Annotated in this window: 107 protein-coding genes, 1 tRNA gene and 1 pseudogene (2 of these 109 cut by a window edge); 56 read left to right on the top strand and 53 right to left on the bottom strand. The window is 60.9% G+C overall.

Annotation, left to right across the window (positions count from 1 at the left end; translation table 11 throughout):
- The 4 genes from BLW71_RS14005 to BLW71_RS13990 all read left to right on the top strand — a co-directional run.
- Positions 1 to 586, top strand: partial view of an SIS domain-containing protein gene (locus BLW71_RS14005; RefSeq protein ID WP_091796844.1) — the 3' portion only. Its footprint begins 422 nt before the window's first position; the window shows 586 of its 1,008 coding nt (coding positions 423-1,008); its start codon lies off the left edge, out of view; the stop codon is at positions 584 to 586.
- A gap of 38 nt (positions 587 to 624) precedes the next feature.
- Entirely contained in the window at positions 625 to 3,189 is a 2,565-nt protein-coding gene (gene ptsP / locus BLW71_RS14000; RefSeq protein WP_177205035.1) for a phosphoenolpyruvate--protein phosphotransferase, read from the top strand.
- A gap of 124 nt (positions 3,190 to 3,313) precedes the next feature.
- Positions 3,314 to 5,257, top strand: a complete 1,944-nt coding sequence (nagE, locus tag BLW71_RS13995; protein ID WP_286161995.1) for an N-acetylglucosamine-specific PTS transporter subunit IIBC — start codon at positions 3,314 to 3,316, stop codon at positions 5,255 to 5,257.
- A gap of 104 nt (positions 5,258 to 5,361) precedes the next feature.
- Positions 5,362 to 6,684 (top strand): DUF1996 domain-containing protein, encoded by a 1,323-nt coding sequence (locus tag BLW71_RS13990; RefSeq protein WP_091796842.1) that lies wholly within the window; start codon positions 5,362 to 5,364, stop codon positions 6,682 to 6,684.
- 128 nt (positions 6,685 to 6,812) lie between these two features.
- Here the strand turns inward: BLW71_RS13990 and cydX are convergent, their stop codons facing one another.
- The 5 genes from cydX to rpoH all read right to left on the bottom strand — a co-directional run bounded on the left by cydX (position 6,813) and on the right by rpoH (position 11,267).
- Positions 6,813 to 6,929 (bottom strand): cytochrome bd-I oxidase subunit CydX, encoded by a 117-nt coding sequence (gene cydX, locus BLW71_RS13985; protein WP_091796841.1) that lies wholly within the window; start codon positions 6,927 to 6,929, stop codon positions 6,813 to 6,815.
- Between the two features lie 28 nt (positions 6,930 to 6,957).
- Positions 6,958 to 8,094: a cytochrome d ubiquinol oxidase subunit II gene (gene cydB / locus BLW71_RS13980; RefSeq protein WP_091796840.1), complete on the bottom strand. Its 1,137-nt coding sequence runs from the start codon at positions 8,092 to 8,094 to the stop codon at positions 6,958 to 6,960.
- Positions 8,095 to 8,129: 35 nt separating this feature from the next.
- A complete protein-coding gene (locus BLW71_RS13975; protein ID WP_091796839.1) occupies positions 8,130 to 9,734 on the bottom strand; it encodes a cytochrome ubiquinol oxidase subunit I in 1,605 nt (534 codons plus the stop codon).
- A complete protein-coding gene (cydP, locus tag BLW71_RS13970; RefSeq protein WP_091796838.1) occupies positions 9,724 to 9,984 on the bottom strand; it encodes a cytochrome oxidase putative small subunit CydP in 261 nt (86 codons plus the stop codon). The genes BLW71_RS13975 and cydP overlap by 11 nt, the downstream gene beginning before the upstream one ends.
- Before the next feature lie 347 nt (positions 9,985 to 10,331).
- A complete protein-coding gene (gene rpoH, locus BLW71_RS13965) occupies positions 10,332 to 11,267 on the bottom strand; it encodes an RNA polymerase sigma factor RpoH (RefSeq protein WP_091796837.1) in 936 nt (311 codons plus the stop codon).
- A gap of 363 nt (positions 11,268 to 11,630) precedes the next feature.
- On the opposite strand from rpoH, the gene BLW71_RS13960 reads away from it, so the two are divergent.
- Together BLW71_RS13960 and BLW71_RS13955 are read left to right on the top strand one after the other, a co-directional pair.
- On the top strand, positions 11,631 to 12,194 hold the full coding sequence (locus tag BLW71_RS13960; RefSeq protein WP_091796836.1) for an acyloxyacyl hydrolase: 564 nt from the start codon (positions 11,631 to 11,633) through the stop codon (positions 12,192 to 12,194).
- A gap of 43 nt (positions 12,195 to 12,237) precedes the next feature.
- Entirely contained in the window at positions 12,238 to 12,621 is a 384-nt protein-coding gene (locus tag BLW71_RS13955) for a nuclear transport factor 2 family protein (protein WP_091796835.1), read from the top strand.
- Positions 12,622 to 12,906: 285 nt separating this feature from the next.
- Here the strand turns inward: BLW71_RS13955 and BLW71_RS13950 are convergent.
- A pseudogene (locus tag BLW71_RS13950) lies at positions 12,907 to 13,923 on the bottom strand (2-isopropylmalate synthase); the annotation flags it as partial.
- Between the two features lie 490 nt (positions 13,924 to 14,413).
- Positions 14,414 to 15,385, bottom strand: coding sequence for a DNA-binding protein YbiB (ybiB, locus tag BLW71_RS13945; protein WP_091800833.1), 972 nt, complete (start codon positions 15,383 to 15,385; stop codon positions 14,414 to 14,416).
- A gap of 228 nt (positions 15,386 to 15,613) precedes the next feature.
- Here ybiB and BLW71_RS13940 point away from each other — a divergent pair, with 228 nt between their 5' ends.
- Both BLW71_RS13940 and maiA read left to right on the top strand, forming a co-directional pair.
- Entirely contained in the window at positions 15,614 to 16,312 is a 699-nt protein-coding gene (locus BLW71_RS13940) for a fumarylacetoacetate hydrolase family protein (protein WP_091796833.1), read from the top strand.
- A gap of 25 nt (positions 16,313 to 16,337) precedes the next feature.
- Positions 16,338 to 16,982 (top strand): maleylacetoacetate isomerase, encoded by a 645-nt coding sequence (gene maiA, locus BLW71_RS13935; RefSeq protein ID WP_091796832.1) that lies wholly within the window; start codon positions 16,338 to 16,340, stop codon positions 16,980 to 16,982.
- 125 nt (positions 16,983 to 17,107) lie between these two features.
- Here the strand turns inward: maiA and ftsY are convergent, their stop codons facing one another.
- Entirely contained in the window at positions 17,108 to 18,274 is a 1,167-nt protein-coding gene (ftsY, locus tag BLW71_RS13930) for a signal recognition particle-docking protein FtsY (RefSeq protein ID WP_091796831.1), read from the bottom strand.
- A 241-nt stretch (positions 18,275 to 18,515) separates the two neighbouring features.
- Here ftsY and rsmD point away from each other — a divergent pair, with 241 nt between their 5' ends.
- The 3 genes from rsmD to BLW71_RS13915 all read left to right on the top strand — a co-directional run bounded on the left by rsmD (position 18,516) and on the right by BLW71_RS13915 (position 20,948).
- Entirely contained in the window at positions 18,516 to 19,130 is a 615-nt protein-coding gene (gene rsmD / locus BLW71_RS13925; protein ID WP_091796830.1) for a 16S rRNA (guanine(966)-N(2))-methyltransferase RsmD, read from the top strand.
- Between the two features lie 111 nt (positions 19,131 to 19,241).
- Entirely contained in the window at positions 19,242 to 19,757 is a 516-nt protein-coding gene (coaD, locus tag BLW71_RS13920; protein WP_091796829.1) for a pantetheine-phosphate adenylyltransferase, read from the top strand.
- A 204-nt stretch (positions 19,758 to 19,961) separates the two neighbouring features.
- Positions 19,962 to 20,948, top strand: a complete 987-nt coding sequence (locus tag BLW71_RS13915) for a tyrosine-type recombinase/integrase (RefSeq protein WP_091800830.1) — start codon at positions 19,962 to 19,964, stop codon at positions 20,946 to 20,948.
- Between the two features lie 140 nt (positions 20,949 to 21,088).
- Here the strand turns inward: BLW71_RS13915 and BLW71_RS41655 are convergent, their stop codons facing one another.
- From BLW71_RS41655 to BLW71_RS13900, 4 genes are all read right to left on the bottom strand, one after another.
- Positions 21,089 to 21,256: a hypothetical protein gene (locus BLW71_RS41655; protein WP_177205034.1), complete on the bottom strand. Its 168-nt coding sequence runs from the start codon at positions 21,254 to 21,256 to the stop codon at positions 21,089 to 21,091.
- Between the two features lie 53 nt (positions 21,257 to 21,309).
- Positions 21,310 to 21,753, bottom strand: a complete 444-nt coding sequence (locus BLW71_RS13910; protein ID WP_091796828.1) for a DUF6641 family protein — start codon at positions 21,751 to 21,753, stop codon at positions 21,310 to 21,312.
- A 148-nt stretch (positions 21,754 to 21,901) separates the two neighbouring features.
- Positions 21,902 to 22,741, bottom strand: coding sequence for a hypothetical protein (locus tag BLW71_RS13905; protein ID WP_091796827.1), 840 nt, complete (start codon positions 22,739 to 22,741; stop codon positions 21,902 to 21,904).
- A gap of 1,164 nt (positions 22,742 to 23,905) precedes the next feature.
- Entirely contained in the window at positions 23,906 to 24,793 is an 888-nt protein-coding gene (locus tag BLW71_RS13900) for a DUF4238 domain-containing protein (protein ID WP_143048336.1), read from the bottom strand.
- A gap of 374 nt (positions 24,794 to 25,167) precedes the next feature.
- Between BLW71_RS13900 and BLW71_RS40900 the strand changes: the two genes are divergently transcribed.
- Complete coding sequence (locus BLW71_RS40900) at positions 25,168 to 25,389, top strand: hypothetical protein (protein WP_143048335.1); 222 nt, start codon at positions 25,168 to 25,170, stop codon at positions 25,387 to 25,389.
- Positions 25,390 to 25,398: 9 nt separating this feature from the next.
- Here the strand turns inward: BLW71_RS40900 and BLW71_RS13895 are convergent, their stop codons facing one another.
- The gene (locus BLW71_RS13895; protein ID WP_091796825.1) at positions 25,399 to 25,983 is read right to left on the bottom strand and encodes a potassium channel family protein; all 585 of its coding nucleotides are present in this window, start codon (positions 25,981 to 25,983) and stop codon (positions 25,399 to 25,401) included.
- Positions 25,984 to 26,137: 154 nt separating this feature from the next.
- Between BLW71_RS13895 and BLW71_RS41650 the strand changes: the two genes are divergently transcribed.
- From BLW71_RS41650 to BLW71_RS13885, 3 genes are all read left to right on the top strand, one after another.
- Positions 26,138 to 26,545, top strand: coding sequence for a hypothetical protein (locus tag BLW71_RS41650; RefSeq protein WP_177205033.1), 408 nt, complete (start codon positions 26,138 to 26,140; stop codon positions 26,543 to 26,545).
- Complete coding sequence (locus tag BLW71_RS13890; RefSeq protein WP_091796824.1) at positions 26,524 to 27,090, top strand: tyrosine-type recombinase/integrase; 567 nt, start codon at positions 26,524 to 26,526, stop codon at positions 27,088 to 27,090. The genes BLW71_RS41650 and BLW71_RS13890 overlap by 22 nt, the downstream gene beginning before the upstream one ends.
- 229 nt (positions 27,091 to 27,319) lie before the next feature.
- Positions 27,320 to 27,550, top strand: a complete 231-nt coding sequence (locus BLW71_RS13885) for a hypothetical protein (protein WP_091796823.1) — start codon at positions 27,320 to 27,322, stop codon at positions 27,548 to 27,550.
- 88 nt (positions 27,551 to 27,638) lie between these two features.
- On the opposite strand, the gene BLW71_RS13880 is transcribed toward BLW71_RS13885, so the two are convergent.
- Positions 27,639 to 27,986, bottom strand: a complete 348-nt coding sequence (locus BLW71_RS13880) for a MarR family transcriptional regulator (RefSeq protein ID WP_091796822.1) — start codon at positions 27,984 to 27,986, stop codon at positions 27,639 to 27,641.
- Between the two features lie 91 nt (positions 27,987 to 28,077).
- On the opposite strand from BLW71_RS13880, the gene BLW71_RS13875 reads away from it, so the two are divergent.
- Positions 28,078 to 28,632 carry a hypothetical protein gene (locus BLW71_RS13875; RefSeq protein ID WP_091796821.1) on the top strand — a complete coding sequence of 185 codons (555 nt, stop codon included), beginning with the start codon at positions 28,078 to 28,080 and terminating at the stop codon, positions 28,630 to 28,632.
- Between the two features lie 142 nt (positions 28,633 to 28,774).
- On the opposite strand, the gene BLW71_RS13870 is transcribed toward BLW71_RS13875, so the two are convergent.
- From BLW71_RS13870 to BLW71_RS13860, 3 genes are all read right to left on the bottom strand, one after another.
- Complete coding sequence (locus BLW71_RS13870) at positions 28,775 to 29,803, bottom strand: tetratricopeptide repeat protein (protein WP_091796820.1); 1,029 nt, start codon at positions 29,801 to 29,803, stop codon at positions 28,775 to 28,777.
- A gap of 685 nt (positions 29,804 to 30,488) precedes the next feature.
- Positions 30,489 to 30,896 (bottom strand): hypothetical protein, encoded by a 408-nt coding sequence (locus BLW71_RS40895; protein WP_143048334.1) that lies wholly within the window; start codon positions 30,894 to 30,896, stop codon positions 30,489 to 30,491.
- Positions 30,897 to 31,314: 418 nt separating this feature from the next.
- Positions 31,315 to 31,749, bottom strand: coding sequence for a hypothetical protein (locus BLW71_RS13860; protein ID WP_091796818.1), 435 nt, complete (start codon positions 31,747 to 31,749; stop codon positions 31,315 to 31,317).
- Positions 31,750 to 32,129: 380 nt separating this feature from the next.
- Here BLW71_RS13860 and BLW71_RS13855 point away from each other — a divergent pair, with 380 nt between their 5' ends.
- The 7 genes from BLW71_RS13855 to BLW71_RS13830 all read left to right on the top strand — a co-directional run bounded on the left by BLW71_RS13855 (position 32,130) and on the right by BLW71_RS13830 (position 37,988).
- Positions 32,130 to 32,891 carry a hypothetical protein gene (locus tag BLW71_RS13855; RefSeq protein ID WP_143048333.1) on the top strand — a complete coding sequence of 254 codons (762 nt, stop codon included), beginning with the start codon at positions 32,130 to 32,132 and terminating at the stop codon, positions 32,889 to 32,891.
- Between the two features lie 150 nt (positions 32,892 to 33,041).
- On the top strand, positions 33,042 to 33,809 hold the full coding sequence (locus tag BLW71_RS13850) for a hypothetical protein (protein ID WP_091796816.1): 768 nt from the start codon (positions 33,042 to 33,044) through the stop codon (positions 33,807 to 33,809).
- A gap of 55 nt (positions 33,810 to 33,864) precedes the next feature.
- On the top strand, positions 33,865 to 34,497 hold the full coding sequence (locus tag BLW71_RS40890; RefSeq protein ID WP_143048332.1) for a hypothetical protein: 633 nt from the start codon (positions 33,865 to 33,867) through the stop codon (positions 34,495 to 34,497).
- 9 nt (positions 34,498 to 34,506) lie between these two features.
- Positions 34,507 to 34,812 (top strand): hypothetical protein, encoded by a 306-nt coding sequence (locus tag BLW71_RS13845; protein ID WP_091796815.1) that lies wholly within the window; start codon positions 34,507 to 34,509, stop codon positions 34,810 to 34,812.
- Between the two features lie 578 nt (positions 34,813 to 35,390).
- On the top strand, positions 35,391 to 36,074 hold the full coding sequence (locus BLW71_RS13840; RefSeq protein ID WP_091796814.1) for a GNAT family protein: 684 nt from the start codon (positions 35,391 to 35,393) through the stop codon (positions 36,072 to 36,074).
- Positions 36,071 to 36,925: an ImmA/IrrE family metallo-endopeptidase gene (locus BLW71_RS13835; protein ID WP_091796813.1), complete on the top strand. Its 855-nt coding sequence runs from the start codon at positions 36,071 to 36,073 to the stop codon at positions 36,923 to 36,925. The genes BLW71_RS13840 and BLW71_RS13835 overlap by 4 nt, the downstream gene beginning before the upstream one ends.
- A complete protein-coding gene (locus BLW71_RS13830) occupies positions 36,918 to 37,988 on the top strand; it encodes a beta family protein (protein ID WP_177205032.1) in 1,071 nt (356 codons plus the stop codon). Before BLW71_RS13835 ends, BLW71_RS13830 begins: the two co-directional genes overlap by 8 nt.
- Here the strand turns inward: BLW71_RS13830 and BLW71_RS13825 are convergent.
- Complete coding sequence (locus BLW71_RS13825) at positions 37,961 to 38,539, bottom strand: sce7726 family protein (RefSeq protein WP_091796811.1); 579 nt, start codon at positions 38,537 to 38,539, stop codon at positions 37,961 to 37,963. The genes BLW71_RS13830 and BLW71_RS13825 overlap by 28 nt on opposite strands.
- A 589-nt stretch (positions 38,540 to 39,128) precedes the next feature.
- On the opposite strand from BLW71_RS13825, the gene BLW71_RS13820 reads away from it, so the two are divergent.
- Positions 39,129 to 39,386 carry a YfhL family 4Fe-4S dicluster ferredoxin gene (locus tag BLW71_RS13820; RefSeq protein WP_091796810.1) on the top strand — a complete coding sequence of 86 codons (258 nt, stop codon included), beginning with the start codon at positions 39,129 to 39,131 and terminating at the stop codon, positions 39,384 to 39,386.
- 92 nt (positions 39,387 to 39,478) lie between these two features.
- On the opposite strand, the gene hisC is transcribed toward BLW71_RS13820, so the two are convergent.
- The 8 genes from hisC to BLW71_RS13780 all read right to left on the bottom strand — a co-directional run bounded on the left by hisC (position 39,479) and on the right by BLW71_RS13780 (position 46,769).
- Positions 39,479 to 40,558, bottom strand: a complete 1,080-nt coding sequence (hisC, locus tag BLW71_RS13815) for a histidinol-phosphate transaminase (protein WP_091796809.1) — start codon at positions 40,556 to 40,558, stop codon at positions 39,479 to 39,481.
- 117 nt (positions 40,559 to 40,675) lie between these two features.
- Positions 40,676 to 41,278 (bottom strand): aminoacyl-tRNA hydrolase, encoded by a 603-nt coding sequence (pth, locus tag BLW71_RS13810; RefSeq protein WP_091796808.1) that lies wholly within the window; start codon positions 41,276 to 41,278, stop codon positions 40,676 to 40,678.
- A gap of 149 nt (positions 41,279 to 41,427) precedes the next feature.
- Positions 41,428 to 42,051, bottom strand: coding sequence for a 50S ribosomal protein L25/general stress protein Ctc (locus BLW71_RS13805; RefSeq protein WP_091796807.1), 624 nt, complete (start codon positions 42,049 to 42,051; stop codon positions 41,428 to 41,430).
- Positions 42,052 to 42,215: 164 nt separating this feature from the next.
- A complete protein-coding gene (locus BLW71_RS13800) occupies positions 42,216 to 43,172 on the bottom strand; it encodes a ribose-phosphate pyrophosphokinase (RefSeq protein WP_006048037.1) in 957 nt (318 codons plus the stop codon).
- 46 nt (positions 43,173 to 43,218) lie between these two features.
- Positions 43,219 to 43,295, bottom strand: a tRNA-Gln gene (locus BLW71_RS13795).
- A 52-nt stretch (positions 43,296 to 43,347) separates the two neighbouring features.
- Complete coding sequence (gene ispE / locus BLW71_RS13790; RefSeq protein WP_091796806.1) at positions 43,348 to 44,229, bottom strand: 4-(cytidine 5'-diphospho)-2-C-methyl-D-erythritol kinase; 882 nt, start codon at positions 44,227 to 44,229, stop codon at positions 43,348 to 43,350.
- 78 nt (positions 44,230 to 44,307) lie between these two features.
- Positions 44,308 to 44,940 carry a lipoprotein insertase outer membrane protein LolB gene (gene lolB / locus BLW71_RS13785; protein ID WP_091796805.1) on the bottom strand — a complete coding sequence of 211 codons (633 nt, stop codon included), beginning with the start codon at positions 44,938 to 44,940 and terminating at the stop codon, positions 44,308 to 44,310.
- Entirely contained in the window at positions 44,940 to 46,769 is a 1,830-nt protein-coding gene (locus BLW71_RS13780) for a tetratricopeptide repeat protein (RefSeq protein WP_091796804.1), read from the bottom strand. Before BLW71_RS13780 ends, lolB begins: the two co-directional genes overlap by 1 nt.
- A gap of 87 nt (positions 46,770 to 46,856) precedes the next feature.
- On the opposite strand from BLW71_RS13780, the gene mutM reads away from it, so the two are divergent.
- Together mutM and mutY are read left to right on the top strand one after the other, a co-directional pair.
- A complete protein-coding gene (gene mutM / locus BLW71_RS13775; protein ID WP_091796803.1) occupies positions 46,857 to 47,687 on the top strand; it encodes a bifunctional DNA-formamidopyrimidine glycosylase/DNA-(apurinic or apyrimidinic site) lyase in 831 nt (276 codons plus the stop codon).
- Between the two features lie 7 nt (positions 47,688 to 47,694).
- Complete coding sequence (gene mutY, locus BLW71_RS13770; RefSeq protein ID WP_177205031.1) at positions 47,695 to 48,822, top strand: A/G-specific adenine glycosylase; 1,128 nt, start codon at positions 47,695 to 47,697, stop codon at positions 48,820 to 48,822.
- A 29-nt stretch (positions 48,823 to 48,851) separates the two neighbouring features.
- On the opposite strand, the gene BLW71_RS13765 is transcribed toward mutY, so the two are convergent.
- The 11 genes from BLW71_RS13765 to kdsD all read right to left on the bottom strand — a co-directional run bounded on the left by BLW71_RS13765 (position 48,852) and on the right by kdsD (position 58,307).
- Positions 48,852 to 49,487 carry an LON peptidase substrate-binding domain-containing protein gene (locus BLW71_RS13765; RefSeq protein WP_091796801.1) on the bottom strand — a complete coding sequence of 212 codons (636 nt, stop codon included), beginning with the start codon at positions 49,485 to 49,487 and terminating at the stop codon, positions 48,852 to 48,854.
- 39 nt (positions 49,488 to 49,526) lie between these two features.
- Complete coding sequence (gene rapZ / locus BLW71_RS13760; RefSeq protein ID WP_091800827.1) at positions 49,527 to 50,420, bottom strand: RNase adapter RapZ; 894 nt, start codon at positions 50,418 to 50,420, stop codon at positions 49,527 to 49,529.
- A 94-nt stretch (positions 50,421 to 50,514) separates the two neighbouring features.
- Positions 50,515 to 51,483, bottom strand: a complete 969-nt coding sequence (gene hprK, locus BLW71_RS13755) for an HPr(Ser) kinase/phosphatase (protein ID WP_007179412.1) — start codon at positions 51,481 to 51,483, stop codon at positions 50,515 to 50,517.
- Between the two features lie 127 nt (positions 51,484 to 51,610).
- Complete coding sequence (locus BLW71_RS13750; protein WP_091796800.1) at positions 51,611 to 52,126, bottom strand: PTS sugar transporter subunit IIA; 516 nt, start codon at positions 52,124 to 52,126, stop codon at positions 51,611 to 51,613.
- A gap of 292 nt (positions 52,127 to 52,418) precedes the next feature.
- The gene (gene hpf / locus BLW71_RS13745) at positions 52,419 to 52,778 is read right to left on the bottom strand and encodes a ribosome hibernation-promoting factor, HPF/YfiA family (protein ID WP_007179410.1); all 360 of its coding nucleotides are present in this window, start codon (positions 52,776 to 52,778) and stop codon (positions 52,419 to 52,421) included.
- Between the two features lie 170 nt (positions 52,779 to 52,948).
- Entirely contained in the window at positions 52,949 to 54,466 is a 1,518-nt protein-coding gene (locus tag BLW71_RS13740) for an RNA polymerase factor sigma-54 (RefSeq protein ID WP_091796799.1), read from the bottom strand.
- Between the two features lie 218 nt (positions 54,467 to 54,684).
- Positions 54,685 to 55,470 (bottom strand): LPS export ABC transporter ATP-binding protein, encoded by a 786-nt coding sequence (gene lptB / locus BLW71_RS13735; protein WP_091796798.1) that lies wholly within the window; start codon positions 55,468 to 55,470, stop codon positions 54,685 to 54,687.
- Positions 55,467 to 56,138, bottom strand: coding sequence for a lipopolysaccharide transport periplasmic protein LptA (lptA, locus tag BLW71_RS13730; RefSeq protein WP_091796797.1), 672 nt, complete (start codon positions 56,136 to 56,138; stop codon positions 55,467 to 55,469). Before lptA ends, lptB begins: the two co-directional genes overlap by 4 nt.
- Positions 56,139 to 56,158: 20 nt before the next feature.
- Positions 56,159 to 56,767 (bottom strand): LPS export ABC transporter periplasmic protein LptC, encoded by a 609-nt coding sequence (gene lptC, locus BLW71_RS13725; RefSeq protein ID WP_091796796.1) that lies wholly within the window; start codon positions 56,765 to 56,767, stop codon positions 56,159 to 56,161.
- Positions 56,764 to 57,324: a KdsC family phosphatase gene (locus BLW71_RS13720; RefSeq protein ID WP_091796795.1), complete on the bottom strand. Its 561-nt coding sequence runs from the start codon at positions 57,322 to 57,324 to the stop codon at positions 56,764 to 56,766. Before BLW71_RS13720 ends, lptC begins: the two co-directional genes overlap by 4 nt.
- Complete coding sequence (gene kdsD / locus BLW71_RS13715; RefSeq protein WP_091796794.1) at positions 57,324 to 58,307, bottom strand: arabinose 5-phosphate isomerase KdsD; 984 nt, start codon at positions 58,305 to 58,307, stop codon at positions 57,324 to 57,326. Before kdsD ends, BLW71_RS13720 begins: the two co-directional genes overlap by 1 nt.
- Before the next feature lie 161 nt (positions 58,308 to 58,468).
- Here kdsD and BLW71_RS13710 point away from each other — a divergent pair, with 161 nt between their 5' ends.
- From BLW71_RS13710 to purU, 5 genes are all read left to right on the top strand, one after another.
- Complete coding sequence (locus BLW71_RS13710; protein ID WP_091800824.1) at positions 58,469 to 60,472, top strand: monovalent cation:proton antiporter family protein; 2,004 nt, start codon at positions 58,469 to 58,471, stop codon at positions 60,470 to 60,472.
- A 90-nt stretch (positions 60,473 to 60,562) separates the two neighbouring features.
- Positions 60,563 to 61,129 carry an adenine phosphoribosyltransferase gene (locus BLW71_RS13705; protein WP_091796793.1) on the top strand — a complete coding sequence of 189 codons (567 nt, stop codon included), beginning with the start codon at positions 60,563 to 60,565 and terminating at the stop codon, positions 61,127 to 61,129.
- 59 nt (positions 61,130 to 61,188) lie between these two features.
- The gene (locus BLW71_RS13700; protein ID WP_091796792.1) at positions 61,189 to 61,803 is read left to right on the top strand and encodes a LysE family translocator; all 615 of its coding nucleotides are present in this window, start codon (positions 61,189 to 61,191) and stop codon (positions 61,801 to 61,803) included.
- 60 nt (positions 61,804 to 61,863) lie between these two features.
- The gene (locus BLW71_RS13695) at positions 61,864 to 62,712 is read left to right on the top strand and encodes an NUDIX hydrolase (protein WP_091796791.1); all 849 of its coding nucleotides are present in this window, start codon (positions 61,864 to 61,866) and stop codon (positions 62,710 to 62,712) included.
- A 100-nt stretch (positions 62,713 to 62,812) separates the two neighbouring features.
- Positions 62,813 to 63,682 carry a formyltetrahydrofolate deformylase gene (gene purU / locus BLW71_RS13690; RefSeq protein WP_091796790.1) on the top strand — a complete coding sequence of 290 codons (870 nt, stop codon included), beginning with the start codon at positions 62,813 to 62,815 and terminating at the stop codon, positions 63,680 to 63,682.
- 75 nt (positions 63,683 to 63,757) lie between these two features.
- Here the strand turns inward: purU and BLW71_RS13685 are convergent, their stop codons facing one another.
- Positions 63,758 to 64,984, bottom strand: coding sequence for a PepSY-associated TM helix domain-containing protein (locus BLW71_RS13685; protein ID WP_091796789.1), 1,227 nt, complete (start codon positions 64,982 to 64,984; stop codon positions 63,758 to 63,760).
- Positions 64,985 to 65,127: 143 nt separating this feature from the next.
- On the opposite strand from BLW71_RS13685, the gene BLW71_RS13680 reads away from it, so the two are divergent.
- On the top strand, positions 65,128 to 65,400 hold the full coding sequence (locus tag BLW71_RS13680; protein WP_177205030.1) for a hypothetical protein: 273 nt from the start codon (positions 65,128 to 65,130) through the stop codon (positions 65,398 to 65,400).
- Between the two features lie 124 nt (positions 65,401 to 65,524).
- Here BLW71_RS13680 and BLW71_RS13675 read toward each other — a convergent pair whose 3' ends face one another.
- Positions 65,525 to 66,610 (bottom strand): AI-2E family transporter, encoded by a 1,086-nt coding sequence (locus tag BLW71_RS13675; RefSeq protein ID WP_091796788.1) that lies wholly within the window; start codon positions 66,608 to 66,610, stop codon positions 65,525 to 65,527.
- A 34-nt stretch (positions 66,611 to 66,644) separates the two neighbouring features.
- Complete coding sequence (gene uvrA, locus BLW71_RS13670; RefSeq protein ID WP_091796787.1) at positions 66,645 to 69,518, bottom strand: excinuclease ABC subunit UvrA; 2,874 nt, start codon at positions 69,516 to 69,518, stop codon at positions 66,645 to 66,647.
- Between the two features lie 368 nt (positions 69,519 to 69,886).
- On the opposite strand from uvrA, the gene BLW71_RS13665 reads away from it, so the two are divergent.
- The 10 genes from BLW71_RS13665 to BLW71_RS13620 all read left to right on the top strand — a co-directional run bounded on the left by BLW71_RS13665 (position 69,887) and on the right by BLW71_RS13620 (position 81,306).
- On the top strand, positions 69,887 to 71,074 hold the full coding sequence (locus tag BLW71_RS13665; RefSeq protein WP_177205029.1) for an MFS transporter: 1,188 nt from the start codon (positions 69,887 to 69,889) through the stop codon (positions 71,072 to 71,074).
- A gap of 135 nt (positions 71,075 to 71,209) precedes the next feature.
- The gene (locus tag BLW71_RS13660) at positions 71,210 to 71,743 is read left to right on the top strand and encodes a single-stranded DNA-binding protein (RefSeq protein WP_091796785.1); all 534 of its coding nucleotides are present in this window, start codon (positions 71,210 to 71,212) and stop codon (positions 71,741 to 71,743) included.
- A 240-nt stretch (positions 71,744 to 71,983) separates the two neighbouring features.
- Complete coding sequence (locus BLW71_RS13655) at positions 71,984 to 73,582, top strand: FAD-dependent monooxygenase (RefSeq protein WP_091796784.1); 1,599 nt, start codon at positions 71,984 to 71,986, stop codon at positions 73,580 to 73,582.
- Between the two features lie 225 nt (positions 73,583 to 73,807).
- On the top strand, positions 73,808 to 74,308 hold the full coding sequence (locus BLW71_RS13650) for a MaoC family dehydratase (RefSeq protein WP_091796783.1): 501 nt from the start codon (positions 73,808 to 73,810) through the stop codon (positions 74,306 to 74,308).
- A gap of 167 nt (positions 74,309 to 74,475) precedes the next feature.
- On the top strand, positions 74,476 to 75,882 hold the full coding sequence (locus BLW71_RS13645; protein WP_091796782.1) for an MFS transporter: 1,407 nt from the start codon (positions 74,476 to 74,478) through the stop codon (positions 75,880 to 75,882).
- A gap of 6 nt (positions 75,883 to 75,888) precedes the next feature.
- Positions 75,889 to 77,301, top strand: a complete 1,413-nt coding sequence (locus tag BLW71_RS13640) for an MmgE/PrpD family protein (protein WP_091796781.1) — start codon at positions 75,889 to 75,891, stop codon at positions 77,299 to 77,301.
- A gap of 10 nt (positions 77,302 to 77,311) precedes the next feature.
- On the top strand, positions 77,312 to 78,475 hold the full coding sequence (locus BLW71_RS13635; RefSeq protein ID WP_091796780.1) for an acyl-CoA dehydrogenase family protein: 1,164 nt from the start codon (positions 77,312 to 77,314) through the stop codon (positions 78,473 to 78,475).
- Entirely contained in the window at positions 78,472 to 79,662 is a 1,191-nt protein-coding gene (locus BLW71_RS13630) for a CaiB/BaiF CoA transferase family protein (RefSeq protein WP_091796779.1), read from the top strand. Before BLW71_RS13635 ends, BLW71_RS13630 begins: the two co-directional genes overlap by 4 nt.
- Positions 79,663 to 79,708: 46 nt before the next feature.
- Positions 79,709 to 80,461 (top strand): GntR family transcriptional regulator, encoded by a 753-nt coding sequence (locus BLW71_RS13625; protein ID WP_091796778.1) that lies wholly within the window; start codon positions 79,709 to 79,711, stop codon positions 80,459 to 80,461.
- A gap of 32 nt (positions 80,462 to 80,493) precedes the next feature.
- Positions 80,494 to 81,306 carry an HpcH/HpaI aldolase/citrate lyase family protein gene (locus BLW71_RS13620; protein ID WP_091796777.1) on the top strand — a complete coding sequence of 271 codons (813 nt, stop codon included), beginning with the start codon at positions 80,494 to 80,496 and terminating at the stop codon, positions 81,304 to 81,306.
- A 38-nt stretch (positions 81,307 to 81,344) separates the two neighbouring features.
- Here the strand turns inward: BLW71_RS13620 and BLW71_RS13615 are convergent, their stop codons facing one another.
- Positions 81,345 to 82,145 (bottom strand): bestrophin-like domain, encoded by an 801-nt coding sequence (locus BLW71_RS13615; protein WP_091796776.1) that lies wholly within the window; start codon positions 82,143 to 82,145, stop codon positions 81,345 to 81,347.
- Positions 82,146 to 82,443: 298 nt separating this feature from the next.
- On the opposite strand from BLW71_RS13615, the gene BLW71_RS13610 reads away from it, so the two are divergent.
- Positions 82,444 to 84,093, top strand: coding sequence for a methyl-accepting chemotaxis protein (locus BLW71_RS13610; protein WP_091796775.1), 1,650 nt, complete (start codon positions 82,444 to 82,446; stop codon positions 84,091 to 84,093).
- Positions 84,094 to 84,165: 72 nt separating this feature from the next.
- Here BLW71_RS13610 and BLW71_RS13605 read toward each other — a convergent pair whose 3' ends face one another.
- The 7 genes from BLW71_RS13605 to BLW71_RS13580 all read right to left on the bottom strand — a co-directional run bounded on the left by BLW71_RS13605 (position 84,166) and on the right by BLW71_RS13580 (position 90,843).
- Positions 84,166 to 84,975, bottom strand: a complete 810-nt coding sequence (locus BLW71_RS13605; RefSeq protein ID WP_091796774.1) for a c-type cytochrome — start codon at positions 84,973 to 84,975, stop codon at positions 84,166 to 84,168.
- On the bottom strand, positions 84,972 to 86,597 hold the full coding sequence (locus tag BLW71_RS13600) for a b(o/a)3-type cytochrome-c oxidase subunit 1 (RefSeq protein WP_091796773.1): 1,626 nt from the start codon (positions 86,595 to 86,597) through the stop codon (positions 84,972 to 84,974). Before BLW71_RS13600 ends, BLW71_RS13605 begins: the two co-directional genes overlap by 4 nt.
- Entirely contained in the window at positions 86,584 to 87,153 is a 570-nt protein-coding gene (locus BLW71_RS13595) for a cupredoxin domain-containing protein (protein ID WP_091796772.1), read from the bottom strand. Before BLW71_RS13595 ends, BLW71_RS13600 begins: the two co-directional genes overlap by 14 nt.
- A 2-nt stretch (positions 87,154 to 87,155) precedes the next feature.
- Positions 87,156 to 87,332, bottom strand: coding sequence for a hypothetical protein (locus BLW71_RS41645; protein ID WP_177205028.1), 177 nt, complete (start codon positions 87,330 to 87,332; stop codon positions 87,156 to 87,158).
- 24 nt (positions 87,333 to 87,356) lie between these two features.
- A complete protein-coding gene (locus BLW71_RS13590) occupies positions 87,357 to 88,757 on the bottom strand; it encodes a c-type cytochrome (RefSeq protein WP_091796771.1) in 1,401 nt (466 codons plus the stop codon).
- On the bottom strand, positions 88,754 to 89,470 hold the full coding sequence (locus BLW71_RS13585; protein ID WP_091796770.1) for a c-type cytochrome: 717 nt from the start codon (positions 89,468 to 89,470) through the stop codon (positions 88,754 to 88,756). Before BLW71_RS13585 ends, BLW71_RS13590 begins: the two co-directional genes overlap by 4 nt.
- Before the next feature lie 485 nt (positions 89,471 to 89,955).
- Positions 89,956 to 90,843, bottom strand: a complete 888-nt coding sequence (locus BLW71_RS13580; RefSeq protein WP_091796769.1) for a LysR family transcriptional regulator — start codon at positions 90,841 to 90,843, stop codon at positions 89,956 to 89,958.
- Between the two features lie 95 nt (positions 90,844 to 90,938).
- Between BLW71_RS13580 and BLW71_RS13575 the strand changes: the two genes are divergently transcribed.
- The 6 genes from BLW71_RS13575 to BLW71_RS13550 all read left to right on the top strand — a co-directional run bounded on the left by BLW71_RS13575 (position 90,939) and on the right by BLW71_RS13550 (position 100,374).
- Positions 90,939 to 92,252 (top strand): MFS transporter, encoded by a 1,314-nt coding sequence (locus tag BLW71_RS13575; RefSeq protein ID WP_091796768.1) that lies wholly within the window; start codon positions 90,939 to 90,941, stop codon positions 92,250 to 92,252.
- Between the two features lie 378 nt (positions 92,253 to 92,630).
- Entirely contained in the window at positions 92,631 to 93,296 is a 666-nt protein-coding gene (locus BLW71_RS13570; protein WP_091796767.1) for a response regulator, read from the top strand.
- A 140-nt stretch (positions 93,297 to 93,436) separates the two neighbouring features.
- On the top strand, positions 93,437 to 94,126 hold the full coding sequence (locus tag BLW71_RS13565) for a response regulator (RefSeq protein ID WP_091796766.1): 690 nt from the start codon (positions 93,437 to 93,439) through the stop codon (positions 94,124 to 94,126).
- A 108-nt stretch (positions 94,127 to 94,234) separates the two neighbouring features.
- Positions 94,235 to 94,879 (top strand): response regulator, encoded by a 645-nt coding sequence (locus tag BLW71_RS13560; protein ID WP_091796765.1) that lies wholly within the window; start codon positions 94,235 to 94,237, stop codon positions 94,877 to 94,879.
- Between the two features lie 251 nt (positions 94,880 to 95,130).
- A complete protein-coding gene (gene aqpZ / locus BLW71_RS13555; protein WP_091796764.1) occupies positions 95,131 to 95,877 on the top strand; it encodes an aquaporin Z in 747 nt (248 codons plus the stop codon).
- A gap of 54 nt (positions 95,878 to 95,931) precedes the next feature.
- Entirely contained in the window at positions 95,932 to 100,374 is a 4,443-nt protein-coding gene (locus BLW71_RS13550) for an ATP-binding protein (protein ID WP_286161994.1), read from the top strand.
- A 500-nt stretch (positions 100,375 to 100,874) separates the two neighbouring features.
- Here the strand turns inward: BLW71_RS13550 and BLW71_RS13545 are convergent, their stop codons facing one another.
- The gene (locus BLW71_RS13545) at positions 100,875 to 101,849 is read right to left on the bottom strand and encodes an IS5 family transposase (protein WP_091800817.1); all 975 of its coding nucleotides are present in this window, start codon (positions 101,847 to 101,849) and stop codon (positions 100,875 to 100,877) included.
- A gap of 305 nt (positions 101,850 to 102,154) precedes the next feature.
- Between BLW71_RS13545 and BLW71_RS13540 the strand changes: the two genes are divergently transcribed.
- Both BLW71_RS13540 and BLW71_RS13535 read left to right on the top strand, forming a co-directional pair.
- The gene (locus BLW71_RS13540) at positions 102,155 to 102,589 is read left to right on the top strand and encodes a CHRD domain-containing protein (protein ID WP_091796763.1); all 435 of its coding nucleotides are present in this window, start codon (positions 102,155 to 102,157) and stop codon (positions 102,587 to 102,589) included.
- A 116-nt stretch (positions 102,590 to 102,705) separates the two neighbouring features.
- Positions 102,706 to 103,662 carry an alpha/beta hydrolase gene (locus tag BLW71_RS13535; RefSeq protein ID WP_091796762.1) on the top strand — a complete coding sequence of 319 codons (957 nt, stop codon included), beginning with the start codon at positions 102,706 to 102,708 and terminating at the stop codon, positions 103,660 to 103,662.
- On the opposite strand, the gene BLW71_RS13530 is transcribed toward BLW71_RS13535, so the two are convergent.
- The gene (locus BLW71_RS13530) at positions 103,632 to 104,474 is read right to left on the bottom strand and encodes an EcsC family protein (protein ID WP_091796761.1); all 843 of its coding nucleotides are present in this window, start codon (positions 104,472 to 104,474) and stop codon (positions 103,632 to 103,634) included. The genes BLW71_RS13535 and BLW71_RS13530 overlap by 31 nt on opposite strands.
- 138 nt (positions 104,475 to 104,612) lie before the next feature.
- Here BLW71_RS13530 and BLW71_RS13525 point away from each other — a divergent pair, with 138 nt between their 5' ends.
- Entirely contained in the window at positions 104,613 to 106,208 is a 1,596-nt protein-coding gene (locus BLW71_RS13525; RefSeq protein ID WP_091796760.1) for an MDR family MFS transporter, read from the top strand.
- 31 nt (positions 106,209 to 106,239) lie between these two features.
- A complete protein-coding gene (locus BLW71_RS13520; RefSeq protein ID WP_091796759.1) occupies positions 106,240 to 106,755 on the top strand; it encodes a MarR family winged helix-turn-helix transcriptional regulator in 516 nt (171 codons plus the stop codon).
- Positions 106,756 to 106,887: 132 nt separating this feature from the next.
- Here BLW71_RS13520 and BLW71_RS13515 read toward each other — a convergent pair whose 3' ends face one another.
- Complete coding sequence (locus tag BLW71_RS13515) at positions 106,888 to 108,165, bottom strand: amino acid deaminase (protein WP_091796758.1); 1,278 nt, start codon at positions 108,163 to 108,165, stop codon at positions 106,888 to 106,890.
- 168 nt (positions 108,166 to 108,333) lie between these two features.
- On the opposite strand from BLW71_RS13515, the gene BLW71_RS13510 reads away from it, so the two are divergent.
- The 3 genes from BLW71_RS13510 to BLW71_RS13500 all read left to right on the top strand — a co-directional run bounded on the left by BLW71_RS13510 (position 108,334) and on the right by BLW71_RS13500 (position 111,178).
- Positions 108,334 to 109,224 carry a MurR/RpiR family transcriptional regulator gene (locus BLW71_RS13510; protein ID WP_091796757.1) on the top strand — a complete coding sequence of 297 codons (891 nt, stop codon included), beginning with the start codon at positions 108,334 to 108,336 and terminating at the stop codon, positions 109,222 to 109,224.
- A 3-nt stretch (positions 109,225 to 109,227) separates the two neighbouring features.
- Positions 109,228 to 110,709 carry an N-acyl-D-amino-acid deacylase family protein gene (locus BLW71_RS13505; protein ID WP_091796756.1) on the top strand — a complete coding sequence of 494 codons (1,482 nt, stop codon included), beginning with the start codon at positions 109,228 to 109,230 and terminating at the stop codon, positions 110,707 to 110,709.
- A gap of 82 nt (positions 110,710 to 110,791) precedes the next feature.
- The gene (locus BLW71_RS13500) at positions 110,792 to 111,178 is read left to right on the top strand and encodes a RidA family protein (protein WP_007179354.1); all 387 of its coding nucleotides are present in this window, start codon (positions 110,792 to 110,794) and stop codon (positions 111,176 to 111,178) included.
- A gap of 70 nt (positions 111,179 to 111,248) precedes the next feature.
- On the opposite strand, the gene queF is transcribed toward BLW71_RS13500, so the two are convergent.
- Both queF and BLW71_RS13490 read right to left on the bottom strand, forming a co-directional pair.
- Positions 111,249 to 112,073, bottom strand: a complete 825-nt coding sequence (gene queF, locus BLW71_RS13495; protein ID WP_091796755.1) for an NADPH-dependent 7-cyano-7-deazaguanine reductase QueF — start codon at positions 112,071 to 112,073, stop codon at positions 111,249 to 111,251.
- Positions 112,070 to 112,780: the 3' portion of a 5'-nucleotidase gene (locus tag BLW71_RS13490; RefSeq protein WP_091796754.1), read on the bottom strand. 192 nt of this gene lie beyond the right edge of the window; only the last 711 of its 903 coding nucleotides appear in the window; its start codon lies beyond the right edge, outside the window; it ends in the stop codon at positions 112,070 to 112,072. Before BLW71_RS13490 ends, queF begins: the two co-directional genes overlap by 4 nt.

Genomic DNA, 112,780 nt, shown 5'->3' with positions numbered 1-112,780 from the left:
TGCGGCCACCAAGAGCTACATCGCCATGCTGTCGATTTCCGCGCAACTCGTCGCGCATTGGCAGAAAGACGCCGAACTGCTCGCGGCGTTGAAGACACTCCCCGAAGCCCTGCGAGCCGCGGGCAAGCTCGACTGGTCGAATGCCGTGGAGGAATTGCGCGGCGTGGAGCGCATGATCGTGATCGGCCGCGGTCTGGGTCTGGCCATCGCGCAGGAAGCCGCGCTGAAACTGAAGGAAACCTCCGGCATTCAGGCCGAAGCGTTTTCGAGTGCGGAAGTGCGTCACGGTCCGATGGAACTGATCGACCGCGACTACCCGCTGCTGGTCTTCGCACCGCGCGGTCCGGAACAGGCGGGCTTGCTGCAACTCGCTCGCGACATGAACGCGCGCGGCGCCCGTGTCCTGCTCGCGGCGCCGGCCGACGTGCCGGAAGCCACGCTGCCTCTCGCTACCACTGCTCATGCGGCGCTCGATCCGATCGCCGCGATCCTGTCCTTTTACGTGATGGCCGCCGGCCTTGCCGCCGCGCGCGGGCGCAATCCCGATGCGCCGCGCCATCTCAACAAAGTCACCGAAACTCACTGACGACAAATCAGATGCGACGTGTCGAGGAGTCCCGCTTGATGAGCCATTCTGAAGGCCATATTGTTTTGCTCGCGCCGATGACCGGTCCGGTCGTGCCGCTCGCGAACGTGCCCGACCCTGTGTTTTCGGGCGGTATGTTCGGCGACGGTATCGGTATTGATCCGCTCGAGGGCCGACTCGTCGCGCCGTGCGACGGCACGGTGACGCATCTCGCGCGCACCGGTCACGCAGTGACGCTGGCCACTGCCGAAGGTGTCGAGATTTTGCTGCACATCGGTATCGACACGGTCGCGCTGAACGGCAAGGGCTTTGCGCCGATGGTCGCGCAAGGCGCTCACGTGCGCGCCGGCGACGTGCTGATCGAGTTCGATCAGGATCAGGTCGCGCTCAATGCGCCGAGCCTCGTGTCGGTGGTGGCGATTGCCAATTCCGACGCGTTCGAGATCGTCGAGCGCGTGCAAGGCGGCCTGCTGAAAGCCGGTGAAACGCCGCTGCTGGTGCTGCGCGCGCGCAGTGGCGCGGCGGCCGAGGCGTCACGCCAGGCTGGTGTGACGAACGTGGCGGAAGAAGCCCGTCAGCAAGTCACGCTGGTCCACGCAGGCGGTCTGCATGCACGTCCGGCGGCGCGGGCCCGTGAAGCGGCGCGCGGTTTCGACGCACGCGTCGAAGTGCGTTACGAAGGGCGCAAGGCGGCGATCGAAAGCGTGGTGGGTTTGCTCGGACTCGGCGCGGGTGAAGGCGCGACCGTCGAGTTGCTCGGCGTCGGCCCGCAAGCGAGAGCCGCGATCGAAGCCATTGCTCACGAACTGACGCGCGAAGCGCATGGCGAAGTCGAAGATAAACCGGCACGCCAAAGTTCGCCGGCGCCGCAAGCCGTGGTGCGTCCGGCGGGCGAAGCGCTCGCTCCGAATACGCTCGCCGGCGTGTGCGCCGCACCGGGCATCGCGGTCGGCAAACTGGTGCGCTGGGACGACGCGGACATCGATCCGCCGGAGAAGGCGACAGGTACGTCCGCTGCGGAGAGCCGCCTGCTCGACAAGGCGATTGCCACCGTCGATGCGGACCTCGGCACGACCGTGCGTGACGCATCGCAGCGCGGCGCGGTCGGCGAAGCGGGCATTTTCGCGGTACACCGCGTGCTGCTCGAAGATCCCACGCTGCTCGACGCGGCGCGCGATCTGATCAGCCTCGGCAAGAGCGCCGGCTTTGCATGGCGCGAAGCGATCCGTGCGCAGATCGCCATCCTTTCGAAAATCGAAGACGCGTTGCTCGCGGAGCGTGCTGCCGACCTGCGCGACATCGAGAAGCGCGTGCTGCGCGCGCTCGGTTATACGAACGCCGCGGCGCGCACGTTGCCGGAAGAAGCCGTGCTCGCGGCGGAAGAGTTCACGCCTTCCGATCTCTCGACGCTGGATCGCTCGCGCGTTACCGCGCTGGTGATGGCGCGCGGCGGCGCGACTTCGCACGCGGCGATTCTCGCGCGTCAGGCGGGCATTCCCGCACTGGTGGCAGTCGGCGACGCATTGCATGCGATTCCCGAAGGCACGCAAGTGGTGGTGAACGCCACGACCGGCCGCCTCGAATTCGCGCCGACCGGGCTCGACGTTGAACGCGCACGTCTGGAACGCACCCGTCTCGCCGGTGTGCGCGAAGCCAATCGCCGCACCTCGCAGCAAGCCGCCGTCACGTCCGATGGCCGCGCGATCGAAGTGGCCGCGAACATCGCCACGCTCGACGACGCGAAGACCGCCGTCGAAAACGGCGCCGATTCCGTCGGCCTGTTGCGCACCGAACTGCTGTTCATTCACCGCGCCGCTGCGCCGACCACGGACGAACATCGTCAGAGCTACCAGGCAATCGTCGACGCGTTGAGCGGTCGCACCGCGATCATCCGCACGCTGGATGTCGGCGCGGATAAGGAAGTCGACTATCTGACGCTGCCGCCCGAGCCGAATCCCGCGCTCGGCTTGCGCGGCATCCGCCTCGCGCAAGTGCGCCCGGACCTGCTCGACGACCAGTTGCGTGGTCTGCTCGCGGTGCAGCCTCTCGGCGCCGTGCGCATCCTGCTGCCGATGGTGACCGATGTCGGCGAATTGATCCGGATCCGCAAACGCATCGACGAATTCGCTCGCGAATCGGGCCGCACGGAGCCAATCGAAGTCGGCGTGATGATCGAAGTGCCGTCGGCGGCGCTGCTTGCCGATCAACTCGCGCAACACGCGGATTTCCTCTCGATCGGCACCAACGATCTGACGCAATACACGCTCGCCATGGATCGTTGCCAGGCCGACCTCGCCGCCCAGGCGGACGGCTTGCATCCGGCTGTGCTGCGGTTGATCGCAGCCACCGTGCAAGGTGCCGACAAGCACGGCAAATGGGTCGGTGTGTGCGGCGCGCTTGCGGGCGATCCGCTCGCCATGCCGCTGCTTATCGGCCTTGGCGTGACCGAGCTTTCGGTGGACCCGGTGTCGGTGCCGGGCATCAAGGCGCGCGTGCGCAACCTCGATTATCAGCTGTGCCGTCAACGCGCGCAGGATGCTCTCGCGCTCGAATCGGCGCAGGCGGTAAGGGCAGCAAGTCGCGAAACCTGGCCTTTGGACTGAACCCCACACGGTCCGCAGCCGGCTTCGCTCAGTCATTAACCCGAGCTACAAGACTCAACGACGACGTGCGATAGCGACGTTCGACAACGACGTTTAACAAAGAGACAAAGGATTGGAGGTATCAATGGATGGGAATCCGTTTCTGAAAATTCAGCGGCTGGGACGCGCGCTGATGCTGCCGATCGCGGTGCTGCCGGTTGCCGGCCTGCTGCTGCGACTCGGCCAGCCCGATGTGTTCAACATCAAGATGATCGCCGACGCCGGCGGCGCGATCTTCGACAACCTGCCGCTGCTGTTCGCGATCGGCGTGGCGGTCGGCTTCGCGAAAGACAACAACGGCGTGGCGGGTCTGGCCGGTGCGATCGGTTATCTGATCGAAGTCGCCGTGATGAAGGACATCAACGACAAGCTCAACATGGGCGTGTTGTCCGGGATCGTGGCGGGTATCGTCGCGGGGTTGCTGTACAACAGGTACAAAGACATCAAGCTGCCCGATTACCTCGCCTTCTTCGGAGGGAAGCGCTTCGTGCCGATTGTCACGGGGGTGGTGTGCCTCGTGCTCGGCATAGCGTTCGGCTACGTGTGGCAACCGGTGCAAGCCGTGATCGATACGGCCGGCCACTGGCTGACCACCGCGGGCGCGCTCGGCGCGTTCGTGTTCGGCGTGCTGAACCGTTTGCTGCTCGTCACGGGTTTGCATCACATCCTCAATTCGCTCACGTGGTTCGTGTTCGGCACCTTCACGCCGCCGGGCGGCGCGGCGGTGACGGGCGACCTGCATCGCTTCTTCGCGGGCGACCCGACTGCGGGCACCTTCATGACGGGCTTCTTCCCGATCATGATGTTCGGCCTGCCGGCTGCCTGTCTTGCGATGTTCCATGAAGCGCCGAAGGAGCGCCGCGCGGTGGTCGGCGGCCTGCTGTTCTCGATGGCGCTCACGTCGTTCCTCACGGGCGTGACCGAGCCGATCGAATTCAGCTTCATGTTCCTCGCGCCGGGGCTGTACGTGATCCACGCGCTGCTGACGGGTCTCTCGCTCGCCATCTGTTCGGCGCTCGGTATTCACCTCGGCTTCACCTTCTCCGCGGGCGCAATCGACTACGTACTGAACTACGGCCTGTCGACGAGAGGCTGGTGGGCGATTCCGATCGGCCTCGTGTATATGGTGGTGTACTACGGACTGTTCCGCTTCTTCATCCGTAAGTTCAACATGGCGACGCCGGGCCGCGAGCCGGCCGCAGCCGACGAACAGGCCGACTCGTTTGCCGCTGGCGGTTTCGTTTCGCCGGTCGCCGGTGCGGCCGTGCCGCGCGCGCAGCGTTATATCGCCGCGCTCGGCGGTGCAGCGAATCTGTCGGTGGTGGATGCGTGCACGACGCGTCTTCGTCTGTCGGTAGTCGATTCGAACAAGGTCTCCGAAAACGAACTGAAAACGATTGGCGCACGCGGCGTGCTCAAGCGCGGGTCGACCAATGTGCAGGTGATCATCGGACCGGAAGCGGACATCATCGCGGACGAAATCCGCACGGTGATCGCGCAAGGCGGCGGCGATGCGGTGAAGCAGGTGGCTGCTGCTCCGGCTCCTACTATGGCGGCTGCGCCGGTTACGCCGGCTATGGCATCGGGCGCGCAAGGCGGCCCGCTCGATCCGGATTCGTTGCGCTGGCTCGCCGTGTTTGGCGGCGCGGGCAACGTAGTGTCGCTGGATGCAGTGGCGGCAACTCGTCTGCGTATCGTCGTGCGTGACCCGTCGGCGGTCGATCGTCAACGCCTGGCGACGCTCGACACAGCATGGGTCGCGGCGGACACGTTCCATATCGTCGTCGGCGATGCCGCGCAGCGCTACGCAGAAAAGCTGGCGACGCGTCTGTCGCCGGGTACGGGCGCCGGGTACGGGCGCCGGTGCGGCGCCGCTGCCCGCGTAATTTTATCGACGCTTCGAACCGCGCTGACTTCGGTCTATCGGGCGGTTCGGTTCGCAAGCCACGATGTTCGGAAAGCCTCCGTTAACCCCGGAGGCTTTTTTTATGCACGGCAGTTACCGATATACAGCGGTGCGGCGCAGTAGCGCAGAGACGGTTTATTCTGAAAATAATTGGGTAAGCTAACTAATGACATTCGAGCGCCTTGTCATACCGGCAAGGCGTTTTCGTTCAAGCTCAGGAGTTACCCATGTCAATGCGAGCGGCAATCTGCCTCTTGTTCTTCCTGCCAGCCGGCGCTGCGTACGCCGGTGGCCAGTTCAATGTTCAATGCGCGTATTCGCACACGCTGCCGGACGATGCGATCGTCTTTCCGGGGCAGCCTGGCAGGGCCATGGTGCACGACTTTTTTGGCAACACGGGCGCCGATGCATACAGTACCTACTACTCCCTGAACGACAACAAGGTCACCACCTGTAATGTCGCGGCGGACCCTTCCTCGTACTGGGTTCCGCAATTGAAACGCGCGTCGGGGATTGTCGTGCCGGGCTATCAGAAGACCTACTACAAGAACGATCAGCCGGTGGTGCCGCTGCACACGATTCCCGATGGCCTGGAAATGCTGGCTGGCGATCACCGTTCATCCGTGCCCAAACCGCAGATCAACTATCTGTGCCGCGGCGGCTCCTACACCCAGATCGCGCCGACCAACTGCCCGGTCGTAACGGACAGCAGCGGCACTTACGCGCAGCTCGATATCTCGGTCCATTTTCCGGATTGCTGGGACGGCCGCACTCTTGTGCCGAACATGGCCAGCCACATCATGAACATGGCCTACCGGCAGGCGGACGGAAAATGTCCGGCCGCCTATCCCGTCAAGATTCCGGAACTGCAACTCAATGTTGCGTACGACTTGGGGCAGGATCCTGACCTCTCCACCGCGCAATTGTCGATGGATCCGATTTTCGTGAATGGCACGTGGGTGCCGCAATGGGGAAGCCTGTATACCGCGCATGCGGACTTCATCAACGCGTGGAAGACCGATTCGCTGCAGTACGCCGTGGACAACTGCTCGAATGCGAACATTGCGTGCAGCAACAGCATCCCGACGTACTACTCGAAAGCCAGCGCCGATGTGTGGGTGGATGGCCGCGGCGTCACGCATGCGAGCGATAGCACGATGACCTCGGACGCAGGAAGTGTCGTGCTGATCAAAGTCCCGACGCCCAACAATCTGAAGGATTATCCGTACACCAACTCGTATCTGCAGACACTTGCGCAGAACGTCACGGACACGAGTGCGGTGACGCTGGATATCTACGCTGCTTCCACGAACTGGGACGATGTCGCCAACCTGCCGACGGCGGCCGCCTGCAACACGAACCAGCGAATCGGCGGCATCTACCTGGATAGTGCATTGCAGCCGCGCATCAACGACATCACGCGATACGTTGCATCGCAAGTCGCAGCGGGGGCGTCGCAAATCGGCGTGTGCATTCGCAACGCAACTGGCCGCACGATTCAGATCTCTTCACGCGACGGGACACGAACACCTGCGCTGTTCATGAAGTAATGTGGGCAACGTGAGAGCGGGCGTGACCGCTTCTCATCTAGCCACGCAAAAAACGGCACCTTGAACCTCGAGGTGCCGTTTCTTTTTTGCGTGGCTATTCGACCGGCGCGCGGCCGGTTGAGCATGCATCAATGCGTCTTATGCTTGCCTGCTTCCACCGGCCGACGCGATTCCAGCCACATCACGTTGATCATGCCGAACGCTAACGCCACGCCGATTCCGAGAATCCAACTGAAATACCACATCACAAACTCCTGTTAAGCGTATTGGCGATCAATACATCGAATGGTGATTTTCTTCGAGCGCTGCCGCAGTCACCTTGCCGCGCATCACGCGATACACCCAGCTCGTATAGATCAGGATGATCGGCAGGAACACGATCACGGCAATCAGCATGATCTGCAACGTCATGCGGCTCGAGGTCGAATCCCACACGGTGAGGCTGCTGCGGCCGTCGAGCGAGGAGGGCATGATGAACGGAAACATCGAGAAGCCCGCCGTGAGGATCACGCCGATGATCATCAGCGAGGTCGACAGGAACGCGCTCTTTTCAAAGCGCGACCGCGCGAGCAACGCGGCCAGCACGCCGCCCACCAGGCCGGCTACGGGAGCGGCCACCATCCACGGATAGGTGGCGTAGTTGGTGAGCCACAAGCCCGGTGCGCCGATCACGCTCTTCAGCAGCGGATTGGCAACCGTATCGAGCGGCGCCGCATCGACCAGCTGGTAGCCGCCGATCATCGTGGCGATCAGCGCGCCGGCAATCAGGAACAGCACCACGGCCGCGAACGAAGCGATGCGCAGCGCGAGCGACGCGCGTTCGGCCACAATATCGTCCGCTTTCATCTTCACGAAGGCGGCGCCGTGCGCGGCCAGCATCGACACGCTGACGAGCCCGCACAGCACCGCGAACGGATTGAGCAGCGCGAAGAAGCCGCCGTGATAGGTGACGCGCAAGTCGGTGTCGAACGAGAACGGCACGCCTTGCAGCAGGTTGCCGAACGCGACGCCGAACACCAGCGCCGGCACGAAGCCGCCGACGAACAGCGCCCAGTCCCACGCACTGCGCCAGCGCGGGTCTTCACGCTTGCTGCGGTAGTCGAAGCCGACCGGCCGGAAGAACAGCGAGAACAGCACCAGCAGCATCGCGAAGTAGAACCCGGAGAACGAGGCCGCGTACACCAGCGGCCACGCGGCGAACATCGCGCCGCCGGCGGTGATGAGCCACACCTGATTGCCTTCCCAGGTCGCGCCCACCGTATTGACGACAATGCGCCGCTCGGCGTCGGTCCTGCCGATGAAGGGCAGCAGGATCGCCGCGCCCATGTCGAAGCCGTCGGTGAGCGCAAAGCCGATCAGCAACACGCCGATCAGCACCCACCAGATGAGTTTGAGGCTTGCATAATCCATGATGATCTTTTCCCTTGAAACTCGGTGGCGGCGAATCAGGCGGCCGTGTTGGTCGGCAACGGCTGGTTCAGCGGCTGATTCGGCGGCTGTTGTTCATGGTGGTAACGGCCCGTATGCAGCGACGAGGGACCGAGCCGCGCATACTTGAACATCAGCATGATCTCGATGATGAACAGCACCGTGTAGAACACCACGAAGCCCCCGATACTCAGATACAGGTCGCCTGCCGTCAGGCTCGAGGCCGACAGGCTGGTGGGCAGAATGCCCGCGATGGTCCACGGCTGGCGGCCCACTTCCGCGACAATCCAGCCGAATTCCGCCGCGAGCCACGGCAGCGGAATCGCCCACACGGCCCAGCGCAGGAACCAGCGGCGCTTCTCCAGCAGCAGCGAGCGCTGCGCGCAGAACCAGAACGCCAGCACGAAGGTCGCGAGGAACAGGATGCCGAGGCCCACCATCAGGCGGAACGAGAAGAACACGGGCGCCACCGGCGGGATCGTTTTCTTTGCGGCCTGGGTGATCTGGTCGGGCGTGGCGTCGGTGACGTTCGCGGTGAACTGCTTGAGCATCAGGCCGTAGCCGAGGTCCTGCTTGTGCGCGTCGAAGGCGGCTTTGGCTTCGTCGGTGACGTCGCCCTGTTTCAGCTTCTGCAGCGCGGCGTAGGCGAGCATGCCGTTCCTGATGCGCGCCTCGTTGCGCACCATCAGGTCCTTCAGGCCGACCACGGGTTCGTCGAGTGAGCGCGTGGCGATCAGGCCGAGCGCGTAGGGAACCCGGATCGCGTAGTCGGTACGTTCTTCCTTCTGGTTCGGTATCCCGATGATCGTAAACGGTGCCGGCGCAGGCGCGGTTTCCCATTCGGATTCGATCGCGGCCAGTTTGACCTGCTGGACTTCGCCGGTGCGGTAGCCGGATTCGTCGCCGAGCACGATCACGCACAGCGTGGAGGCGAGGCCGAACCCGGCGGCGATCGCGAACGAGCGCAGCGCGAATTCGGTGTCGCGGCGCTTGAGCAGATACCACGACGACACGCCGAGCACGAACATCGAGGCCGTCACATAGCCCGCCGAGACAGTGTGCACGAACTTGACCTGCGCGACCGGATTGAACAGCACGGAGAAGATGCTGTCGAGCTCCATGCGCATGGTCTGATAGTTGAAGGTGGCGCCGACCGGATTGTTCATCCAGCCGTTGGCCACCAGAATCCACAGCGCCGAGAGGTTCGAGCCGAGCGCGACGAGGAACGTGACACCCACGTGCTGGACCTTCGAGAGACGCTTCCAGCCAAAGAAGAACAGGCCGACGAAGGTGGACTCGAGGAAGAACGCCATCAGGCCTTCGACGGCGAGCGGCACGCCGAAAATATCGCCCACGTAATGCGAGTAGTACGACCAGTTGGTGCCGAACTGGAATTCGAGCGTGAGGCCGGTGGTGACGCCCATGGCAAAGTTGATGCCGAACAGCTTGCCCCAGAACTGGGTCATGTCCTTGTAGATCTGCTTGCCGGTCATCACGTAGACGGATTCCATGATGACGAGCAGCCAGGACAGGCCGAGCGTGAGCGGCACGAACAGGAAGTGATAGAGCGCCGTGATGGCGAACTGGAGGCGCGACAGTTCTACGACTTCGCTAACGGGCATGTTGATCACCTTGGGACGGATGCGAGGCAGGCGCGGACAGCAGCGCCTGCGCGACTTGCTCAGGCGGGAGCGACATGTGCTCTGCCTGTGGATGGTTGAAGAACGCGTATTTGAGCGCCATCAGCAGTGCGAATTTGATGGCGAGGACGATGGCGATGTCCCGCGCCAACGTCGGACCGCGCACCCAGCCGTGGAACCTCTTGCGCAGGCTCGGGCGGCGGACGGTATTGCGATTGAGGGCTATGGTCATGATCGGTAGAAGGCAACTTCACACCGGTGAATCCGGCTGGCGCCAAGCCGCTTGAACGCATCAACGGTCTGGCGAATGCATCCCGATTCTAGGAGCAGAACCTCGCGCGCAACGGTTCCGTGCTGCGGCATTGGGTCGCGAGACTTGCGTCGTTTGACCAGTATTGCTATCGGGTTTGTGTTACGTCAAGAAACGCGTTGACCTTGCATTGGGTTGCACGCATGCGGGCGCCTGGGGGGGCATGCGGCGGCGCGGGCGAAAAAAAGCCCCGCCGTCTTGCGAGGGCGGGGCTTTAGCGGTTGGCTACCGCGCGCCGGGCGAACCGGCATGCTGAAACGCTTCAGGCTTTACGCATATTCGGTGAGTGCACCGCGCATCTTCTTCATTGCGCTCGCCTCGATCTGGCGAATCCGCTCGGCCGATACGCCAAACTCGTCGGCGAGTTCGTGCAGCGTCGAGCCACCCGAGCCGTCGTCTTCCACCTTCAGCCAGCGAGCCTCGATGATGCGGCGGCTGCGGGCGTCCAGTGCGTCCAGCGCGCTTGCGATACCGTCGCTTTGCAGCTTGTCGCGCTGACGCGAAGCCAGCACGGCGGTCGGTTCGCTATGCGAGTCGGCCAGATAGGCGATCGGTGCGTACGACTCTTCGCCGTCTTCAACCTGGCCTTCCAGCGCGATGTCGCCGCCGGACAGACGCGTTTCCATTTCGGAAACTTCTTCGCGCTTCACGTTCAACTCTTTGGCCAGATCGTCGATCTGGTCCGGCGTGAACGCGCCCAGCCCTTGCTTGTGGCTGCGCAGATTGAAAAACAGCTTGCGCTGCGCCTTGGTCGTGGCGACTTTCACCATCCGCCAGTTGCGCAGAATGTATTCGTGGATCTCGGCCTTGATCCAGTGCATGGCGTACGACACGAGGCGCACGTTCTGCTCCGGATCGAAGCGCTTCACGGCCTTCATCAGGCCGATATTGCCTTCCTGGATCAGGTCGGCGTGCGGCAGTCCATAACCCAGATAGTTGCGCGCGATCGATACGACCAGCCGCAGGTGCGACAGGACGAGACGGCGCGCGGACTCGAGGTTGTCCTGCTCGCGAAATTCGGTGGCGAACTGGCGTTCTTCCGCCGGCGTCAGCATCGGAATCCGATTTACGGCCTGGATGTAGGCGTCGATATTGCCCAGTTGACCGGGCAGCAGCGAGGAATGCGAGAGCGCCAGCGCACCTGCCGAAGCGGCCTTAGCCGACGACGGGCTCAGAGTACTCGGAAGGGTCATTGCATGGCTCACGTAGGAAACTCCTTTGGAATCAGACAAAAGCTTGTTCAGGTAACGACTCCAGCGTTGGATGTTAGCACTCTGATTTACCGAGTGCTAATACTTAGAGGGCGTAGGGCCTTCTAGGTTCCGCAAATCGCTATTGAAATTCACGATCCAATAGCCATGGTACGCCTTCTTCAGCACCTCTGTTTGGAGCGTAGAAGTTACCTGTCAAAGCGCATTTGAGACGATAAGTGACCGATATTTGCTGAATTTGAAGTGACTAATTGCGAAAAATTGGATTCCTTCATACGATCCACTTAATCGAGATTGACCTTAGAATACGCAGAACTGTTACGAATTGTTCAACGTTCGGCGGAGAGCGGGTGTTAGATGAACAACAAAAAGAATGTTTTGCGTGGTCTGGCTCTAAAAATTGCGACAGGGGCGGTACTGGTGGGAATGTCGGCATTGGCTTCGGCGGACCAGTTCGGCGTACAGGTGGCCGGTGGACTCGGCGATCGTCACGTCAAGAAACTCGATCTGGGAATCGTCTGGGATCCGGATCTGACCTGGTGGCAGATCGGCGACTGGCATTTCTCGCTGATCGGCGAAGCGCATGTGGCATGGTGGCACACCAACGAAGGCAACGTGCACGACAATATCGCCGAGGTTGGCGTGACGCCGATCATCCGCTTCATCAAGGAATCGGGCCCGATCCGCCCGTATGCCGAGGTGGGCGCGGGCATCCGCTTGCTTTCGAGCCCTCGGCTATCTTCGACCTTCACGCTGGGCACGGCGTTCCAGTTCGCCGACATGGCCGGTGTGGGCATGCAGTTCGGCAACCGCCAGCAGTATCAGGCGGGATATCGCTTCCAGCATATTTCCAACGGCGGTATCAAAGAGCCGAATCCTGGTATAAATTTCCACCAGCTATATCTGCAATATAACTTCTGACGACCGTGGCCACGTTCGGCTCATCGGTGCGAGGGGCTGAGCGATGGTGGCAAAGATATTCGAAGCGATTCGCGCGGTCGAGCGAGAGCGTTTTCGTGCAATGGTCGACGGCGACGGCCAGTCGCTCGACTCGCTGCTCGCGGATAACGTGAGCTACGTTCACACGAACGGCAAGCGGGAAACGAAGCGGCAGTTCATCGACGGGATTGTCGCGGGGCGCCGCCGCTATCGGCAGATCGAGGTGCAGTCGCAAGATCTGCTGCCGGTCGGGCGGGAAACCTGCGTGGTCACCGGCCGGGCTTTGATCGAAATGGAAGCGAACAACGGCGCGCTGCTGTTTCCGATTGCCTACACGGCGATCCATACGCAGGAAGACGGGCAATGGCGCCTGATCGCCTGGCAAGCGACGCGTTGCGCAATCGAGTGAACCTTTTGAGCTCACTCTATCGGGCCGGTTGCGCCTTTTGAGCGTCCGGTTGCCACGAGCGAGCGGGTAGCTCGCTTGTGGTTTGCGTGTGTCCCGCGCATGTGCCGCTTTGGCTTCGGCGTGGGGCTGATCGCGGCCTCACTTGCGGCCTGATTCGAGGCCTTACCCAAGGCCTCTCCCGGAGCCAGATTGTCAGGCCGCGACGCTCTCCTGATCCACACCGCTCCACTCGCGACTACCCATCGTTTCGGCCTCGACCATGACAGTCTTTTCCGCCGCGACGCCTTGACGCGCCCCATGCTTCGCCTGAATCACCGTATCGCCCGCATACGGGTGCCGCGGATCCACCGGCAACTGGTTGCACCGCTCCACCACGCGCCGGATCGCCGCCATATCCGAGAAATCGAGCCCCGTGTCGATGCCTTGCGTAGCCAGATTCATCGCGAGCGCGACGAGATCGACATTGCCGGTGCGCTCGCCGTTGCCGAACAGACAGCCTTCGACGCGGTCCGCACCCGCCAGCAGCGCCAGTTCCGCGGCGGCCACGGCGGTGCCGCGATCGTTATGCGGATGCACGGACAGCACGATGCTGTCGCGATAGGCGAGATTGCGATCCATCCATTCGATCTGGTCGGCGAATACGTTCGGCGTCGCCGCCTCCACGCTCGCGGGAAGGTTGACGATCATTTTGTGATCGCGCGTGGGCCGCCATGTCTGCGCCACCGCGTCGCATACCTCGCGCGAAAACGGCAGCTCGGCGGTATTGAACGTTTCGGGCGAGTACTGGAAGGTCCAGTGCGTGCCGGGCCGCGCCTGCGCATGGGCCTTGATGATTTGCGTGCCCTCCACGGCCAGCGCCTTGATTTCAGCCTTCGACTGGTTGAAAACGATCCGGCGAAACGTCGGGCAGATTGCGTTGTACAAATGCACGATCGCGCGCGGCACGCCTTCCAGCGCTTCGAATGTGCGCGCGATCAGTTCCGCTCGCGATGGCATGAACACCTCGATCGTCACGTCGTCGGGAATGCGGTTTTCCTCGATCAGCTTGCGGACGAAATCGAAATCCGTTTGCGATGCCGACGGATAGCCCACCTCGATCTCCTTGAAACCGATTGCGACCAGCATCTCGAAGAATTCGAGTTTTTGTGCGGCGTTCATCGGCTCGATGAGCGCCTGGTTGCCGTCGCGCAAATCGGTGCTCATCCAGACCGGCGCCTGGTTGATCGTGCGGCTCGGCCATTTGCGGCCGGTCAGTCGTACAGCGGGGAAGGGGCGGTATTTTTCAGCGGGATTGCGCAACATGGTGAGCCTCGTTCGTGGTGTCGTCTGCAAAAGGGTGTGGCGTCGAGCGGTTGGCGGACTGCCACGGGTGCACCGTCCGCCAACCGGTGGTTAGCGGCAGTAACGAACGGGCGCGAACGAACAGCGTCATCGAGATGGCGAAAACGGACGTGGAGATGGCCCATGCGACGTGCATTTGATCCTCGTGCTTCGTCCGCGCGGTAAACGGACGAATGCAAACGACTACGGGTGGTGAAGAACTACGCTTTGGGATGAAACGGGAACAGCTGGGAGGACCGGACGAAGGCAACGCGGTTGCCGACGCGCCGACGCTACGCCTGACTTACGCTAGGCGTAGCGATAGGGGCCGCGCTAGGCGGCCGGAGGTAATTCGGAGGGTGTTCGGAAGGGAACGCATGGGTCTAATGTATGACGGCGCGCGACAGCGTGTCAACCCGCCGCGCTCGCGCCGGGCGACGGCGAGCGAGTCGTCGCGCTTACTGCGAGGCCGTCACACCGGCATTCTGGCGACGTCCACGATCAGTTCGACCTGCCGTTCGATCGCGCTCGGCACCGGCGCCTCGCCACGCAGGACGGCGCTGATCCAGGCGGCTGTCGTCGGCGCGTCTTTGGCCTCGGGCAAGTCGACTTCCGGCGCATCGGGCGACGAGCGTTCATGCGGCACGCGTGTTTCGCAGATCCCGTCGTGCAGCCAGTCGACCTGCACCTGACGGCGCGTATCCGCCACCGCTTCGCCTTCCGTACCGCGCGCGAGCAGGGCGCCGCCGGCTGCCGCGTCCGGGTGTGTGTTGAACAGTTGAGTGAGACTGTCGCGATAGGGCGGGTGCGTGTAGTTCACGAGGCGCAATCCCGCGGGCGCGAACGGTTGCAGAATCTTTACCAGCGTGTGCGTCGAATTACGCACGCCCATGCGCCGGCGCAGCGCGAGCAGGCGCGCGAGTTTCGGCGCGAGCATGTCGATCGGCGCGAACGCAAGGCGGCGCTCGGCGAGACCGTCTTCGATGTCGGCGAGCGAGCGCGCGTGCGGAATCTGCAGATGCGTGAAGATTTCCGCGCTCGTCACGCGGCCCGGATCTTCGGTTACGCCATGCACCAGCACCGGCACGCCTTCGCGAGCCAGCAGCAGGGCGAGCAGCGGCACCAGATTCGGCTGCTTGCGCGCGCCGTTGTAGGTGGGTATCGACACGGGCCGAAACGCGCCGTGCGGCAGATGAACCGGCTCGAACGACGCATGCGCGCCGGCCAGCATCGCGGCGAGTTCGTCGGCGGTTTCGCCCTTCACGCGATACGCGAGCAACACCGCGCCGAGTTCGAGATCGGCCACGCGGCCGTCGAGCATGGCGGTGTAGAGGGCGCGCGTATCGTCGGCAGTCAGCGCGCGGGCGCCGTTGGGGCCCCGGCCGATTTCCTTGATGAAGCGGGCGCAGGGGAAGGGATTGGCGGTGTCGGCGGAGTCGGTCATCGGGCGCAGTGGGACGTATTGGCGTGCCGCCTCGGAGCGGTCGGCCATGGTATTCAAGAGACGCTATTCAGTGTGAGTATCGCATCTATGGCGATCCGGCGAGGCAGCGCGTCCGCGGTTCGGGCCTTGCCGGTTCACGCCGAACTGCTGCGCGCGGCGCTTTGCCGCGCGTTACACTCGATGTTTTATTGCCGCGCTGGCGGCATACATCAACGAACGGAGAACGGGATGAGTTACGTGTTTGCACCCGCACCGGTGGTCGCGGTGCCGGTGGTGGGATCCAGCGAGCAATTCGCGGTGCGTCGCATCTACTGCGTGGGCCGCAATTACGAGGCACATGCGCGGGAGATGGGACACGATCCTGATCGCGAACCGCCGTTCTTCTTCACCAAGCCGGCTGACGCCGTGCTGTACGTCGCGCCTGGCGCCACCGGGGAGTTTCCTTATCCGTCGCAGTCGAAAAACGTCCATTTCGAAATGGAAATGGTGGCGGCGATCGGCAAGGGCGGCAAGAACATTCCGGCCGAAACCGCGCTCGACCACGTCTACGGCTACGCGCTCGGTCTGGACATGACGCGTCGCGATCTGCAGGCGGAAGCGAAAAAGCTCGGCCGTCCGTGGGACACCGCGAAGGGCTTCGATCACTCGGCGCCGCTCGGCCCGATCCATCCGGCGGCCACGGTCGGCCATGTCGGCAAGGGCGCGATCTGGTTGTCGGTCAACGGCGAGGAAAAGCAAAGCTCGGACGTGTCGCAACTGATCTGGTCGGTGGCCGAGACGGTCGCTTATCTGTCGACGCTGTTCGAATTGCAACCCGGTGATCTGATTTTCACCGGCACGCCGGAAGGCGTCGGCGCGGTGGTGCCGGGCGATCTGATGAAGGGCGGCGTGGACGGGCTCGGCGAGCTCAGCGTGCGCGTCGTCTGACGGCCGGTTGGGGGAGACAGACAACATGAAGCTCTACAGCTATTTCCGTAGTTCGGCGTCCTATCGCGTGCGTATTGCGCTGAACGTGAAGAATCTGCCGTATGACTACGTGCCGGTCCACCTCGTGCGCGACGGCGGCGAGCAGTTGAAGCCCGAATACCGGAAAGTGAATGTGGACGGCATCGTGCCGACCTTCGTCGACGGCAACGACGTGATGCCGCAGTCGCTCGCGATCATCGAGTATCTGGAAGAGACGCACCCTGAGCCGCCTCTGCTGCCCGTGGCGCCGGCCGATCGCGCGTATGTGCGTGCGCTGGCACTGCAGGTGGCGTGCGAGATTCATCCGCTGAACAATCTGCGCGTGCTGAAGTATCTGAAGCACACCTTGTGTGTCGACGACGATGCCAAGGACGCGTGGTACCGGCATTGGGTGGAAGCAGGTTTCGCGACGTTCGAAGCACACGTCGCGGGCGACTCGCGTACCGGCAAGCTGTGTTTTGGCGATACGCCCACGATCGCCGATACCTGCCTGATTCCGCAGGTGTTCAACGCGCAACGCTTCAAGGTCGACACCGCGAAGTTTCCGACGATCCAGCGCATCTACGACTACGCAATGCAACTTGATGCGTTTGCCCGCGCGGCGCCAGGCGTGCAGCCCGACACCGAGTAAGCCTGCACGATCCGGCTTGCTCCGGTCTGATCGGGGCGGCGGGGTAAAAAAGGGCACTCCGCGGAGTGCCCTTCTTTGCTGTTTCGGCCGTCGCTGCAGTCGCAGTCGCTCTAAGCGCTGTAGCGTTAGCCACCCAGCAACGCGTCGGAAAACTCTTCCGCGCTGAACGGCTGCAAGTCCTCGACCTTTTCGCCAACGCCGATGAAGTACACCGGAATCGGACGCTGCCGGGCGATCGCGGCCAGAATGCCGCCTTTCGCCGTGCCGTCGAGCTTGGTGACGATCAGGCCGGTGAGGCCGAGCGCATCGTCGAAAGCTTTCACTTGCGTGAGTGCGTTCTGGCCGGTGTTGGCGTCGATCACCAGCAGTACCTCGTGCGGCGCGCCGTCTTGTGCCTTGCCGATCACGCGTTTCACCTTGCGCAATTCTTCCATGAGATGCAACTGGGTCGGCAGCCGACCGGCCGTGTCCGCCATCATCACGTCGATCTTGCGCGCACGCGCGGCGCCGACCGCGTCGAAGATCACGGCGGCCGGATCGCCGCTCTCCTGCGACACCACGGTCACGTTGTTGCGCTGGCCCCAGATGGCCAGTTGCTCGCGCGCGGCGGCGCGGAACGTGTCGCCCGCAGCCAGCAGCACCGACTGATCGAAGCTTTGCAGATGTTTGGCGAGCTTGCCGATGCTGGTGGTTTTGCCCGCGCCGTTGACGCCCGCGATCATCATGACGAGCGGCTGCGCGCGGCCGAGCATAAGCGATTTTTCAAGCGGCTTGAGCAGGTCGACCAGCAGTGTGCGCAGCGCCGCCTTGACCTGCTGCGGTTCGGTGAGGCGCTCGGCGCGCACTTTTTCGCGCAGCGCTTCGAGCAGGAATTCGGTGGCGTCGACGCCCGCGTCCGACATCAGCAGCGCGGTTTCGAGCTCTTCGTACAGATCCTCGTCGATCTTCGTGCCGACAAAGATGCCGGTCAGGCTCGAACTCGTTTTCGACAAACCAGTCTTCAGGCGTGTCAGCCATGAGCGCTTCGCGCCTGCGTCCTGCAGCGGAGGCGGAACGATTTCGACGGTTTCGGGCGCGGAATCTTCCGGCTCGGGCTCGATTGCCGCCGGAGCGGCCGCAGCAGGCGCCTCGACGCGAGCCGGAGCCGCCGCCGGACGCGGGGTGGCCGGCGCGACCGGCGCAGGCGCCTGCACGGCGGCTTCGGGCGCCGGGGCTTCTGGCGCGGATTGCGACTCTTCTGGCGCGTTATCGGACTCTTTCGAACCCTTGAATCGTTTGAAAAAGCTGAACATGATCTGGCGTGGTGAGAGCGCGCGCCGATGCGCGCAGCCGGCATGAGACCGGCGGGAGCGGCAGGCAGCGTTGCGATGCGGGATGCAAGGCGCTGGAAGCCGCATATTTTATCAGGCGCGCCGCTGCCCGTCGTATCGGCCGAACGGCCAGGCTGGACGCGCAGCGTCGCTGTGGTAACGTTGGCGCTCCGGCCCTCACGTATCGACGTTGCGGGCGCTTTCAAAACGTAATCGAAACTGCATGCCCCGTTCTGCACCTTCACGCGCCCATGGCGCTTCGTCCAAAGGCGGCAAGCCGCACGCCATCCGTATCATCGGCGGTGACTGGAAGCGCACGCCTTTGCCCGTGCTCGATCTCGACGGCCTGCGCCCCACGCCCGACCGCGTGCGCGAGACGCTGTTCAACTGGCTGGGCCAGAATCTGGACGGCCAGCGCTGCCTCGATCTGTTCGCTGGCAGCGGCGCGCTGGGCTTCGAGGCCGCGTCGCGCGGCGCCGCCCGGGTGTTGATGGTGGAGCGCAATGCGCGGGCCGCCAGCCAGTTGCGCGCTAATCAGGAACGCCTGTCGGCGCGCACGATCGAAATTGCTGAAGCCGACGGTTTGCGTCTTGCCGCGAGTCTCGCGCCCGGTTCATTCGACGTGGTGTTTCTCGACCCGCCGTTCGGCGAAGATCTGCTCGGCAAGGCGCTCGCACTCGCGGTGCCGCTCGTCAGTGCAGACGGATTTCTTTACGTGGAAGCCGGCGAGGCGCTCGAAGTAGAGGGAAACGAGACGCTCGCCGGGTGGGAAATCGTGCGGCAAGGGAAAGCGGGCGCTGTCCACTTTCATTTGCTGCAGCGCGAAAATAAGGAATAATGCGCGTTCCAAAACAAGCGCCGGGCGGTCTGCCGTCACGTGCGCGGTCGCTGCCAAATGCGTCGCGTGGACGCTTTGACGTGCCCTTTGTCTGAAGAGAGGAGAAGTCTCATGGTAGTCGCCGTGTACCCGGGCACGTTCGATCCGCTGACGCGCGGTCACGAAGACCTCGTTCGGCGCGCGTCGAGCATTTTCGACACGCTGGTGGTCGGCGTCGCCGACAGCCGTAACAAAAAGCCATTTTTTACGCTCGAAGAGCGCCTCGACATTGCTCACGAAGTGCTCGGGCACTACCCGAACGTTCAGGTAATGAGTTTCAAGGGGCTATTGAAGGATTTCGTGCGCAGCAATAACGCGCGGGTGATCGTGCGTGGCTTGCGGGCCGTGTCGGACTTCGAATATGAGTTCCAGATGGCCGGCATGAATCGCTATTTGCTGCCTGATGTCGAAACCATGTTCATGACGCCGTCCGATCAATACCAGTTCATTTCGGGCACGATCGTGCGCGAAATTGCCCAACTGGGCGGCGATGTCAGCAAATTCGTGTTCCCGTCGGTCGAGCAATGGCTGAAGGAAAAGGTCGCCGCGCTGGACCCGGCCAACGGCGCTTCGGCGGGGCAACCGTAACCGGCGTAAACTGTCGGTTTGACGGATCAAAGCTGGCTGCGGCCAGCGTGAAGTGAGAGAAGTATGGCCTTGATGATTACCGACGAGTGCATCAATTGAAAATTAGGGTCATATTATCAATTGACCGTAGCTCAAGGCTTGCCAGCATTTTCGATTGCGCCGAAATCATGTTTTGCAACACCTATGCAACATCGGGAGCAAAACATGGCCACATTCAGTCAACGCAATGGCCGTTGGCAAGTGAAGGTAGTCCGTAAGGGATTTCCTACCCAGTACAAATCGTTTGCAACGAAAGCGGAAGGGCAAGTTTGGGCACGTTCTGTCGAAACTGCAATGGATGACGGAACGTGGGTCGATCCGGCCAGCACAACCGACATAACGTTCGGCAAACTGTTAGAGCGATATAGAGAGTCGGTTACGCCGTCAAAGCACAGTCGCCGCAGCGAGGAATATCGTATCGGCAAAATGATGCGGCAGAAAATCGCTGAGTACAGTATGCGCAACCTCACGACCAGCGTGCTTGCTGACTATCGAGATCAGCGTCTAAAGGGCGCATCGAATTCGAGCGTATGTCGAGAGCTTGCAACGATTAGCGCTGTTATCACGCACGCGCAACGTGAATGGGGCCTCAGTATGACCAATCCGGCAAAGCTTGTGAAAAGACCGCGATTGCCGCCCGGTAGAAGCCGCATATTGAAACCAACTGAGATCGATCGCCTGATGCATGAACTAAATGCTGAACGGCACGATTTGCGCAGCAAATGGTTGGTACCACTAATTAAACTCGCGCTCGAAACCGCGATGCGTCAGGGGGAATTGTTGTCTCTGCTGTGGAAGCACGTTGACCTTGAGGACCGAATTGCATATCTGCCTATGACAAAGAACGGAAAGGACCGGCACGTGCCGTTGAGTACTGCTGCGATCGCAATTTTGGACCGCCTTGAGCGTGTTGAGGAGCGTGTTATCCCCATCAGTCAGAACGTCGTTTTGTGTGCATGGCCGCGAGCCTGCAGACGCGCCGGTATCGAAGACTTTCATTTCCACGATCTGCGGCATATGGCAACAACGAACCTAGCGAAGAGGCTGCCGAACGTTATCGAACTCGCATCCGTAACCGGGCATTCCAATGTGCAAATGTTAAAGCGCTATTACCATGTGTCTGCAAGGGAGCTAGCTCAAAAGCTCGGCTGAGAATGGAAGGGCGTCCCCCTGCTGTTCGTTCTGCGAGGTTGTGTACAGAGTAAACAGGGAAACGAGGCGAAAAAGTTGTTGTCAGTGTACGCGTCACCCCTGTCGTTGACGAACCAAAGGATGACAGGGGCCCGATTGCATTAGATTGGCTTAGAGTTGATTTTCGCCAGTTGCTGCTGCGTCTTCTGGAGTTTCAGACGCAGGGCTGCCGACTTTGCTGCTCGGGTTGCACGCTTAGCGGCTTTCTTTTGCGCATCGACCTGCTGTGTCTGCAGATCAACTTCGCCAATGATTTCGATGTATCGCATGATTGCTACCTCCTTTGCGGATATTTATCAACGCGAGGAGGTAGCGTGTCTGGTCAGTTTGCTGCGAAACCCGATCGCATCGTTGCGCTAACGGCCTCAAGCACTGCGTCCAATTCACCTGCGGCAACGGCAGCCTTCAATGCGTCGAGCGTCGGAATCAAATTGTCGGTTGCACCGACTTCAATACCAGTTTTTCCCTTCGCCAGTTCCAGTACCTTCGCACCATAGCGGACTTGCAGGCAGAGCTTGCCGTTTTCAGCGGTGAACCACCATGCACGAACGCGCTTCTGTACCTCCATGTTACGGCGTTCGCCGGTTTCTGCATCCTTGACCGAGCGGAAACGGGTCGGTTGAAACGTTTTTCCTTCCTGCTGTGCTTTCGCGAGTTCCGTCTGCTCCCAGATTTTCGCGATCAAACGATTACGGCGCTGCACGATTTGCGGCAAAGCACCGGGACGTTTCGCTGTGACCAGCTTCAGATTGTTCAGAGTGCTCATGTACCTCTCCTGTGGTGTATGTGCAGGAGAGGATGTATTCCATTCACGCAGAGATCAAATGATTTTTTATTGGAATCCAAACTAAATCTTAGACGATCATTATCCAGCGAGCCATGTGGTTAGCGTAGTTGGGGTTCCAACTCTCTTGTTATAAGGTCCTGTCGAAGATGGGAATACAGTGCGTCTGGGACCTTCCTCGAAGCCGTTCGCCAGCTAAGCCAACATGTTGTCGCGGCGTTGTTGTGTCGCGCTTGGCTTCGATCGGTCGAGTTCTCTGGTCTTGCGTAGCCATGGGCTGTTCAGCCAATTTGGTTTCCGTGAAAACGCTCATGTCTTCGTGACTCGCGGGCTCTTTTTCCGTTCGAGCAGTCTCCACCTCGCTTGTGACGATTGCGTCCTCAGATGCAGCTTGTCTCGGCTTTTTCAATGCAGACATGCGTTCTAGAAGTTCTGCATCTGCGCTTGCAGAGGTATAGTAACCGACTCCAACCGACTGGTTTTCAGACAGGTCACCTTCATGCGGCTTCACTATCACGCTGATGGTTTCGCCTTCCCAATTAAATGCCGCGTTAAACGTCCCGTCAGGCTTAATGAAAACCCAGACCTGATTGTTCGGATCTAGTTGACGCTTGTGAAACGACTTGCCAGCTGCATACTTATGTCGTTTAACATAGTGTGCTTGCCGGATACCGAACCACGTAACGATATTTTCCTCTTTCTTCAGGCGCTTGATTTGCTGCTTGACAGCTTCGCCGTCCGCTTCACCGAGGTGCCGTTTTGCTTTGCGGTAAATTTCACGATCTGTGGACAAATCGAAGCGGACGCGATGCTGGACAGCTTTGTGCGTCTTTGCCTTGAGTCGACTGGGCTCTGTTGAGTACGTCACAAGAAGCACGTTCTTTGCAGTTCCTTGCTTGCCTTCGTTCACGAAGTACTGCACTTCAAAAAACGTAATCTTATTCTTGCCGGGTAGTGCACGAATTTCCATAATTAATTACCAGAAAGACGAAAGGCGGATTAAGTGCGCAACCACTTAATCCGCCTCGCCTTCACATGTTCGCAGAGAATCGCTGCGAATATTTAAATTTAGCTTGTCGGGGAACATTGCCGGTTGCGTCATGCATTGCTCTTAAATTCTATTTATAATCGGCAGTCTGCATGTCCGGAGCCCCCATCACGGAATCGTGTATCTTCTTGTATTCTGTCTTAATCTGGATGTATGAAATACAATAAGATACACGAATCTTATCTGACTTACGTCCGGGGAAAAACAACCACATCCGATATTTCCCCCAGAATGGAAAAGGGATTTATTGGGCGGTGGCTGGTATCGTGTATCTGCAGAGTCAGTTCCACGTCGTGAATGTCGATTAAATCGAGACTGCTGGCGTTGAGAAAGGACGGCTTACGCGAAGTTGGACGTCCCACAACGACCCGGTGCCGTCAATTATCCTTTGGGCCGCAACGTCCGCTTCCAACTGTCCAGCTGCCTTTCGTTCATGCGGGGCAATGCCGCTGGTTGAACTGTCGGTGGTTGATTGGTGGAGCGCGGAACAGCTGTTGGCTGACGAACGCAAGCAAACCGGGATGCGCAAGGGATTCTGAGCGTGTGAAAACTACTAGCCGGAAGATCCGATTGCGGCCGTTGTCTTACCCCCAGCCTCTGGGTCAGAAAGTAGGCAGACGAATTTGGTGTCGGGCTGGAACAACGCGATCAGGTGTTGTTCCAGCAATTTTCGAATGCTATATCCTGAGCCATTTCTGTCGTCCGTTGAATCTTGCAGCAGGCTCAGATCCCGTCACTTACATAGCTCACACGGTAAGTACTAGCGATGTCAGCGCAAGCGTCGTAATAATCTCGAAGATCATGAGGCAATCGGCCGGCGATAGCGCCGACAGGCGCATTGGCGGCTAGCCGACGACAAGTGGATCGAATGTCCGAAACGCGTCGAGTTTCAGCCGCACGTCTTCGTTGAACGAGCGTCGCTTCTGGCCGAACCCAGAAGTACAGGGCGGTCGATGCTCGGCGCATCAGACCCAACTCGCAAACTTCGGCATTCGACCCGAAGCGGTTTGTGAACTCTCCAGCTAGCAGCCGTTCGGGGCCTGCTATTGGCTTGCCGAACCTTTCGAAACTGCCCTGCCTGCGCGATTATATGGCTAGCAATGCGCTAAACAGCGCCTCAATTGGGTTGTTGGGGCTCGAATATTCAAGGTGAATGCCGCTTTGGAACGCCGGATCAAGTATCGGCCTGTCGTTTCTATAAAACAACGCCTCCCGTGAATATACCTGCACAGCATGGTTGCATCGATCGACATCGTCCCCTGTTAGCACGAGCGTCACGAGGCGTGGTTCGACGCTGAACATTGTTGGTCGACTTATGGCCACAGTGATTGTTGGGGTTATCGGAGCCAAGATTTTTGGTGCATAGGGAGCGTTCACGACTGCCTTCACGTTATGAAAAAAGCCATCTCCGTAGATGAACTCCTTATCAGCGGAAAATAACACCGCAAATTTTGCCCGACATCCGATGCTGTCAGCGATCAACCTCTGCGACTGCCGCATATTTAAACCGATGATCGTATTCCGCTCAGGATTTTGAAGCGGACCTCGGAAGCGTTCCGCCAGCGCGACAGATGCCTCACGGTTCATCGGACCACGGACTGCCAACGAAACGACGCATTCCGTAAGCGAGCGAAGCTGATCATCCGATGACTGTTGCGGGACAAACCTTGGCCTGAGGTCACCCCCAGCAATTGATCTTCGCTCAAGACCTTCAAGCCACGTGATCACGGCAGGGAAAACGCTGTCGGCGGCATCAAATTCATCCTCGAAGCTTTCGTCGAATCGCGTCGATTCTTGAGCCGTCCGACCAAGCTTTATGTGGTGTCCATTACCAATCATGCCGAGCTTATCCGGTGGAATGCGCTTCTCAGAGCCGTCGGGTTTAATCCAACCTGCGGTTCCATCTGATGCAGCCCAGTGTCGAGAGACACATCGTGGCCACCAATGGTGTCGTTCGGATTTGAGTTTGTTCATTGGCAGTTCGCACACCGCAATTATTTGATCTCGGACTGTCGCAAACCGTCTCCCAGGACTCACGGCCTTCTCATGAGCCAATTGCGGACCACTCGACCGCAACTCGCGGTGCAGAACCAGACCGAATGCATATCAGCCCGCACGCGCACGCCGTGTGATGATTTTCTTTCACAGAAGGATCAAGCGCCTAGACGAGTCAGGATATCAATCGACAAAGGACGCCCATTGTCGACGATATTGACGGTTGGGTCGAGCGTCTCTTCGTGGCTGGTCACTGCCTTATGCAAATCGCGGGATCTCCTCGAATCTCATCCGCGAGGTCGACTGCGCGCGCCCCCAAGGGACCTTCGAATCGCCCGATAGCAGCTTTTCAAATGAACCAGCTTCTGTGCTTCTCGCTCTCGAAATGCTGCTTCCAGATTACGTATTTGAACGCTTTGGCTCTGCCAGAAATCAACGAGGAAAAGAAAACATCGACAGTGATGGATGCTGCATCCCACGCATCCAAACTGAAGCCGTGTGCGCCGATACCATCTAATGCAGCGGTCGTGTTCGGACAGAATATTCAATCGATGTTTGAGATCGTTCTTCGATAATATGGCGTGTTACTCGGAACGACCGTCTCCCGCTGTAGATAAGGATAAGAAGAGGCCTATAACCGTCGCGAGCATGAACAATGCAACGATAGCGTGCACTGTGACGACAAACCTCGCCAGGTCTGTATTCGGTGTAATGTCGCCGAATCCGATCGTTGTCATGGTTATAAAACTGAAATACACGCTTTTTGGCAGAGAGATAGGTGCTTGAGAAGCCGGCGTTTGGGTAAACGCGTTCAGATACCAATAAACGTAACCCATCGAAAAACCTATTTCAAGGTAGTGACCAAATGCGAAGAAAAGTGATCGACTTGCATCTTTCAGCCCGCGCGCACCCACGGGAAATACTATTTTTAGCAAATAGATGATCGAACTGCATTGAATGATTAAAATGATGGCAACAAGTAATCTTGATTTAGGCAGCGTTATTACTAACGCGAGCGCGAACAAGAACCGACCAAGCAGGTAAAACTCAGCCCAGTCCGGTACGGTTATTCTTCCGCCCGTCAGTTTCTCGCCTAGCCTGGGCACGAACGAGTTTGGAGTCAGGCGTGCGAGCCAAGCTATGACGTTCTTGAATGCATTGAAGACCATTAATACGCCGTAAATAATTTACGTCTCAAAACATCGAAATTAACCCACGATAGGTGTTAAAAATTTGATAAATCAATCGCACCGTGATTCGTTGGGCTGCGTCGAACGCATCCGGATAGCCGAGGATTGTCAACGATTCATCTGCGAATGTCCAATGACTGAAGCTGGCCCGATTTCTGCCGAACCGGACGCTGCATCCCCGATCCGCGCGTTCCGTTGCGTGCTCCAAGTTTTTCCGACAAGGGCAGTTGACTTAGTTCAACGTCTGCTGGACGGCCGCTGCTCACTGCGGTGCAACCGGACCGCCAGCATGGAGAGCAAATGTCCGTTGCAACTGCATGCGTCGGTTCATTTCTCAACGCATTTCCTCTTTCAAGTAGCCGCTCCCCTGAAAATCAAAGCAAATAGCAAAAAGCTTTGCTTCTCGCGCAAGTGCTTGTTTTTTATGACTGCGCAGGCAAGTCACGTAATTGTTGATTTCCATAACCAAAGAACACATCCTCCGATGTATGAAATTCATTGGTTACGGGAGTTGGGCACATGGCGCAGGCAAAGACGTTGACCGAAAAAGAGCTCAGGCAGGTGCTGACCTACGTGTCACTGCATCGTCACGCAGCGCGCAACCGGACCATGCTGCTGACGACGCATTGGGCTGGCATGCGTGTGGGCGAGGTCGCAGCTTTGCGTATCGGCGACGTGGTGAACGCGGACGGCTCGATTAAATCGGAGATCCGCTTGCTGGCGGAACAGACCAAGGGGCGTCATGCGCGAACAGTGTTTATCGGCCAACGGCTTCGCAAAGAACTGGCTTCGTACGTCGCAACCCTCAAGCGTCCGTCAGCAGAGAAGCCGCTGTTTTATACACAGAAGCGGGCCGGGTTCACAGCGAACACGTTGTGCCAGTACTTCCACTGGCTGTACAAGCAAGTCGGCATTGATGGCGCGAGCAGCCATTCAGGCAGACGTACGTTCATTACGAATCTCGCGAACAAAGGCGTTGGTGTCCGCGTGCTGATGTCGCTTGCGGGTCATCGGAATATCGCGACGACACAGGCTTACATCGACGTCAACGACGAAATGCAGCGCGCCGCTGTGGATCTCGTATGAAAATCCTCAGATAGGCCAATAGTTCGATTTGACCATGCTGTGAGTGCACCAGAAACACGAGTTGCGCCAAAGCAATGCGTGGCCGCTGATAAACAGGGGAGATACAGCTAACGAATTGACTTGCCTGGCTGGAATGTTATAAAAATTATAATAATATGCAGCTACCTAATCCGATGCGCTGTCCTTGCGTGCGAGAGGTGTGCGCGCAGCAGCAAGCGAGAAAACTCCCATGAGCTATGAACTCCCCCGCGCTGCTAAGCTGCTTGTCGCGATTGAGAGCAAGTACATTGGCTTCAACGTCGGTCGAACGCATAAGGCGGGGAAGAAGGTCAAGGTGCAACGCAGCCTCGCAGATCCTAGGCTGTTCATCATCTGGTTCAGCAAAACCGAAATCGCCACTATTACTGCGCTTCAGCTCCCGCAAACCATCGAATATACCGACGGGCGTGCGCGGTTGTAATCACGACGCTGATAGCATCTTGGGTGCGATAGGTATGCGCAGCCCCTTCTAACATTATAGTGTCGGTTGAACCGACAGCCGGAAATTGTTAGGTTCCCTTCGCCGCCTTCGCGAAGGCTTCGGCAAGCTTGTCGAAGTGCCGGAGGGCCGCGGGCGTAAGCTCAATCTGTTTGCGTCGCGCGTCCTCTGTGTCGTTGAGCAGCAGCCAGCCCTTTTCCCGCATGGACGTGATGCGAGCATGAAGGGTGGCGGGTGAGCCTAGTTCGCTTTGGGCCATCATGTCCCGGACAGAGAGTCGCTCATTCTTCTGTGCCATGCGGGCAACAAATGCAAGAATCCGCTCCTCGAGCGGATCGAGCGCGGGCAGTGAAGGCAGGCCGCGTATTGCTTCGGTCAGTTGAAGAAACCGGAGATAGATATCGGCAGGGCGAGTCATTCCTCGTGCTCCATATGCGGGGAACCGGATCGAACATTTCGATGAGCTATCATGTTGCTCACCTCACGGCACATACAGAAATTTTACCGCGATGTCTAGCTTACGTTTGCATTTCCTGTCGGTGATCGGCACCGCAGTCGTTTTCATCGTGTCGTTGTGGATCAATCAGGAAGTATTCACGCATACCGAATTCGTGCGCGGCGTGAACTGGATTTACCTGCCTTCGGGTATCCGTCTTCTTAGTACGTTGCTGTTAGGTGGGGACGGTGCAATCGGTCTACTTGTTGCCAGTTGGCTCGTTGACTTCTTCTACTTCTTTCCCCACGATCCGATTCGCTCGTTTGCCGGTGGGATTATCGCGACCGTTGCGCCATACGCGGTGTACAGGTTGGCGCTGGAGCGCTACAAGTTACGTGCGTCTTTAACTAATCTCACCGCGAAGCGACTTCTCGTCCTAGCGCTTGCGTATTCGATTGCGAATCCTGTGTTGCATCATATCTGGTTCTTCTTGCAGGGCGATACTCAGAATATCGTGAACCGGTTTTTCGCAATGTTCGTAGGCGATTTGGCCGGCGCATTGATCATCCTGTATGCGATGAAGGGAGCTTTGGCTTTGTTGCCGACAAAGCGGCGTGCCGACGCCTGAGGAGAATTTCCGTTAGGCACTATTGGCACGTGAACAATCGCAGAGCATTGAGCTTTACAGCTTTACAGTGTGGAAAAGCGAGCGATCGCTCGCCCTCGTCGGGTGATTCAACTTTCTCTCTGATCACCCGACGTTCGCAAACCTATTTCGGCCACTGCAGTAACGCAGGTTTTTCGTTTTTCTCAAACCATGTCTTGCTTGCGGTATACAGCTTTATTGCGTCCGGATTGCTCTCGGATGCAAGTTTCGAGTCGATGAAAATCAGCGTCTTCGCCTTGTCGCCCGAAAACTGATATGCAAGCCACATAGCTTCCAGTGCCTGGTCGTAGCGATGCTCCTTGGCAAGCGTAGTCGCTAACGGTGCCCAAACGCTTGTGCGACGGGGATTCAGTGAAAGTGCCAAAACAGCAGTGTCTTCCGACTTTGCGAGTTGCCCGGATTGCGCGTAAGCATATGCCAGATTGCTGATGATCTCCTGATCGCTCGGGTCGGCTTGGGTTGCCTGCGAGAACAGTCGTATGGCCTCGTCAGGCTTGGACGCATCTAGAGCATTCAGACCTTCTTCGTTGAGCTTACGCGCAGTTGGCCGATTACCTCGCGTCGGTCTTGGGAAACCGTCAATCGTCTTCGCAGCTTCTAGCACGCTTGTCATGTCCTCTGCTTTTGCGGACACAAGCATAGTCTTGACGCATTCTACGTTCGTAGCGCACGGACCGACGGTTCCCCCAGAGATTTTCGTCGCTGTCTGTCCGGCAGGCTGCGTCGCGGAGGATACATCTGGGTAACGCTTGTTGAAATCGGCATCGCTAGAAATATATCGAGAGCAAACCGGCGCGACAACGTCATCGCTAAAGTCCTTGCCGGGTTGAGGATGCATCACAGTTTGATCCCGCAGCACAAGATCCCTTTTCGAGCTTCCAAGTCGCACGGCGTAAGACGCTGCTTGTTGACCAATGCGTTTGGCGAGACTTGCTTGCGAGGTTCCAACGAGTAGATCAGTCACTTCGTCTTTCTTGCCCGGAGAGGCGTCAAGAACACTCTTCTGACATGATAGGCGCGCGGTCACTAAGACGTCATACCGCACGGGTACTTCATTTTCAACCGCAGCGTACGTATTGACAGAGGTCGCCGAGGCCAGCATAGCTACTACAAGTGCTGCTTTTTTTATCACAGTTATCCGCCTTTATGTCGTTTAAATTTTTGATGAGACCGTTTGCCCGAGCTGTTATGCAATCGGCCTATGCGGATATCCCGTTGTTATTTCTAGATGTTTTCGCATGGCCTGGTGTTGCTTGAGTAGGATCGAGATCAATTAAAGATTCGTGTTAATAAGGTTCACGTACTTATTGTTGGATCGAATCTGTCTTGAACAAAGCTCGACAAGGAACTTGGCTCTTTCGTTCGGTGGTTTGCTGGGAGCAGTCGCCAGATTTGCCTCATTGTCGAACACCGCTCGGGTCGCGTCGTCTCCGATCATAGTAGTCACTGAAGCCACTTTTGAGGAGTAGCCATTCGCCGCAATGGTGCTCCGAACTGCTCTCAACTTCTCCTCTGCCGTCTTTCGCATGGGCTCACGTATATCGTTGTCGCTGACTCGATTAGCGATGCTATACCCACAATAGTGCTCTGCCGCATCCTCTGCGACGTCAACTATCGAGAGTTGTTGTGGTGCAGTATCGGTTTGGCTTGCTTGCGCGGCGTTGGATGTGGCTCTATTACATCCAGCCAAAGCGATACTCATGCAGATCGCCGTAGTGAAAAAAGATTTGCGTTTCATTTAGCCTCAATCTAATGAGTAGCCGTCCGTATAAAGTGACGGTTGGCGTTAGCGACATAGCAGAGTGAAAAACTCGTGATCAACAATCTGTGGTTACGAGGCGTTCGTAGAAATCGGCCCAGTCAATTGCAAGAAGCGGAATGGTCCCGTCGCCACGTGTCAAATAGCCGAAGAAGCGGCTCCAGCCATTGAGAAAAATCCCGACTCCGGGACGAAGCACGCAAGGTGGCCTTGCAATCAGGGGATAGCTCGCAGATGAAATCGATATTGCGAGGTTGCTAAGCAATATGGGGTTGCGGGCCGTATCTAATTTTGAGTTCGTCACCCGTGTAGAAAGGAAAGCCTCCGCCGCTTCTACGACGCACTGCGTACTAAGTTCGATAAAAGATCCGCGAACCCCATCCAAAATTCCTGACGCAATAATTTGCTCTGCAGCATCGGTGGTTGTTCGGCTCACTACTGCAAGCTTGGCTTGTTGGGGCAGCATCCGGAACGTTGTCTCGCCGTGTTGGAGTGCATCTTGAAAGACCGGATAGTACGCGAGCCATAGACTAGGAACCCGACCGACCGGTTGCAGAGGCATGTCTAACCGATCGGTCCGTACGACGCGTTCCGTTTTTATGTTTTCTCTCAGGTTCATCGTTATAAAAACTATATCGGTTTGGACAAAAGCACGCAAGGCTCGGCGTACATCGTGAAGCTGACACTTGGATGTCGGCGCCGGCAGAACGAACTTTAGGGGAGGCGCAAATTTTTTCGACGTTGGCGTGGCGCGCAGCCGCCGTTACGAGGAACGGCGGCTGCCGTGGAAGGGCTTGGATGGTAAGGGGAAGTTTAGTCGCGACGGATTCTCGGTACCGGTCGAGAGCAGGACAGAACATGCGTCCGAGTAAGGGGCGCATCCTTCAACGCTTGATCTGCTTTGCTTCCATTGCAGAAAGCGCTTCCATGAAAATTGCCTGCAAGGGTGGCAATGTCTTCTCAAGGATGTCGTATAGGCCCATATCCCGGCTGCGTTGCTCCAATTTTGCTCGATATAGCCGAGCGGCTTCGCATTGCGTGTCGATGGGAACGAGAAGGTACTCGCCGCGCTGGTTCTTCCTAGACTCGATGTCCTCGGCAAGACCGTGTTCCTGCAAGTCGAACGCGGCACCGATTGCCTGACCGCGACTGCAGCCGAGCAGCAGGTGTAACTTGTCGAGAGAGATTTCGCCAGTGGAAAGTCCGATGTCCAGCGCCTTCGCGGCGAACACCGAGGTATTGAGCGATTTTGCAAGAGCGGTTGCGTACCGCCCTTGATAAAGCGACATGAAATTGTGAAAGCGTGTGATCGCGAACATTTAACCCCGAGCCATGCTGTTGATATAAGGAGGGTAGCGAGGGGTTGCTGGATCATCAAGAAAAGACCGAAGTGAGTCCGTCCGGGTAGTCTTCCCAAGACAATTTGTCGACGGCGACTGGCTAACTTGTGGGCAAGCGCTTGCGCTCAAGTACGCGCAGCTTGTGGGATGGCGTTTTGGCACGTTGGCCGCCTGGGACATGCCCAACTTCATATCCGCTTTGCGATGCGCTTGGTGGCTCTGCTAGCCAGCTTGTGGGGATTTTACGTCAGGGGCAGTTGTCGTTTAACCCACGTGCTGCGTTGGCGCGGATGCTGTCCTCGGCTTGTGTTTGCGCTGGGACTTTCAGCAGTTTCTTGGCTAGTGCGAGATGATGAACCGTGGCTAAATCATTCCCGGCATGTACTGATCCTGTACAGATCGTCCATATGCGCGCCGTTATACCGTCGCTGGTCACAGAGGCGCGCACCAGCGATCAAGGACAACTCGGAAGGAATATGAAAGGAAAAAAGATCGGTGAACCTATTACCGGCTGCAACTCGATTGAATCGATGTTCGACGAGATCGTGAACGCACTCGCGAAAATCTACGTTCTGTTGCAACCCCAGAACGCAGCTGAGGACTTTATCGAAAAGATGCTCGGGCCGCTCCTGCTATCTTCGGTAGATCAACCCGCGAAGCTCGAAGTTACGACCTCCCGCGCTCATCACGACCAAACATTCAAACTGCTGTTTGATCGCATATTTCAAAGCTGTGCCCATGCCGTTGCTGCTACCAAAGCGGAAGAGGAAGGGAACAGCGCTGAAGCATGGTCCCGTATAAGTACCGCACAGTATCTGCTTGGCTTTGTTGAGGGCGTCGTAGTTCTGGAGCCAGCGGTTGCCGGGATCATTTCGGCGCGCAGCGCATCCGGTGGACAAGCACGCCTTGCTAAGTTGGAACCGCTCAAACGAAAAGCGAGAGAGTTAGCAAGTGAGCGCGGCTATCCGAGCAAGACGAACGCTGCCCAGTCCCTAGAAAAAGAGATTATTGCCGAAGCCGTGCGGCTCGGCATCACCTTTGGTAAGCAGACTGCGTGGCGTAGGATCGCCGAGTGGCTGGACGGAATGACATTCATACCGTCGAAAACCACCAAAAAATGACTGTTTGCTTGCACTCGGTTAACCGAGTGCAAGTACTTGGTTAACCGGGTGCCAGCACCCGGTCTATCTCCAAGCGCTCCTCGAATTTAAAGTTTCGTTGTCGATTCAGTGAACGACATTCAAACAAACTCTAAATCAAAGGGCATCAATATGAACGCAATCGTAATTCCCGGTACCTCCGAAACGAGCAGCAACAAGCCGGAAGTCTTTAAACCCGATTTTCAGAAAAATCAGAGTGTTGCTCGGCAGTGCGACAAAAATCGCGCTGACCACGTGTTGCAATCATTCAATAAAGCTCTTAGCGGCGTAAAGAAATCGGCGATCGGTTATCGCAATGTTTTGAATACGTCGCTATCGAATGCATACGCGCTGTTTCACGTTTATATCAGTAACCTTAATCGAGAAGTCGAATTCCGTAAAATTCTCGAGCCGTTGTGCATCGAAGCGGATTTGACGATTACCACTGGTAAAACGAAGCCTCAGCACATGATCGTGGGTTTGACCTTTGGCAAGTTGCTGACTGCGACACTGTCGCAGCGAGCACGCCTCTTGGAAAAAGCGTCGGGGGAAAAAATCAAGCCGGAAAATTTCGCAACCTGGCTCAGCGGAAAAGGAGGCGTTGTGAAGGCGCTCGAATCGTGCGAAACGGCCACAAACCGCGAAAATCGCAAAGCAGCATCTGCGAATATCAAACAGAACGCAAAGCTGGGTCGCAAAAAGCTTCAAGATGTTCTGCTCGGCTTCGTTGAGTCTCAGCCGGAATACGTTGACCCGAGCATCGAGAAAGATACACCTGCTGTCGCTATCATCACCCTTAGCCAGGATGGTAGCTTCAAGGTTCGTGCGTTTGTGAAAGACGAAAGCGTGCTGGATGCTGCGTATGCCGCTCACGTCGCCCCCGAAAAGTCCTCCAACTAACATAGGGTCGTGGAGACATACCCCTCCACGACCTCGATTTAATCGAGATCACACAATGAATATCAATCAACCACAAGCGCTGTCGAACTTCGCTTTCCCCAGCCAGAAAGCAAAGGAACAAATTTACAGCCTTATAAATGCGGATGATCGCTTTCCTGTTGATACGGTCAACGGAATTATACTTTACAGCGACGTTGGGACAGGAAAGTCAACATGTGCCGCTTTTCTGCCTCAGGAGATGGAGGAAAAGCGCTCGAAGGCCAAACCCACTATTCACGTGCATAATTGCAGTCCGTCAAGCAATCAGTGGGCGATTCCAAATCAAGTTCGTAACGCTGCTTTTTTAGCATCATTTGGAGGTCTGCATTATTTTATTTTGGATGAAGTCTCAAGCTTGACAGCCCTTGCTCAGGACAACTTGCGAGGCACAATGGACATCGTGCGCGAGCATGCGGTTTTTATTACGACAACAAACGATATTTCGAAGGTAAACACATCGGTAAAAAATCGGAGCCATTGCATTAACTTTGAAACTTCCGGGCCGTCAGTGTTTGTTCCGATTGTACGCACTTGGCTTGAAGAAAACGGTGTGAGTCATCAATCAATAAGCGATCTTGACATTGTGAAAAACTACGTTGGGAACGCTGCTTCGATTCGCCAGGTTTTCGCCCAATGTTCGCTTCGGTAGGAAATCCAGATGAGCGATCCGAAAAATCTAAATTGGCAAAGCGTGGGGTTGAAAGATGATGCGTTCCAGTTTGAGCGCAGGTCAATAGACTACATCGACATATGGCTGGCTTATAGTGATGCGAAACTATGGCTTTCAACGAACTGCGTCAGTCAGACGGATAGTCTGATGCTGCCTTGCACAAAGATAAGGCAAACTTTGGTTCCGCGCCGAAATGGTACGTATCAAGCGAACAGTATTGACGCGTATTATGAAATTTCGCTCGCGATAGTCGATGAAACCGACGCGATGCATTTCCGTCTTGTGTTCTGCTGATATTACCGCGTGCCCATACCCTTGTTAAGTGTGGGCACGTTCACCTCGGTATCCGTGCCGTCCAAACGAAAAGAAGGCCAGTGACCCTCGTTACGCCTGCAGAATTGAGGGCTTGAACGCACTATACACAACGCTGCTATGGCGCCAGAAGCTTGGTGGCTCATCTGACAACGGGTAGGGCAAATTGTTGGTCACACCGACGGTTGCGGGCAAAATAGCAGCGCACGGGCGTGGTTTTGCTGCGATGGGGTAGGTCCGTGCCTCGGTGCGGTCGCTCGAACCGCAACTTGTCGGAATGGCGTTTTGGCAAGTTCTCCAGCTTTGAACTTGCTCTGCTATGAAACTGTGCCGCTGAGCGCTTGGCGGTTCTTCTGGCGAGCCTGCGCGCATTTTACGCGACAGGCATTTGTCGGTTTTACGTAGGCCTCAACTCCAAGGCGGATCGTTCGACCATTCTCACGCACCGAAAGGTGCTCCAGAACCAATAAGGCGGTATTTTTTACAACTACCAGTCGCAAGCTGGACAAATCTTCCGCGAGTGTGTATATCTTCAGTTAAATTAAGACAGCACGCAGCCAATGACACTCGAAGACATCAAGGCATTTCTGGACTGCAAAAGCCCGCTTTTCGACAAATGCACTGTTGTGAAAGCAGGCGAGGTACAGCGTAACGATGGCACCTTTGTCCCTTTCGAGATTCAGGCCGGGTGGGATCTGGGCAAGGCACACTGGTGCGATAAGAACTGGGGTATCTTCAATCTCAATCTTTTGAAGTTCATTAAGGAAAAGGACTATTCCGACGAAGATCGGACCGAAATACTGGAGTCGATTCAAATCGATGATAGCCACTGGGAATGGCTGAAAAAAGCCATAGCTTACCGAACGGCCGAGTACGACTGGCTATTTTTAATGGCGGACGATGTCCCTCAAGGCGCGTGTCTGATCTACCACCCGAAGAAGAGTGAACTCGCGGCCGGAGACATCTTCTATATCGAATACATCGCTTCCGCACCTTGGAATCGTAAGAATCCCATGTCGTCGCGTCGTTTCAGCGGGATTGGAAGTCTTTTAATCAAGGCTGCTATGGCATACGCCACCGATGAACTGAAGCTTCGGCAGGGCTTCTCGTTGCACGCCCTGCCGCGCGCCGTACCGTTTTACGAGCAGATCGGCATGAAGCCGTTTGCCGCTTTGGACAAGGAAACCCTGAGGTATTTTGAAATGCCGCAGGCGACAGCAAATGAGTTTGAGGCCAGCCGGTGAAGCTAGATCAATTCGACGACTTCCCGGTCAGCTCGGTAGGCAACGCTGATGCAAAGGATCTCTACCAATCTTATTTGGAATTTGAGATTCTGCTAGCCCAAGTGCCGAGAAAATACTTGGGAAACAATCCAGGTGTCGCTGAGTACGACCTGTTTCGTGAGGTGCACACAGCACGGACAGCTCAAGGCGCGTTATATCGTAGAAGGCTTGACGCAAACGAGGCTCTAGGTCGTCTTTGGCTTTCGAGAATTCGCCAGCAGGCACAGCTGCTTTCGGCATCGACAGAACTCGCGCCGTTTGACGGCCTGTCCGTAGATGACCTAGCCGATTTTGCTCGGCTCAGCGCAGACCCCGAGAAACTTAGCTCGTTGCAGCAGCTTTTGTTGGATAAGGGCATCGTCGTCATCTACGAACCGTCGATTCCAAGCATGAAGCTCGATGGCGCAGTTTTTTGTTTGGATGACGGGCATCCTGTTATTGGGCTCAGTCTCCGATATCCGCGATTGGACATCTTTTGGTTTACATTGATGCATGAGTTGGCTCACATCGTGCTCCACCGGGAGTTACTGACTGAGCCTATCCTGGAAGACTTGGATGCCGCACCGGAGGGATTAGTTGAGGAGCAAGCCGACCGACTGGCTGGAGACTCACTAATTAGTCGCAGCGCTTGGCGTAGCGCAAACGTAAAGTATTCGCCAACAGAAGAGAATTTGTTTGACTTTGCGCGCCGCGTGGGTGTTCACCCCGCCATTGTCGCCGGCCGCTTGCAACGCGAGTCTGCGAAAAAGAACATGTTTGCGAAAATACTCAATGAAGTGAATGTGCGAAGGATCCTTTTCGGTCATGAATAACTACGTTCCGTTTCTCAAACTAAAAACGGGCGAGATCGGCGCCCTCTCGACCTTGGACGGAAAAATCAAGTCTTCTATCGTGCCGTTTATCGATTTACCAAAGAAAGATGGAATGACGCCGGAAGCGTTCAAGACTTTGGTCGATAAGGGTGCGAAGAGCATAGCGAATCATCTCAAGCAGTTTCCGATGTTTTTTCTCGACAACTTCGATATCGATGATTCGCTAAAGGTGGATGGCGAACACAATTATAATTACGCCATAAAATCATTCGGGAAAATTAATTTTTCGCCCGTAGTAGGCCTTGACCGCGCGCCGGGAAGAAACGAGGCCGTATTTAAAGCCAAGGAAACGGGGCAATTGGCTACAAACACAATTGCTCTTCGTTTACAATCGGAGGATTTTGAAAATTTCTCGCTGGTTGCAGACGAGATTGATCAATTATTGAAACGAGGGAAAGGATTGTTCTCGGACTGGGTTCTCGTCCTTGACAACCGCTTTTGCGCTGATGTTGCCCCATTACAGAGGGCGAGCATATTGGCGAAATTCATTCACGATTCCTCTGCTGCGGCAAAATTTTCCGCAATTATTGTGACGGGGTCGTCAATGCCACCGTCGATTGGCGATGTTACTGGAGTGCTGACTGAGCACGATCATTCTCGCATAGAGATAGCTATTTATCGTGCTTTGCGAAAGCAAGTGGATGGATCAAAACTCTTCTGCGGTGACTATACAATTGTTAGTCCGCTATATTCAGAAGTTAAGCTTGCGCCTGAGGTTATGTATAACGTCATGACCGCGAAAGTAGTTTACTCACACGGCGATATACATTACGTCGCGCGTGGTGGGGCATTAAAAACCCATCCACGGGGTAACTTGCAGTACAACGATATCTTTGCACAAATTGTCACCAAAAAATTTTATAGGAAGCCGATGTTTTCGTTCGGTGACAAATTTATCTGGGACAGGACCGTTTCGACAGGGGTGATGGTGACACCAGCTAGTGTGCTAAAGCCAATGATAAACGCGCATATGAGTTATATGTTCAGCAGCTTTTCGGCGTAGCTGCGCCGACCCACAAGTCGATCGCCGATTTTTTCACACAGCATTTCTTGACCGACATTGAGAGCAATGAAATCCGTCAATTGAGCACGGCTGAGTTTGTCTAGTTTTTTGGACGAGATAGGCAGGGCAACTTCGAGTAGCTCGGATTTCCACAAAGTCAATAATGCGACGCGCGTGTCATACAGTGGATTCCGAGTTGCGCTCCGCACATATCTAATCGCTACACTCCCTCTTGATTCAGACGCGACCATAATGCCCCAATGTGCGGGTGCCAGACTTAACGCGTTGTCGAGATGGCGATCTGTCGTCACTAGCGTGATTCGGCGGAAAGCCAGATCGTAGTATTGGCGCTGGACGAGGATTCGACGCACTGCATCCGTGTCTCCTTTTATTTCATAGCAGTGGGCGTATTTGTGAATCGCCACGACATCTGCGATTGCATTGCCGTTGTGCACACGCAATTCTTCAATAACGGCTTTTGGTTTGTTTGATAACGATGCAAGTCTGGCGATCAAAAACTTGCGGATTGTCTTGTCGTCGAGGTTCATCATTTCAACGGTGGCGGGTATCCATCTTCAGCGAAAGTCTCGGCACGGTATCGGTCAAGCTGAGGGCGGGGAAGGTCCGACAGCAATGCCTACGCAACCCAAGACGAATGATACAGGGGTTGTTTGTTTTCGGAAGCTCGCTGTCTTGAGACTCGCTTTGAGTCGATGGGCAGATGTGACGCAGTTTCAGCTATTCGAGCGAGCCGATGCTCGAGTTCGGTATTTTTAAGACAACGACATGTCGGGTCAACTGACAATTCGCTATGTTGCGGGGTCGTCTCAACATTGCCCAGCATAAATGGGGTTATATCATGCTGGCCTAGGCATCAAAGTTGAGGTCGAACACGTCGATTTCCAGGCCCATCGAAATCGCGTCGTTCGGGCACTCCGGCTCGCATACGTCGCAATTGTGTCTAAACGTCTTGCTGGTCATGGCTCGGCATGCTATCTGGACTTTGCGCGTTGCACAATTTGCAACACCTATGCAACTCAGCCGCAACACGCAAACGTGATTTTGGGCAATCATGCACGACCGTCGATAGGCTGAAAAAAGCTATAATGTATTGTTTTTTCTAGCAAAGTTGGTGGCAGTATGGCCTTGATGATTACCGACGAGTGCATCAATTGCGACGTATGCGAGCCGGAGTGCCCGAACGACGCGATTTCGATGGGCCCGGAAATCTATGTGATCGACCCGAAGAAGTGTACTGAGTGCGTCGGGCATTTCGACGAGCCGCAGTGTATTCAGGTGTGCCCGGTCGAGTGTATTCCGCGCGATCCGGAGCATCTGGAAACGCCCGATGCGCTGATGGCGAAATACCACGCGCTACAGGCTGCAAAAAGCGAGTGAGGTGCGGAGTTTAAAAAAAGCGGCGAGACCTTTTGGGCTCGCCGTTTTTTTATACCGCGCTTTTTAAGCTGTACGCCGCGCTATCCGACGCGCTATCCGACGTATGTACCGAAGATGTCGCGCAACGCGCCCAGCAGAATGTCACATTCGGCGTCGGTGCCGACTGAGATCCGCAAGTGTTGATCGATTCGCGGCGCTTTGAAATGGCGCACGAAAATCTCCTTTTCCCTCAACTGTGACGCGAGCGTCGCAGCATCGTAGCCTTCGTGGCGCGCGAACAGAAGATTCGCCGCCGACGGCACCACCTCGAAGCCCAGCGCCGCCAACCCTGCGGCCAGCCGTTCACGGCTCGCGATGACCTTGGCGCATGTGTCGCGAAACCAGGCGTCGTCTTCGTACGCGGCAGTGGCGGCGACCTGTGCGAGGCGGTCTAACGGATAGGAGTTGAAACTATCCTTCACGCGATTCAGCGCGTCGATCAATTCCGGGCTGCCGAACGCAAAGCCAACGCGCATGCCGGCCAGCGAGCGCGACTTCGACACGGTCTGAACGACCAGCAGATTCGGATAGCGATCGATCAGGCCGACGGCCGATTGGGCACCGAAATCCACATAGGCCTCGTCGATCACCACCACGGAATCCGGATTGCCCGCGACGAGCCGCTCGATATCAGCGAGCGGCAGCGGCCGGCCGGTCGGCGCGTTCGGGTTAGGGAACAGAATGCCGCCATTCGGCGAGGCGTAATCGTCGACGTTGATTGCGAAGCTATCGTCGAGCGGGATGGTCTGGTAGTCGACTTCGAAAAGCCGCGCGTAGGTCGGATAGAAGCTATAAGTGATGTCCGGAAACAGCAAAGGTTTGTCGTGCTTGAGCAGTGCCTGGAAGGTGAGGGCGAGCACTTCGTCCGAGCCGTTGCCTGCAAAGACCTGTTCGGCGCGGATGCCGTGGTATGCGGCGACCGTTTCGCGGAGTTTTCGCGCCGTTGGATCGGGATAACGGCGCAACGATTCTGCCGAGTCGCCGAGTTCCTGCCGGATGGCCTCGAGTACGCGGGGCGACGGCGGATAGGGATTTTCGTTGGTATTCAGCTTCACCGGATGCGCAACCACGGGCTGCTCGCCGGGCACGTACGGCGTCAGATGATGAACGATGTCACTCCAATAGCGGCTCAAGCGATTCTCCCTCATACAAAGCGGCCGACCGGCGTTGGCGCAAAGCACCGGCTCGGGTCCTGCGCAGGATAGTTGCGGTCGACGACGATACGGCGATCCAGGTTCCAGCAGCGGAGTCTATGGGTTGCGATGCAGCTGCATCATCGCGCGTTCAAGCTCGCCCTTGATGATTTGCGGCATCACGGCCAGCGCACGCTCGATCGATGCATCGATCACATCCTGCTCTTCCCGCCGCGGCGGCTTCAACACGTAGTTGGCGACATCCGGCTTGGCGCCGGCGCGCGCGCTTTCCGGGATAAGATCCCGCGGATGGCCAATGCCAATCCGCAGCCGCCAGTATTGCTGCGACGACAGATGCGCGGTGATGTCCTTGAGCCCGTTGTGGCCGCCGCTGCCGCCGCCGAGCTTCAGCTTGACGCTGCCGGGCGGCATGTCGAGTTCGTCGTGCGCGACCAGAATCTCGTCCGGGAGAATCTTGAAGAACTGAGCAACCGCCACGACCGATTGTCCCGAGCGGTTCATATACGTCTGCGGTTCCAGCAGATGCACTTCCTCGCCGTGAAGCCGTGCCTTGGCGTAGAAACCGTGAAAACGCCGCTCGTCGCGCAGCGTCGTGCCTGCTTCGCGCGCCAGTTGATCGACCAGCCAGAAGCCGGCGTTGTGGCGCGTCGCAGTGTATTCGGCGCCCGGATTGCCGAGGCCGACGATCAGCTTGATCATGATTGCGTAGGTCCATCTGGCTCGGAAGGCGAACGCAGCCGAGCCGAAAAAAACCGAAAAAAAACCCGCCGGGGCGAACCTCGGCGGGTCACATCGACCGTTTCATTGAAACGGATCGAGAGGATTACTTGCTCAGTGCCTCGTGGCCCTTAAGCAGCCGGCGTTTCGCCTTCACCTTCAGCAGCAGCGGCATCGCCTTCAGCGATTGCGCCAGCCGGGATCGTTGCAGCTGCGACCACCGGGTTTTCTGCTTCGACGTGAGCAACCAGCGACACACCTGCCGGCAGCTTGATGTCCTTGGCGTGAACCGAGTGACCTGCTTCGATCGTCGCCAGATCAACTTCGAGGAATTCCGGCAGTGCCGACGGCAGGCACTCGATTTCGATTTCGTTGATGACGTGCGAGATCACCGCGCTCGACAGCTTCACTGCCGGGTTCGATTCCTGGTTCATGAAGTGCAGCGGCACCTTGGTGTGCAGCTTCTTCTTCGCGTCGACACGTTGGAAGTCCACGTGCAGCACGAGCTGACGGAACGGGTGGTATTGCACGTCGCGCAGCAGAACCTGTTGCGACTTGCCTGCCACTTCCAGATCGAGGATCGACGAGTGGAAAACTTCTTTCTTCAGCGCGTGCCACAGCGCGTTGTGGTCCAGTTCGACCAATTGCGTTTCAGCACCAGCGCCATATACGATGCCCGGGGTCTTGCCCGAGATACGCAGGCGGCGGCTCGCACCCGTACCTTGCAAAGAACGCTCGAAAGCGACTACTTTCATGTTGAATCTCCAATGCACTGCCCGCGACCAGGCAGTAAAAACGGGGCCTGCAAGCCATTACGGCTGAGGCCCCAGAACTGCGGCACGAACCTTCGTTCGTTCATGCCGATTGCGCGAAAGCGCAGTGTGCCGCCATGAGCGACGCGCTGCGCCTTCGCAAATACTTAACTTTCAGCGAACAGCGACATGACCGAATCGCCGCGGCGAATCCGCGAGAACGTTTCGGCCAGCAGGCCGGCGCTGGTCAACGAACGGATCTTGGCGCACGAACGGGCTTCTTCGCCGAGCGGGATCGTATCCGTGACAACGAGTTCGTCGAGTGCGGAAGCAGCGATGCGCTCGCCTGCGCCGCCTGACAGAACCGGGTGAGTCGCGTAAGCGAACACCTGTTTTGCGCCGCGCTCCTTCAGAACCTGAGCTGCCTTGCAGAGCGTGCCGGCGGTATCGACCATGTCGTCCATGATCACGCAGGTGCGGCCTTCGACTTCACCGATAATGTTCATCACTTCGGCAACGTTCGCCTTCGGGCGGCGTTTGTCGATGATCGCGAGATCGCAATTCAGTTGCTTGGCCAATGCCCGGGCACGCACCACGCCGCCGACGTCCGGCGAAACGACCAGCAGGTTCTCGTAGTTCTGCTTGCGCAGATCGCCGAGCAGCACGGGCGTAGCGTAGATGTTGTCGACCGGAATGTCGAAGAAGCCTTGGATCTGGTCAGCGTGCAGATCCATCGTAATGATCCGCTCGACGCCGGCGATTTCCAGCATGTTCGCCACGATCTTCGCCGAGATGGCAACGCGCGCGGAACGCGGGCGGCGATCTTGACGGGCATAACCGAAGTAGGGGATGGCTGCGGTAATCCGGCCTGCGGATGCGCGCTTGAGCGCATCGACCATGATCATCAGTTCCATCAGATTGTCGTTCGCCGGTGCGCACGTGGACTGCAGGACAAAGACATCCTTGCCACGCACGTTTTCCTGAATCTCGACCTGGATTTCACCGTCCGAGAAACGGCTAACCATTGCTTTGCCGAGGGGAATACCGAGAATTTTGACGACTTCCTGTGCAAGCGCGGGATTTGCGTTGCCAGTAAAAACCATCAGGCCGTCATGGCTGCTCATCGTGCACCTACTTCAGGCTGGGGGCGAGGGGAAATGCGAGAAATTTTGGCAGGGGAGAAAGGATTCGAACCTTTGCATGCCGGAATCAAAATCCGGTGCCTTAACCAGCTTGGCGACTCCCCTACACTAACTCTGAGCTCCGCCGAACGTGGAGTTTCGTTCGACGATGCAAAACTTATGACGCGAAAGTAAAGAGTGGATGCTGATCGAGACTTGCCGCCACTGCGCTGTTCCATTCGCCTGGCAGTTTGGTTTGCACCGCTTCTGCTTCAGCTTTACTACGGAACGCTGCAAAGACACTTGCACCTGATCCAGACATCCGCGCTGGCGCGACGTTTTCAAACCATCGCAGCACTTGCGCTACTTCCGCGTACTTCCCTACGACAACCTGCTGCATGTCATTCCGGCCAAAGCTTTCTGGCCATTCAGTGTTGCAGCTAAGTTCTGCAGGAAAGTCCGTAATTGTGAGGGGTTTTGAATCTCTTGTCAACGCTTTTTCAGAAAAAATCGCTGCAGTCGGAACATGAACCCTCGGCGTCACTACTAGGAAATGGCGCGGCGGCAATTGTACAACGTCCAATGCTTCTCCGACACCCTGTGCGAACGCATTTTTTCCAAAAACAAAAAATGGCACATCGGCGCCGAGTTTCAACGCCAGCGCCTGCAATTCGAGACGCGGCAGGTTGAGCTTCCACAGACGGTTCAGCGCGAGCAACGTCGTCGCCGCGTCGGAGCTACCGCCGCCGAGGCCGGCGCCCATTGGCAGGCGCTTCTCGATTTCGATATCGACGCCTTCAGGCGAACCCGTATGCGTTTTGAGCAGCGTAGCGGCGCGCACGGTCAGGTCGTGCTCCGGCGGCACCTCGGCGATCTCGGTGCTGCGTGTGATGAGTCCGTCGTCGCGTCGCTTGAAGTGCAGGGTGTCGCCCCAGTCGAGCAACTGGAAGACCGTTTGCAGCGTGTGATAGCCATCCGGCCGGCGGCCGGTGATGTGCAGGAAGAGGTTGAGTTTCGCTGGCGCGAGGCAATCGCGCAGCGAATCGGTCGTTTCAATCATGAGTTGAGGCTACATGCGCCGGATGACGCAGAAGAAGCGGCAAGGTCGCGCGCGCAACGGTGCGTGAAGCGGCGCGGGTTACTGATCCAGAACGAGTTTGATGTCGAGAGGCGGCTGCGAGCGGCTCAGGTTGACGCGCTTCACACCGGTGGCCGGTGCTTCGGCGTACGCCAGGTAGTCGATCGTCCAGCCGTCCTGAGTAATCTCTTTGAGCCGCGAAGGTTGATCAGGGTCCTTCTCGGTCCTGGCGCGCGAAGTGGGCGCGGGCGACGGTTGCAGCCAATAGCGCAGCCCTTCGACCGGCAACACGAAGCCGAGCGCATTCTGCATCAGCGTGGAGACGTTATCCGCTGTGAGCGGCTGGCGATTGGGCAACTCCAGCGTGGCCGAAGCCGGCGACGACGTCACCACTGCCAGCGTCTGGCCGAGTGGATTGCGCAATTCGAGGGTCACTGTGTCGCCGGTTTCCTGCCAGCTGAAATTGCCATAGGCATTGCGCTGCTGGCCGTTCTGATCGTCGTACTGGACCGCGAAGCGGCCCTGGTAAGCACGGCTCGTCTGCGCGGTCACAGAGGTCGCCGCATTCGACGTGGACGGCCCTTGCGGTTTCACCGAGGCACAGCCGGACAATGCGACAACCGCTGCCGCCGCGAGTCCGAGCGCCGCGCCACGCGGCGCCCGGGGAAGGGAAATCAGACGGGAAAGACGCATCAAAGATCGTTCACCTGAAGACGTTGGAGCGTTTTGACCAGCGTGTCGTTGTCCGGTTCGAGCTTGCGCGCGTCGCGGAAAGCGGCGCGTGCCTGATCCTGATTGCCGGTTTTCCACAACACTTCGCCGAGGTGCGCGCCGATTTCGGCGTTCGGCTGCATGTCGTACGCTTTGCGCAGCAGCTTGATCGCGTCCGACGTATCGCCCATCCGGTATTTGACCCAGCCGACGCTGTCCATGATGAACGCGTCGTTCGGCGCCAGCGAGGATGCCTTCTCGACCAGTTTGTCCGCTTCGGCGAGGCGCTGATTGCGATCAGCCAGCGAGTACCCGAGCGCGTTATACGCTTGCGGATTGTCCGGCTGCGTCTGGATCAGCTTGCGCAACTGCGCTTCCATGATGTCGTAATGTCCGGTCTTTTCGGCGGACATCGCGTAGTCGTAGGTCAGATCAGGGTCGTCGGGAAACTGCGCCGTGGCTTGCTGCAGGCGTGTTTCCGCCTCCGGATAGCGCTTTGCGTCGAACAGGATCGCCGCGTCCGTGCGTAAGATCAGTGCCTGGTCGCGCGGATCGGGCGCCTGCAGGTTGGCTAGCAACTTGCGCGCGTCGTCGGTCTTGCCCTGCTTGGCGAGCAATTGCGCGCGCGTGATCTGCGCCGGCACGAATTGCTGGCTCGACGGCGAAATCTTGTTCAGCCAGTCGCCCGCTGCCGCATCGTTCTTCTGCTCGAGCGACAGTTGCGCAAGATAGATGTACGCCTGGCCCGGATCGGCGCCCGGCGTTTTCTCGGCTTGCTGTGCGTACTGGGTGAGGTACGTTTGCGCCTCGTTGAAATTCTTTTGCTGGATCTTGATCAGCGCGAGCGCCATAAGCGGCGTGAGGTCGTTCGCGTTGTTCTTGTGCATGATCTCGAACTGCTTCTGCGCGTCGTCCAGACGGTCACTTGCCAGATACATCTGGGCGAGCGCGAGACGCGCGTCATGCGATTTCGGATTTTGCTGCACGTACTTTTCGAGCGAGGCGATGCCTTCCTTGCGCTCTTCCGGGCCCATTTGCGACAGCATCAGCGCGGCCGGCAAATAGTCGGGCTTGAGCGTAAGCGCCTGTTCGAGCGACTTGCGCGCGCCCGGCGCGTCGTCCGAAACGAGCTGCTGGCGGGCGATGGCCAGTTGCGCTTCCGGCCGGTTCATGTCGTTCTTGAGCAGATCCTGCAGCACGTGCAGGCCGCCGATCCGGTTCGGGCCGCGCGAGAGCAGCAGTTGCAGCGCCAGAATTGCGCTGCCGCGATTGGCGGCGGGCACCCTGGCGAGTTCGCGTGCGAGGATCTGCTCCGCGTCGTCAGGCTTGCCGGACAGCACGAGCAGCGACGCGTCCAGTTGCGCTGCGCGTTCCGAGTTCGGCGCATACTGCTGCCACAATTGCGCGGCGGCCAAAGCATCCGACGGGCTTTGCGCGGCCAGCGCGATTTCGGTGGCGCGTTGCGCCATGCGCGGATCGTGCGTGTCGCGCGCGAGCGCGAGGTAGGTCTGATAGGCGGGCGCCGGCTGGTCGCGCTGCAGCGCGACTTCGGCGGCGAGCACCTGGAATACGATCTGGCTCGTCAATGGCACACCAGGCAGGGACTTCTGGTCTTCCGCCGATGCCGGGCCAAGCGGGTCCGGCAGGGTGACCGAGGTGTCATCCGAGTCCTGCGCGTGCGCGGGCACGGCAGCCAGCGCCCAGACGGCGAGCGCCGCCGCGCCGAGCATCCGGCGAGCGGACACGGCGTGCGGTACGCGGAGTGCGCTAGCCGGGCGCTTCAAAAACAGCTTCACGAAGGACAAGTTCATGGAAATCCGTTCAATGTTTCGGACGATTGTAACGCGCTCGCTACAATACGCGCACAACCACTCACGCAAGTTGCAGACCAGTTAGACATGCCAGAGTTGCCAGAAGTTGAGGTTACCCGACGGGGAATCGAACCGTATGTGTCCGGGCGCAAGGTTGAACGCGTCGATGTGCGTACGCCCGCGCTGCGCTGGCCGATTCCGGCCGATCTTGCGAAAACGTTGCGCGGCCACGTGGTGCGCAAGGTCGAGCGGCGCGGCAAGTACCTGTTGTTCGAGATCGACGCGGGCTGGTTCATTGTGCATCTTGGCATGACTGGGACACTGCGGGTGCTGCGCCATGTACCGCATCCGCCGGCCGCGGCGAAACACGATCACATCGACTGGATCTTCGACGAGTTCATTTTGCGCTATCGCGATCCGCGGCGCTTCGGCGCGGTGCTGTGGCATCCGCGCGAAGCCGGCGACGTGCTCGAACATCCGCTGCTCGCGAGCCTCGGCGTCGAGCCGTTCTCGCCCGCCTTCTCCGGCGCGCTGATGCACCGGCTCACGCGTGGGCGCAAGGTTTCGGTGAAACAGGCGCTGCTGGCCGGGGAAATCGTCGTGGGCGTGGGCAATATCTATGCGTCGGAGAGCCTGTTTCGCGCCGGCATCAGGCCGACCACGGCGGCGGGGCGCGTCTCGCTCGTACGATACGAACTGCTTGCGGACGCCGTGCGCGTGACGCTCGCCGCCGCGATCGAGAAGGGCGGCAGCACGCTGCGTGATTTCGTCGGCAGCAATGGCGAAAGCGGTTACTTTCAGCTCGACTATTTCGTCTATGATCGGGCGGGACTGCCATGCCGCGTGTGTAGAACGCCGATCAAACAGATCGTACAGGGGCAGCGTTCAACGTATTTCTGCCCCACCTGCCAGCGCTAACTCTTCAATGCCTTCTCGCTTAACTCCGCGTTCAACGCCATCCGATGCGCCTGCGGCGCCCGCTTTTCCGGCCATGTCCGATTTTTCCACGCGCCTGATTGCGTGGCAGCGTCAGCATGGCCGGCATGATCTGCCGTGGCAGAACACGCGAGATCCGTATCGCATCTGGCTGTCGGAAATCATGCTGCAGCAGACGCAGGTGTCGACGGTGATTCCGTATTACGCGAAGTTCCTCGCGCGTTTCCCAACTGTCGCTGCGCTCGCCGCGGCGCCGTCCGACGACGTCATGGCGTTGTGGGCCGGCCTTGGCTATTACACGCGTGCCCGCAATCTGCATCGCTGCGCGCAGGTCGTGGTCGAGCAGCATGGCGGCGCGTTCCCGGCATCGGTCGAGGCGCTGGCGGAGTTGCCGGGCATTGGCCGTTCGACGGCGGCGGCGATCGCGTCGTTCGCATTCGGCGCGCGTGCGACGATTCTCGACGGCAACGTCAAGCGCGTGCTCGCGCGCGTGTTCGGCGTCGAAGGTTTCCCGGGCGAGAAGAAAGTCGAGAACGCGATGTGGACGCTGGCGGAGTCGCTGCTGCCGTCGAATGCATCGGACGCCGAAGTCAGTGCGTACACGCAAGGCTTGATGGATCTCGGCGCGACCTTGTGTGTGCGTGGCAAGCCCGACTGCCTGCGTTGCCCGTTCGCCGCCGACTGTGTGGCGAACGTGACGGGGCGTCAGCGCCTATTGCCGACGGCGCGTCCGAAGAAGGCGGTGCCGACGCGCCGCACATGGATGCTGGTGCTGCGCGACGGCAATGCCGTGATGCTGGAGAAGCGGCCGCCTTCGGGTATCTGGGGCGGCTTGTGGAGCCTGCCCGAAGCCGCCGACGAAACCTCGCTCGTCGAGCGAGCGCGTGCCTTTGGCGGAGACGGTGCGGTTTCGCCGCTGGCGCCGCTCACGCATGTGTTCACGCATTTCAAACTGGATATCGAACCGCGGCTCGCGGAACTGGATCGTGGCGTGGGCGCCTTGGCTGCGTTGGGCGATGCGGACACCGCGTGGGTCGCGCTCAGCGATCTCGATTCGTTCGGTGTGCCCGCGCCGGTGCGCAAACTGCTGGACAGCTTGCAGGGCTCGCTGATCTGATCAAGCCGGCAGGAGCACGGCGGCCGCTTTCAGAGCAATTGATGTTGCTGCATGTAGTGATGAACCACGTCGATGCGCGCTCCGGCATCCTGCAATTCCATCAGTTTCTGGCGAGCACGCAGCGCGATCGGCAGCACTTCGGCCAGACGGTTCGACACCCATGACGGATCGTCGAGCCTGAATGGCTGCGCAAACGGCAGGCTTTCCGGATCCCGCTCGCGGATGGTCGCGATGATCCGTTCGAGCACCTCAGCGCATGCGCCGAATTTGGCCAGCTGCTCATTGCCTTCGAGCGGCGTGTCCTCGCCGAGCGGTTCCGCCATGCCGACCAGCAGGCCGCTTGTCTCCACGCGATGCGACAGCAGGCGAAAACGCCGTGTGCCGCGCGCGCGAATCAGCAGCATGCCGAAGGCTTCGACGTCGCATTCCTCGATTTCGGCGAGACAGCCGATTGCTTCGGGCACCGAAGGCTCTTCCTCGCGCGCGACTTCCGCGCCGCTCTTCAGCAGACACACGCCGAATGGCGTTTTTTCCCGCAGACAGTCGCGCGCCATGTCGAGGTAGCGCGCTTCGAAAATCTTCAGCGGCAGTAGTCCGTCGGGAAACAGCACCGTATGCAGCGGAAACAGCGGCACATCGGCAAGCACAGTAGAAGTAGAAGACATGGCGCAACGCTTCGAGTTGAGGCCGCGCGATGCGGCCGGTTAAGCCACTAACTTCGATGATTCGCCGGCTTCGACCGGCGCATCGCGGTGCCGCACAATGACATTCGCCGAAGCTGCGAGACGCGCGGCGAGCGTCTCGGCAATGAAAACAGAGCGATGCTGGCCACCCGTGCAACCGATCGCGACGGTCAGATAACTGCGGTTATCGTCGCGGAAATGCGGAAGCCATTTGGCGAGGAATTTCTCGATGTCGTCGATCATTTCATGCACGACCGGCAGCGCATCGAGAAAGTCGATTACGGGTTTGTCGAGGCCCGTGAGCGGCCGCAATTCATGATCGTAATACGGGTTCGGCAAGGTGCGCACGTCGAAGACGAAATCCGCGTCGAGCGGCACGCCGCGCTTGAAGCCGAACGACTCGAACATCAACACGAGGCCCGAATCTTTCTGCTCGATAAAGCGTTTGACCCACGCGCGCAACACGTTTGCGCGCAGATTGCTGGTGTCGATCTGATGGCCGAACTCGGCCAGGCCCGCCACGAGTTCGCGTTCGCGCTCGATCGCTTCGGCGAGTGAGGTGAGCAGGCCGACGTCCGCGTCGCGCGCGGTCGAACCGGACAGCGGATGGCGGCGGCGCGTTTCAGAGAAGCGTTGAATCAGCGATTGTGTGCTTGCGTTCAGGAACAGCACCCGCACGTCGTGGGCACGCGACAGGTCGCGGATCATGGCGGGCATTTCGTCGAGCGAGGCGCTAGAACGCGCGTCGATTGCGACGGCAAGGCGATCTTGCCCGTCCTCGGCGAGATAGGAAGCCAGTTGCGGCAGGAAACGCGGCGGCAGGTTGTCGACGCAGTAATAGCCTGCGTCTTCAAGCGCGTTCAGGGCAACTGACTTGCCGGAGCCGGATATACCGGTGATCAGGATTATGCGCATGGAGTCGTCGAAACCGTACATTTCATCATAGCATCTGGTCCCCATGCGCGTACCCGACCTGCCGCTGGCTGCGGTAAGGCATGGTCTCGTGGACTCAGATCAGTTTGCCGGGAAACTGGCTGTCGGGGTCTTGCATCGCCAGGCGCTGGCGATCCATGAAGTCGCGCAGCGTGTCGATGCCGCGCAGTTGCAGGATCGTATTGCGCACGGCTGCTTCGACCAGCACCGCCAGGTTTCGGCCGGCTGCCACCTGAATCGTGACTTTGCTGATCGGCAGGCCGAGCACGTCCACGGTCTGGCTCTCCAGCGGCAGGCGTTGGAATTCGCCATCAGGACGGCGGACCAGTTGCACGATCAACTTGAGCTTCATTTTTCGGCGAACCGCGGTTTCGCCGAAAATGGTCTTGATGTCGAGCAGGCCCAAGCCGCGCACTTCGAGCAGGTTTTGCAGCAGCGGCGGGCAACGCCCTTCAACGAAGTCGGGACCGAGACGCACGAAGTCCACCGCATCGTCGGCAACGAGTCCGTGGCCGCGGCTGATCAGTTCCAGCCCGAGTTCGCTCTTGCCGAGGCCCGAGTCGCCGGTGAGCAGCACGCCCATGCCGAGGATGTCGAGAAACACGCCATGCAGCGTGGCGCGCGGCGCCAGAATGCGCGACATGTAGAGGCGCAGGCTGTCGATTACCGCGGCGGCGGACATGGGCGTGGTGAATAGCGGCGTGGACGAGCGCGTGCAGCGCAGCACCAGTTCCGGCGGCGCCGCGACGCCGCCCGCCACCACCAGAAACGGTGGCTCCAACGCGATCAGCTCGGCCATGTGGCGCGAGCGGTCTTCATCGGTTTGGCGCTTGTAGTAGTCGATTTCGGCGTCGCCGAGCACCTGGATCCGGTTCGGGTGGATCAGGTTCAAGTGGCCGACAAGGTCGGCGCTCGACGTGGCATTGGCGACCGATTCCGAAGAAAAGCCGCGCTCCCAGCCTTCATGCCCCGTCAACCAGCTGAGCTTCAGCGTGGCGGCGTTATCGTCGAAAATGCTCTGGGCGTTGATGCTGGACGTATCCATGAGTCAGTGACTCCAGTGTGGGCCGCTTGCCGGGCAAAGCGAAGGCCACGCTAGCGCGGGCCGCTTGCCTTGCCGGGCTCTATCCGTGTGCGGGCGGATAACCGGCGTGCGGATAACCGCCGATACATCAAGGTTGCCACTGAGTGAGCAGGCGATGCAATGTTTCGCGGTCTTCTTCCGTGTGCAGGCGCTCGCGGGCTTCGCGATCGGATAGCAACTGGGCGATTTCCGACAGGATCTCGAGGTGTTGCTGAGTGGCCTGTTCCGGCACGAGCAGGAAGATGAGCAGCGAGACCGGCTGACCGTCGGGCGATTCGAAGGGGATGGGTTCGGCAAGGCGGACGAACGCGGCGAGCGGCTGCTTCAAGCCTTTGATCCGGCCATGCGGAATCGCCACGCCTTCACCGAGGCCAGTCGATCCGAGGCGCTCACGCGCGAACAGATTGTCAGTGACCGTGCTACGGGCGATGCCGTTCTGGTTCTCGAAGATCAGGCCCGCTTGCTCGAACACACGCTTCTTGCTGGTGACCGATAGACCGACGACGACGTTCTCGAGGGGAAGAAATTTGGCTAAACGATTCATGTTGACAGGCGAAAACGTGGCCTGGGTTCTCCTCGCTGGGGCGTTTGAGTGGCGTTCCATTCGTTTGATGCTCGCGGCGACGAGCGTGGAGGTGCAAAAAGCGCAGGACTCCGGCCGACCGTTTTTTCCGCCTGAGCTAACTTTGACCCCGATGGTAACCGGAACATTATAGAACAGGGTAGCCACGGATGGTGCGACGCGCCATCAATGCGCAGTGAGTTATGTTCTAGCGTCGATATGCCACGCGGCCATGCGAGAAAAGGGCGTCCAGAAACAAAAAACCGCCCGGGTCCGGGCGGTTTTGCTGGTTAAGGGAAAACGAAGAGCGAATGAAAAAATCCTCCAGGTTCCCTTACTGCGGCGGCACGTCTAGTTGCGGCGCCGGTTGATACTTGATCGCCTCATGCGCATGGCCTTGCAGGCGATCCTTATGGCGAATGACTTGCCGGTCAAGCTTGTCGATCATCAGATCGATCGCAGCGTACAGGTCGCTGTCACAGCTCTCGACAAAGAGATCCTTGCCCTTGAGATGCAGGTTGATTTCAACCTTTTGACGCTTTTCCTTTTCCTTGTGGTTGTTGTCGACCGAGAGGACCACACTGCCGTCGATGACCTGATCGAAATGTCTTAGCACCCTATCCAGTTTGGTGATCACGTATTCGCGCAACGCAGGCGTTACTTCGAGGTGGTGTCCACTGATCTGCAGATTCATAGTGCTTCTCCAAGCTAGTGGCCGCTTGATCCGCACGATGAGGAAGGTCCGGTCGATCTGTCGACTTGCCTGAGTCGTCCCCCGGTGACTGACTTCTGGCAGGTCGCATCGGCCGGCCTGTCCGCCAACAGCGGAGCGGCCGGTAAATGCCCGCCACGGAAGGCGACGGGCTACAGAGACTTGCGCAGGTTGACTGCCGGAATCTTGAGCGCTTCACGGTACTTCGCAACGGTACGCCGTGCGACCACGAAGCCCTGTTCCGCCAGCAGTTCGGCTATGCGACTGTCTGAAAGAGGAGATTTCGGGTTTTCCGCTCCTATCAGTTGCTTGATGAGCGCGCGGATCGCCGTTGAAGACGCCGCGCCGCCCGTGTCAGTCGAAACGTGTGATCCGAAGAAGTACTTAAATTCAAGCGTCCCGAATGGGGTCAGCATGTATTTACCGGTTGTCACACGCGAGACAGTTGACTCGTGTAGGCCCAGCGTATCAGCAATTTCCCGCAAAACCAAGGGGCGCATGGCAATTTCGCCGTGCACAAAAAAGCTCTTCTGACGCTCGACAATAGCTTGCGCCACCCGCAGGATCGTCTCGAAACGCTGCTGGATATTTTTGATCAGCCAGCGCGCTTCCTGCAGTTGCTGGCGCAACGAACCGCTGCCCGGATCGCCCCGGTTATTGCGCAGAATATTCGCGTAAAGGTGGTTGATTCGCAGCTTCGGCACGACTTCAGGATTCAGCTCGGCCTGCCAGCCCTGTGCCGTCTTGCGCACCATGATGTCCGGCACGACATAGTCCGCTTCGGCCTTGCCGTAAGCGGCGCCGGGGAACGGTTCGAGCGAGCGGATCAGCACGTGGGCATCGCGTAAGTCGTCGTCGTTGGCCTTCAGGTGCTTGCGCAGACGCGTGAAATCGCGCGCCGCCAGCAATTCCAGATGGTGGGCGACGATATCGAGCGCGAGCGTGCGAGTGGGTGAGGCATCGAGCCGCAGCAATTGCAGCTTGAGACATTCCGACGCGGAACGGGCGCCGACGCCGGCCGGGTCGAAGCTATGCAGCAGCGCAAGCGCGGCATTCAGTTCGTCGAGGTCGACTTCGAGTTCTTCGGGCAGATCGGCCTGCACTTCCTCGAGCGTGGCGGCCAGGTAGCCGTCGTCGTCGAGCGATTCGATCAGGAAGGTGATCAGCGCCCGGTCGCGCTGGCTCGCCTGGGTGACGCGCAATTGCGCCATCAGGTGGTCGCGCAGCGAGGTGCTCGATTCGTGGATTTGCAGCGGCGGCAGGTCGTCGTCGTCCGAGGCGTTGCCCGAGCGGCCGTAGTCGTCGAGATTCCACTGGGATGCGTCGCCGTTACTGTCGCCGCCTAGGCCGTTGTATTCGTCCACGCCCTGCGGCTCGCCGTTCTCGGCGCGCTCGCTGCTGCTGGTGGACGATGACGACGTGCTGCCGCCCATCTGGTCGGGCGGAGCGGACGAATTGGGCGCCTGGGCGATCAGCGAGCCGTCGGCCGCCACGCGCAGCGGGCTCGCGATCCAGTCGTCCTCGTTCTCGAGGAGTGGATTTTGCGAGATCGCCATTGCGACTTCCTGCTGCAATTCGAGCGTAGACAACTGAAGCAGCCGGATGGACTGCTGCAGTTGCGGCGTCAGCGCAAGATGCTGCGATAGGCGGAGTTGGAGGCTGGCTTTCATGGCAAGTTGAGATTCATTGTAGAGAGTTTGCCACGACCGCGATACCTTGCGACATTCGCAATTACGCGTGCGCCTCTCGCGTGCACTCTCGTGCGCTCTTTCGGGCGGTGTTGGGCGGTGCTGGGCGCGAATCGGCCCTGGTCGAAAATACGCGAGTGCGGTTACGGCACGGGGAGCCGGCGGGTGCGCGCTCGCACCGCCGGGAATCCCTGATGCGCTTACATGCGGAAGTGCTCGCCCAGATAGACGCGCCGCACGCTTTCGTTTTCGATGATGTCGCTCGGGGCGCCGGCTGCCAGCACACTACCGTCGCTGATGATGTAGGCGTGATCGCAGATGCCGAGCGTTTCGCGCACGTTGTGGTCGGTAATCAGCACGCCGATGTTGCGCTGCTTCAGAAATTTGACGATCTTCTGGATTTCGAGCACGGCGATCGGGTCGACGCCGGCGAACGGTTCGTCGAGCAGAATAAAGCTGGGATTGGTGGCCAGCGCGCGAGCAATTTCGACCCGGCGGCGTTCGCCGCCCGAGAGCGACAGCGCCGGATTTTCGCGCAAGTGCGAAATCTGCAATTCGTCGAGCAAGGCTTCCGTGCGGCTCGTAATGGTGTCTTTGCTAAGCCGCTTGCCGTTGTCTTCGTGTTGCAATTCGAGCACGGCACGAATGTTTTGTTCGACGCTGAGCTTGCGGAACACCGAAGCTTCCTGCGGCAGGTACGACAGCCCAAGCGAAGCTCGCTTGTGGATCGGCAGCAGGCTGATCGACTTGCCGTCCAGATCGATTTCACCCGCGTCGAGCGGCACGAGGCCGACGATCATATAGAACGAGGTGGTCTTGCCCGCGCCGTTGGGGCCGAGCAGACCGACCACTTCGCCGCTTTTGACGTCGAGCGACACGTCTTTGACGACGGTGCGCGACCCATAACGCTTTTTCAGGTTGCGCACCGCCAGCGAACTACTGGTGCCGGCCGGCTTGCGATTGGGGAGGGACGCGGAGGTGCTCACTGGTTCGGCGCTCCCTGGATCGTCGTGGACGGCGCAAGCGTGGCCGACGCGCCGTTCAGCGGCGCGGCGCCGCCGTTGCGCGGCGCCAGCATGGCACGCACGCGGCCGGTCGGGTTACCCGGGCCGGCTACGTCCTTACCTGCCTTCGCGGTATAGAAGTCGCTCTGCCCGTCGTACGTAATGACGCTGCCGTGCACCTGGTCCATGACCGTGGAGAGGCCTTGCAGGCGTTTCACGGTCGCGTTGGTGGTGAGCGTGGTCAGATCCTGCTTGCCGTCGTAGTCGATACGAATGGCCGTGCCTTCGATGTATTCGTCGAGACCTTCGCGCTTCTGGCGGAAATACGACAGATTGCCGCCGCTCGAGGTGCCGGTGGCGTACTGATAGCCTTGCGGGTCTTGTGTCACTTCGACGCGGTCGGCCTTGATCACGATCGTGCCTTTGGTCGCGACCACATGGCCGGTAAAGATATTGACCTGTTTGAGGTCGTCGTAAGTCATGTTGTCGGCTTCGACGTTCAGCGGCTTGTCCTTGTCGGCACGGTCCGCGTGCGCGAGCGGCGCGAAGCCGGCGAGCGGCAACGCGACGATCAGCGCAGCGAGTCCGGCGCGGCACGCGGACAGGGAGCGCGAGCGGCCGGTATCAAAACGGGGGAACGATTCGTTCATGCAGTCACGCCTGGAATGGATTACCCGGGTTGCTTGGGCGAGCTGCCGCCTGCTTCGGACGGGGCGATCGAGCCTTTCACGTTGCCGAACAGCTGCATCACCCGGGTGACGTTGTTGTAGTTCATGCCGCTGGCAGTCATCACCGACATGCCGCGCTGAAGTTTAACCGGCTTTTCAGTCTCGATCACATCGTCGTTGACCAGCACCCTAAAATGCTGCGAATCCGCTTGCATCTGCGGATCTCCGTAGCCGGGTGCCCGCAGAATGCGCGCGTTGTCGTACAGATCGACGATGGACGCGTCGCCGTTCACCTTACCGGTATCGCCGGTTGCGGTGACGATCGGCTTGCCCGGCTGGAACGCGCGCATGGCCGGTTTGACCATGTCGCTCAGCTCGTCGTCTTCGTAGTGGATCAGCGATTGCGCGGTCAGCCGGTATTGTGTCGAGCCCGACTGGTCGAGTTCGGAAATCGAGAAGTTGTCGGCGAAGTAGTCCGGCGTGTGTTCCTTGGGACGCACCACGCCTTCGTTCTGCCGAGGCAGGGTGGCCTGCAACAGCCACCACGTGATACCGGCGAGCGCAGCCATTGCGACCAGCGGAATCAGCGAAGTCAGGCGAAACTGGTTCATCCGACGAGGCCTCGCTGTTCGCCGCTACAGGCGGCCGCGAGCAACGCGTCGTATTTGTGCTGCGCGCGCAGCAACGTATCGCAGACTTCGCGCGCCGCGCCATGGCCGCCGCGCGCTTCGCTGACCCAATGGGCCCGCGCGATCACTTCAGGGTGCGAGTTGGCCGGCGCGGCCGCGAAGCCGACTTTCAGCATCACGCCGAGATCGACCCAGTCGTCGCCCATGTAGCCGCATTGTTCCGCCGTCATGCCGGTTTGCTGCAGCAGGTCCGCGAACGCCTGGGGTTTGTCCTGCACGCCCTGGTAGACGTGCGTGATGTTCATTTCCTTCGCACGCGCCGCCACGATGCCCGACTTGCGCCCGGTGATGATCGCCGTTTCGATGCCGGCCTGGCGCAGCAGCTTCATGCCGTGGCCGTCCATCGAATTGAAGCCCTTCATCGTGTCGCCTTCCGCCGTGAACAGCAGGCCGCCGTCGGTCAGCACGCCGTCGACGTCGAAAATCATCAGCTTCACGCGGCTTGCGCGTTCGGTTGCGGTGGCGGGAGCGAGGGCCATCAGATCACCTTCTTCGAGAACAGGTCGTGCATGTTGAGTGCGCCGATCAGCGTGCCTGCTTCGTCGACGACCAGCATCTGATTGATGCGGTGGCGCTCCATGAGTTCCACGGCTTCCACCGCGAGTTGATCCGGACCGATGGTGCGCGGGCCGGCGGTCATCACGGAGGCGATCGGCAAATTACGGAAATCGCCGTCGCGTTCGAGCACGCGGCGCAAGTCGCCGTCGGTGAAGATGCCGGCCACGTGGTCCGCGTGATCGACGATCGCGGTCATGCCCATGCGCTTGGCGGTCAACTGGAACAGCGCGTCGCGCACGGTAGCCTCGGGTGTGACCTTCGGCACTTCGTCGCCGGTGCGCATGACGTCGCGTACATAAGTCAGCAGGCGCCGGCCGAGCGCGCCGCCCGGATGCGAGCGGGCGAAGTCGTCGCGGCCGAAGCCACGCGCGTCGAGCACCGCGACCGCGAGCGCGTCGCCGAGCGCGAGCGCGGCGGTGGTGCTGGCGGTGGGCGCGAGGTTCATCGGACAGGCCTCTTTCGCTACCCCGGAATTCAGGTGCACGTCGGCCAGTTGTGCGAGACTCGATGACGGGCGGCCCGTCATCGCAATCAGCTTCGCGCCGAGCCGCTTGATGAGCGGCAGGATCGCGACGAGTTCTTCGGTTTCACCGGAATTGGACAGCGCCACGAACACGTCGTCGGCAGTGACCATGCCGAGGTCGCCATGACTGGCTTCCGCTGGGTGCACGAAGAATGCCGGCGTGCCGGTGCTGGCAAGCGTGGCCGCGAGCTTGCGGGCCACGTGGCCGGATTTGCCGATGCCGGAAACGACTACGCGCCCGCGGCAACCGAGGATGAAATCGACCGCCCCGACGAAACCATCGTCGAGTTGATCGCGAAGCGCGCGCACGGCGTCCGCTTCGATGTCGAGCACGTCGCGAGCGAGCGCGAGTGCCCGGTCGCCATTGATTTTCGCTATCATTCGCGAAGTATAGCAAAGGCGCCTGTTCGCCGCGCCGGGCCTGCTGTGCCGAGCCGCTGTCTCCATTGCTGCCTTTAACGGCCCCTCAACCTTGTCGCACGGCGTTTCTCGTGCGCGGTTCCGCTGACGAACGAGGACGCTTTACCGATGCGTTTCTGCCGATGATTTCCCCCCTCGAAATGACGCTGTTCCTGCTGCTTGCATCGGTGGCGGGCGTGGTGACCTTTCGCTTTCTGAATCTTCCGCCGATGCTCGGCTATCTGACGGTGGGCATCGTCGTCGGGCCGCATGCATTCGGTCTGATTCCGGACTCGGTCGGGGCGCAGAACCTCGCTGAATTCGGCGTTGTGTTCCTGATGTTCTCGATCGGGCTGGAGTTTTCGCTTGCCAAGCTGCGCTCCATGCGCCGTCTCGTGTTCGGCCTCGGCCTGTTGCAGGTGATCGGCACGATCGCGGTGGCGGTCACGCTCGGTTTCGTGCTGGAGCGCTGGGTGCATATCAGGTGGCAGGCAAGCGTGGCGCTGGGCGGCGCGCTCGCCATGTCGTCGACGGCGATCGTCAGCAAGATGCTGGCGGAGCGGCTGGAGATCGAGACGGAGCATGGGCGCAATATCTTCGGCGTGCTGCTGTTTCAGGATCTGGCGGTGGTGCCGCTGCTGATCGTCATCGCGGCGCTGGGCGGCAATTCCGAAGACCTGGTCAGCGCGCTCGGCGTGGCGGCGATCAAGATCGTGGTGGCGTTGGCGCTGCTTTTGATCGTGGGCCAGCGGTTCATGACGCGCTGGTTCAACGTGGTGGCGCGGCGCCGGTCGCAGGAACTGTTCATTCTCAATCTGTTGCTGGTGACGCTCGGCGCCGCGTTCATCACGGACAAATTCGGGCTGTCGCTCGCGCTCGGCGCATTCATCGCCGGCATGTTGATCGCCGAGACGCCGTACCGGCATCAGGTGGAAGAGGACATCAAGCCGTTTCGCGATGTGCTGCTCGGTCTCTTCTTCGTCACCACCGGCATGCTGCTCAATCCGCGGGTGATCTGGGAGCATCCGCTGATCGTGCTCGGTTTCGTGCTCGGGCCGATCCTGCTGAAGGCGGTGATGATCACGGGGCTCGCGCGGCTGTTCGGCGCCTCGCCGGGCGTCGCGATGCGCACCGGTATCGGCCTCGCGCAAGCGGGCGAGTTCGGCTTCGTGCTGCTGAATCTGATTCTCGACAAGCATCTCGTCGACGCCACGTTGCTGCAGGCGATACTCGCCGCCATGCTGCTGTCGATGCTGGCCGCACCGTTCATGATCCAGAACGCGGATCGTATCGTGCTGCGCCTTTCGTCGACTGAATGGATGATGCAGTCGTTGCAGATGACGCGCATCGCCACGCAAAGCCTGAAGCAAAGCGGCCACGTGATCATTTGCGGTTATGGCCGGGCCGGGCAGAATCTGGCGCGTATGCTGGAGCATGAAGGGTTGTCGTACGTCGCGCTGGACCTGGATCCCGACCGGGTCGCGGCGGCGGCGGCGGCGGGTGAGTCGGTCGTGTTCGGCGACGCCGGGCGGCGCGAGTCGCTGCTTGCCGCCGGTATCCACCGCGCGGCCGCGATTGCGATCACCTACGCGAACACGCCGTCGGCACTGCGCGTGCTGCACAACATTCACGAACTCGAACCCACGCTGCCGGTGATCGTCCGTACTGTGGACGACGCCGATCTGGAAAAGCTGCTGGCCGCGGGCGCGACCGAAGTGATTCCGGAAATCGTCGAAGGCAGTCTGATGCTCGCCTCGCATACGCTCGTGGTGATGGGCGTGCCGATGCGGCGGGTGGTGCGCCGGGTCGAGGAAATGCGCGACGAGCGCTATGCGCTGCTGCGCGGCTATTTCCACGGCGCCGACGACGTGGACGACGACGACGGTCACGAACAGGTGCGGCTACAATCGGTGCCGGTCGACGAAAACTCGGACGCCGTGGGCCGCACGCTCGCGGAATTGGGCCTGTTCGACGTGGGCGTCGAAGTGACGGCGATTCGCCGGCACGGCATTCGCGGCGTCGAGCCGGACCCGTCCACCAAGCTGCGTTCGAGCGATATCGTGGTGCTGCGCGGTCTGCCCGAGCAGTTGGCGGAGGCCGAGGAACGGCTCTCGAAGCATCGGCGCGCGGGCGCCACCGCAGCATAGCGCCGCCTGTACCCAGGGCGAGGCGCGTGCCTGCGGGCGCGCCCTGGTTTAGCTTTTCATCGGACCTGTGCAGGTCCATCCGGAGACATCATGTCCAACGCGCTCTCGAGCGCGCCGCTCGATGCGGCCGATTACATCAAAAGCCACATTCGCACGGTGCCCGACTGGCCGGAGCCGGGCGTGCAGTTCCGCGATATCACGCCGCTTTTGCAGGAGCCGAAGTCGCTGCGCGTGCTGATCGATCTATTCGTGCAGCGCTATATCGACGCAAAGCTCGATTACATTGCCGGGTTGGATGCGCGAGGTTTTATCATCGGGCCGATTCTCGCGTATGAGCTGAACCTCGGCTTCATTCCGATTCGCAAGGCGGGCAAGCTGCCCTACAAGCGGGTCGCGCAATCCTATGACCTCGAATACGGCTCCGCCACCGTCGAGATTCACGAAGACGCCTGCAAGCCGGGTGATCGCGTTGTGATCATCGACGACCTGATCGCCACGGGCGGCACGATGATGGCCGGCAAGATCCTGCTCGAGCGGCTCGGCGCGGTCGTGGTGGAAGGCGCGGCGATTATCGATCTGCCTGAGCTCGGCGGCTCGAAGCTGCTGCGCGAAAGCGGTCTCGCGCTGTATACGGTGACTGGATTCGACGGTCATTGATTATTGGCGGCAAACGCGCTGCGAGAAGCTTCTTCCTGCTCACAGAGAAGGACACAACAATGCCTAACTTCCTGCTGTTTCTCGCCACCTCGATCGCGATTACCGTGGCGCCCGGCCCGGACAATCTGCAAGTGCTCGCGCGCGGGATCTCGCAGGGCCGCGCGGCCGGTTTCGTCGCGGCGCTCGGCTTCGCGGCGGGCATCACGTTTCACACCACGCTGGCCGCGCTCGGCGTGGCCGCGTTGCTGCGCTCGTCGCCGATGGCCTTTACAGCGATCAAGCTGGCCGGCGCGGCTTATCTGATCTGGATCGGCATCAAGGCCCTGCGTAGCCAGGGTCTCGCCACCGCGCACGAGCGCGCGCCGCAGCCGCTGATGGCGGTGTTTCGCCAAAGCGTGCTCGGCAATCTGCTGAATCCGAAGGTGACGCTGTTTTTCATCGTGTTTCTGCCGCAGTTCGTGCAGCCGAACGGCTCGCAAAGCGTCACGCTGCAGATGTTCGAGCTCGGCGCGCTGTTCATGTTGCAGACAGTGGTGGTGTTTTCGCTGTTCGGCGTGTGCGCGGGGATCGTGGGCGGTTATCTGAAGCGTCGCCCACGGGTGGGCGTGTGGCTTGATCGCCTGGCAGGTGCGACGTTCATTGCCATCGGCATTCGGGTCGCGTTGCGCGATTGAGGTGAGCGGCGCGGTGCCCAGCGCTCACCGTCAAACACCGGAAACAGTTTGGAGCTTTACATGACTTTGCCTTGCATCACCGCCGCGCGCCGCTTTGACGTGCATGCGCATGTGCCGTTCTGGATCGGCGCCGAACAGGTTGGCTGGATCCGCACGAGCGATGTGCCGTCGCTCGCGCGCTGGCCCGATGTGTTCGACCTCGACACTAACCGTGTGACGCTCGCGCCCGCATTCAATACGGTGGATTTGCGCAGCGCCGCGCTCGGTTCCGTGATCGGCGCGCTCGCCGCCGAAGGCCGCATTCCAGGCTGGCGCAACGAGACCTACGCGATCCGCAACGCGTTCGACGCGCCGCCGCTCGCGTATATCGAACGGGCGGCGTCGCGCTTCTTCGGCACGATGACCTACGCGGTGCATCTGAACGGCGTCGTAGAATACGCAGACGGCGCGCCGCAATTGTGGATCGCGCGCCGCAGCGACACCAAGGCGACCGACCCGGGCATGCTCGACAATGTCGTGGCAGGCGGGATCGGCTGGGGCTTCGGCGTCGAGGCGACGATCATCAAGGAGTGCTGGGAAGAAGCCGGCATTCCCGAGGAGATCGCCGCCCGTGCCGCGGCGGGCCGCACCGCGCATGTGCTGCAATCGTTGCCGGAAGGCACGCAGGCCGAACAGATTTTCATCTACGACCTTGCGTTGCCGGCTGATTTCGCGCCGCGCAACCAGGACGGCGAAGTGGGCGAGCACCGGCTCGCGCGCATCGACGAAGTGGCGCGCTGGATCGAGGAAGGCGCGATGACAGTCGATGCGAGTCTCGCCACGCTGGATTGTCTGTTGCGCCGCCGTTGGATCGATGAAGACGCGTGCGCCGGCATCAAGGCCATGTTCGTGCCGCCAGCGCTCGCCTGATTGCCGCAAAGGTGCGCGCGCAACGAGAATGTCGAAACACGCCGCATCGAGCCGTACATACCGAACAAACCATGCATTGAAGAAGGGAGTCACCCAGGTCATGTCGACCGATCACAGCTTTATCCTCAAACTGTCGTGCGCCGACCGGCCCGGCATCGTTCACGCAGTGTCGGGCTTTCTGTTCGAGCGTGGCAGCAATATTCTCGACTCCGCGCAGTTCGGCGACAGCCGCACCGGCGAGTTCTTCATGCGCGTGCATTTCCAGCAGGTGGGCGGCGATCCGGGTCTGGAAGCGTTGCGCACGTCGTTCGCGACGCTGGCTGAACAGTTCGGCATGCGCTGGGAGTTGCACGACGCGTCGGTGAAGCCGCGCGTGGTGATCATGGTGTCGAAGATCGGCCATTGCCTGAACGATCTGCTGTTCCGCTACCGCACGGGCCAGCTGGGTATCGAGATTCCCGCGATCATCTCGAACCACAAGGAGTTCTATCAACTCGCCGCCAGCTACGACATTCCGTTCCATCACTTCCCACTGTTGGGCGCCACGCCCGACGCGAAAGCGGCACAGGAAGCACGCGTGCTCGAAGTGATCGACGAGCATCAAGCCGACCTGGTGGTGCTCGCGCGCTACATGCAGATTCTGTCGCCGAAGCTGTGCGAAGCACTCGCCGGCCGCGCGATCAACATTCATCACTCGTTCCTGCCGAGCTTTAAGGGCGCGAAGCCGTATTACCAGGCGTTCGACCGCGGTGTGAAGCTGATCGGCGCGACCGCCCATTACGTGACGACGGATCTGGACGAAGGTCCGATCATCGAGCAGGAAGTGGAGCGCGTCGACCACAGCATGACGCCGGAGCAATTGACGGCGATCGGCCGCGACGTCGAATGCGTGACGCTCGCGCGTGCGGTGAAGTGGCACGTGGAACATCGCGTCGTGTTGAACGGCAGCAAGACGGTGGTGTTTCGCTAAAGGCGGTTGATCGCTTTGCGGCAGAGATAAATGGCGGTAGCCGGACGACTCCGGCGCCGCCATTTTTTTTGCGGACTACGGCCGCGCGGCTGACCGGCCTGCGTCACGCGCGGCATTCGCGTTTTGCGCCGAGCGGCGGCGCGCATTCAACTTCTTCAGCCAGATCAGCAGCCCTGTCGCGCTCAGCACGGCGACCGCGAGGCCGACTGCGCTAATCAGAACCCGTCCGCCAAGACCGAGGATGCGCCCCGAGTGCAGCGGGTATTGGACCTGCAAGAAGATGTCGCCGGCCGTGCCCTTGCCGGGAATCTGCGTGCTGAGTTGCTTGCCGGTGGCCGCGTCCCAATACATCCACGGATTGCCGAGGCCGATATCGCCGTGATCGTTGCCGGTTGCGTAAAAGCCGACGCCGTACGCATGCATGAATTCCGCATAGTAGATGCCGCCCGGCCCGATGCCGAGGTTCCGCGCTTTGCCGGCCTGCTCGGCCAGTTGCACAATGCGCTCGCGGGGGAGCACGGTGTCGCCGGGTTGCGGCGCGCGGCGGATTTCAGGGTTGTTGAGCGGATCGGGCGTGAGCGTCGAGAACATCGACACGATTGGGCGCACCACAGGCGCTGCAAGATTCATCGATACCGATGTCAGCGCAACGATCATCAGCAGGCCCCAGATCCATACGCCGCCGGAGCGGTGCAGATCGAAAGTGAGCGCGTAGCCGCCGCGCCCGAAGCGGAAAGCGAACGACTTGCGCCACACCTTGGCGCTCGGAAACGACAGCCATAGCGCGATCAGGCTGTCGAACAGCCAGACGATGCCGACGATCCCCATCAGCCACGTACCGATATCGACGCCGCCCGTAAAAGGCAGTTGCAGCGTGTAGTGGAGCTTGTAGATGAACGGGATCAGATTGAGCCGCGCGAGCGAGACGGCGCCCCATTCGCGGCGTCCCTTGATCTCGCCGGTGGCGGGGTCGACGGCAATCTGATTGAAGTCCAGCGGGTAGGGCTGGTGCGTGGCTGGGTCGATACGCGGCAACACCATCATTTGCAGCGTGTGGCCCGGTTCGGCCGCCAGCGGCAGATACGTCACCTGCAAACGCGGATCGGCGGCTTCCACGCGGCGCGCCAGTTCCAGCCCCGACAGCGCCGGTCCTGCGGTGCGCGCCTTGAAGAACGACGGGTTCAGCGCCGCATCGAGTTCATGGTCCCACGCGATGACCGCGCCGGTGAGGCCGGCGACGAACAGAAACAGCGCAGTGGCGACACCGAACCAGCGATGCAGGCGGACGAACTGCCGCCTCATGGGCAAACCGGCGGAACGGAGCGGAAATTCGAATGAGGTGTCACGACACAGGTTTTGTGTAAATGGGAATTGTTCGCATCTTAAGGAATCATGCCACGGACTGCAAGTTTGTCGTAAGTTCACGGCGACATTCGGGGACCGTCTTGCCGCATACGATGAGCGGCGGCAGCGGCGACCCTTCCGGTCCCGACCGGCATCTGGACACGAACGTCCAGCTCTACACCGCGGGCGTGCAGTACAACCTGAGCCCGGACTGGACGCTGAATGCGAACTACAGCTACAGCAAAAGTTCACGCGATCGCAACGAGAGCAGCTGCTGTCTGCAGAACAGCGCCGGAGAGTGCACCAAAAGCCGCGTCTACACGCAGGACGGTGAGTCGATCTTCCGGGGCGTGGAGTTCGACGGAGACGTCTGACGCAGGGCGATCCGCGCACGTTGTCACTGAATGCGCGCATCGACTTCTGAGCATGAAAAAAAGCGGCACCGAAGTGCCGCTTTTTCGTTGCCGTGCCTCCGCTTCAGGGGCGTTGGCCGCCGCCTCAAACCAGCCGCAGGTAAATCAATTCCCGCTTGATATACGCATAGAAGATCGGCGCCGCCACCACGCCCGGAAGGCCGAACGCCGCTTCCATGATGAGCATGGCGATCAGCAATTCCCAGGCGCGCGCCTCGATCTGTCCGCCGACAATGCGCGCGTTCAGGAAGTATTCGAGCTTGTGGATCAGGATCAGGAACACGAGCGACATGACCGCCGCCGGAAAGCTCACCGAGAGCGCCACCGCGACGATGATCGTGTTCGAGATCAGATTGCCGATCACCGGGAGCAGGCCGACGATAAACGTGACCAGCACCAGCGTCTTCGACAACGGCAGCGTGTCGTGGAAGATCGGCAGGACCACCAGCAGGAAGATGCCGGTAAAGACCGCATTGATCGCGGAAATTTTCACCTGAGCGAACACGATGCGGCGGAACGCATCGGCGAAACGGGTCACGCGCGTGATGAAGGCGGTGGAGAGCGGCAGACGCTGGATATGCTTTTGTGCGCCGACCGCGATGATCGCACCGATGATCATGCCGATCAGGATATGCGTGAACGCGCGCGCCGCGGTCTTGCCGCTTTGCTGCAGCATGTTGGCATGCGTCTGCATCAGCTCCGCCGCCTTGGTCTTCATCTGCTCGGTATCGACCGGCAGAGAATTGGCGATGAATTGCGGAATCCGGCCGCGCGCCTGGTCGATCAACTGCATGGCCTGGTCGAGCAGCTTCTGCACGCTCGGCACGTCGTTTTCGAAATGCTCGATGATGCCGAGTGTGAGCCCCGTCAGCGCGCCCACGATCACCGTGGACAGAATCACGACCGCGAGCCAGCGAGCCCGCTTGCTCGACATATGACGCTCGATGCGCGGCGCGATGGTGTGTACCAGCTGGAACACCAGCAGCCCGGCGAGCAACGCGCCGAGCAGCCGAAGTTCGATGACCGCCCACATGCCGAACAGCATCACAACGTAACTGCCGATTTCGACTGCCGACAGCTTCGGCAGGCTCATGTCGCTAGTCAGCCTGACCGGGCGTGGGCGTAGGTCCTGCACTTGCCCGTCGTCGCGCGCCTGATTCCGCTTGGCCATGGCTTATTCCGTCCCCAACCCGAGTTGTGCAGCGTTACTTTTTACTGGCCGCGCGTTTCAGCAAAGGCGCCAGATATTTACCGGTAAAACTTGCCTTCGACTTCGCAACCTGCTCCGGCGTGCCTTGGGCGATGATTTGCCCGCCGCCCGCCCCGCCTTCAGGGCCGAGGTCGATGACCCAGTCCGCGGTTTTTATTACATCGAGATTATGCTCGATGATCACGACGGTATTACCCTGGTCCCGTAAACGATGAATCACTTCGAGCAACAGCGCGATGTCATGAAAGTGCAATCCGGTGGTCGGTTCGTCGAGTATGTATAGCGTGCGACCGGTATCACGCTTGCTCAGTTCCAAAGATAGTTTGACCCGCTGTGCTTCCCCGCCCGACAGGGTAGTGGCCGACTGGCCCAGGCGGATATAGCCCAAACCCACGTCCAGCAGGGTTTTCAGCTTGCGCGCGACGACCGGCACAGGCTTGAAGAACTCGTAGGCATTCTCCACCGTCATGTCGAGGACTTCGCTGATGTTCTTGCCTTTGTACTGAACGTCCAGCGTTTCGCGGTTGTAGCGCTTGCCGTGGCAGACGTCGCACGGCACGTACACGTCCGGCAAAAAGTGCATCTCGACCTTCAGCACGCCGTCGCCCTGGCAGGATTCGCAGCGGCCGCCCTTCACGTTGAACGAGAAGCGGCCCGCTTCGTAGCCGCGTTCTTTCGCCGCAGGCACGCCCGCGAACAGTTCGCGGATCGGCGTGAAGAGACCCGTGTAGGTGGCCGGATTCGAACGCGGCGTGCGGCCGATCGGCGACTGGTCGACGTTGATCACCTTGTCGAAGTGCTCGAGGCCCTCGATCGATTCGTACGGCGCCGGCTCCGTGGCCGAGCCGTACAGGTGATGCGCGACCGCGTGATAGAGCGTGTCGTTGATCAGCGTGGACTTGCCCGAACCGGACACGCCGGTCACGCAGGTCAGCAGGCCGACCGGCAGATCGAGCGAGACGTGCTGCAGATTGTTGCCGTAGGCCTCGACGATGCGCAGTCGGCGCTCGTCCGGCTCCTTGCGTTCGTCCGGGAACTCGATGTTGCGCGCGCCGGACATGTACTGCCCTGTCATCGACGCCGCGTTCGCCTGCACCTGTTTGGGCGTGCCTTCGGCGATCACCATGCCGCCGTGTTCACCCGCTCCCGGCCCCATGTCGACCACGTAGTCGGCCATGCGGATCATGTCTTCGTCGTGTTCGACGACGATCACCGAGTTGCCCAGATCGCGCAGATGCTTGAGCGTGGCGATCAGCCGGTCGTTATCACGCTGATGCAAGCCGATGGACGGTTCGTCCAGCACGTACATCACGCCGGTCAACCCCGAGCCGATCTGCGAGGCGAGGCGAATGCGCTGCGCCTCGCCGCCGGACAGCGTTTCCGCACTGCGTTCGAGCGACAGATAGTCGAGCCCGACGTTGTTCAGGAACATGAGCCGAGCGACGATTTCCTTGACCACCTTGTCGGCGATCTCGCGCTTCGAGCCTTCCAGGCGCAGCGTCTGGAAATAGCCGAGCGCGTCGCGCAGCGGCCAGCCGCTGATTTCGAAGATGCCGCGCGCATCGCCGTCAGCGCCGATCCGCACGAAGCGCGCTTCGCGGCGCAGCCGCGTGCCGGCGCAGGCCGGGCAGGGCTGGTTGTTCTGATACTTGGCGAGCTCTTCGCGTACCGCGACCGAATCGGTCTCGCGGTAACGCCGCTCCAGATTCGGGATGATCCCTTCGAACACATGCTCGCGCACCGAGGTGCGGCCGCGTTCGTTGATGTACGAGAACGGGATCTCCTGCTTGCCCGAACCGAACAGCAGAATCTTGCGGACCTTTTCCGGCAAGTCTTCGACGGCCGTATCGATATCGAACTCGTAGAACGCCGCAAGGCTCTGCAGCATCTGGAAGTAGAACTGGTTGCGCCGGTCCCAGCCCTTCACTGCGCCCGCCGCGAGCGACAGCGACGGATGCGCGACCACCCGCTTCGGGTCGAAGAACGTGATCTGGCCGAGGCCGTCGCATTCCGGGCACGCGCCCATCGGATTGTTGAACGAGAAAAGGCGCGGCTCCAGTTCCTGCAGCGAGTACGAGCAGATCGGGCAGGCGAACTTGGAGCTGAACAGATGCTCTTTGTCGGTGTCCATTTCGAGCGCGATCGCGCGGCCGTCGGCGAGACGCAGTGCCGTTTCGAACGATTCGGCGAGACGCTGCTTCATGTCGGGGCGCACTTTCAGGCGGTCCACGACCACGTCGATGGTGTGCTTGTCGTTCTTCTTCAGCTTCGGCAGCGAGTCGACTTCGTAGATTTTCGCGACGCCTTCATTGGCGGTGCCGCCGCCCGAGCGCACGCGGAAACGGATAAAGCCCTGCGCCTGCATTTCCTCGAACAGTTCGACGTGCTCGCCCTTGCGGTTGGCCACCACCGGCGCGAGGATCATCAGCCTGGTTTCTTCCGGCAGCGCGAGCGCCGCGTCGACCATCTGCGAGACGCTTTGCGCTTCCAGCGGAATTTCGTGGTCCGGACAGTAAGGCGTGCCGACCCGTGCGAACAGCAGACGCAGATAGTCGTGAATCTCGGTGACGGTGCCGACCGTGGAGCGCGGATTGTGCGAGGTCGCCTTCTGTTCGATCGAGATGGCCGGCGACAGCCCTTCGATCAGATCGACGTCGGGCTTCTCCATCAGTTGCAGGAACTGGCGTGCATAGGCGGAGAGACTTTCGACGTAGCGCCGTTGTCCTTCCGCATAGAGCGTGTCGAACGCCAGCGACGATTTTCCCGAGCCTGAAAGGCCCGTGATGACGACGAGCTTGTGACGGGGTAGGTCGAGGTTGACGTTCTTCAGGTTGTGGGTGCGAGCCCCACGAATACGGATTTGTTCCACGGATTTATTCCATGAACTGGCGGAAAGAGGAAGAGGCTAAACCTGCTACTATAACGACTTTTCAAGACCGCCGTTACGGCTTCCTGACAGCCTGAAGAGGTGTCGAAGCGAGCTGTAAGGCAGCGGCCCAGCGCTGCGGACAAGAGGTCTAACTGGGGCCGTTTTCCGCGAGTACAAGGCAACCGCGAGGCAACCCCGAGGCAGCCGCGAGGCAACCGCGAGGCGCCGGCGGAAGGTGCGAAGGCTGCGGGCTTGATCCTCGTGCCGCATGCTGGCCCGCCGTCCTGCGGCAAGCCGCGCGGTCATGGCCGCCTTGCCGCTGTGTCCGCCCGCGGTGTGCCACCCAGCTCATTCACAGAACGTTCCCGATGTCCAATCCGTCCGCCACTTCCTCACGCATGAGCGCGCCTGAACTGCGCGCGACCGTGTCGCTTGCCGCGATCTTCGCGCTGCGCATGCTGGGTCTATTCATGATCATGCCGGTGTTCTCGATCTACGCGAAGACCATCCCCGGCGGCGACAACGTGCTGCTGGTGGGGATCGCGCTCGGCGCTTACGGCGTGACGCAGTCCATGCTTTACATCTTCTACGGCTGGGTCTCCGACAAGGTCGGCCGCAAACCGGTCATTGCGACCGGCCTGCTGATCTTCGCGCTCGGCAGCTTCGTGGCGGCGGGCGCGCACGACATGACGTGGATCATCGTCGGCCGGGTGATTCAGGGCATGGGCGCGGTGTCCTCAGCGGTGATCGCGTTCATCGCCGACCTGACCGCCGAGGAAAATCGCACCAAGGCCATGGCCATGGTGGGCGGCAGCATCGGCGTGTCGTTCGCGGTGGCGATCGTCGGGGCGCCGATCGTGTTCCAGTGGGTCGGCATGAGCGGCCTGTTTACGCTGGTCGGCATCTTCTCGATTCTGGCGATCGGCGTGGTGGTGTGGGTCGTGCCAGATGCGCCGAAACCGGTGCATGTCCGCGCGCCATTCGCCGAAGTGCTGCACAACGTCGAGTTGCTGCGTCTGAATTTCGGCGTGCTCGTGCTGCACGCGACGCAAACCGCGCTGTTCCTCGTCGTGCCGCGCATTCTCGAAGCCGGTGGCCTGCCGGTCGCCTCCCACTGGAAAGTGTATTTGCCGGTCATGGGCCTGTCGTTCGTGATGATGGTGCCGGCGATCATTGCCGCGGAAAAGCGCGGCAAGATGAAGATCGTGCTGCTCTCGGCGATCGCTCTTATCCTGATCGGACAGTTGTTATTGGGCGTCGCTCCGCATACGATTCTGAGTGTGGCGGCGATCCTTTTTGTGTACTTTCTCGGCTTCAATATTCTTGAAGCTTCGCAGCCTTCGCTGGTGTCGAAACTGGCGCCCGGAACCCGCAAGGGCGCGGCCGCCGGCGTGTACAACACCACGCAGTCCATCGGTCTTGCGCTGGGTGGCGTGGTCGGCGGCTGGTTGCTGAAGGCGGATGGTCAGAGCGCCGTCTTCTTCACTTGTTCGGGGCTCGTCTTTTGCTGGCTTATAATCGCCGCAAAGATGAAACAGCCGCCGCGCAAAGCGTAATACGGCGCATCCCGAACTTACCCAGAACTCACCCGGCGGCGGGCAGAGGCGCAGTTCCGGTCTCGGGCCTGCCGGCCCTGAAACGCGAACCGTGTATTGCCGCGCCGCCCGTAACGGAATCAACAGGAGAAACTCATGGCATCCGTGAACAAGGTCATTCTCGTCGGCAATCTCGGAGCCGATCCGGAAGTCCGTTATCTTCCGAGCGGCGACGCAGTGGCGAACATCCGCCTTGCAACGACGGATCGGTACAAGGACAAGGCGTCCGGCGAAATGAAAGAAGCGACCGAATGGCACCGCGTCTCGTTCTTCGGCCGCCTCGCGGAAATCGTGTCCGAATATCTGAAGAAGGGTTCGTCGGTGTACCTGGAAGGGCGCATCCGTACCCGTAAGTGGCAGGCGCAAGACGGCACCGACCGTTACTCGACGGAAATCGTCGCCGAGCAGATGCAAATGCTGGGTGGCCGCGGCGGCTCGATGGGCGGCGGCGGTGACGAAGGCGGTTATAGCCGCGGTGAGCCGTCGGAGCGAAGCGGCGGCGGTGGTGGTGGCCGTGCGGTGTCGGGTGGTGGTGCGCGTGGCGGCAGCGGTGGTGGCGGCGGCGCGAGCCGTCCGAGCGCGCCGGCTGGTGGCGGATTCGACGAGATGGATGACGATATTCCGTTTTAACCGCCCGTAATCAGAAAGTGTAAAGATCAACCCCGCCTTCGTGCGGGGTTTTTTGTTCTTGGCTCTGGCAGGCAGCGCGCACGAACACTGGCATGGCGCACTGATTCATAAAAAAACGCGCAAGCGAGCGAAATCGGGGCTACATTTTTTAGACGCCACCCGTGATGCATTTTGTCCGTGGAATCGATAGCCCCGCGTGACAGCGCGGATTCCCTTTCATCTTCCGAGGGGTCATTTGACATGTCGGATGATGCCGCAGATGTCCTGATCGTCGGCGCCGGCCCGGTTGGTCTATTGCTCGCTACGGAGTTGCGACGCGACGGCGTCGAGGTGCGCCTCGTCGACCGTATGTCCACCAGGATCTTCTATTGCAAGGCGCTCGGCATTACGCCGCGCACCATCGAGATATTCGAAGACATCGGCATCGCCCTGCGCGCGATTGAGTCCGGAATATGGCTGACCGGCGTTCAAACCTGGCAGGACGGCGTCATGGTCCCGGCACGCAGCATGAACATGCCGACGGCAGGGCTGCCCTACGGCTCGTTGTCGCTCGCGCAGTTCGAAACGGAACGTCTTCTCGAGGCCGCACTCGCCGCGCATGGCGGACGGGTCGAATACGGCGTCGAGTTGACCGCCTTCGAAGAGCGCGAGGGCGCGGTCCATGCGCAACTCACGGATTCCGACGGGCAGACGCACACCCTGCGTTGCCGTTGGCTCGTGGGCTGCGATGGCGCGCACAGCAAGGTTCGCTCGACGCTCGGTTTTGCGTTCGAAGGCGGACAATACCCGCAAACATTCGCGCTCGCCGATCTCGACGTCGAGTGGGATCTGCCCCAGGGGCCGATGTATCGCTTCGAATGGAGTGCTGAGGGCCGCCCGAAAACGGCGCTCGCGGCAGTGCCGGTTCGCGGCTCGGACCGACGCTATCGGCTTTCGGTCGTCGTGCCCGAAGACAAGGCGGCGTTCGCCGATAACCCCTCACCCGATTTCGATACGATGTGCGCGCTGCTGCTGCCGGCCTTGCCCGATGACACGCGCCTCTCGTCGATGCGCTGGTCGTCGGTCTACCGTGTCAGCCATCGCATCGTGCCCGCGTATGCGCAGGGCAGTGTCTTCATTGCTGGCGACGCGGCGCATATTCATCCGCCGGTGGGCGGGCAGGGTATGAATACGGGCTTGCAGGATGCGCACAATCTGGCGTGGAAGCTGTCGCTCGCGACGAAAGGCCTCGCACAGCCTGAATTGCTCGAGAGCTATTCGGCGGAACGGCATCCTGTCGGAGTCGACGTCGTTCAGTCGACCAGCGCGGCGCTCAATGCGGTGTTCGCTCGCGAGGCGGTGACACCGGCTATGCGCGAAACCCAGTTGCTAGTCACCTATCGCGGCAGCCAAATCGTCGCCGACGAGTGTCCCGGGATGGACGCGGCGTCGCCCGCGCCCGGCGACCGGGTTCCCGAAGTGGGGGGCTTCCAGCAGACCTACGTCGGCCACGCGCAGCGCCTGCATGACCACGTCGGCCGCGGCCGACATGTCTTGCTCGGCTATATCGATTCACCCGGTGCGCAATACGACGCGTTTGTCGAGGGTTGCTCCGCGCTCGCTGCCCTGCCTGACGAGTTCGCGTCCGCGGTGCTGATCGTGGCGCCGGGATGCGATGTGCCCCGCAACGAGCGGATCACCGTGCTGACGGATGCGGCACATGAATTCGCGACGGCGTTTCGCGCCCCGAGCGGCACGGTGTGGGGCGTGCGGCCCGACGCGCATCTCGGCTGGCGTGCGAGCCATTGTTCGAAAGACGCGTTGAAAGGGTGGTTGCGGCGGTCGGTACTGATCGACTGACGTGATTCGGGGCGGCGTGCGATAGTCGGGCGTCGGTCTGGAACTCCCTTAGGGATAAACCTAAGCCCCAAGCCAGGCATGCCTCAGCGCCCCATTTCCCACCCTTCAACCCCATCTTCCTCAATGTCGCCTTGACATTCACTCCTTCCCCGACAATACTCAATCCATAGTTTGTACGGACAAAGTAACAAACGCAGATAAAGTCACTCGAAACAGGAGACAGGCATGGAATCAGACCTCGCAGTCAAACACCGCATACGCGCCAGTTACGGGCGCTACCTCGAAGATTTCCAGGTCGGCGATATCTACGAACACCGCCCCGGGCGCACTATTACGGAAGCCGACAACATCCACTTCTCGCTGCTGACGATGAATTTCCATCCGATGCATTGCGATGCCGCCTACGCCGCCAAGAGCGAATTCGGCCGCCTGCTGGTCAATAGCGGTCTGACGGTTGCCGTGGTGCTGGGACTCTCGGTGAACGACGTCAGCGGCAAGGCGATCGCCAACCTCGGCTGGAAAGAAATCCGTTTGACCGGTCCGGTGTTTTGCGGCGACACGATTTATGCGGAATCCGAAGTGCTCGAGAAGCGCGAATCGAAGTCGCGTCCGGGGCAGGGCATCGTCACCGTGCAAACTCGCGCGTTCAAGCAGGACGGCACACCGATCATGGACTTCGTGCGCAGCGCGCTCGTCCCGGCGCGTGGCCACGGCGTCGGCGATTGATCGACGCGTTGCCCCGCGTCAATCGCCGCATGAGCGAACTGAACGCTCGGGCAGTCTGAGAACGACCAGCAGCACATTGCGCGCATCTGCCGGCAAGAGCAGCCCGCGCGCGGATTCCGGCGGCGCCTGAACAGGCGCCACGAAGCGGCAAGCGTCAATGCGGCCGCATGCACACCAAGGAGACAAAGGTGGCTATCGGTATCGTCAACTCGGGCGCGCGACTCGATCGCCTGCCCATCGCGTCCTTTCACTGGAAGGTTCTCGGCCTCATCAGCGCGGGCGCTTTTCTCGACGCCTTCGACATCTATCTCGCCGCCGGTGCGCTCGGCGCGATGGTGAAAGCGGGCTTCTCCGATCTGAAACTGAACGCGCTATTCATTTCGGTGACGTTCTTCGGCATGCTGATCGGCGCAGGCCTGGCCGGTTATCTCGGCGACCGCTTCGGCCGCCGCTCGTCGTATCAGACCAATCTGCTGATCTTCGGCATCGCGTCGATCGCCGCGTGCTTCGTGCCGAACATGATGTGGCTGATCGTGCTCCGGCTGATCATGGGTATCGGCCTCGGCGCCGAACTCGTGGTGGCGGCGGGCACCTTGTGCGAATTCATCCCCCCGGCATCACGCGGACGCTGGACCGCGTTGCTCGCGCTCATTATCAATTCCGGATTGCTGGTGTCGACGGCGGTGGGCTACGTCGTGATCCCGCTGCTGGGTTGGCGCTATATGTTCGGGATTGCCGGCGTCGGCGCGATCATCGTGTGGGTGCTGCGGCACCGTATGCCGGAGTCGCCGCGCTGGCTCGAATCAGTGGGCCGCAGCGACGAAGCCGAGGCGACCGTTTCGGCCATCGAAAACGAGGTGCAGCGACAGAAAGGCCCGTTGCCGCCGGTCGAGCGCACCGAAAGTCTCGAAGTGCCGAAAGCACCGTTCTCCGCTCTGTTCTCGCACGCCATGCTCGGGCGAACGCTGGTCGCCATTCTCACGGCGGTCGCGGTGAATATTTCGGTGTACGGCTTTGTTGCGTGGTTGCCGACCTTCTTCGTGAAGGAAGGTCTCACCATCGTGCAATCGCTCGGTTTCACGACGCTCATGGCGTTCGGCGCACCCGGCGGCGCGTTGATCGGCTTTCTCTGCGCGGATCGTGTGGGCCGTGCGCGTGGTCTGGTGATCTTCGCGATCGCCACGATCGTGGTCGGCTTCATCTATCCGAACATGCATGCGGGTTGGGCAATCAGCAGTGTCGGCTTCGTGCTGGTCACCTGCATCTACACGGTCACCACACTCGGCTTGTTCGCCTACATCCCCGAACTCTTTCCGACCGAACTGCGTCTGCGCGGAACTGGTACGGCGGGCGTTTGCGGCCGCGCTGCCTCGATGACCACGCCGTATCTCGCGGTGGTGCTCTACAACTCGTTCGGTGTGTCCGGCGTGCTGGCCATGGTGAGTAGCGTGCTCGGGCTGTTGGTGCTCGGCATTCTGCTGCTGCGTGTCGAAACCAATCAGCACGCGCTCGAGCGGATCTCGCCGAGCCTCGACACCGATTCCGATCCGATACCCGCTACCCAGCAAGGTTAATCCTCCATGACTTCACTCGATACCTCTGTCACGCTGTCCGATCAGTACGCGCGTTTCGGTCTGGGTCTGCAATTGCGCGACGTGCCGCGTGCGGTGCAGACGCGCGCCAAGCATCTGATTCTCGACGCCGTTGGCATTGCATTCGCGTCACGTGGTTATCCGTATGCGGATGTTGCGCTCGCCGCCTTCTCCGAACTCGGCAACGGCGCTTCGCCAGTGATCGGCTACGGCCGGCGTCTCGGCCTGCGCGACGCCGCGACAATGAACGGCGTGCTGATTCACGGTCTCGACTTCGACGACACCCATTCGCGCGGCGTCATTCACTCGACCACCAGCGCGTTGCCCTGCGTGCTCGCACTCGCCGATCGCGACGGCGTAAGCGGCGCCGATCTGTTGACCGCGTATATCGTCGCAATGGAAGTGTCGACGCGCGTGGCGTCGGCGGCCAGGGGCGGATTCCACGACGCCGGTTTTCATCCGACGGGCCTGGTGGGCGCGTTCGGCTGCGCGGTTGCCGCAGCGCGTCTGCTGCAACTGGACGAGGCTCGCGTGGCGCATGCGCAAGGCATCGTGCTTTCAATGGCGGCCGGCAGCCTCGAATTTCTCGAAGACGGCGCGTGGACCAAGCGCGCTCATCCGGGTTTCGCGGCTGCTTCGGCGATCACCGCCGCGACGCTCGCCAAACACGGCTTCACGGGTCCACGTTTGGCCTACGAAGGACGCTTCGGGCTCTACGCGAGCCACCTCGGCAAACCACTCGGCGCGGCCGATCGCGAACTCGCCACCGAAGGCCTGGGCAGTTCATGGCAGATCGACGAAGTGGCGATCAAGCCGCTGCCCGCGTGTCACTTCACGCATGCAGTCGCCGACGCGGCGATCGCGTTGCATCGCGAGCATCGCTTCTCGGCAGACAAGCTCGACTCGATCAAACGCGTGGTCGCGAAAGTGCCGCGCGGCACGGTGGAAATCGTCTGCGAACCGGTCGAGGCGAAGCGCAAGCCGGTCACCGCGTACGAAGCGCAATTCAGCGTGCCGTACATCGTCGCCACGGCGTTGCTCAAAGGCCGCTTTACGCTCGACGAACTCGAACCGGCCGCGCTCGCCGATCCAGCGGTTTTGGCGCTCGCCAAAAAAGTCGATTACGAAATCGATCCCGACACGACCTTCCCGCGCCACTACACCGGCGAAGTCGTGGTGGAGCGCAGCGACGGTTCGCGTGTCGCGCATCGCGAGGCGATCAATCGCGGTTGCGCGGACCGCCCCGTCAGCAACGACGACATCGTCGCCAAGTTCCACGCGAACGCGCAGCGCAGCATTTCCCGCAGTGAGGCCGAACAGGTCGCCCACGCCGTCTTGCAACTCGACGAACAGCCGGCCCGCGCGCTCGCCGACACGCTTGCTGGACACACCGCATCTTAAGGACGTCATCATGACCGCCACTGAACTCGACACGCTGGAAAACGATCAACTGATTCTCGACATGCTGGACCGCTTTCTCGACACCGAGGTGCGGCCCTACGTCCACAAGTTCGATCACGACGATATCTACCCGGCGGAGATCGTCGAGAAGATGAAAGAGATGGGCCTGTTCGGCTGCATCATCGATCCCGAGTATGGCGGGCTGGGTCTGTCGACCCGGACCTACGCGCAGATCATCGCGCGCATCTCGCGGGTCTGGATGTCGGTGAGCGGCATCATCAATTCGCATCTGATTCTCGCGATGCTGGTGCAACGCAACGGCACGCCCGAGCAGAAGAGCAAGTATCTGCCGAAGTTCGCCACCGGCGAGTGGCGCGGCGGCATCGGCCTGACCGAGCCCGATTGCGGCACGGATCTGCAGGCGATACGCACGACCGCCAAACGCGTCGGCGACGAATACATCGTGAACGGCAACAAGACGTGGATCACCAACAGCAAGCACGGCAATACGCTGGCGCTGCTGGTAAAGACGGATACGACGGCAGAGCCGCGGCATCGCGGGATGAGTTTGTTGCTGGTGCAGAAAGGGCCTGGATTCGAAGTCAGCCGCCAACTCGAAAAGCTCGGCTACAAAGGTATCGATACCTGCGAGTTGTCGTTCAACGATTATCACGTTTCCGTGGATGCGTTGATCGGCGGCGTGGAAGGCAAGGGCTTGCAGCAGATACTCGGCGGCCTGGAACTCGGCCGTATCAATGTCGCGGCGCGCGGCGTCGGCGTCGCGCAAGCCGCGCTCGATGAATCCGTCAGCTACTCGCAGCAGCGCAAAACCTTCGGCAAGCCGATCTGCGAGCATCAGGCGATCCAGTTGAAACTCGGCGAGATGGCGACGCGCGTCGAAGCGGGGCGCCTCCTTGTCGACGCCGCCGCGCAGAAGTACGACCGCGGCGAGCGCTGCGATATGGAAGCGGGCATGGCGAAATACTTCGCCACCGAGGCCGCGCTGGAAAACAGCATCGAGGCCATGCGTATTCACGGCGCGTACGGCTATTCGAAGGAGTACAACGTCGAGCGACTGTACCGCGATGCGCCGCTCCTCACCATCGGCGAGGGTACCAACGAGATGCAACGCATCATCATCGCCAAGCAGCTGATCGAAAGGAGTCCGGTATGAGTTTGCCTCTTTCAGGCGTGCGCGTGCTCGCCATCGAACAATACGGCGCTGGGCCATTCGCGACCCAGCATCTCGCGGACCTCGGCGCGGAGATCATCAAGATCGAGCATCCGACCAATGGCGGCGATGTCGGCCGCGCAGTGGGCCCGTATTTTTTCGGCGACGGCGATAGCCACTTTTTTGAAGCGTTCAATCGCAACAAATGCAGCCTGACGCTCGATCTGAAAAAGCCCGAAGCGCGCGCGGTTTTGCTCGACCTCGTCGCGAAGAGCGACGCGGTGTTCAACAATCTGCGCGGCGATCTGCCGGCGAAGCTCGGGCTCACCTATGAGCAACTTCGCGAGGCGAATCCGAAGATCGTGTGCGGGCATCTGTCCGCGTACGGTCGCACCGGCAGCCGCGCGGCATGGCCGGGCTACGACTATCTGATGCAGGCCGAGGCCGGCTACCTGTCGGTTACGGGGGAGCCCGATAGTCCGCCGGCGCGCTTCGGCTTGTCGATCATCGATCTGATGACCGGCACGACCGCGGCGATGGCGCTGCTCGCCGGTCTGGTCGATGCGAAGACGTCGGGCAAAGGCCGCGACATCGACGTGAGTCTCTTCGACGTCGCGCTGCACAACCTCGCGTATGTCGCGACGTGGTATCTGAACGGCGGCGTGGTGACAGGGCGCGAGAATCGCTCGTCGCATCCGTCGCTCACGCCGAGCCAGTTGTACAAGACCCAGGACGGCTGGATTTTCCTGATGTGCAACAAGGAAAAGTTCTGGGGCGTGCTCGCCGAAGTGCTCGACAAACCGTCGTGGGTGACCGATCCGCGCTTTTGCAACTTTCAGGCACGCCTCGCGAATCGCGAGCTGGTGCAGACCGAACTCGACACGGTGTTATCGGGCGCGACCACGGCAACATGGCTTGAACGCTTCGGCGGACGCGTGCCGGCGGCGCCGGTGTTCGACGTCAAGGAGGCGCTGGAGAATCCCTTCGTTGCCGAGCGCGAATGCGTGGTGAACGCCGAGCACCCGCGCTTCGGCACGGTGCGCGGTGTGGCCGCGCCGGTGCGGATCGACGAGCCGCTGCCGACGCGCGCGGCGCCTGACCTCGGGCAGGACACCCAACGGTTGCTCGACGAGCTCGGCTATGGTCCGGAAAGGATAGCTTTGCTGAGAGAGGCGGGTGTGGTGCAATAAGGCCGGGCGGGCAACCGTCCGCTCTTCCACTTTTTTGCACATCGAGATGGCCACGACAGTCCTCGGGCAACAGCCGCGCTACATGCAACTGGCACAGACGCTCCTGAACGAGATTCAGGGCGGACAGTTTCCCATCGGCACGTTGCTGCCGACCGAGTTCGAGCTCTGCGAGCAGTTCGGCGCGAGCCGCTTCACGGTGCGCCAGGCGATCAAGCAACTGGAGCAGCGCGGTCTGGTGGACCGGCGGCCCGGCATCGGCACCCGCGTGAAAGCCATACAAAGCGAGACCGCGTACCGGCAGGTGATGGAGCGCCTGAGCGACCTGCACCGCTACACGTCGGACACGGAGCTGGAGATCGAGTCGACGCAAACCGTCGAGATCGACGACGCCGAACTGCTCGAGCGGCTCAGCGCGAAGCCGGGCGAGACCTGGCTGCTGGCCGAGGGCATTCGCCGTTCACCGGACAGTGTCGAGCCGATCTGTCACACGCAGGTGTATATCCATCCGGCGTTCCGCTCGTTGACAGGCCTGAGCGGCCGCACGCATGTGCCGATCTACACGCTGATCGAAAAGCAGTTCGGTGAGCAGATCGCCGAAGTGCAGCAGGAAATCCGCGCGGTCGCGCTGCCGGCGGCGCTGGCGCAACGTCTGAACGCGAAGCCGCGTTCGCCCGCGCTGTGGTTGTGCCGCCGTTATCTGAACCGGCGTGCGCAGGTGGTCGAGCTGACCATCAGCGTGCATCCGGCGGACCGCTACAGTTATTCCGAAACATTTCAACGCGACTGGCACGCCAACTAGCAGCATCGCGGCGTGCGGTTCAGGAGAGCAGGATGGACGCACGCAGTTATCTGTTCGTACCGGGCGACCGGCCCGAGCGCTTCAGCAAGGCGCTCGACACGGGCGCCGACGCGGTGGTGATCGATCTCGAAGACGCGGTTGCGCCGGCGGCGAAGCTCGCCGCGCGCGATGGCCTGCAACGCTGGCTGTCGACTGCGGATCCCGCGCGGCTCATCGTCCGCGTCAACGCGGTGGGCACACCGTGGCATGTCGCCGATGTGGAGATGGTGCGGGCCTCCGGCATTGCCACGTTGATGCTGCCTAAGTCGGACAGCGCGCAGCAACTCGCCGACGTCGCCGCGCGGCTGCCGGCGGCGATGCGCATCGTGGCGCTCATCGAAACCGTCGCCGGTGTGGTGGCGATGCGGGAAATCGCCGCCGTGCCGTCGGTCACGCGGCTTGCGTTCGGCACCGTGGATTTTTGCGGCGATGCCGGCATTGAAGGACTCGGCATCGAACTGAATTACGTACGCTCGCAGATGGTGATCGAATCGCGCTATGCGGGCCTCGCCGCGCCGGTCGATGGCGTGACACTGGAGCTCGACGATCTCGCCCGCCTGACGGAGCACGTGGCCGCCGCGCGGCGCTTCGGCTTCGGCGGCAAGCTGTGCATACATCCGCGCCAGGTGGATCCGGTCAACAGCGGTTTCGCGCCCAGCGAGGACGAGCGGCGGTGGGCGGCGCGTGTTCTCGCGGCGTGTCGCGAGCATCCGGAAGGCGCGTTCGCGGTGGACGGCAAACTGGTCGACCGGCCGGTCATCGAGCGGGCGAAAAGGATTGCTGAATTCGACACGCTCACGCGGTGACGGTGCGCCGGTCGGCCCGGCGGCAAGGCAAGCCATGCTTACCGGCGCAAATGGTCCAACGCGTCCCTCATGGGCACACTGGAGATGACAATCGGCCCGGTAAACGGCGTATCCAGGTCGACGATCACATAGATCGCGGAAGCAATCGACACCGCGCCGAGCAAAATCGTGACCAACGCCAGCGCGTTGCGCGGCGCGATCAGGCCGAAACTCAGAAAGATCACGGCCAGCCAGAAGGTCAGTGTCTTGAGGAACGGCTGGGAAATCGAGCTGTGCGCTTCCTCGATGATCTTCCACCGCGCGTCCACCACGCGCCGGTATTGCGCCAATCCGTCGTCGAGCGCGCGTTGCTGTAATGGATCGTGGGTCCGCAATTGCCGTAACTCCCTGCCCACGGCGGTCAGCATATCGCCGAGCCGCACGTTCTCCAGTTTCTGCGAGTTGTCCTGCGAGCCGATGTCTTTCGGGTATTCGCCGGTGGGCGGGGTTTCGCCGGGCCACGTCGAGGCAATCGCCGCCGCCGTGTACTGGCGCAACAGGTGCCGGGCCGGATCGGTATCCGCGCCGTATTGGCGCAAGGTCGTGTCGAACTCGATCAGATCGGCTGCGTAGGCGCGCAAATCATTGGAAGCCGTGTCGAAGCTGGACTTCGCGGATGCCGTCATCAAGCCGAGTACCAGCGCGGCGAACGTCACCAGCATGCCGATCACCAGCTGGATCAACTGCACGGTTTCATGCGCCTTGTGCTCTTCAGGCAACAGCGGCCGCACCCACACGCCCACGCCGGTCGCGATCAGCAAGAGAGCGAAAATCACCACGGTCGAACCGACTTCGGACATACGCATGCTCCGTAGACGCACCCTCGCCACTTTCCATCAACCGCCGCCCGCCGAAAACCCGGGTAGTCCCGCAACGATCGGCGCGTATCACCGGCCTCATCCGCTTGAATTTTGATGTAACACAACGGCGTGGGCATCGACTATCAAGTTTTTGCTGATCGCGCCGTAGTCCTTACATGTGGCATTCGCTTAAATCAAGACAATAGTTGCGGACCTGGCCGAGTGAGCTTGGGCGCAGCGCGCGTGGCCGAGATTTTTGATGAACATCCGGTCAGGCAGCCCAATGGAGACACGCCCGATGTTGAAAAATCTGTCGATTCGCACCTGTCTGACCATGATGATCGGATTTTTCGGCATCGTGTTGCTGGTCGGCGCCGCCGCCGGCCTGCTGTCGCTGCGCTCGAGCAACGCCTCGCTGCAGCAGATGTACACCGTGGACACGCCGGCAGTCGCCGACCTCGAAGGCAGCGCCGGACAGCTGTTGCGCCTGCGTCTCGCGCTGGCGACGTATGCCTCGCTCGTCGATCTCAACGATCAGGACGGCGCGAACGCCGTGCTCAAGCGTTTCGATCAGTACCAGAAAGGATCGAACGACCGTCTTGCCCACTATGTGAGCCGCGCGAGCACGGACGCCGACGAACAGCGCCTCATCAAGGACATGCAGGACAAGCGCGACACCTTCCTGCACGAAGGCGTCGATCCGGCGCTCGCCGCGCTCAAGTCCGGCGACAAGACCACCTTCCAGCAATTGCAGGCGCACAAGCTGCCGTCGCTCTACAGCGCGTACGAAAAGGCGATGCTCACGCTCGAACAGTTGCAGATCGATCACGGCGCGCAGCGCTATCAGGATGCGCAGGATCTGTTCTACGCGATCTGTATTGCGGTGGCGATCGGCATGGTCGTGTCGCTGCTCGGTTCGTTGATCGGCCGCGCGGTGCTGGTGCGCGCGATCGTCAGTCCGGTCGACGCCACCATCGCGCAGTTTCAGCGCATTGCCAATGGCGACCTGACTGGTCAGATCGTCGTGGCCAGCAATAACGAAATGGGCCGTCTCGCGGCCGCGCTGCGCAAGATGCAGGAATCGCTGATCGCGACAGTGAATTCGGTGCGGCAAGGCACGGAATCCATCGACACCGGCGTGAGCGAGATTGCCGCGGGCAATACCGATCTGTCGCAACGTACCGAAGAGCAGGCCGCCTCGCTCGAAGAAACGGCGGCGAGCATCGAACAGCTCACCTCGACGGTCAAGCAGACGGCCGACAACGCGAAGCAGGCCAGCTCGCTCGCGCAGGGCGCATCCAGTCTGGCCGCGCAAGGCGGCGATCTGACGGAACAGGTGGTGGGCACGATGCATGGCATCGTCGACGATTCGCGGCGCATTGCCGACATTGTCGGCGTGATCGAAGGGATCGCATTTCAGACCAATATTCTCGCGCTGAATGCGGCAGTCGAAGCCGCGCGCGCCGGCGAGCAGGGACGCGGCTTCGCGGTGGTGGCGAGCGAAGTGCGCTCGCTCGCGCAGCGCAGCGCGGCAGCGGCGAAGGAGATCAAGGGTTTGATCGACGAATCGACGGCGCGTGTGCAGGCCGGTTCGCAGCTGGTACAACGCTCGGGCTCGACGATGACCGAGATCGTCGACGCGATCGCGCGCGTGAGTTCGATCATGGGTGAAATCGCGGCGGCCGCGACCGAGCAGAGCACCGGCATCGATCAGGTCAATCTCGCGGTTGCGCAGATGGACGAGGTGACTCAGCAAAATGCGGCGCTGGTCGAAGAGGCCGCGGCGGCGGCGAGTTCGCTGGAAGAGCAGGCGCGGCGACTGACTTCCGCCGTGTCGGTGTTCCAGACCGGCAGCGGGGCAGATTCGTCGTCCGCGCATGGCGGACGGCGCGGCGGTTCGGTCGCCGCGCCGGGAACCACGCATGCAGGCGAGTTCGCAACGGCTTGAGATCGGCGGTTGTGTTGCGAGACGGCGTGTCGAGTCGTTGGGACGAGTCGCGCGGCACGCGCAAAGCGTCCGCTACTGCATGGCCGCATAGTATTTCGCCACACTGTCGATCTCGGCGGGCGTCATCTGCCGTGCGACGTTGCGCATCTGTTCGTTGATGTCGTTGTGTCTTGCGCCGGAAGCAAAGGCGCGTAACTGCGCCGCCAGATAGATCGACGACTGTCCGCCCAGCCACGGCGCCGCGCCCTTGCGATCGAGCTGCCCGTGGCATGCCGCGCAAGGCGCGATATTGCGCTGCGGATCGCCCTGCATGGCCAGCTTTACGGCATTCGCGTCCGGTTCCACCCCGGTGGGCAGTGTCTGCGCTGCCGGTGCCCGCGGCAGCGATGCGTAATAAGCCGCCAGATCGTGCAGATCCTGGTCGCTGCGCGCGGCGATGATGGGTTGCATGATCGCGTTCTGGCGCACGCCGTTCTGGTAGTCGCGCAACTCTTTATAGATCACGTCGGCATATTGCCCGGCCAGCGCGGGCGCCGTCACCTGCACCGTGCCCAGCACGCCGTGACACATCGAGCAATTTTGCGTCGCGATCGTCGCGCCGCGGCCGATCGAATTCGCGTCGGCTCGCGCGCGCCGCAAAGGCGGCAAAACCACCACTTCGCTCGGCGCCGGGCCGGTGAGATTGGCGCCGCCGTACCAGCTCGACGGCGCGCCCGCGGCGCTGCAGATCGTCGCCCATAAGCCGCGGTCGCCGAAGGCGTTGCTCGCCGAAGGCAGCCAGATAAAGCCGATCAGTATCGACACGACGGCAATCGCAAGCGTGCCGCCCACGCTCACCGTGAACCACGGGTTGCGCAAGCTGAAGACGCGTTCCTGGTTCATCGCTGCGCTCCGACGACGACTGCCGGCACGGACGTCTGCGGCAATCTGAGCAACTGCACGATCGGCACACTGTAGTTGACGACCGTGAGGCCGATCATCAACGCCACCCACAAACCGAAGCTGTTGAGCGCGGCCGGCACGCGCTCCACCGGCTGTGCCGCGCTCGCGAAGCGGAAGCTCTGCTGCTGCACCACCGGGCCGAATTGCGACTTGGCGAGGATGTAGATGAACAGCACGCCGGACGCCACGAGGATCAATCCGCCCACCGCCGACATGCCGACCCAGAACGCCTGCGACTGCATGCCCGGCGTGTTGTAGTCGTAGTAGGCCATGCGGCGCGGCGCACCGAGCAGGCCGACGTAATGCCACGGCAGCGTCACGACCATCATGCCGATGAACCACAGCCACAGTTGCGTACGCACCAGCTTGACCGACGCGAGGGCCCGGCCGGTCAGTTGCGGCCACAGTTCATAGGCGATCGCGAAGTACATGATGACGATCGCGCCGCCGAAGATCAGATGGAAGTGGCCGGTCACCCACTGCGTGTTGTGCACGGTCGAGTTCAGCTGGTAGCTCATGTTGATCAGCCCGCCCGCGCCGCCGAGTCCGAGCATCACGAACGAGAACGCGATTACGAGCATCATCGGGTTTTGCCAGGGCAGTGCGCCTATCCAGCCGAAGGCACCCTTGCCGCCGCGCAGTCGGCCGGCGATTTCGACGGACGCGCAGATCGTGAACACCGTCAGCAGCGTCGGCACCGACACCATGCCGGTGAAGACGGCATGCAGGAACTTGAAGCCGGAGCCGACCTGCGGATCGGCGAACAGGTGGTGAATGCCGATCGGCATCGCGAAGACGAGGAACAGGATGAACGACACGCGCGCCATCGAATCGCTATAGAGCCGTCCGCCGATCGCGCGCGGCACCAGCGTGTAGTAAGCGATATAAGCGGGAATCAGCCAGAAGTAGACGATCGCGTGCAGCGTCCACGAGAACAGGATGCGCGAGAGGCCGGCGTCGATCGTGTTGGTCAGGCCGAATGCGACCGGCAGGATCTGGAACAGGATTTCCAGCGCCGCGCCGACAGCGGTCCAGGCCCACAGATACGCGCCCGCCACGTTGGCGAACATGGCGAGCGGCACCGGCTTGCCCGGATTGGCGCGCTTCCAGATGCGCAGGTTCACATGCATCAGCGCGACCCAGATCCACGAGCCGACCACCACCAGCACCACGCCGAGGTAATAGAAGGGACTGCCGATCATCGGCGGATAGAAGGTGTAGAGCACCGAGGCCTGGCCGAGCGCCACGGGCACCATTGCCATCACCGCGCCGATTGCCAGCATGATGAAGGCGGCCCACGCCCATTTGAGACCGACGAGGCGCTGCGCGAGCGCGAGTTCGACGATCGCGTAGCCGAAACCCATCGACACCAGCGTGGGCAGCACATAAGCCATCACGGAGCCGTGCGCGGTTACCGAACGATAGTAAAGCTCGGGGTCGCCGACCCACGGCACCAGCGGGCTGCGCACCAGCATCTGCCAGGCGCCGAGCAGCAGCGCGATCAGAAACGCAATGAAGGCGAGCCAGAAATGCGCGAGAACGAGTCGCTTAGCGTGAAACACAGCTCAGCCTCCGTGATTGTCGGGCCTGCTCGAAGAAGGTGGCTTTGTCGATGACTTTCACGTGGGCCCACATGGTCTGATGCCCGAAGCCGCAGAACTCGTGGCACGGCATGGTGTGATCGGCAGGCGCGTCGAAGCGCGTGTTCAGCGTGGCGACGTAGCCGGGCACGACCATCGTGTTGATGTTGGTGTCGGTGACGAGCAGGCCGTGTACGACATCGGCGCTGGTGGTGCGGATCGTGATCGGCGTGTCGGCTGGTACCAGCAGGCATTGCGGCGTGAACGAGTATTGCTGCGCGATGAAGCGCACGACCACCGAGCCGTCCGGCTCGACCGCACTGCCCAGATTGTCTTCGACGAATTCGCCGGACAGTTGCAGGCGTGATGGATCGATCGTTTCGACGCGCGAGGGCGGCATCATCGCCCAATGCAGTCCCGAATACACGATCACGACCAGCATCAGAACGATCAGCGCGACGGCGAAAATGGCCCAACGGCGCTCGGCGCGCAAGGCGACCGCGTGGCCGCCCGATTGGTGGTTGGAATCGGTCGACATGATCAGTGAACCACACCGCGCGGCAGAAACACGAGAAAGTAGAAGCCGAACCAGATCGCCATGACGATCAGCGTGGCGACGCCGGCGAGAGCGATCGCGCCATGCGGGCCGGCCGCGACGACGCGTTCCACTTCTTCGTCCGTTGGCGGGGCCGCGCTACCGGTTTCGTTTGCTTCCATCTGAAGGCTCTCCAGTGCGGCGGTTCAGTGCAACGGCGCATTGCGCAACGCGTTGACGTCGCGGGACGTCACGGGCTGACCGTGATTGCCCCACGCCGTGCGGATATAGGTGACCACGGCGGCGGCGTCGGTGTCGTTCAGTTCCTGACCGAAAGGCGGCATGCCGTACGGTTCAGGATTGCGCATCGTGCCCGGCGGGAAGCCGCCATTGAGCACGATGCGAATCGGATTGACCGAAGAGTCCATTTCGATCGACTGGTTGCCGGCGAGCGGCGGATAGTGTTGCAGCTTGCCTTCGCCCTTTTCGCCGTGGCAGATCGCGCATTTGTCGGCGTAGATTTTTTCGCCGAGCGCGAACACGTTGGTGTTGGTCGGCGCCGACGGACCGGTCTTGCGGCCGCTCTTGTCGGGCAAGGATTTCAGATAAACCGCCATCGCCTTGATATCGTCTTCCGTCATGTACTGGAGGCTGTGGTACGTGACTTCGGCCATCGGTCCGTACACCGCGCCTCGATCGGAAATGCCCGCTTGCAGCAGATCGACGATGTCTTTGGTGCTCCAGTCGCCGAGGCCGCCGTCCTTGTCCGAGGTCAGCGAAGGCGCGTACCAGTTCTGTACGGGAATCAGGCCGCCCGCGAACTGTTCGCTCTGCGACGAGCCGCCGAGCATGTTGATCTTGGTGTGACACATCGTGCAGTGCCCGAGCCCTTCGACCAGATACGCGCCGCGGTTCCATTCGACCGATTTGGTTGGATCGGGCTGGAATTCGCCTTCCCGGAAATACAGCGTGCGCCAGCCGTACAGCAGGTTGCGCTGATTGAACGGGAAGCGCAGCGTGTGTTTGTGATTCGGCTCACGCACCGGCGTGACGGTCCGCAGATAGGCGAAGATCGCGTCCGAGTCCTCGCGCGTGACCTTGGTGTATTGAGCGATCGGCATTGCCGGATAAATCAGCGTGCCGTCCGGTGTGCGGCCGGTGCGCATCATCTTGAAGAACGCATCCTGGCTCCAGGTGCCGATGCCGTATTGCGCGTCCGGCGTGATGTTCGGCGAATACAGCGTGCCGAACGGCGTTTCCATGGCTAGGCCGCCCGCGAACAGTTTGCCGCGCGGCGCGGTGTGGCAGGCCACGCAGTCGCCCGCGCGCGCCAGATACTCGCCGCGTTTGACGATGTCGGGGCGCGTGTCGGCGGCCCCGCCCGGCGCGGACGTTGTCGCGGTGTCGGCGGCGCGTGCTTCGGCGATGAGGGGCGTGTGCGATACGTGCAGAAGCGCGGCGCTGCCCGCGAGGATCAGGCCGGCGGCCAAGAGGCCTGACGCGAACGGCGCATGCGCGCGTCGGCCCTTCGTCATGGCGAGCACAGTGGTGAGCAGCGCGGTGCGCAGCGCGCGGAACGAGCCCGGAGAGCGAAGTGTCGGCTTCATTGCGGTTGGCTCCCGCATGCGAGAGGCAGCCGCTCGCCGGACGCCGGTGCGGGCCGCGGATCGGCCGGACGCGGCTGGCGCGCGAGCCAGCTCGATACCGCGGTAATGTCCTTGTCGTTGAGCTTGACCGCGATCGAATGCATGCAGTCCGGCGCGAGCGCGTGCCGCGTGCCCGAGCGCCAGGTACCCATTTGTCCGGCGATATAGCTCGCGTGCAAACCGAGCAGACCTGGAATGCCCGGCTGCGTCCCGGTCATGCGCGCACCGTGGCACGCAATGCACGCCGGTATCTTGCGGGCGGGGTCGCCCTGGGTGACGAGGCGCTGTCCGGCGGCGAGCACTGCCGGCGCGACGGCGCTTTGATCGGCGTTGGGGTAGGGCGGTTGCAGATCGGCGAAATACTGGCTGATCTTGCGCAGATAGTCGTCGGGCAGGAAGGCGAGCAGATAGCCCATTGGCGGATATGTGCGGCCGCCGTCGCGAAACGCGGTCAACTGGTTGAACAGATACTCGGCCGGCTTGCCGGCAATGCGCGGAAAGTAATCGTTGTTCAGGCCTTGGCCCTGCACGCCGTGACAGGAGGTGCAGGCGCGCACGCGTTCGTCCATGGCCGAGGGCATGGCGCTGGACGCGTCGGTGGCGGCGAGCGCCACGCCGCTCCACATGACGTAAAGCACTAACAGAACAGACGATCCGATAGTTCTACGATGCACGCCAGGCCTCTATTGGGAACGTTCTTTCTTCTCGATTATTTCTCGCGCATTCGCTCGCGGATTGGCTCCTGAATCCACGGACGGTGTGTGGCAACTCCGTCAGTTGTTTTTGTATAACGAGTGCGAAAACAGCAAATCGAAAACGGACTTATTCTGAATGGCGAGTGTTGATTTGCTACGGCGATGCGATTGCTTTTTAAAACAACGATCTGCCTGAATGCGCCAGTGGGTGGCGGCTTTCGGGCTGCGGGAATTAACGCTTGAAACGTTCAGCAGCGTGTACGAGGTTGCAGGAATTCATTCGGCGCGTCAATAGCAAACAAAAGCTAATTTGACCAAACACCTGTTCATGATAGGCGTCGACCAGGGGGCTTTCAACGTTTCATTGCAAATCGCCGCGTGCTTCGACGTTATCGCGCGAATGTGATTGTTTGATGATGGAACACGTGCTTGAGCGACACGCCTTGGACCTCCTGCACGCGTGGTCAACTGAAGAGCCGCAGCAAGGCCGCGCGCGCATTGCTCACCCGTTCGCTTTCGCCGATTCGTCCGGGCAACAGATGAAACTCCACAGCAGGCAGCGCGGGCAAGCCGACGCTCGCCGGGCAGGCCACGACGCCGCCGCCGACCGACGATTCGTTCAGGCAGGAAATGCCGAGCCCCGCCTTCAGTGCGAGTTGCAAGCCTGCCACGCCGGAGGCGGAGTGCGACACCACGTAGGGCACTTTGTGTTCGTCGAGCAACTTCACGACGAAACGCTGCAACTGGCAGCTCGACGGCAGCAACACGAGCGAATAAGGGGTGGCCGGCCGCGGACCTGAATCCGCCGCGCTCACCCAAAGCAGTTTTTCGCGCCGCACAACCGTGCTCGGCGCAGCGTTGCGCCGACCGGTGGCGCGCGAGTTATCCGTGACGAGCCGCAGCGAAAGACCGATATCGAACGACGCATCATCGCCTGCATTGCTGTCGATCACCGCACTTGGCAAAACGGTGACGTGCAGCTTCAGGCGCGGATGCTGTTCCGAAAACGTCTTGAGAATGCGCGCGATGTCGTGCGGACGGTAGTAGTCCGTGATGGCAATGCGCAACTCGCCGTCCAGCGAGCGGCCTTGCAGATCGTCGAACGCGGCTTCGCTCATTGCGATGATGCGCCGCGCGTGGTCGAGCAGGCGGCTGCCGGCCGGCGTGGCGCTGACGCCTTGCTTGCTGCGTATGAAGAGCGGCTGGCCGGCGCGTTCCTCCAGTTTCTTCAACTGCTCGCTGACGGAAGACTGCGACAGGAATACGCGCTCCGCGCCCGCCGAGACACTGCCCGATTCGGCGACGGCGACGAAGGTACGCAACTGTGTCAGGTCGAATCCACGCTGGCTCATGATTCGGTATATCCGATGGAAGTCATCTAAAATTCCGGCTTTTCCGATAGAAAGCCCAGCCGTAGCATACCTCCAGATTCTTTGCGGAGGGTGGAATGGGAAACGAATCAATGGCAGCCGTAGGGACATCCGGCAGGCGTTCGGCAAGCCACAGGTGGAAGGTGCTCGGGGTCGGTTTCGCTGCGAACGCGAGCTTTTCGGCGGCATTTTCGGGAATTCCGACGACGGCGGTTTTCTTGCGCTCGGGCTATCACCTGGGCAACGACGGTCTGGGTCTCGTGCTCGGCATGTTGGGCCTCGGCATCGCGGTCAGCGAGTTGCCATGGGGACTGCTGACCGACCGCTGGGGCGACCGGCATGTCCTGTTGCTCGGACTGCTTTCGACCGCAGCCGCACTTGCCGGTCTCGCGTTGTTCGTCGTGCCGTCCGGTACGCACATACCGGGCGTGAGCACGCTCGCGCTTGGCCTGTTGCTGGTTGGACTGTTCGGCGGCAGCGTGAACGGTTCGAGCGGCCGCGCAGTGATGGCCTGGTTTCGCGAAGGTGAGCGCGGCCTCGCCATGAGTATTCGCCAGACCGCGGTGCCTGCGGGCGGCGGCCTCGGCGCACTGCTGCTGCCAGTGCTCGCGTCGCGTTATGGCTTTGCGAGCGCATATACCGTCCTGGCGCTCGCCTGTGCGATCACGGCGGGGTTCGCATGGCGCTGGCTGCATGAACCTGCTCATACCGATTCGGAAGGCGCACGCGAAGTCCATGACACGGCGGCGAATGGCGCGCGCAGCAGTGTCTCGCCGTTGCGCGACATCGGCATCTGGCGCGTGGCGCTCGGCGCTGGAGCGCTGTGCGTGCCGCAACTCGCCGTCGTGACGTTCGGGACGGTGTTTCTTCACGATTTCAGCCGCGCCGGCGTCATGGCGATCAGCGTGACGATGGCTGCGGTGCAAACGGGCGCCGCGATCGCGCGGGTCTGGAGTGGCGCGTGGACCGACCGGCGCGGCAATCGGCGGAACTATATGCGCGCCTGCAGTTTGCTGACGGCGGTGTTGTTCGCCTCGCTCGCGTTACTGACCGGCCTCGCCGGCATGCATCACGCGACGCTGACAGCGGTATTCGCGCTGATGGTCGTGCTGGGCGGTGTGAGCGCGTCGGCATGGCACGGCGTGGCCTTTACGGAACTCGCCACGCTGGCAGGGACGAACCGCGCCGGCACGGCGCTGGCGATCGGCAACACGTGTGTCTTTCTCACGCTGTTCGTGACGCCGCTGGTAATACCGCCGCTGTTGACGATAGGTTCGTGGCCGATGGTGTGGGCAGTAGCCAGCGTGTGCGCATTGATCGCGTTCCCGGTATTTCCGCGCGCGGCGCGTGAAAGCAAGGCGAGGGCGGCGCGCGCCTGCGACGCAATCTGACGAAGCCCGTCGCCGCTCGGTAATAAGGCGGTTGCCGCGGGGCGGCTGCCGCGCTTTTTGTCATGCCGTTGGGCGGCGTGTGCACACGCCTGCGATGAGTGGTTGCACCGTCGAATTCCGGCCGGAATGGGTTCCATTGTGAAAGTAAAAAATATTCATTCTGCGTATTTATTCTTTTCTTCTTTGATAAATCCGCATTGGTAATTGATTTTTCTACAGGATTCGGAGCGCTCCGATTTTCGTGGAGTTGCAGTGGTGATTTTATGGCCGCCTTGACACGCGAAGCGTCGTCAAGGGGCCGTCAAAGAATAGGTAAAGTGTGTCAGATTTTTTCTGCACATTTGAAAATAATCCTACAACAAACGAGAGAAAATCCTGGTGAACCTTCGAATTATCCTGGCGGACGATCATCCATTCGTTCTGCTTGGCATCCGTGCGACTTTAAAAATGCATGCCGGTGTCACCATCGTCGACGAAGCGACGAATGCCGTTTCGCTGCTCGAACGCTTGCGGAACACACCCTGCGATGTGCTCGTCACCGATCTCGCCATGCCGGAGCGCTCGGGCGCCGTCGACGACGGCCTCGATCTCGTCCGGCGAATCCGTTGCGACTGGCCGCAGCTGCGCATCGTGGTGATGACAACGCTGACGAATGCCGCGATCCTTCGCGCCATTGTGTCGGACGGCGCCGTGAGCATGCTCGGCAAGGCGGAGTCGATGCACGAGCTTTGGCAGGCGATTGCCACGACTCGGCACGGTGAGGCCTACCTCGGGCGTTCCATCGTCGAAGCGCTCGCGCGCCCGCAGGAGTTTGCGTGTGAACGACCGGCGCCGCCGCGTCTATCAGGCGCTCAGGCCAAAGTCGTCAGGCTGCTGGTGGACGGCCAGTCGATCGCTGAAATTGCAGCGGCGCTCGGCTGTCATCGTCGCACGGTCAGCAGGCAGAAACGCGAGGCAATGACCAAGCTCGGAGTTGCCAACGATCCAGGTCTTTTTTCTCACGTGCGCGCATATGGAATTCCTGGTTTTGAATCGTATATCTAAGCAATTTACTTTTTAAATCGAATGCGGTGGTTTCGGAGCGATCTTATGTTTATTTTCTGAAAAATGTTTAATGATCGGCACGAGAGCTGGTTTTACTGAAAAGGGCGGCAGTCAATCAAGGTACGGAGGAAAAATAGAAGATGCGCGACACCGCTGAGGTAAGCACGCCCATTCGAGCCATCATTGCGGACGATCATCCACTGGTGCTGCTGGCGATCGAAAATCTGATGGGCGGTTATCCGAATATGGAGATTGTCGGTCGCGCGGCCGATGCGACCGAACTCTTCACGGAAGTCGACCGTGGTTCATGCGATCTGGTGCTCATGGACCTCTACATGCCGGGCGGTTCGGATGGCAGCGGACTGGAAGTCGTCAGGCAGTTCAAGATGCGCTACCCCGACATCGCGCTCGTCGTGCTCACCATGGAAACCGAGGCAGCCGAGCTGCAAAAGGTGATTTCGCTCGGCGCCGACGCATTGGTGAGCAAGCGCGACCGGATCGATCTGATTCACGTGGCCGTCGTTACGGCGTTGGCGCGCGAGTGTTACGTCGGGCCGGCGGTGCGCGCGCTGATCGCCGACGCAACGGTGACCCAGCGGCTCGACTTTGTCCGGCAAATGCTGTCGCGCCGCGAACTCGAAGTGTTCACCCAATACGCGTCAGGATTTGGCGTGACCGAGATCGCCGCCCGTTTGGGGCGCAGTGTCAAAACGATCAGCGCGCAGAAGTGCACCGCCATGCGCAAGCTCGCGCTGCACAGCGACGCGGAACTGTTCCGCTTCGCCGTCGAGTACGGGGTGATTCCCGAGGAGCGCGTGCAGAACCGGTGACGAGCCGGCCGCGTGTCGCGCCTTGGCGTGACGAAAACAAGATGCATTGGCATCGCCCGGGGAAGCACAGCGCGTGCGGGGCATGCCAGTCGATAAGACAACAAGAAGATGAGACAAAAGATTCGCGTCATCGTCGCGGACGATCACGACTGCGTTCGTGTCGGCGTCAAGCAAATGTTGCAAACCGTCCCGCACATCGAGTTTGTCGGCGAAGCGGCCGACACGCATGGCCTCGCTGAATTACTCGACGCTTATGCATGCGACGTGGTCGTTTCGGATATCAACATGCCGGGCATTCACGGCGGCAGCAACGCGGTGTCTTTTCTGCGCCGCCTGTTGCGGGGTCGGCCGCGTCCGTGCGTCGTCGTGCTGACCATGATCTGCCATGCGCACATGCTTACCGGCCTTTTGCACATCGGCGTGGGCGGTATCGTCGATAAACGTGAAACCGTCACCGCCTTGCTCGACGCAATCGAGGCGGCGATTGCCGGCCGCGTCTATCTGTCGGAGCATGCGCGCGCCGCAATCGAAACGGCGGATGCGCCGCCGCAGCTTCGCGCCGGTGTGCTGAGCGCGCGCGAGTGGGAAATCTTCCAGCTCTATGTGCAAGGTCTCGCTGTCCACGAGATCGCAGTGCGTTTGCAGCGCAGCGGCAAAACGATCAGTACGCAGAAACGTACTGCTATGCGCAAGCTTGGGCTGGAAACGGAAGCCGACCTGATCGACTACGCGCGCCAAATCGGATTGACCTGAAACGCGGGCGGCGTATTGCATCGCGCCGTTGGCAGCCGTTTCTAGAGAGCAGCGAATTTAGGAGTGTTCCGATTGGTTGCGAGACATTGCCGCCTCATAGTTCTGAGTTCACTGCGGCTTTATTCGATGCTCCCGTGACGAAAGCGGTCATTTCGTTAAGCTGAGCAATGCCCGAGCCGAGCGAATTCAGGCAGATGTCTTATGGCAATCGCGCAGGGCCGTCTGCCTCATGGACAGAAACAGGAGGCGGCATGGTTGCATTAGGTAAGCGGTTGTTGGTGGAGAGTGCGGGAACGGCATGGCTCGTGTTCGTCGGCTGCGGCAGCATTGTGCTGAACGTCGGCGCGATCCAGCAGGCGAGCGGCGTGCTGGAAGCGGCGTCGGCATTCGGCCTCGCACTCGCCACGGCCAGCTACTGCATGGGCAGCCTGTCCGGCGGTCATTTCAATCCCGCTGTCACCGTAGGCTTTACCGTCGCACAGCGTTTCCCGGTCAGGGATTTGCTCCCCTACATTGCCTCGCAGATTCTCGGCGCGATCGTTGCCGCAGCATTCCTCCTTTACGTGGCGGGCGGCCGTCCCGGTTTCGATCTGCGCGCAAGCGAGTTCGCGGCAAATGGCTTCGGCGACCATTCTCCCGCTGACTATCAATTGCATTCGGCGCTGGCCATCGAGTTCGTGCTGTCCTTCTGCTTTGTCATGGCCAACCTCATGATCGCCCGCCGGCACGACGTGCAGCCGCTCGCGCCGCTGGTGCTCGGGGCCGGTCTGGCGCTCGTCTACCTGGTGTCGATCCCGGTCACCAACGGTTCCGTCAATCCCGCCCGTTCCACGGCGCAAGCCTTGTTCGTCGGAGACTGGGCGCTGGATCAACTCTGGCTGTTCTGGGCTGCGCCGCTGTCGGGGGGCATCACTGCCGGCGCGTTGTTCTCGTATCTGCACGGCAAGCCCGAGCACGGTAGCGCCGGGCTTGCCGATGGGCAAGGCGAAGTCGTCTGAGTGTTGCCGGGCGCCATCATCGTGTCTGCCGTCAATTTCCCGCCAAACGTTGCAATGAGGCGCACGCTCGAACGCGTGTGGCTTGGTCTGCTCGTATGGGCGTTGTTTGTCGCCACCCAAACGGCAGCCGCCGCCCAACTGTTCGACAACCGTTCGAACAGCCAGAGCGTTGCCGCTTTTCCCGCGAAACTGACCATCGGGGTTCTCGCGGGCGGCTGGCTGCCGCTCGACGCGTTGCAAGGCGGACGCCTCACCGGCATGAGCGTCGACTATCTGCGCGCGCTCGTCGGGCCGAATGTCGTTATCGAAGCCAAGGCGTTTCCTGATGTGCCGCAATTGCTTGCCGCGGCCTGCGCCGGTGAGGTCGACCTGTTGACGAGCGTTGCCCGCACACCGGAACGCGAGCGGTGCCTGAGTTTTACCGCACCGTATTTCCGTTCTTCGTCGTCGGCAGTGGTTCGCCGTGACGGTGACAGCTACGCGAGTCCCGCTCAGATTGCCGGAGCACGTATCGCGATAGAAAAGGGTTTTGCGCTCGAGCGGGTGGCACGCGAGCGCTTTCCTCATGCGCAGATCAGCGTGTTCGCCACGACGCATGCCGCACTCTCGGCGGTGGTCCGGGGCGACGCCGACGTTTATCTCGGCTTCACGCCGGCTGTGCAATATGCGTTGGCTACGGAGGAGTTCCGTGGTTTGCACGTGGCCTTCGAGGAAAGCAGCCGGACCGCCAATCTGCGCTTCGCGGTGCCACGGAGCCGCGCTACGCTGCGCGACCAGCTCGACGAGGCGCTCGCCTCGATGAATCCGGCCGACGACGCGGCGATTCGTGTGCGCTGGCTATCCGGCAACTTCGACGCGAAGCCCGTGCCCGTTGCGCCGCGTCTCGTGCTGACGCCGCAGGAGCAGGCCTGGCTTCGTTCGTTGCCGCCGTTGCAGATTGGCTTCGATAACGGCTGGTCCCCGTTCAGTTACGTCGACAGTTCCGGGCAACCGGCCGGTATTGCCGCCGACTATCTGGCGTATCTGAGCCGCACGCTCGGCGTCGTGATCAACCGCGCCCGCACGGCCGACTGGCCCGCCGCAATCGAAGCCTTTCAGCACGGCGAGCTGGCGATGCTCGCCACGGCCTCGATTCACGATCCGCGACTCAAGCGGGCGCGCCACACCCTTGCATACGAAAGCTATCCACTGGTGATCGTCGGGCGTGAGAACGAGCCGGCGGCCAGATCGCTGAACGATTTCGCGTCACGGCGCATCGTCGTTTCGTCGCACGTTGCCGGTTCGATTCCGCTCGCGTTCGAGCGCATTCCGGCGGACCACGTTGCAATCGCGCCCAGTCTCGACGACGCGCTCAGGATGGTCGAGGCCGGCGAGGCGGACGTGCTGGTCGGCAATGTGGCCGCTATCGACATCCTGCTCAAGCAGCGTTACGACGGTGTCCTGAAAATCCTCGGCACGGTAGGCGAAACCGACGCGCTCGACTTCGCTGTGCGCCCGGACCTGAGTCCGCTTGCCGAACTGATCGATCGTGCATTGCTGGCCATGCCGGCTGCGGAAAAGCAGCGCATCCGGCAGAAATGGGTCACCGGCAGTGCGCCGGAGTCGGGCATATGGAGCGTGACCGCGGTGCGCCTGCTGCCGTTGCTGATCGGCATCGGCGTCGCGCTGCTGATCACGCTGCGTGCCTATCTGTTGCTGCAACGGGAAGTCAGGCTGCGCAAGAAAACCGAGCTCAAGCTCGAGCTGCAACTGAATTTCCAGGAAACGATGATGAAGATGGTGCCGTATCCGCTTGTCGCCATTGACCTCGACGGCCGTTATATCGCAGTCAACGAGGCTTATGAGCAAGCCTGCGGATTGAGCCGCGAAGCGGTCATCGGACGAAACACCATGGACGTGCAAACATGGGGTGAGGCCAACAGCCGGATTCTCGGCGACATGACTCGCGAGATGCTAAGCGGGCGCGAGACTGTGCAGTTGGAGTTGCAGTTCGAGCGCGGCGCGGGCAACGTGCGGCATGGCCTTTTCTGGGCCAGCGTCTGCCGTGGCAGCGACGGTGAGCCGGTTTGCGTGCTGGGGACGGTGGTCGATATCACGGACATTCGGCGCGCTGAGATGCGCGCGCGCGAAACCGAACGGCGCCTCTTCGACGTGACGCGCTCCTTGCCGGCGGTGGTGTTTCAACTGCGCCGCACTTCGGATGGCGCGTATTCGTTTCCGTATATCGGCGGCGACACGCGGCATTTGCTGGGTGCAAAAGACAGTGCGGTGAGCAGCAGCGATCACGTCGATTTCCAGCGCGTGTGCGAGGAGGACCGGGCGTTCGTGCTGGCCGAACTCGAGCGCTCGGCTCGCAGCGAAACGCCGGTGAACATGGAGTTCCGTTTCGAAGGCGACCAGGAGATCAAGTGGGCACGTGCCGAGTTGGTGCCACGTCGCGAAACGGACGGCAGTGTCGTGTGGAGCGGTTACTGGGTGGACGCCAGCGTCGAGCACGCTCGCTCCGACGAACTGGCGCGAGCGCGCGACCTGGCCGAAGCGGCTTCGCGCGCCAAAGACGACTTCTTCGCGATGATGAGCCACGAAATCCGCACGCCGATGAATGGTGTGCTCGGTCTCGTCGAAGTGCTGGAGCGTACGCCGCTCAATGCGGACCAGGGCGAAATGCTGGGCATGATCCACGAGTCGGCGGGCGCACTGCTGCAGATCCTCGACGACTTGCTCGACTTCTCGAAAATCGAAGCCGGACGGCTGACGATCGAGGCCGAATCCATCGACATACGTGAACTGGTGGACAACGCTGTCGGTCTGTTGGCCGGGCGGGCGCACGAAAAGGGCCTGAAAGTGCGCGTGGACATTGCGCCGGGCGTCGCAGCCACGCTGCGGGGCGACAGCGTACGGTTGCGCCAGATTCTGTTCAATCTGCTTGGCAATGCCATCAAGTTTACGCCGCAAGGCGAGGTCGACGTGTGCGTGTCCGTCGTTGCTCAGGCCGGCGACATTCAAACGCTCGCCATGACTGTCGAGGACACCGGGATCGGCATCGCGCCGGAGGTGCAGGACAAGCTGTTCGAGCCGTTCGTGCAGGCCGAGTCTTCCACCACGCGCCGTTTTGGCGGCACAGGCCTCGGTTTGACGATCTGCCGCAAGCTGATCGACCTCATGGGCGGCTCGCTTGCCTTGCACAGCGATCCGGGCAGCGGCACACGCATCACCGTGCGGCTTACCATGGCTGTCGAGACTCAGCGCTATTCGGTCAACGGCTTGCGCGGCAAGCGCGGGCTCGTGGCAACCGGCGACGCTCGTGTTGCTCAAGCCCTGATGCACTTCGGCGAGGCGCTCGGACTTGCGTTGCGCCGCGTGTCGCCCGATGCGCCGGAACTGCGCGATCGCGTCGCTCTGGAAGATCTGGATTTGCTGTTCGTGAACGAGGACGTGACTTTACCCGCGGACGTTCGCGCGCGCACGCGTGTGATCTGTCTGACTGAGAAGCCGAAGCCGACGGGTTACCGCATTCTCGACGACACCGTGCGCGTCAGCATCAATCCCATTTCATGGCGTGGCCTCGGTGCCGCGTGCGCCGCCGCGATGACCGGGCTGCCCACGGTGGCGCCGCGCCTGGCTGCCATGCCACGCGCGCCGGAGGGCGGCGCTTCGCCTCCGGATCGCGAGCGGGCAATCGCCAGTGGCCGGCTGATCCTCGTCGCGGAAGATCATCCGGTCAACCAGGAGTTGATTCGCCACCAGCTCGCGTTGCTCGGTTTCGCCTGCGACGTGACGAACGACGGCGGGGAAGCGCTGGCAGCGCTGGAGCGCACGAACTACGGATGTCTGATCACGGATTGCCACATGCCGAACGTGTCGGGCTACGAACTCACTCGCCGTATCCGCGAAGGTGAGCAGGGTGGCAGGCATCGGCTGCCCATTCTGGGAATCACGGCGAACACCGCGCCCGAAGACCTGAACCTGTGTCGCGACGCCGGCATGGACGACAGCCTGGTGAAGCCGACGCGGCTGGCCACGCTGCGCGACTATCTGAGCCGCTGGTTTGGATCCGACTGCGCGGGGCACGCCGCGCCTTTGGAGGCCGCGAGAGCGCCGGCTGTCGCTACACCGGAGGTCCACTGCGGCGCTGATCCCTTCGTCCCGGTCGACCTGGGGCACATGACACAACTGTGGGGGAGCGAATCGACCGTCAAGGCGCTGCTCGACTCGTTCGTATCGTCCGTGCGCGAAGACGTGCAGTCGCTCTCGCCATTGCTCGAGCGCGTCGGCTCCGAGCGCACTGAGCTGGAGCGTGTGCGCGAATGGCTTCATCGCGTGGAAGGGGCGGCGAGCGTCCTGCAATATCCGCCGCTACTCATGGCGCTCGAAGATTACCGCCGCGAAATCAATGTGAAACCGCCCGAACTTGTGCGCAATGACGGAATGGTTTTAATCAACAAATGCAACGCCATGCTGGACGGAATCGAACAGCAAGCCGCATTGCTCGTATAGCGGGCTGCCGGTTGAAAAAGCCGCAGGGGATTATGCGGAATAGGTGCGGTCGCCTCGTAGCAGAGCGCACCCACACGGATGAGAGGCGAGACGATAGAACGAAAAAAAACGCGGCCGAAGCCGCGTTAAAGATTTGGAGACATCCCTCGATGAAGGAGTCACTTCTCGCAGCCGGAAGCATAACCGGGATAACGCGGTTGATTCACTACAAAATCGACAATTAACTGTTTGAGAAATTCGCTTAAAACGCTTCCAGGCCGTCGTCTCATCACCCCGTCTTGGCGGGGTGCCGGCGGCGGCGTGTGCGCACAGCGGCACTTCTCGCGCGATATCGCCAAGGTTTAAGGCTGCGCTGATCAAGCCGCGTAAACACGACAGGTTGCGACCAAGGCATGTGTAATCTTTCGAGATCGCGAATGACGGCCGTAAAAGCGGGCATTCCGTGTCACGTTACGCCCCTCGAGGGGCTCTGCGCGGGCTATTTGCCCGTCTTTGGCCCTTTACGGGCGCACCTGTGCCGTCGCGCGACCTCGCCACATGTACAGATTGGCCAGCGCGAGTGCAACGAAGGCGCGATTGGCGTTCTTCGCCAGACCGCGATAGCGAACCTTCGTGAAGCCCCACAACCGCTTCACGACCGCGAACACATGCTCGACCCGGGCACGGATCTTCGACTTGTTGCGATTCTTGCGGCGCGCCACCTCGTCGACGATGCCCTTGCGGCGCGTGCGCTTGTTGGTGAAGTCGCGCGCCTTCGGTGCCTTGCCATGGATCAGCGCTTTCTGACTCGCGTATGCGCTGTCGCCGTACACGCGTTGCTCCTCACCGTGCAGCAACTGTGGCAGCGGATACTTGTCATGCACGTTCGCCGCCGTTACGACTGCGCTATGAGCAAGCCCGCTCTGACTGTCCACGCCGATATGGAGCTTCATGCCGAAATGCCACTGCTTGCCTTTGCGTGTCTGATGCATTTCGGGGTCACGCGCCTTGTCCTTGTTCTTCGTCGACGAGGGTGCACCGATCAGTGTGGCATCGACAATCGTGCCGCTCTTGAGCTTTGCTCCCCGCGCCTGCAGCACCTGACCCACTTCCGCGAAGATCCGCTCGCCCAGCTTGTGCTCTTCCAGCAGATGCCGGAATTTGAGCAGCGTGGTCGCGTCCGGAACCGTTTCGCTGCCAAGGTCGATCCCAACGAAACGGCGCAGGCTGAGACTGTCGTACAGCGCCTCTTCGCACGCAAGGTCCGCAAGGTTGAACCAGTGCTGCACAAAGTGAATCCGCAGCATGCGCTCCAGCACGATCGGCGGGCGGCCATTGCCACGTTTCGGATAGAACGGCTCGACCACTGCGCACAGTTGCGCCCAAGGCACGATCCTGTTCATCTCATCAAGAAACGCTTCACGTCGCGTTGGTTTGCGCTGCGCCCCGAACCCCGCGCATTGATCGACAGCCATCGCCAGTGTCAGTTGATTCATCATTTTTCGCTTTCGCCGTTGCATGCTCACGCTATAACGCGTGACCGTCATGAACGGTGGACTTATTCAGCTTTGCCTTAACTCGTCGGCAAGACGCAGGATCACTACGGACAACTATGAAGTCGCCGCGTTTCAATACGTAAAAGCAGCACCTCGCGAGCGGCTTCTGGCAGCAAAACGCGTGGCGCCCGCGCCGGCCATGCGCGGTCCGAGGCACAAACAGGCTCAGCGGATTTGAACTAGTATGTGGTGGCTCCGCGCGGCCGAAGTGTCGGTGCGGCGGTGCATCAAGTCCGGAGAAGACCATGATTGCGCTTCGAAAACTGAATCTCGCTATGGTGTTGTGGGCGTTGGCGTCGGGCGTCGCCTTCGCCGATACGGTGGCCTTGAAGGCGGATCTCGAACCGTCGAGCGAAGTGCCTCCTCGCGTGAGCCACGGACACGGCATGTTGAACGCCACCTTCGACACCTCGACCAAATCCCTGCAATGGACGGTCACTTATGAAGGCTTGAGCGGCCCGGCAACCGCCGCGCATTTCCACGGGCCTGCGCCGGTGGGCCAGAACGCCAAGGTTCAGGTGCCGATCGATAAGGGAGCCCTCGCCAGCCCGATCAAAGGGTCGGCGGCGCTCACCGAGCAGCAGGTCACCGATCTGATGGCGGGGCAGTGGTACTTCAACGTTCATACCGCGCAGAACCCGATGGGTGAAATTCGCGGGCAGGTTTTGCCGGCTAACTAACGAGCGGAAAACCTTACCGGGCGGCGCGGACCTTTTTGGGATTAGAAGCCGCCGCCCACCGGCGCTGCCGTGAACGCACGTAACATGACGGGACACAATCGAAGGAGCGTGTCCCGATGAGCTGGCAAAGCGCACTCGCGTGCTGGTATTTGCGTAGGCAGTTTCGTCCCGAGACCTTGAAGCCGCGTATCAATGTCGAGAAGGCGCGCGCGTTGACCGCCAAGCGCGCCTGGTCGCCGCGCGTGCCTCGCGGCTGGCGTCTGCGTGAGCTGTACGGCCCGGGCGATGCGCCCTTGCGCGGCGAATGGATCGAGCGCGGCGACGGGGCGCAAGCCGCGCAGACCGGTACAACGGTGCTGTATTGCCACGGCGGCGGCTATTACTTCTGTTCACCGCGTACGCATCGCTCGATCACGTTCGGCCTGGCGACACGCGCCGACGCGGCCGTTTTTTCGCTCGACTATCGTCTCGCGCCGGAGCATCGCTTCCCGGCGGCGTTGAACGATGCAACCGACGCTTATCGTCAGTTGATCGGCAATGGCATTGCGCCCGAGTCGATTGTGATCGCCGGCGATTCGGCGGGCGGCGGCCTCGCGCTCGCTACCCTGGTGGCGCTGCGCGACGCCGGCGACCCCATGCCGGCCGGTGCCTTGCTGTTCTCGCCATGGACCGATCTGGCCGCGACGGGCGCCAGCATCCGCACCAACGACGGTCTCGACCCCATGTTCAGCGGCCCGGCAATCGCGCTGGCGGGAAAGGTTTATCTCGGCGACACGCCGGCCACGCATCCCCATGCCTCTCCCGTTTATGCCAATCTGAACGGCTTGCCCCCGCTCTTCATCATGGCGGGCAGCACCGAGGTGTTGCTCGACGACTCGCAGCGCGTGGCCGACAACGCGCGCGCGGCAGGCGTCGACTGCGAACTCGAAGTGTGGAACAAGATGCCGCACGTCTGGCCGATTTTTGCGCCGTTCATCCCGGAAGGAAATCGCGCGCTCGAGCGCGCCGCCACCTTCGTGCGGCGCGTGACGCGCCGCGCGTCTCAGCCGTCGAGCGCGATGTCGATGGTCTGATAGGCGGCCTCGACTATCTGCTGGCCGTATTGCCGTTCCAGCCGCCGCACGGTGAAGTGCGCATGCGCGACCTGCTGGAAGTGGTCGATGAAAACCGTATTGACCATCGCGCCGAGCACCGCGCCGATTGCCGGAATCGACTTGGCGGCGATCTGTTCGCTCACCTGCACCGAAAAGCGCGCGGCGATCGTGTTGACGAGGCGCAGCAAGGCCGCGGAACCATGCGTGGTGAAACCTTTGGTGGCGATCTCGGACGACGCTTTCGACACTGCCTGCGCCAACGCGCCGCGCATGATGAAGTAGCCGAAGTCGGCGTCGTCGTCGGCACTCGATGTGCTGCCCATGCCGAGCACGGTCAGACACTGCAGTTGCGTATCGATCGACGACAAATCCTCACCCTCGCTGCGCGCGATGTCGCAGATCGAGCGAAACATCAGCGTGGTCGTGACCGGCAGTTCGACGGGCAGCGCAAACAGTCCGAATGCGCCGCCGGCCGCGCCGGTGGTCGCCACGGCGAACTTGTGAAGCAGATTGCTCGGCTTCTCGGGCGCCGCCAGCGCAAGCGTGGCGTCCTTGCGCCCCAGCGTGCGCAGCGCGATTGCCAGGCACTTGCGCAACGCCAGTTCGGTCGCGTCCGCGACCTTTTCGTTGGCGAACGCCGGCATGCGCGAGAGCAGCTTCTCCAGCGGCGCGCCGACGATGCTGGCCAGTTTCATCGCCAGAGCGGGGCTCTCCAGTTCATGTTTCGCGCGCCGCAGCGCCTTCAGGTCGTCGTCCGATAACGATTGTGTTGCGAGCGAGCTCGGCTCCATGTGCCTCCCTGGCGTCATGTGATGTGTTTTTTCAGTCGGTTGCCGCTGCTGCGCACCGCGGCGGCGTGTCCGGATTAGAGCATCGTCGCGTGGTATGATTCCCTATCGATTGACCAGTCAACTGTTGCGCTATCAAAAATGGCTGTCCATACCGCGGCCCACCACTCGAGTGGGCAAGTTTTACCTTTCCGTGAATCATTGCTGGCGATGCTCGGCATCTCCTTCGTCACGATGCTGGTCGCGCTCGACCAGACCGTGGTCGGCACCGCATTGCCCACCATCGTCGCCGAACTCAAGGGTTTCGAGCTGTACGCGTGGGTCGCCACGTCCTATTTGCTGACCTCGGTGATTACCGTGCCGATTTTCGGCCGGCTCGGCGATTACTACGGGCGCAAGCCGTTCGTGATCGCGTCGATCGTCGTGTTCACGGGCGCCTCGGTGCTGTGCGGCGCGGCCAACAATATGCTGTTCCTCGTGCTCGCGCGCGGTTTGCAGGGCATCGGCGGCGGCATGCTGGTCGGCACCGCGTTCGCCTGTATTCCCGATCTGTTTCCCGACTCGGTCGTGCGCCTGCGCTGGCAAGTGTTGATGAGTTCGGCGTTCGGTATTGCCAACGCGGTCGGGCCGTCGCTCGGCGGTTTCCTCACGCAGTATTACGGCTGGCGCTCGGTTTTCTATGTGAATCTGCCCGTCGGTCTGCTGTCGCTGTTTTTCGTCTGGCGTTTCCTGCCACATCTGCGCCATGTCGAACACGAAGGCAAGATGCGGCTCGACTGGCCTGGCGCCGTGTTGATCGCCGTGGCGCTCGGCTCGTTGCAGTTGTTCGTCGAGTTGCTGCCCAAGCATGGCGTGAGCTTCGGTGCGGCCATGCTGCTCGCGTTGAGCGTCGCGTCGGCTTACGCGCTCTGGCAGTGGGAGAAGCGCTGCCCGACGGCGATCCTGCCGGTCGACATGTTCCGCAATCGCAGTCTCGCCGCGCTGTTCACACTGGCCGTGCTGGGCGGCTTCACGATGTTCTCGCTGCTGTTCTATGCGCCGCTGCTGTTCCAGGGCGGCTTTGGCATGTCGCCGAAAGAGGCGGGGCTCGTCATCACGCCGCTCGTCGTATTCATTACGATCGGCAGCATCGCCAATGGGCGCATCGTCTCGCGCGTGCGCAATCCGAATCTGATGCTTTACGTGGGCTTTACGCTGCTCGCACTGGCGTGCCTGGGCGTGGTCGTCGCGACACGCGCCATGCCGCAATGGCTGTTGATGTCGTTCATGGTCGTCGGCGGACTGGGACTCGGTTTCGTCATGCCGAACCTGACGATCTTCGCGCAGCAAACGGCCGGCCGGGAGCACCTCGGCATTGCCACGGCGCTGCTGCAGTCACTGCGCATGATCGGCGGCATGATCGGCACCGCGCTGACCGGCACGCTGGTCAGCCACATGTACGCGAGCGGCGTGCGCAGCGCGCTGGAAAACGATCACGCATCGCAATGGTTCGCGGATCTCGGCGACCCGCAAATTCTCATCAATCGCGACGCGCAAACCACCTTGCTAGGCCAGTTGACGCACGCGGGCCATAACGGCGCGATGTTGCTCGAGAGCGCGCGCGAAGCTCTCGTGGCGGCGATTCATCTGGGTCTGGCCATGGCGGCGATCATCGCCGTGGTGTCGGTCTGGCAAAGCCGCCGTGTGCCGCCGATCAAGCTCCAACGCAAGCTCGAACCCGTGATTCACGCGGACTGATTTTTTAGACTTATCGTTTTACTGACAGATCATGGAAGAACAGGACCGCGTCGCCGTCATGCAGCAATTCGGCCGCACATATCGGGCGTTCATGTCGGCCTTCGAGTCGCACGTCGGCCACCCGCTGCCGCGCTGGCGCATTCTGCTCGCGCTGCACGAGCAGGCGGGCGAGTCGTCGCAGAAACGGCTGGTGGAGCGCTTGCGTGTCGACCCGGGCGCGCTGACGCGGCAGTTGAAGACACTGGAAGGTTTGGGCTGGATCGCTCGCAGCATGGACACGCGCGACAATCGCGTGACCAATGTGCGTCTGACCGAAGCGGGGCAGTCGGCGACCGAGGCCAGCTTGCCGCGTCGCAATGCGTTTCTGCACGACACGATGGCTGCGCTGCCGGACGAGGCGCTGGGCGCGCTGTCTGATGCACTGAAGATGCTCGAGGTGAGAATTGGGGAAGTGGCGGCGACAGCCGGCGCTGCGGGAGCCGCCGCCGGCGATGTTTCGCAGCAGGCAGCCGAAGTCGTGAATGGCGAAGCGCCGCGCCAACCTTAACGTCGTGTACGCGGCTTGAACGACGTCGCATGCGGCGCGTCGGAGATCACAGAGCAATCGCTCGCTCCACGCATTTCGAAACAACAGGAACGGCGCGCCCCGATGTCCAGGGCGCGCCTTTCGCAAGAAGAATCAGAAGAACGTTTCGATCACTTCCGTGACGCGATACGCTGGATCGACCACCAACACCTGACGCCATTTGTCGAACGTCAGACACGGGTGCGAGATGTCGAACGCGATCATGTCGCCCACTTTCAGATCGGCGCCAGCGGGAATCCGCAGATACGCATGCTGATCCATCAGGCCGAAAATCTCCCAGCCTTCGCTTGCCGCGATATCGCGCGGCGCTTCGTTACCCGGACGATAGTGGCGCGCCGGTTCCGGCATGCCCGCATCGAACGCGGAATCGCGTTTGCCAAGACCAATGATCGCGCGATCCGGCTCGGGAATGGACTGCACATACGCCCACAATTGCAGCGCGGGAAGCAGCCCTTCGCCCATTTTCTTCGCGACCGGATTGCGCGCGAAGATGTCCGTCTGCGCCTTGCGATAGATGCCGACGTCGTGCGTCAGATAGCAGCCCGGACGCAGCACCACCTCGACCTTGCCGGTCTCCGACGCCTTCACGAATTCTTCCGCGACCACGTCGTACCAGGCCGATCCCGCGCCTGACAGCACGGCCGGCGTACGCGCAAAACGCCCTTGCTCGACGAGCTCGCGCGTGAGCGCGACCGCGCTCTGCAGGAACTCGCGCACTTCGGGCTCTTCCTTCAGCACACCTTCGTACAACTCGACGCCGGCGAGCTTCAGCGTGTCCGGATAGCGTGCAATCGCGTCGAGCACCGCGTTGCGCTGCGCGGCATCGCGCACGCCCGTGCGGCCGCCCGGCACGCCGAGTTCGAGCAGCACCTGCAACTGCTTGTTCACCGACTTGAAAAACTCGCCCAACTGTTCGACGCCTTCAACCGAATCGACGAGGCAGAAGAATTCGAAATCCGGATCGCTCAACAACTCGGCGACCATCATCATGTTGCGGCGGCCGACCAGCTGATTGGCCATCAGCACGCGCGAGACGCCGCCGTGATAAGCCGCGCGCACCTGGTGCGCGGTGGCGAGCGTAATACCCCACGCGCCGGTTTCGAGCTGACGGCGAAACAGCTGCGGTGCCATGGTGGTTTTGCCGTGCGGCGCGAGTTTGACGCCGTATTCGGCGACGAATGCCTGCATCCATTTCAGGTTGTGCTCCACCCGGTCGGCATACAGCACGGCGGCCGGCAAGCTCACGTCTTCGTTCAGCAGGTTCCACTCCAGGCGAGCGGCATCCGTGAGTTGGATGCTGGTGCCCGGAACCATGCCCAAGCCCTTGCTATAAGGATCAATCGTCGCGCCCTGATAGTTTGTAACTTTCATGTCTCCTTGCTCCATCGTCCAGTTAAATTGAATCAAAGTTGACTTTAGCATGTTACCGAAAGTACGATGGATGAAGAAATGTTATTTAGTACCATGGATCGCTGAAGGCGCGTTGTCAGCCTTTGCCTGGCTTTTGCTCCGCCTTCGCGCCGTATCCCACAGTCTGCAATGAACTCAACCGCCGAACCGCTGGCTTTCGACATCGTTGCGCGCATCGCCGAATGCGCGCCGGAACTGCGCTCGGCTGAGCGCAAGGTTGCCGCGCTGATTCTCGACGATCTCACGGGCGCTTCGCGCGCCAGCATCGGCGCGCTCGCGCAGCAGGCCGAGGTGAGCGTGGCGACCGTGACGCGCTTTGCCAAGGCTGTGGGTTGCCGCGACGTGCGCGAACTCAAGCTGCGGCTCGCACAGGCTGCTGCGGTCGGTCAGCGCTTCCTGCAGCCGGGCAGCGCGGGCGACGCGCCCGAGCCGATCGCGACCCGTGTGTTCGACGAATTGCAAACCGCGCTGGCGCACAACCATCAATTGCTGCGTCAGGCGCCGCTCGGCGAAGCGGCGGCCGCTTTGCGCGCTGCGCGCATGATCTACGTGTTCGGCATGGGCGGCGGTTCCACCGCGCTCGCCGACGAAATGCGCTTTCGGCTCGTGCGCCTCGGCCGGCCCGTCGCGACCTATCAGGACGGCTTGCTGCAGCGCATGGTGGCCAGCACCGTGTCGCGTGAATGCGTGGTGATCGCGCTCTCCACGACCGGGCGCGTGCCCGAGATGGTCGAGAACTGCAAGATCGCGCGCAGCTATGGCGCGACGGTGATCGCGTTGACCGCGCCGGCTTCGCCGCTCGCGCGGCTGGCCGATTGGGTCATTCCGATCGTCGCCTTTGAAACCGACTTCATTTACAAGCCGTCGTCGTCGCGCTACGCAATGATGATGGCGCTCGATGTGCTCGTCACCGAACTCGCCGTCAGTCAGGGCGACGAGAGCCGCGAATTGCTGCGCCGCATGAAGCACGCACTCGACACGCACCGCGGCGGCGGCGATCGACAACCGTTAGGAGACTGATCCATGCATTCGCATCCCGAAGCCGCCGATACGCTGATCGTCGGCGCGCAACTGTACGACGGCACGGGCGCGCCGCCAGTCGAGCGCGATGTCGCGGTTCGCGACGGCCGCATCGTCGCGATCGGCAATCTGTCGAACTGGCTCGCCGAAGAAGTGATCGAGGCCGAAGGCCGCGCGCTGGCGCCGGGTTTCATCGACGTTCACACGCACGACGACACGCATGTGATCCGTTCGCCGCAAATGCTGCCGAAGATTACGCAAGGCGTGACCACGGTGATCGTCGGCAATTGCGGTATCAGCGCGTCGCCGGTCGCGCTGAAGGGCGATCCGCCCGATCCGATGAACCTGCTTGGCGAGCGCGACGCGTTCCAGTATCCGACCTTCGCCGCGTATGTCGCAGCGGTGAATGCGGCGCGGCCGGCGGTGAACGTCGGCGCGCTGATCGGACATACGGCGTTGCGCAGCAACCAGATGGACCGGCTCGATCGCGCGGCGACCGAGCAGGAAATCGAGGGTATGCGCGCGCAACTCGAAGAAGCACTGGCGAATGGTGCGCTGGGTCTGAGTTCGGGGCTCGCATACGGTTCGGCGTTCGCCGCGCCGACCGAAGAAGTCATGGCGTTGGCCGAGCCGCTCGCTGCGGCCGGCGCGCTGTACACCACGCACATGCGCACCGAGTTCGACGCGATTCTCGAAGCGATGGACGAAGCGTATCGCGTGGGCCGTCACGCGCATGTTCCGGTGGTGATTTCGCATTTGAAGTGCGCGGGTCCGTCGAACTGGGGGCGTAGCGTCGAAGTGCTGAAGTCGCTGGAAAGCGCGAGCCGGTTGCAGCCGATCGGTTGCGATTGCTATCCGTACAACCGCAGTTCGTCAACGCTCGATCTGAAGCAGGTGACGGGCGACATCGACATCACGATTACGTGGTCCGAGCCGCATCCGGAGATGGCGGGCAAGCTGATCAAGGAGGTTGCGGCGGAGTGGGGCGTTACGCAGCAGGAAGCGGGCAAACGTTTACAGCCGGCGGGCGCGGTGTACCACAACATGTCCGAAGACGACGTGCGGCGCATCCTTTCGCATCCCGCCACCATGGTCGGCTCGGACGGCCTGCCGAACGATCCACTACCGCATCCGCGCTTGTGGGGCGCGTTTCCGCGCGTGCTCGGCCACTATGCGCGCGACGCCGGTTTGCTGCCGCTCGAAGAGGCGGTGCGCAAGATGACCAGCTTGTCGGCGCGGCGCTTTGGTCTGGCGCAGCGCGGCGAGGTGCATATCGGCTATCACGCCGATCTGGTGCTATTCGACCCGGCCAAGGTGCGCGACGCGGCGACGTTCGAAAAACCGCAACAGGCCGCCGACGGCATCGACGCGGTGTGGGTGAACGGCGTGCTGTCGTACCGCGACGGCGAAGTGACGGGCGAGCGCGCCGGTCACTTCGTGGCGCGCGGCGCGGCGTCGAAGGGTGACGCGCACGGCGCGTTCTGAATTTTTGCTCGATTGAGTGATTGATTGCGGCGCGCTCGGCGATTCTGCCGCATGCGTGCCGGACTTTTTAAGGAGTGTGATGATGAAGCGATATGGTGTTGAAGGCGGGAAGGGAACGGGCGGTCAGCATATGCCGTTTGCACGCGCGGTCGAAGCCGACGGCTGGCTGTTCGTGTCCGGCCAGACGCCGATGGAAAACGGCGAAGTGATCAACGGCGGCATCGTCGAACAATCGCATAAGGCGATCCAGAACGTGTTCGCGATTCTGAAGGAAGCCGGCTATGGCGCGGAGCATGTGGTCCGCTGCGGCGTGTGGCTGGATGATCCGCGCGACTTCGCGTCGTTCAACAAGGTGTTCCGCGAGTATTTCGGCGAGAACCCGCCAGCGCGCGCCTGCGTGGTTTCTTCGATGGTGATCGATTGCCGCGTCGAAGTGGACTGCGTGGCTTATAAGAAGCCCACGGCATAAGCCTGAACATTCGGCCAAACGGGCTCGCCGCGGCTTCGCATCAACTCGCCGCGGCGAACAAACTGCTTTTTTACTGTCGGGCCAGACGCATATTGTCCGGCATCGGCAAGTTGTAATTCGTGCGGAACGGATTGATGTCCAGTCCGCCGCGCCGCGTATAACGTGCGTACACTGCGAGCTTCACCGGCTTGCAGGCTTTCAGCACATCGAGAAAAATTTTCTCGACACACTGTTCATGAAACCCCGTGTGATTGCGGTACGAGATGATGTAGCGCAGCAAGCCCGCGTGATCGATCTGCGGGCCTACATAATGAATCTGCACGCTGCCCCAATCGGGCTGGCCCGTCACCGGGCAATTCGACTTCAGCAAGTTGGAGAACAGCGTTTCTTCGACCGGCGCTTCATGCAGCGCCGCTTTCAGCAACGATGCGTCCGGCTGATAGATATCGGTATCCAGATCCAGCCGGTCGAGCGACAAGCCTTCGAATTCTTCCATCTGCAATTTGCCGAACTCATAGGGCGCGGCCAGATGAACGGAGACGGTCGCGCCGCACGAAGCGGACACGTCGCGCTTGATCGTGTCGCGCACTGCGTCCATCGATTCGAACGCAGTCTGCGCGAATGAGCCGAGATAGAGCTTGAACGACTTCGACTCGACGATATTCGGCGAGTCCGCCGGCACGTAGAAAGTCGCCACCGCGATTTGCGGCTTGCCGCGCGCGTTCAGCCAGGACAACTCATACGCATTCCAGATGTCCGTGCCGAAGAACGGCAACTGCGCGCCGATGCCGATCGCCTCGCGCGCATTTTTGCGCGCGATCGGAAACAGCAGCGAAGCGTCGTATTGTTCGGTGTAAGTGGAGGCCTTACCCAGCGGTGATTGTTCGGGTGTCATGATGCGTTCACGATGCCACTCAGCACGTGCCCCGTCGCCGTCACGACGCGGGCCGATTCGCAGTGGCCAATTTGGTCGTCGAAGAAAAAGTCCGGCTCGAACTCGCGCAGAAATGCGCTCTTGTCGAGGCCGCCGAGGAACATCGCTTCGTCGATTTCAATGTTCCACGCCATTAAAGTGCGGATCGCGCGCTCGTGCGCGGGCGCCGAGCGCGCCGTCACCAATGCCGTACGAATATGCATGGGCGCGGCTTCATCCGCGAGTTTTTGCAGCCGGTGCAGCGCTTCGAGCAACGGCTTCAGCGGGCCGTCCGCGAGCGGCAGATCCTTGTTGTGAATCTCGTGGCCGACGAACGCGCGCAAACCGTCTTTCTGGAACACGCGCTCGGCTTCGTCGGAAAACAGGACGGCGTCGCCGTCGAAGGCAATGCGGATTTCGTCGGGATACTTGCTCGCCATTTTCGCCGATTCCGGCAAGACGCGCGCGGCGGGAAATCCAGCGGCGAGCGCGTCGCGCACGTCCTCCTGATTCGCCGACAGAAACAGCGACGCGTTCAACGGCTTCAGATAGCCAAACGGCGCGCGTCCGCGAGTAAACACGCCGCGTTCGATGGCGAGCCCGTATTCCCGGCACGAATGGAACGCCCGCAATCCGCTGATCGGATCGCTGCGCGAGAGGATCACCACTTCGACGCGATGTCCGCCCGC

This window comes from Burkholderia sp. WP9, from assembly GCF_900104795.1.
Lineage (GTDB): Bacteria > Pseudomonadota > Gammaproteobacteria > Burkholderiales > Burkholderiaceae > Paraburkholderia.
The sequence above is the reverse complement of the archived record's forward strand: the minus strand, read 5'-3'. Positions and strand labels throughout refer to the sequence as shown.

Excerpts from the sequence above, each read along its gene's own strand:
- BLW71_RS13940 (WP_091796833.1), top strand. The coding sequence starts at position 15,614 with ATGAGTTACGTGTTTGCACCCGCACCGGTGGTCGCGGTGCCGGTGGTG.
- mutM (WP_091796803.1), top strand. The coding sequence starts at position 46,857 with ATGCCAGAGTTGCCAGAAGTTGAGGTTACCCGACGGGGAATCGAACCG.
- BLW71_RS13885 (WP_091796823.1), top strand. The coding sequence starts at position 27,320 with ATGAGCTATGAACTCCCCCGCGCTGCTAAGCTGCTTGTCGCGATTGAG.
- BLW71_RS13700 (WP_091796792.1), top strand. The coding sequence starts at position 61,189 with ATGCCTAACTTCCTGCTGTTTCTCGCCACCTCGATCGCGATTACCGTG.
- BLW71_RS13560 (WP_091796765.1), top strand. The coding sequence starts at position 94,235 with ATGAGACAAAAGATTCGCGTCATCGTCGCGGACGATCACGACTGCGTT.
- rapZ (WP_091800827.1), bottom strand. The coding sequence starts at position 50,420 with ATGCGCATAATCCTGATCACCGGTATATCCGGCTCCGGCAAGTCAGTT.
- BLW71_RS13650 (WP_091796783.1), top strand. The coding sequence starts at position 73,808 with ATGGAATCAGACCTCGCAGTCAAACACCGCATACGCGCCAGTTACGGG.
- BLW71_RS13500 (WP_007179354.1), top strand. The coding sequence starts at position 110,792 with ATGAAGCGATATGGTGTTGAAGGCGGGAAGGGAACGGGCGGTCAGCAT.
- BLW71_RS41655 (WP_177205034.1), bottom strand. The coding sequence starts at position 21,256 with ATGCGATACATCGAAATCATTGGCGAAGTTGATCTGCAGACACAGCAG.
- BLW71_RS13580 (WP_091796769.1), bottom strand. The coding sequence starts at position 90,843 with ATGAGCCAGCGTGGATTCGACCTGACACAGTTGCGTACCTTCGTCGCC.
- BLW71_RS13960 (WP_091796836.1), top strand. The coding sequence starts at position 11,631 with ATGAACAACAAAAAGAATGTTTTGCGTGGTCTGGCTCTAAAAATTGCG.
- lptC (WP_091796796.1), bottom strand. The coding sequence starts at position 56,767 with ATGAACCAGTTTCGCCTGACTTCGCTGATTCCGCTGGTCGCAATGGCT.
- pth (WP_091796808.1), bottom strand. The coding sequence starts at position 41,278 with ATGATCAAGCTGATCGTCGGCCTCGGCAATCCGGGCGCCGAATACACT.
- BLW71_RS13605 (WP_091796774.1), bottom strand. The coding sequence starts at position 84,975 with ATGAACCAGGAACGCGTCTTCAGCTTGCGCAACCCGTGGTTCACGGTG.
- BLW71_RS13895 (WP_091796825.1), bottom strand. The coding sequence starts at position 25,983 with ATGGTCTTCAATGCATTCAAGAACGTCATAGCTTGGCTCGCACGCCTG.
- BLW71_RS40895 (WP_143048334.1), bottom strand. The coding sequence starts at position 30,896 with ATGCTGCCCCAACAAGCCAAGCTTGCAGTAGTGAGCCGAACAACCACC.
- BLW71_RS40890 (WP_143048332.1), top strand. The coding sequence starts at position 33,865 with ATGAATATCAATCAACCACAAGCGCTGTCGAACTTCGCTTTCCCCAGC.
- queF (WP_091796755.1), bottom strand. The coding sequence starts at position 112,073 with ATGACACCCGAACAATCACCGCTGGGTAAGGCCTCCACTTACACCGAA.
- ftsY (WP_091796831.1), bottom strand. The coding sequence starts at position 18,274 with ATGTTCAGCTTTTTCAAACGATTCAAGGGTTCGAAAGAGTCCGATAAC.
- BLW71_RS13990 (WP_091796842.1), top strand. The coding sequence starts at position 5,362 with ATGTCAATGCGAGCGGCAATCTGCCTCTTGTTCTTCCTGCCAGCCGGC.
- hpf (WP_007179410.1), bottom strand. The coding sequence starts at position 52,778 with ATGAATCTGCAGATCAGTGGACACCACCTCGAAGTAACGCCTGCGTTG.
- BLW71_RS13875 (WP_091796821.1), top strand. The coding sequence starts at position 28,078 with ATGTCTAGCTTACGTTTGCATTTCCTGTCGGTGATCGGCACCGCAGTC.
- BLW71_RS13805 (WP_091796807.1), bottom strand. The coding sequence starts at position 42,051 with ATGAAAGTAGTCGCTTTCGAGCGTTCTTTGCAAGGTACGGGTGCGAGC.
- BLW71_RS13540 (WP_091796763.1), top strand. The coding sequence starts at position 102,155 with ATGATTGCGCTTCGAAAACTGAATCTCGCTATGGTGTTGTGGGCGTTG.
- BLW71_RS13655 (WP_091796784.1), top strand. The coding sequence starts at position 71,984 with ATGTCGGATGATGCCGCAGATGTCCTGATCGTCGGCGCCGGCCCGGTT.
- BLW71_RS13645 (WP_091796782.1), top strand. The coding sequence starts at position 74,476 with ATGCACACCAAGGAGACAAAGGTGGCTATCGGTATCGTCAACTCGGGC.
- BLW71_RS13615 (WP_091796776.1), bottom strand. The coding sequence starts at position 82,145 with ATGTCCGAAGTCGGTTCGACCGTGGTGATTTTCGCTCTCTTGCTGATC.
- cydX (WP_091796841.1), bottom strand. The coding sequence starts at position 6,929 with ATGTGGTATTTCAGTTGGATTCTCGGAATCGGCGTGGCGTTAGCGTTC.
- aqpZ (WP_091796764.1), top strand. The coding sequence starts at position 95,131 with ATGGTTGCATTAGGTAAGCGGTTGTTGGTGGAGAGTGCGGGAACGGCA.
- BLW71_RS13590 (WP_091796771.1), bottom strand. The coding sequence starts at position 88,757 with ATGAAGCCGACACTTCGCTCTCCGGGCTCGTTCCGCGCGCTGCGCACC.
- BLW71_RS13520 (WP_091796759.1), top strand. The coding sequence starts at position 106,240 with ATGGAAGAACAGGACCGCGTCGCCGTCATGCAGCAATTCGGCCGCACA.
- BLW71_RS13880 (WP_091796822.1), bottom strand. The coding sequence starts at position 27,986 with ATGACTCGCCCTGCCGATATCTATCTCCGGTTTCTTCAACTGACCGAA.
- BLW71_RS13780 (WP_091796804.1), bottom strand. The coding sequence starts at position 46,769 with ATGAACTTGTCCTTCGTGAAGCTGTTTTTGAAGCGCCCGGCTAGCGCA.
- BLW71_RS13685 (WP_091796789.1), bottom strand. The coding sequence starts at position 64,984 with ATGAGGCGGCAGTTCGTCCGCCTGCATCGCTGGTTCGGTGTCGCCACT.
- ybiB (WP_091800833.1), bottom strand. The coding sequence starts at position 15,385 with ATGACCGACTCCGCCGACACCGCCAATCCCTTCCCCTGCGCCCGCTTC.
- BLW71_RS13640 (WP_091796781.1), top strand. The coding sequence starts at position 75,889 with ATGACTTCACTCGATACCTCTGTCACGCTGTCCGATCAGTACGCGCGT.
- BLW71_RS13830 (WP_177205032.1), top strand. The coding sequence starts at position 36,918 with ATGAATAACTACGTTCCGTTTCTCAAACTAAAAACGGGCGAGATCGGC.
- lptA (WP_091796797.1), bottom strand. The coding sequence starts at position 56,138 with ATGAACGAATCGTTCCCCCGTTTTGATACCGGCCGCTCGCGCTCCCTG.
- BLW71_RS13975 (WP_091796839.1), bottom strand. The coding sequence starts at position 9,734 with ATGCCCGTTAGCGAAGTCGTAGAACTGTCGCGCCTCCAGTTCGCCATC.
- BLW71_RS13610 (WP_091796775.1), top strand. The coding sequence starts at position 82,444 with ATGTTGAAAAATCTGTCGATTCGCACCTGTCTGACCATGATGATCGGA.
- BLW71_RS13820 (WP_091796810.1), top strand. The coding sequence starts at position 39,129 with ATGGCCTTGATGATTACCGACGAGTGCATCAATTGCGACGTATGCGAG.
- ptsP (WP_177205035.1), top strand. The coding sequence starts at position 625 with ATGAGCCATTCTGAAGGCCATATTGTTTTGCTCGCGCCGATGACCGGT.
- lolB (WP_091796805.1), bottom strand. The coding sequence starts at position 44,940 with ATGCGTCTTTCCCGTCTGATTTCCCTTCCCCGGGCGCCGCGTGGCGCG.
- BLW71_RS13535 (WP_091796762.1), top strand. The coding sequence starts at position 102,706 with ATGAGCTGGCAAAGCGCACTCGCGTGCTGGTATTTGCGTAGGCAGTTT.
- BLW71_RS13550 (WP_286161994.1), top strand. The coding sequence starts at position 95,932 with ATGAGGCGCACGCTCGAACGCGTGTGGCTTGGTCTGCTCGTATGGGCG.
- BLW71_RS13510 (WP_091796757.1), top strand. The coding sequence starts at position 108,334 with ATGAACTCAACCGCCGAACCGCTGGCTTTCGACATCGTTGCGCGCATC.
- BLW71_RS13890 (WP_091796824.1), top strand. The coding sequence starts at position 26,524 with ATGGCGCAGGCAAAGACGTTGACCGAAAAAGAGCTCAGGCAGGTGCTG.
- BLW71_RS13740 (WP_091796799.1), bottom strand. The coding sequence starts at position 54,466 with ATGAAAGCCAGCCTCCAACTCCGCCTATCGCAGCATCTTGCGCTGACG.
- BLW71_RS13675 (WP_091796788.1), bottom strand. The coding sequence starts at position 66,610 with ATGGCCAAGCGGAATCAGGCGCGCGACGACGGGCAAGTGCAGGACCTA.
- BLW71_RS13705 (WP_091796793.1), top strand. The coding sequence starts at position 60,563 with ATGTCCAACGCGCTCTCGAGCGCGCCGCTCGATGCGGCCGATTACATC.
- nagE (WP_286161995.1), top strand. The coding sequence starts at position 3,314 with ATGGATGGGAATCCGTTTCTGAAAATTCAGCGGCTGGGACGCGCGCTG.
- BLW71_RS13660 (WP_091796785.1), top strand. The coding sequence starts at position 71,210 with ATGGCATCCGTGAACAAGGTCATTCTCGTCGGCAATCTCGGAGCCGAT.
- BLW71_RS13750 (WP_091796800.1), bottom strand. The coding sequence starts at position 52,126 with ATGGAACGCCACTCAAACGCCCCAGCGAGGAGAACCCAGGCCACGTTT.
- BLW71_RS13915 (WP_091800830.1), top strand. The coding sequence starts at position 19,962 with ATGGCCACATTCAGTCAACGCAATGGCCGTTGGCAAGTGAAGGTAGTC.
- BLW71_RS13840 (WP_091796814.1), top strand. The coding sequence starts at position 35,391 with ATGACACTCGAAGACATCAAGGCATTTCTGGACTGCAAAAGCCCGCTT.
- BLW71_RS13525 (WP_091796760.1), top strand. The coding sequence starts at position 104,613 with ATGGCTGTCCATACCGCGGCCCACCACTCGAGTGGGCAAGTTTTACCT.
- BLW71_RS13665 (WP_177205029.1), top strand. The coding sequence starts at position 69,887 with ATGTCCAATCCGTCCGCCACTTCCTCACGCATGAGCGCGCCTGAACTG.
- ispE (WP_091796806.1), bottom strand. The coding sequence starts at position 44,229 with ATGATTGAAACGACCGATTCGCTGCGCGATTGCCTCGCGCCAGCGAAA.
- BLW71_RS13910 (WP_091796828.1), bottom strand. The coding sequence starts at position 21,753 with ATGAGCACTCTGAACAATCTGAAGCTGGTCACAGCGAAACGTCCCGGT.
- BLW71_RS13765 (WP_091796801.1), bottom strand. The coding sequence starts at position 49,487 with ATGTCTTCTACTTCTACTGTGCTTGCCGATGTGCCGCTGTTTCCGCTG.
- BLW71_RS13900 (WP_143048336.1), bottom strand. The coding sequence starts at position 24,793 with ATGAACAAACTCAAATCCGAACGACACCATTGGTGGCCACGATGTGTC.
- rsmD (WP_091796830.1), top strand. The coding sequence starts at position 18,516 with ATGCCCCGTTCTGCACCTTCACGCGCCCATGGCGCTTCGTCCAAAGGC.
- BLW71_RS13635 (WP_091796780.1), top strand. The coding sequence starts at position 77,312 with ATGACCGCCACTGAACTCGACACGCTGGAAAACGATCAACTGATTCTC.
- BLW71_RS13505 (WP_091796756.1), top strand. The coding sequence starts at position 109,228 with ATGCATTCGCATCCCGAAGCCGCCGATACGCTGATCGTCGGCGCGCAA.
- BLW71_RS13630 (WP_091796779.1), top strand. The coding sequence starts at position 78,472 with ATGAGTTTGCCTCTTTCAGGCGTGCGCGTGCTCGCCATCGAACAATAC.
- BLW71_RS13710 (WP_091800824.1), top strand. The coding sequence starts at position 58,469 with ATGATTTCCCCCCTCGAAATGACGCTGTTCCTGCTGCTTGCATCGGTG.
- coaD (WP_091796829.1), top strand. The coding sequence starts at position 19,242 with ATGGTAGTCGCCGTGTACCCGGGCACGTTCGATCCGCTGACGCGCGGT.
- BLW71_RS13530 (WP_091796761.1), bottom strand. The coding sequence starts at position 104,474 with ATGGAGCCGAGCTCGCTCGCAACACAATCGTTATCGGACGACGACCTG.
- BLW71_RS13695 (WP_091796791.1), top strand. The coding sequence starts at position 61,864 with ATGACTTTGCCTTGCATCACCGCCGCGCGCCGCTTTGACGTGCATGCG.
- BLW71_RS13905 (WP_091796827.1), bottom strand. The coding sequence starts at position 22,741 with ATGGAAATTCGTGCACTACCCGGCAAGAATAAGATTACGTTTTTTGAA.
- BLW71_RS13825 (WP_091796811.1), bottom strand. The coding sequence starts at position 38,539 with ATGATGAACCTCGACGACAAGACAATCCGCAAGTTTTTGATCGCCAGA.
- maiA (WP_091796832.1), top strand. The coding sequence starts at position 16,338 with ATGAAGCTCTACAGCTATTTCCGTAGTTCGGCGTCCTATCGCGTGCGT.
- cydP (WP_091796838.1), bottom strand. The coding sequence starts at position 9,984 with ATGACCATAGCCCTCAATCGCAATACCGTCCGCCGCCCGAGCCTGCGC.
- BLW71_RS13515 (WP_091796758.1), bottom strand. The coding sequence starts at position 108,165 with ATGAAAGTTACAAACTATCAGGGCGCGACGATTGATCCTTATAGCAAG.
- BLW71_RS41650 (WP_177205033.1), top strand. The coding sequence starts at position 26,138 with ATGACTGAAGCTGGCCCGATTTCTGCCGAACCGGACGCTGCATCCCCG.
- BLW71_RS13720 (WP_091796795.1), bottom strand. The coding sequence starts at position 57,324 with ATGGCCCTCGCTCCCGCCACCGCAACCGAACGCGCAAGCCGCGTGAAG.
- kdsD (WP_091796794.1), bottom strand. The coding sequence starts at position 58,307 with ATGATAGCGAAAATCAATGGCGACCGGGCACTCGCGCTCGCTCGCGAC.
- BLW71_RS41645 (WP_177205028.1), bottom strand. The coding sequence starts at position 87,332 with ATGGAAGCAAACGAAACCGGTAGCGCGGCCCCGCCAACGGACGAAGAA.
- hprK (WP_007179412.1), bottom strand. The coding sequence starts at position 51,483 with ATGGATACGTCCAGCATCAACGCCCAGAGCATTTTCGACGATAACGCC.
- BLW71_RS13860 (WP_091796818.1), bottom strand. The coding sequence starts at position 31,749 with ATGTTCGCGATCACACGCTTTCACAATTTCATGTCGCTTTATCAAGGG.
- BLW71_RS13625 (WP_091796778.1), top strand. The coding sequence starts at position 79,709 with ATGGCCACGACAGTCCTCGGGCAACAGCCGCGCTACATGCAACTGGCA.
- BLW71_RS13575 (WP_091796768.1), top strand. The coding sequence starts at position 90,939 with ATGGGAAACGAATCAATGGCAGCCGTAGGGACATCCGGCAGGCGTTCG.
- BLW71_RS13850 (WP_091796816.1), top strand. The coding sequence starts at position 33,042 with ATGAACGCAATCGTAATTCCCGGTACCTCCGAAACGAGCAGCAACAAG.
- BLW71_RS40900 (WP_143048335.1), top strand. The coding sequence starts at position 25,168 with ATGAACCAGCTTCTGTGCTTCTCGCTCTCGAAATGCTGCTTCCAGATT.
- BLW71_RS13595 (WP_091796772.1), bottom strand. The coding sequence starts at position 87,153 with ATGTCGACCGATTCCAACCACCAATCGGGCGGCCACGCGGTCGCCTTG.
- BLW71_RS13800 (WP_006048037.1), bottom strand. The coding sequence starts at position 43,172 with ATGAGCAGCCATGACGGCCTGATGGTTTTTACTGGCAACGCAAATCCC.
- BLW71_RS13545 (WP_091800817.1), bottom strand. The coding sequence starts at position 101,849 with ATGAATCAACTGACACTGGCGATGGCTGTCGATCAATGCGCGGGGTTC.
- BLW71_RS13565 (WP_091796766.1), top strand. The coding sequence starts at position 93,437 with ATGCGCGACACCGCTGAGGTAAGCACGCCCATTCGAGCCATCATTGCG.
- BLW71_RS13955 (WP_091796835.1), top strand. The coding sequence starts at position 12,238 with ATGGTGGCAAAGATATTCGAAGCGATTCGCGCGGTCGAGCGAGAGCGT.
- mutY (WP_177205031.1), top strand. The coding sequence starts at position 47,695 with ATGCCTTCTCGCTTAACTCCGCGTTCAACGCCATCCGATGCGCCTGCG.
- cydB (WP_091796840.1), bottom strand. The coding sequence starts at position 8,094 with ATGGATTATGCAAGCCTCAAACTCATCTGGTGGGTGCTGATCGGCGTG.
- BLW71_RS13845 (WP_091796815.1), top strand. The coding sequence starts at position 34,507 with ATGAGCGATCCGAAAAATCTAAATTGGCAAAGCGTGGGGTTGAAAGAT.
- BLW71_RS13620 (WP_091796777.1), top strand. The coding sequence starts at position 80,494 with ATGGACGCACGCAGTTATCTGTTCGTACCGGGCGACCGGCCCGAGCGC.
- purU (WP_091796790.1), top strand. The coding sequence starts at position 62,813 with ATGTCGACCGATCACAGCTTTATCCTCAAACTGTCGTGCGCCGACCGG.